Source organism: Mycobacterium sp. UNC410CL29Cvi84 (genome assembly GCF_000686745.1).
Lineage (GTDB): Bacteria > Actinomycetota > Actinomycetes > Mycobacteriales > Mycobacteriaceae > Mycobacterium > Mycobacterium mucogenicum_B.
This window is the reverse complement of the sequence record NZ_JMLM01000013.1, coordinates 55,395-169,173: the sequence shown is the minus strand read 5'-3', so window position 1 is coordinate 169,173 and position 113,779 is coordinate 55,395. Positions and strand designations below refer to the sequence as shown.

At 68.2% G+C, this 113,779-nt stretch carries 111 protein-coding genes and 1 pseudogene (2 of these 112 only partly in view); 75 read left to right on the top strand and 37 right to left on the bottom strand.

Translation table 11 applies throughout. The features are described from left to right. Positions 1-138 carry the beginning of a Na+/H+ antiporter subunit A gene (locus BR47_RS0119610; RefSeq protein ID WP_029120532.1) on the bottom strand. Its footprint begins 2,697 nt before the window's first position, so the window shows 138 of its 2,835 coding nt (coding positions 1-138); its start codon is at positions 136-138; its stop codon lies beyond the left edge, outside the window. Positions 139-330: 192 nt separating this feature from the next. Between BR47_RS0119610 and BR47_RS0119605 the strand changes: the two genes are divergently transcribed. After that, entirely contained in the window at positions 331-1,344 is a 1,014-nt protein-coding gene (locus tag BR47_RS0119605; protein ID WP_036420481.1) for a VWA domain-containing protein, read from the top strand. A gap of 40 nt (positions 1,345-1,384) precedes the next feature. Further along, positions 1,385-1,834 (top strand): SRPBCC family protein, encoded by a 450-nt coding sequence (locus BR47_RS0119600; protein ID WP_029120531.1) that lies wholly within the window; start codon positions 1,385-1,387, stop codon positions 1,832-1,834. On the opposite strand, the gene BR47_RS34145 is transcribed toward BR47_RS0119600, so the two are convergent. Continuing rightward, positions 1,835-2,440 carry an LGFP repeat-containing protein gene (locus BR47_RS34145; protein WP_020101109.1) on the bottom strand — a complete coding sequence of 202 codons (606 nt, stop codon included), beginning with the start codon at positions 2,438-2,440 and terminating at the stop codon, positions 1,835-1,837. It abuts the gene before it with no gap. Positions 2,441-2,642: 202 nt separating this feature from the next. Between BR47_RS34145 and BR47_RS0119585 the strand changes: the two genes are divergently transcribed. Genes BR47_RS0119585 through BR47_RS32715 form a run of 3 tightly spaced genes read left to right on the top strand, consistent with a single transcriptional unit; the run spans position 2,643 to position 6,055 of the window. Further along, positions 2,643-2,927: a hypothetical protein gene (locus tag BR47_RS0119585; protein ID WP_020101110.1), complete on the top strand. Its 285-nt coding sequence runs from the start codon at positions 2,643-2,645 to the stop codon at positions 2,925-2,927. A gap of 60 nt (positions 2,928-2,987) precedes the next feature. Beyond that, positions 2,988-4,541: a S53 family peptidase gene (locus BR47_RS0119580; protein ID WP_090562876.1), complete on the top strand. Its 1,554-nt coding sequence runs from the start codon at positions 2,988-2,990 to the stop codon at positions 4,539-4,541. Then, positions 4,538-6,055, top strand: coding sequence for a hypothetical protein (locus BR47_RS32715; protein ID WP_020101112.1), 1,518 nt, complete (start codon positions 4,538-4,540; stop codon positions 6,053-6,055). The genes BR47_RS0119580 and BR47_RS32715 overlap by 4 nt, the downstream gene beginning before the upstream one ends. Here the strand turns inward: BR47_RS32715 and BR47_RS0119570 are convergent. Beyond that, positions 6,018-6,644: an NAD(P)/FAD-dependent oxidoreductase gene (locus BR47_RS0119570; RefSeq protein WP_029120527.1), complete on the bottom strand. Its 627-nt coding sequence runs from the start codon at positions 6,642-6,644 to the stop codon at positions 6,018-6,020. The two genes, BR47_RS32715 and BR47_RS0119570, sit on opposite strands and share 38 nt — an antisense overlap. 94 nt (positions 6,645-6,738) lie before the next feature. Here BR47_RS0119570 and BR47_RS0119565 point away from each other — a divergent pair, with 94 nt between their 5' ends. Continuing rightward, on the top strand, positions 6,739-7,320 hold the full coding sequence (locus BR47_RS0119565; RefSeq protein WP_029120526.1) for a TetR/AcrR family transcriptional regulator: 582 nt from the start codon (positions 6,739-6,741) through the stop codon (positions 7,318-7,320). On the opposite strand, the gene BR47_RS0119560 is transcribed toward BR47_RS0119565, so the two are convergent. From BR47_RS0119560 to BR47_RS0119540, 5 genes are read right to left on the bottom strand one after another with little or no spacing between them, the layout of a single operon-like run. Further along, positions 7,317-9,527 (bottom strand): AAA family ATPase, encoded by a 2,211-nt coding sequence (locus tag BR47_RS0119560; RefSeq protein ID WP_029120525.1) that lies wholly within the window; start codon positions 9,525-9,527, stop codon positions 7,317-7,319. The genes BR47_RS0119565 and BR47_RS0119560 overlap by 4 nt on opposite strands. Continuing rightward, positions 9,524-10,414 carry a CDP-diacylglycerol--serine O-phosphatidyltransferase gene (gene pssA / locus BR47_RS0119555; protein ID WP_020101116.1) on the bottom strand — a complete coding sequence of 297 codons (891 nt, stop codon included), beginning with the start codon at positions 10,412-10,414 and terminating at the stop codon, positions 9,524-9,526. The genes BR47_RS0119560 and pssA overlap by 4 nt, the downstream gene beginning before the upstream one ends. Beyond that, entirely contained in the window at positions 10,411-11,142 is a 732-nt protein-coding gene (locus BR47_RS0119550; RefSeq protein ID WP_029120524.1) for a phosphatidylserine decarboxylase, read from the bottom strand. Before BR47_RS0119550 ends, pssA begins: the two co-directional genes overlap by 4 nt. A 31-nt stretch (positions 11,143-11,173) precedes the next feature. Further along, entirely contained in the window at positions 11,174-12,361 is a 1,188-nt protein-coding gene (gene moeA / locus BR47_RS0119545; protein WP_029120523.1) for a molybdopterin molybdotransferase MoeA, read from the bottom strand. A 4-nt stretch (positions 12,362-12,365) separates the two neighbouring features. Continuing rightward, positions 12,366-13,286 (bottom strand): SDR family NAD(P)-dependent oxidoreductase, encoded by a 921-nt coding sequence (locus BR47_RS0119540; protein WP_029120522.1) that lies wholly within the window; start codon positions 13,284-13,286, stop codon positions 12,366-12,368. Between the two features lie 67 nt (positions 13,287-13,353). On the opposite strand from BR47_RS0119540, the gene BR47_RS0119535 reads away from it, so the two are divergent. Further along, positions 13,354-14,169 carry an HAD-IIA family hydrolase gene (locus BR47_RS0119535; protein ID WP_020101120.1) on the top strand — a complete coding sequence of 272 codons (816 nt, stop codon included), beginning with the start codon at positions 13,354-13,356 and terminating at the stop codon, positions 14,167-14,169. A gap of 81 nt (positions 14,170-14,250) precedes the next feature. Here BR47_RS0119535 and BR47_RS0119530 read toward each other — a convergent pair whose 3' ends face one another. Beyond that, a complete protein-coding gene (locus tag BR47_RS0119530; RefSeq protein WP_029105144.1) occupies positions 14,251-15,969 on the bottom strand; it encodes a DEAD/DEAH box helicase in 1,719 nt (572 codons plus the stop codon). A 30-nt stretch (positions 15,970-15,999) separates the two neighbouring features. Continuing rightward, on the bottom strand, positions 16,000-16,641 hold the full coding sequence (locus tag BR47_RS30920; RefSeq protein ID WP_020101122.1) for a TetR/AcrR family transcriptional regulator: 642 nt from the start codon (positions 16,639-16,641) through the stop codon (positions 16,000-16,002). A gap of 113 nt (positions 16,642-16,754) precedes the next feature. Between BR47_RS30920 and BR47_RS0119520 the strand changes: the two genes are divergently transcribed. Further along, the gene (locus BR47_RS0119520) at positions 16,755-19,514 is read left to right on the top strand and encodes a helix-turn-helix transcriptional regulator (protein ID WP_177127407.1); all 2,760 of its coding nucleotides are present in this window, start codon (positions 16,755-16,757) and stop codon (positions 19,512-19,514) included. Positions 19,515-19,575: 61 nt separating this feature from the next. On the opposite strand, the gene BR47_RS32175 is transcribed toward BR47_RS0119520, so the two are convergent. Both BR47_RS32175 and BR47_RS0119510 read right to left on the bottom strand, forming a co-directional pair. Then, a complete protein-coding gene (locus tag BR47_RS32175) occupies positions 19,576-21,075 on the bottom strand; it encodes a hypothetical protein (protein ID WP_051634890.1) in 1,500 nt (499 codons plus the stop codon). A 290-nt stretch (positions 21,076-21,365) separates the two neighbouring features. Continuing rightward, positions 21,366-21,863: a cupin domain-containing protein gene (locus BR47_RS0119510; protein WP_029120520.1), complete on the bottom strand. Its 498-nt coding sequence runs from the start codon at positions 21,861-21,863 to the stop codon at positions 21,366-21,368. Between the two features lie 135 nt (positions 21,864-21,998). Between BR47_RS0119510 and BR47_RS0119505 the strand changes: the two genes are divergently transcribed. Both BR47_RS0119505 and BR47_RS0119500 read left to right on the top strand, forming a co-directional pair. Further along, positions 21,999-22,760 carry a polysaccharide deacetylase family protein gene (locus BR47_RS0119505; protein ID WP_029105146.1) on the top strand — a complete coding sequence of 254 codons (762 nt, stop codon included), beginning with the start codon at positions 21,999-22,001 and terminating at the stop codon, positions 22,758-22,760. Positions 22,761-22,791: 31 nt separating this feature from the next. After that, positions 22,792-23,469 (top strand): M24 family metallopeptidase, encoded by a 678-nt coding sequence (locus BR47_RS0119500; RefSeq protein WP_036420525.1) that lies wholly within the window; start codon positions 22,792-22,794, stop codon positions 23,467-23,469. Between the two features lie 74 nt (positions 23,470-23,543). Here the strand turns inward: BR47_RS0119500 and BR47_RS33210 are convergent, their stop codons facing one another. After that, positions 23,544-28,184: a PGRS repeat-containing protein gene (locus BR47_RS33210; RefSeq protein WP_155987075.1), complete on the bottom strand. Its 4,641-nt coding sequence runs from the start codon at positions 28,182-28,184 to the stop codon at positions 23,544-23,546. 813 nt (positions 28,185-28,997) lie between these two features. On the opposite strand from BR47_RS33210, the gene BR47_RS34050 reads away from it, so the two are divergent. After that, on the top strand, positions 28,998-29,327 hold the full coding sequence (locus tag BR47_RS34050; RefSeq protein ID WP_081633396.1) for a pentapeptide repeat-containing protein: 330 nt from the start codon (positions 28,998-29,000) through the stop codon (positions 29,325-29,327). 75 nt (positions 29,328-29,402) lie between these two features. Here BR47_RS34050 and BR47_RS0119480 read toward each other — a convergent pair whose 3' ends face one another. After that, positions 29,403-30,305: an SDR family NAD(P)-dependent oxidoreductase gene (locus tag BR47_RS0119480; protein WP_020101131.1), complete on the bottom strand. Its 903-nt coding sequence runs from the start codon at positions 30,303-30,305 to the stop codon at positions 29,403-29,405. A 102-nt stretch (positions 30,306-30,407) separates the two neighbouring features. On the opposite strand from BR47_RS0119480, the gene BR47_RS0119475 reads away from it, so the two are divergent. From BR47_RS0119475 to BR47_RS0119420, 11 genes are all read left to right on the top strand, one after another. Continuing rightward, positions 30,408-30,971, top strand: a complete 564-nt coding sequence (locus BR47_RS0119475) for a TetR/AcrR family transcriptional regulator (protein WP_029120519.1) — start codon at positions 30,408-30,410, stop codon at positions 30,969-30,971. Positions 30,972-30,981: 10 nt separating this feature from the next. Then, positions 30,982-31,818, top strand: coding sequence for an LLM class F420-dependent oxidoreductase (locus BR47_RS0119470; protein WP_020101133.1), 837 nt, complete (start codon positions 30,982-30,984; stop codon positions 31,816-31,818). A gap of 213 nt (positions 31,819-32,031) precedes the next feature. Continuing rightward, a complete protein-coding gene (gene groL / locus BR47_RS0119465) occupies positions 32,032-33,657 on the top strand; it encodes a chaperonin GroEL (RefSeq protein ID WP_020101134.1) in 1,626 nt (541 codons plus the stop codon). 194 nt (positions 33,658-33,851) lie between these two features. Beyond that, positions 33,852-35,102, top strand: a complete 1,251-nt coding sequence (locus tag BR47_RS0119460) for a DUF4878 domain-containing protein (protein ID WP_029120518.1) — start codon at positions 33,852-33,854, stop codon at positions 35,100-35,102. Beyond that, entirely contained in the window at positions 35,099-36,103 is a 1,005-nt protein-coding gene (locus BR47_RS0119455) for an AAA family ATPase (protein ID WP_029120517.1), read from the top strand. Before BR47_RS0119460 ends, BR47_RS0119455 begins: the two co-directional genes overlap by 4 nt. Positions 36,104-36,108: 5 nt before the next feature. Further along, entirely contained in the window at positions 36,109-37,008 is a 900-nt protein-coding gene (locus BR47_RS0119450; protein WP_020101137.1) for a DUF58 domain-containing protein, read from the top strand. Next, positions 36,998-37,471 carry a hypothetical protein gene (locus tag BR47_RS0119445; protein WP_020101138.1) on the top strand — a complete coding sequence of 158 codons (474 nt, stop codon included), beginning with the start codon at positions 36,998-37,000 and terminating at the stop codon, positions 37,469-37,471. Before BR47_RS0119450 ends, BR47_RS0119445 begins: the two co-directional genes overlap by 11 nt. Then, on the top strand, positions 37,462-38,526 hold the full coding sequence (locus tag BR47_RS0119440) for a hypothetical protein (protein ID WP_029120516.1): 1,065 nt from the start codon (positions 37,462-37,464) through the stop codon (positions 38,524-38,526). The genes BR47_RS0119445 and BR47_RS0119440 overlap by 10 nt, the downstream gene beginning before the upstream one ends. Next, positions 38,523-39,569 (top strand): vWA domain-containing protein, encoded by a 1,047-nt coding sequence (locus tag BR47_RS0119435; RefSeq protein WP_020101140.1) that lies wholly within the window; start codon positions 38,523-38,525, stop codon positions 39,567-39,569. Before BR47_RS0119440 ends, BR47_RS0119435 begins: the two co-directional genes overlap by 4 nt. Next, complete coding sequence (locus BR47_RS0119430) at positions 39,566-40,579, top strand: tetratricopeptide repeat protein (RefSeq protein WP_036427591.1); 1,014 nt, start codon at positions 39,566-39,568, stop codon at positions 40,577-40,579. Before BR47_RS0119435 ends, BR47_RS0119430 begins: the two co-directional genes overlap by 4 nt. 206 nt (positions 40,580-40,785) lie before the next feature. Beyond that, a complete protein-coding gene (locus tag BR47_RS0119420; RefSeq protein ID WP_029120514.1) occupies positions 40,786-42,198 on the top strand; it encodes a hypothetical protein in 1,413 nt (470 codons plus the stop codon). 65 nt (positions 42,199-42,263) lie between these two features. On the opposite strand, the gene BR47_RS33810 is transcribed toward BR47_RS0119420, so the two are convergent. From BR47_RS33810 to BR47_RS0119405, 4 genes are all read right to left on the bottom strand, one after another. Further along, the gene (locus tag BR47_RS33810) at positions 42,264-42,566 is read right to left on the bottom strand and encodes an endonuclease domain-containing protein (RefSeq protein WP_231506739.1); all 303 of its coding nucleotides are present in this window, start codon (positions 42,564-42,566) and stop codon (positions 42,264-42,266) included. Next, a complete protein-coding gene (locus BR47_RS33805; protein WP_231506738.1) occupies positions 42,563-43,096 on the bottom strand; it encodes a hypothetical protein in 534 nt (177 codons plus the stop codon). Before BR47_RS33805 ends, BR47_RS33810 begins: the two co-directional genes overlap by 4 nt. A gap of 62 nt (positions 43,097-43,158) precedes the next feature. Continuing rightward, positions 43,159-43,509 carry a pyridoxamine 5'-phosphate oxidase family protein gene (locus BR47_RS0119410; protein WP_029120513.1) on the bottom strand — a complete coding sequence of 117 codons (351 nt, stop codon included), beginning with the start codon at positions 43,507-43,509 and terminating at the stop codon, positions 43,159-43,161. A gap of 24 nt (positions 43,510-43,533) precedes the next feature. After that, on the bottom strand, positions 43,534-45,270 hold the full coding sequence (locus tag BR47_RS0119405; protein WP_029120512.1) for an N-acyl-D-amino-acid deacylase family protein: 1,737 nt from the start codon (positions 45,268-45,270) through the stop codon (positions 43,534-43,536). Positions 45,271-45,403: 133 nt separating this feature from the next. Between BR47_RS0119405 and BR47_RS30900 the strand changes: the two genes are divergently transcribed. From BR47_RS30900 to BR47_RS0119370, 7 genes are all read left to right on the top strand, one after another. Further along, a complete protein-coding gene (locus BR47_RS30900) occupies positions 45,404-46,009 on the top strand; it encodes a hypothetical protein (protein ID WP_029120511.1) in 606 nt (201 codons plus the stop codon). 81 nt (positions 46,010-46,090) lie between these two features. Then, positions 46,091-46,474: a VOC family protein gene (locus BR47_RS0119395; RefSeq protein WP_020101146.1), complete on the top strand. Its 384-nt coding sequence runs from the start codon at positions 46,091-46,093 to the stop codon at positions 46,472-46,474. Between the two features lie 26 nt (positions 46,475-46,500). Next, entirely contained in the window at positions 46,501-47,034 is a 534-nt protein-coding gene (locus BR47_RS0119390; RefSeq protein WP_029120510.1) for a mycothiol transferase, read from the top strand. Further along, positions 47,031-47,603 carry a phosphatase PAP2 family protein gene (locus BR47_RS0119385; protein WP_029120509.1) on the top strand — a complete coding sequence of 191 codons (573 nt, stop codon included), beginning with the start codon at positions 47,031-47,033 and terminating at the stop codon, positions 47,601-47,603. Before BR47_RS0119390 ends, BR47_RS0119385 begins: the two co-directional genes overlap by 4 nt. Positions 47,604-47,684: 81 nt before the next feature. Beyond that, entirely contained in the window at positions 47,685-49,202 is a 1,518-nt protein-coding gene (locus tag BR47_RS0119380) for an aldehyde dehydrogenase family protein (RefSeq protein WP_020101149.1), read from the top strand. Between the two features lie 61 nt (positions 49,203-49,263). Continuing rightward, entirely contained in the window at positions 49,264-50,130 is an 867-nt protein-coding gene (ppk2, locus tag BR47_RS0119375) for a polyphosphate kinase 2 (RefSeq protein ID WP_020101150.1), read from the top strand. Between the two features lie 27 nt (positions 50,131-50,157). Next, on the top strand, positions 50,158-51,042 hold the full coding sequence (locus tag BR47_RS0119370) for a hypothetical protein (RefSeq protein ID WP_029120508.1): 885 nt from the start codon (positions 50,158-50,160) through the stop codon (positions 51,040-51,042). Positions 51,043-51,093: 51 nt separating this feature from the next. Here BR47_RS0119370 and BR47_RS0119365 read toward each other — a convergent pair whose 3' ends face one another. Then, positions 51,094-53,142, bottom strand: coding sequence for a prolyl oligopeptidase family serine peptidase (locus BR47_RS0119365; protein ID WP_029120507.1), 2,049 nt, complete (start codon positions 53,140-53,142; stop codon positions 51,094-51,096). A gap of 35 nt (positions 53,143-53,177) precedes the next feature. On the opposite strand from BR47_RS0119365, the gene BR47_RS0119360 reads away from it, so the two are divergent. After that, complete coding sequence (locus BR47_RS0119360; protein ID WP_029120506.1) at positions 53,178-53,666, top strand: DUF779 domain-containing protein; 489 nt, start codon at positions 53,178-53,180, stop codon at positions 53,664-53,666. On the opposite strand, the gene BR47_RS0119355 is transcribed toward BR47_RS0119360, so the two are convergent. Together BR47_RS0119355 and BR47_RS0119350 are read right to left on the bottom strand one after the other, a co-directional pair. After that, positions 53,651-54,535 carry a cyclopropane mycolic acid synthase family methyltransferase gene (locus BR47_RS0119355; protein WP_029120505.1) on the bottom strand — a complete coding sequence of 295 codons (885 nt, stop codon included), beginning with the start codon at positions 54,533-54,535 and terminating at the stop codon, positions 53,651-53,653. The two genes, BR47_RS0119360 and BR47_RS0119355, sit on opposite strands and share 16 nt — an antisense overlap. 6 nt (positions 54,536-54,541) lie before the next feature. Beyond that, positions 54,542-55,405, bottom strand: a complete 864-nt coding sequence (locus tag BR47_RS0119350) for a cyclopropane mycolic acid synthase family methyltransferase (protein WP_029120504.1) — start codon at positions 55,403-55,405, stop codon at positions 54,542-54,544. 104 nt (positions 55,406-55,509) lie between these two features. Between BR47_RS0119350 and lpdA the strand changes: the two genes are divergently transcribed. Then, a complete protein-coding gene (gene lpdA, locus BR47_RS0119345; protein WP_029105151.1) occupies positions 55,510-56,904 on the top strand; it encodes a dihydrolipoyl dehydrogenase in 1,395 nt (464 codons plus the stop codon). 7 nt (positions 56,905-56,911) lie between these two features. Next, the gene (locus tag BR47_RS0119340; RefSeq protein WP_029105152.1) at positions 56,912-57,181 is read left to right on the top strand and encodes a membrane protein; all 270 of its coding nucleotides are present in this window, start codon (positions 56,912-56,914) and stop codon (positions 57,179-57,181) included. Between the two features lie 4 nt (positions 57,182-57,185). Here the strand turns inward: BR47_RS0119340 and BR47_RS0119335 are convergent, their stop codons facing one another. Further along, the gene (locus BR47_RS0119335; RefSeq protein ID WP_020101158.1) at positions 57,186-57,734 is read right to left on the bottom strand and encodes a carboxymuconolactone decarboxylase family protein; all 549 of its coding nucleotides are present in this window, start codon (positions 57,732-57,734) and stop codon (positions 57,186-57,188) included. A gap of 68 nt (positions 57,735-57,802) precedes the next feature. Between BR47_RS0119335 and BR47_RS0119330 the strand changes: the two genes are divergently transcribed. Continuing rightward, on the top strand, positions 57,803-59,029 hold the full coding sequence (locus tag BR47_RS0119330; RefSeq protein WP_141772270.1) for a hypothetical protein: 1,227 nt from the start codon (positions 57,803-57,805) through the stop codon (positions 59,027-59,029). Positions 59,030-59,096: 67 nt separating this feature from the next. Further along, positions 59,097-60,458 carry a phosphatase PAP2 family protein gene (locus tag BR47_RS0119325; protein WP_020101160.1) on the top strand — a complete coding sequence of 454 codons (1,362 nt, stop codon included), beginning with the start codon at positions 59,097-59,099 and terminating at the stop codon, positions 60,456-60,458. Here BR47_RS0119325 and ramB read toward each other — a convergent pair. Then, entirely contained in the window at positions 60,455-61,873 is a 1,419-nt protein-coding gene (ramB, locus tag BR47_RS0119320; RefSeq protein ID WP_020101161.1) for an acetate metabolism transcriptional regulator RamB, read from the bottom strand. The genes BR47_RS0119325 and ramB overlap by 4 nt on opposite strands. A gap of 125 nt (positions 61,874-61,998) precedes the next feature. Between ramB and BR47_RS0119315 the strand changes: the two genes are divergently transcribed. The 4 genes from BR47_RS0119315 to BR47_RS0119300 all read left to right on the top strand — a co-directional run bounded on the left by BR47_RS0119315 (position 61,999) and on the right by BR47_RS0119300 (position 66,463). Next, positions 61,999-62,853: an acyl-[acyl-carrier-protein] thioesterase gene (locus tag BR47_RS0119315; protein ID WP_020101162.1), complete on the top strand. Its 855-nt coding sequence runs from the start codon at positions 61,999-62,001 to the stop codon at positions 62,851-62,853. 265 nt (positions 62,854-63,118) lie between these two features. Further along, on the top strand, positions 63,119-64,411 hold the full coding sequence (aceA, locus tag BR47_RS0119310) for an isocitrate lyase (RefSeq protein WP_020101163.1): 1,293 nt from the start codon (positions 63,119-63,121) through the stop codon (positions 64,409-64,411). Positions 64,412-64,563: 152 nt separating this feature from the next. Next, positions 64,564-65,424, top strand: a complete 861-nt coding sequence (locus tag BR47_RS0119305; RefSeq protein ID WP_029105154.1) for a 3-hydroxybutyryl-CoA dehydrogenase — start codon at positions 64,564-64,566, stop codon at positions 65,422-65,424. Between the two features lie 163 nt (positions 65,425-65,587). After that, positions 65,588-66,463, top strand: coding sequence for a cyclopropane mycolic acid synthase family methyltransferase (locus BR47_RS0119300; protein ID WP_020101165.1), 876 nt, complete (start codon positions 65,588-65,590; stop codon positions 66,461-66,463). A gap of 52 nt (positions 66,464-66,515) precedes the next feature. Here the strand turns inward: BR47_RS0119300 and BR47_RS0119295 are convergent, their stop codons facing one another. Together BR47_RS0119295 and BR47_RS0119290 are read right to left on the bottom strand one after the other, a co-directional pair. Beyond that, on the bottom strand, positions 66,516-67,376 hold the full coding sequence (locus BR47_RS0119295; protein ID WP_029120503.1) for a polyphosphate kinase 2 family protein: 861 nt from the start codon (positions 67,374-67,376) through the stop codon (positions 66,516-66,518). 4 nt (positions 67,377-67,380) lie between these two features. Beyond that, complete coding sequence (locus BR47_RS0119290; protein ID WP_020101167.1) at positions 67,381-68,085, bottom strand: TetR/AcrR family transcriptional regulator; 705 nt, start codon at positions 68,083-68,085, stop codon at positions 67,381-67,383. A gap of 50 nt (positions 68,086-68,135) precedes the next feature. Between BR47_RS0119290 and BR47_RS0119285 the strand changes: the two genes are divergently transcribed. The 6 genes from BR47_RS0119285 (at position 68,136) to deoC (ending at position 72,229) form a co-directional block, all read left to right on the top strand. Further along, entirely contained in the window at positions 68,136-69,524 is a 1,389-nt protein-coding gene (locus BR47_RS0119285; RefSeq protein WP_081831346.1) for a DUF445 domain-containing protein, read from the top strand. A gap of 108 nt (positions 69,525-69,632) precedes the next feature. Continuing rightward, positions 69,633-70,088, top strand: a complete 456-nt coding sequence (locus BR47_RS0119280) for a helix-turn-helix transcriptional regulator (protein WP_020101169.1) — start codon at positions 69,633-69,635, stop codon at positions 70,086-70,088. Positions 70,089-70,121: 33 nt separating this feature from the next. Continuing rightward, on the top strand, positions 70,122-70,802 hold the full coding sequence (locus BR47_RS0119275) for a hypothetical protein (protein ID WP_020101170.1): 681 nt from the start codon (positions 70,122-70,124) through the stop codon (positions 70,800-70,802). Positions 70,803-70,844: 42 nt separating this feature from the next. Then, the gene (locus BR47_RS0119270) at positions 70,845-71,129 is read left to right on the top strand and encodes a DUF2516 family protein (protein ID WP_020101171.1); all 285 of its coding nucleotides are present in this window, start codon (positions 70,845-70,847) and stop codon (positions 71,127-71,129) included. Between the two features lie 3 nt (positions 71,130-71,132). Continuing rightward, entirely contained in the window at positions 71,133-71,549 is a 417-nt protein-coding gene (locus BR47_RS0119265; RefSeq protein WP_502685830.1) for a DUF2599 domain-containing protein, read from the top strand. Next, on the top strand, positions 71,549-72,229 hold the full coding sequence (gene deoC / locus BR47_RS0119260) for a deoxyribose-phosphate aldolase (protein WP_020101173.1): 681 nt from the start codon (positions 71,549-71,551) through the stop codon (positions 72,227-72,229). The genes BR47_RS0119265 and deoC overlap by 1 nt, the downstream gene beginning before the upstream one ends. A gap of 68 nt (positions 72,230-72,297) precedes the next feature. Here the strand turns inward: deoC and BR47_RS0119255 are convergent, their stop codons facing one another. Genes BR47_RS0119255 through BR47_RS0119235 form a run of 5 tightly spaced genes read right to left on the bottom strand, consistent with a single transcriptional unit; the run spans position 72,298 to position 76,671 of the window. Then, positions 72,298-73,293, bottom strand: coding sequence for an LmeA family phospholipid-binding protein (locus BR47_RS0119255; protein WP_020101174.1), 996 nt, complete (start codon positions 73,291-73,293; stop codon positions 72,298-72,300). Further along, the gene (locus BR47_RS0119250; RefSeq protein ID WP_020101175.1) at positions 73,290-74,111 is read right to left on the bottom strand and encodes a carbon-nitrogen hydrolase family protein; all 822 of its coding nucleotides are present in this window, start codon (positions 74,109-74,111) and stop codon (positions 73,290-73,292) included. The genes BR47_RS0119255 and BR47_RS0119250 overlap by 4 nt, the downstream gene beginning before the upstream one ends. A gap of 14 nt (positions 74,112-74,125) precedes the next feature. Next, positions 74,126-75,310 carry a glycoside hydrolase family 3 N-terminal domain-containing protein gene (locus BR47_RS0119245; protein ID WP_090562871.1) on the bottom strand — a complete coding sequence of 395 codons (1,185 nt, stop codon included), beginning with the start codon at positions 75,308-75,310 and terminating at the stop codon, positions 74,126-74,128. Positions 75,311-75,334: 24 nt separating this feature from the next. Continuing rightward, a complete protein-coding gene (locus tag BR47_RS0119240) occupies positions 75,335-76,144 on the bottom strand; it encodes a class I SAM-dependent methyltransferase (RefSeq protein ID WP_090562868.1) in 810 nt (269 codons plus the stop codon). A 20-nt stretch (positions 76,145-76,164) separates the two neighbouring features. Beyond that, a complete protein-coding gene (locus tag BR47_RS0119235; protein WP_020101178.1) occupies positions 76,165-76,671 on the bottom strand; it encodes a DUF2505 domain-containing protein in 507 nt (168 codons plus the stop codon). A 26-nt stretch (positions 76,672-76,697) separates the two neighbouring features. On the opposite strand from BR47_RS0119235, the gene BR47_RS0119230 reads away from it, so the two are divergent. Together BR47_RS0119230 and BR47_RS0119225 are read left to right on the top strand one after the other, a co-directional pair. Continuing rightward, on the top strand, positions 76,698-77,756 hold the full coding sequence (locus BR47_RS0119230) for a UDP-N-acetylmuramate dehydrogenase (RefSeq protein ID WP_029120498.1): 1,059 nt from the start codon (positions 76,698-76,700) through the stop codon (positions 77,754-77,756). Between the two features lie 35 nt (positions 77,757-77,791). After that, positions 77,792-79,078 (top strand): annotated as a pseudogene (locus tag BR47_RS0119225) (L,D-transpeptidase); the annotation flags it as partial. A 91-nt stretch (positions 79,079-79,169) separates the two neighbouring features. Here BR47_RS0119225 and BR47_RS0119220 read toward each other — a convergent pair. Further along, on the bottom strand, positions 79,170-79,931 hold the full coding sequence (locus BR47_RS0119220) for an SDR family oxidoreductase (protein ID WP_029120496.1): 762 nt from the start codon (positions 79,929-79,931) through the stop codon (positions 79,170-79,172). 195 nt (positions 79,932-80,126) lie between these two features. Between BR47_RS0119220 and BR47_RS0119215 the strand changes: the two genes are divergently transcribed. Next, entirely contained in the window at positions 80,127-81,425 is a 1,299-nt protein-coding gene (locus BR47_RS0119215) for an ROK family transcriptional regulator (RefSeq protein ID WP_020101182.1), read from the top strand. On the opposite strand, the gene BR47_RS0119210 is transcribed toward BR47_RS0119215, so the two are convergent. After that, positions 81,422-82,645, bottom strand: a complete 1,224-nt coding sequence (locus BR47_RS0119210) for a PucR family transcriptional regulator (RefSeq protein WP_036427590.1) — start codon at positions 82,643-82,645, stop codon at positions 81,422-81,424. The genes BR47_RS0119215 and BR47_RS0119210 overlap by 4 nt on opposite strands. A 146-nt stretch (positions 82,646-82,791) precedes the next feature. On the opposite strand from BR47_RS0119210, the gene BR47_RS0119205 reads away from it, so the two are divergent. The 7 genes from BR47_RS0119205 to regX all read left to right on the top strand — a co-directional run bounded on the left by BR47_RS0119205 (position 82,792) and on the right by regX (position 91,177). Beyond that, complete coding sequence (locus BR47_RS0119205) at positions 82,792-84,213, top strand: aldehyde dehydrogenase family protein (RefSeq protein WP_029120494.1); 1,422 nt, start codon at positions 82,792-82,794, stop codon at positions 84,211-84,213. 38 nt (positions 84,214-84,251) lie between these two features. Next, entirely contained in the window at positions 84,252-86,198 is a 1,947-nt protein-coding gene (locus BR47_RS0119200; RefSeq protein WP_029120493.1) for a GMC family oxidoreductase, read from the top strand. A 142-nt stretch (positions 86,199-86,340) separates the two neighbouring features. Continuing rightward, on the top strand, positions 86,341-87,627 hold the full coding sequence (gene mshA / locus BR47_RS0119195; RefSeq protein WP_020101186.1) for a D-inositol-3-phosphate glycosyltransferase: 1,287 nt from the start codon (positions 86,341-86,343) through the stop codon (positions 87,625-87,627). Further along, complete coding sequence (locus BR47_RS0119190; protein WP_020101187.1) at positions 87,624-88,130, top strand: type III secretion system chaperone family protein; 507 nt, start codon at positions 87,624-87,626, stop codon at positions 88,128-88,130. Before mshA ends, BR47_RS0119190 begins: the two co-directional genes overlap by 4 nt. A gap of 270 nt (positions 88,131-88,400) precedes the next feature. Next, positions 88,401-89,153: a phosphoglyceromutase gene (locus BR47_RS0119185; RefSeq protein ID WP_020101188.1), complete on the top strand. Its 753-nt coding sequence runs from the start codon at positions 88,401-88,403 to the stop codon at positions 89,151-89,153. 123 nt (positions 89,154-89,276) lie between these two features. After that, on the top strand, positions 89,277-90,494 hold the full coding sequence (locus BR47_RS0119180; RefSeq protein WP_029120492.1) for a sensor histidine kinase: 1,218 nt from the start codon (positions 89,277-89,279) through the stop codon (positions 90,492-90,494). Beyond that, positions 90,491-91,177, top strand: a complete 687-nt coding sequence (gene regX, locus BR47_RS0119175) for a two-component sensory transduction protein RegX (RefSeq protein WP_020101190.1) — start codon at positions 90,491-90,493, stop codon at positions 91,175-91,177. Before BR47_RS0119180 ends, regX begins: the two co-directional genes overlap by 4 nt. Positions 91,178-91,189: 12 nt before the next feature. Here the strand turns inward: regX and BR47_RS0119170 are convergent, their stop codons facing one another. Beyond that, entirely contained in the window at positions 91,190-92,026 is an 837-nt protein-coding gene (locus BR47_RS0119170; protein WP_051634888.1) for a DUF3109 family protein, read from the bottom strand. Between the two features lie 34 nt (positions 92,027-92,060). Between BR47_RS0119170 and BR47_RS0119165 the strand changes: the two genes are divergently transcribed. From BR47_RS0119165 to BR47_RS0119135, 8 genes are all read left to right on the top strand, one after another. Next, positions 92,061-93,047: a Ppx/GppA family phosphatase gene (locus BR47_RS0119165; protein ID WP_029105158.1), complete on the top strand. Its 987-nt coding sequence runs from the start codon at positions 92,061-92,063 to the stop codon at positions 93,045-93,047. After that, on the top strand, positions 93,044-94,186 hold the full coding sequence (locus BR47_RS0119160) for an Rv0497 family membrane protein (RefSeq protein WP_029120489.1): 1,143 nt from the start codon (positions 93,044-93,046) through the stop codon (positions 94,184-94,186). Before BR47_RS0119165 ends, BR47_RS0119160 begins: the two co-directional genes overlap by 4 nt. A gap of 11 nt (positions 94,187-94,197) precedes the next feature. Then, complete coding sequence (locus BR47_RS0119155; protein ID WP_020101194.1) at positions 94,198-95,043, top strand: sugar phosphate isomerase/epimerase family protein; 846 nt, start codon at positions 94,198-94,200, stop codon at positions 95,041-95,043. A 29-nt stretch (positions 95,044-95,072) separates the two neighbouring features. Further along, positions 95,073-95,936 carry a pyrroline-5-carboxylate reductase gene (gene proC / locus BR47_RS0119150; RefSeq protein WP_177127405.1) on the top strand — a complete coding sequence of 288 codons (864 nt, stop codon included), beginning with the start codon at positions 95,073-95,075 and terminating at the stop codon, positions 95,934-95,936. A 139-nt stretch (positions 95,937-96,075) separates the two neighbouring features. Next, positions 96,076-96,300 (top strand): cell division/environmental response transcriptional regulator, encoded by a 225-nt coding sequence (locus BR47_RS0119145; RefSeq protein ID WP_029105159.1) that lies wholly within the window; start codon positions 96,076-96,078, stop codon positions 96,298-96,300. Between the two features lie 227 nt (positions 96,301-96,527). Beyond that, positions 96,528-96,629, top strand: a complete 102-nt coding sequence (locus BR47_RS32705) for a 30S ribosomal protein bS22 (protein WP_003402602.1) — start codon at positions 96,528-96,530, stop codon at positions 96,627-96,629. A 39-nt stretch (positions 96,630-96,668) separates the two neighbouring features. Next, entirely contained in the window at positions 96,669-97,787 is a 1,119-nt protein-coding gene (locus BR47_RS0119140) for an SDR family oxidoreductase (RefSeq protein WP_020101197.1), read from the top strand. Positions 97,788-97,802: 15 nt separating this feature from the next. Further along, positions 97,803-98,879: a lysophospholipid acyltransferase family protein gene (locus tag BR47_RS0119135; RefSeq protein WP_406774324.1), complete on the top strand. Its 1,077-nt coding sequence runs from the start codon at positions 97,803-97,805 to the stop codon at positions 98,877-98,879. Between the two features lie 352 nt (positions 98,880-99,231). Here BR47_RS0119135 and BR47_RS0119130 read toward each other — a convergent pair whose 3' ends face one another. Together BR47_RS0119130 and BR47_RS0119125 are read right to left on the bottom strand one after the other, a co-directional pair. Continuing rightward, positions 99,232-99,762, bottom strand: coding sequence for an FAS1-like dehydratase domain-containing protein (locus BR47_RS0119130; protein WP_020101199.1), 531 nt, complete (start codon positions 99,760-99,762; stop codon positions 99,232-99,234). A gap of 72 nt (positions 99,763-99,834) precedes the next feature. Beyond that, positions 99,835-100,743: an HAD family hydrolase gene (locus tag BR47_RS0119125; protein WP_020101200.1), complete on the bottom strand. Its 909-nt coding sequence runs from the start codon at positions 100,741-100,743 to the stop codon at positions 99,835-99,837. A 33-nt stretch (positions 100,744-100,776) separates the two neighbouring features. On the opposite strand from BR47_RS0119125, the gene BR47_RS0119120 reads away from it, so the two are divergent. The 12 genes from BR47_RS0119120 to BR47_RS0119065 all read left to right on the top strand — a co-directional run bounded on the left by BR47_RS0119120 (position 100,777) and on the right by BR47_RS0119065 (position 110,944). Next, positions 100,777-101,046: a glutaredoxin family protein gene (locus tag BR47_RS0119120; RefSeq protein ID WP_036420486.1), complete on the top strand. Its 270-nt coding sequence runs from the start codon at positions 100,777-100,779 to the stop codon at positions 101,044-101,046. Between the two features lie 164 nt (positions 101,047-101,210). Beyond that, a complete protein-coding gene (locus BR47_RS0119115) occupies positions 101,211-102,581 on the top strand; it encodes a glutamyl-tRNA reductase (protein ID WP_020101202.1) in 1,371 nt (456 codons plus the stop codon). A 6-nt stretch (positions 102,582-102,587) separates the two neighbouring features. After that, on the top strand, positions 102,588-103,547 hold the full coding sequence (hemC, locus tag BR47_RS0119110; protein ID WP_020101203.1) for a hydroxymethylbilane synthase: 960 nt from the start codon (positions 102,588-102,590) through the stop codon (positions 103,545-103,547). 3 nt (positions 103,548-103,550) lie between these two features. Further along, on the top strand, positions 103,551-105,239 hold the full coding sequence (locus tag BR47_RS0119105) for a bifunctional uroporphyrinogen-III C-methyltransferase/uroporphyrinogen-III synthase (RefSeq protein ID WP_020101204.1): 1,689 nt from the start codon (positions 103,551-103,553) through the stop codon (positions 105,237-105,239). An 84-nt stretch (positions 105,240-105,323) separates the two neighbouring features. Further along, positions 105,324-106,304: a porphobilinogen synthase gene (gene hemB / locus BR47_RS0119100; RefSeq protein WP_073695371.1), complete on the top strand. Its 981-nt coding sequence runs from the start codon at positions 105,324-105,326 to the stop codon at positions 106,302-106,304. Next, the gene (locus BR47_RS0119095; RefSeq protein ID WP_177127403.1) at positions 106,301-106,792 is read left to right on the top strand and encodes a hypothetical protein; all 492 of its coding nucleotides are present in this window, start codon (positions 106,301-106,303) and stop codon (positions 106,790-106,792) included. Before hemB ends, BR47_RS0119095 begins: the two co-directional genes overlap by 4 nt. A gap of 119 nt (positions 106,793-106,911) precedes the next feature. Continuing rightward, positions 106,912-107,316 (top strand): hypothetical protein, encoded by a 405-nt coding sequence (locus BR47_RS0119090; protein ID WP_020101207.1) that lies wholly within the window; start codon positions 106,912-106,914, stop codon positions 107,314-107,316. Next, complete coding sequence (gene mce1N / locus BR47_RS0119085; RefSeq protein ID WP_029120487.1) at positions 107,313-107,813, top strand: transport-regulating membrane protein Mce1N; 501 nt, start codon at positions 107,313-107,315, stop codon at positions 107,811-107,813. The genes BR47_RS0119090 and mce1N overlap by 4 nt, the downstream gene beginning before the upstream one ends. Continuing rightward, positions 107,810-108,052, top strand: a complete 243-nt coding sequence (locus tag BR47_RS0119080; protein ID WP_020101209.1) for a hypothetical protein — start codon at positions 107,810-107,812, stop codon at positions 108,050-108,052. Before mce1N ends, BR47_RS0119080 begins: the two co-directional genes overlap by 4 nt. A gap of 10 nt (positions 108,053-108,062) precedes the next feature. Beyond that, positions 108,063-109,274, top strand: coding sequence for an acyl-CoA dehydrogenase family protein (locus BR47_RS0119075; RefSeq protein ID WP_020101210.1), 1,212 nt, complete (start codon positions 108,063-108,065; stop codon positions 109,272-109,274). Between the two features lie 181 nt (positions 109,275-109,455). Further along, positions 109,456-110,343: an oxygenase MpaB family protein gene (locus BR47_RS0119070; protein ID WP_029120486.1), complete on the top strand. Its 888-nt coding sequence runs from the start codon at positions 109,456-109,458 to the stop codon at positions 110,341-110,343. Continuing rightward, entirely contained in the window at positions 110,327-110,944 is a 618-nt protein-coding gene (locus BR47_RS0119065; protein ID WP_020101212.1) for a TetR/AcrR family transcriptional regulator, read from the top strand. Before BR47_RS0119070 ends, BR47_RS0119065 begins: the two co-directional genes overlap by 17 nt. 380 nt (positions 110,945-111,324) lie before the next feature. Here the strand turns inward: BR47_RS0119065 and BR47_RS0119060 are convergent, their stop codons facing one another. Further along, positions 111,325-112,434, bottom strand: coding sequence for a fatty acid desaturase family protein (locus tag BR47_RS0119060; RefSeq protein WP_029120485.1), 1,110 nt, complete (start codon positions 112,432-112,434; stop codon positions 111,325-111,327). A 24-nt stretch (positions 112,435-112,458) separates the two neighbouring features. Next, positions 112,459-113,145 (bottom strand): TetR/AcrR family transcriptional regulator, encoded by a 687-nt coding sequence (locus tag BR47_RS30895; protein ID WP_036427588.1) that lies wholly within the window; start codon positions 113,143-113,145, stop codon positions 112,459-112,461. 519 nt (positions 113,146-113,664) lie between these two features. Here BR47_RS30895 and BR47_RS30890 point away from each other — a divergent pair. Beyond that, positions 113,665-113,779, top strand: partial view of a DUF5994 family protein gene (locus tag BR47_RS30890; RefSeq protein ID WP_020101216.1) — the 5' end (the start) only. It continues 437 nt past the right edge of the window; the window shows 115 of its 552 coding nt (coding positions 1-115); its start codon is at positions 113,665-113,667; its stop codon lies off the right edge, out of view.

Here is a 113,779-nt window from a genome sequence, read left to right as displayed (position 1 = left end):
GGGCCAGTTCGACGCCAGCCAGATCAGTGAGCCCGCGGGCGCCAGTGCCAGCGGATAAAACGCCCGCCGTCCCCAGCGTCGTACCAACAGTGGAGCGAGCACGGTGGCGATCGCGTGTACGTACAGAACGGTGAGCATGGGCCTCCGGCAGGCGTCGGGGGGCGGTCCGTTGGGGGCGAGCGTAGCGACGGGAGAGGGTCCGGCCAGCTTACGGGGCGGCTGTGACTGCGGTGGTCCGACGGTTCTCGCAGGCCACAGCCCCGCCACCGGGTGCGCAATGCACCGACTCCTACACTTTTCACTTATGGTGACGAACGCGACGGGGCGCCGATGAGTCTTCCGGGAATCGGATCGGTGTCATTGTCGGGCTTCGCCCACCCCTGGTTGCTCCTGACCGCACTGCTGCCCATCGCGCTGGTGGCCGCGTATCTCGCGGCGCAGCGCAACCGCAGCGCCCGGCTCCGCAGCTATGCCGGCGACCAGCCGCGCACCGACGTCGTTCCGCTGCAGCCGACCCGCTGGCGGCACCTGCCGATGGTCTTCTCGGTGGCCGCGCTGCTGTCCCTGACCGTCGCGCTGGCCGCGCCCACCCACGAGATCAAGACCCCGCGCAACCGCGCGGTGATCATGCTGGTGATGGACGTCTCGCGGTCCATGGAGGCCGACGACGTCTCGCCGAGCCGGCTGGCCGCGGCGAAAGATGCCGCCAAGCAGTTCGCGAAGAAGCTGACGCCCGGGGTGAACCTGGGTCTGGTCACGTTCTCCGGCAACACCAACCTGCTGGTGTCGCCGACCCCCGACCACAACGCGACCATCACCGCGCTGGACCACCTCACCGTCGACGACGGCACCGCGACCGGCGACGGCATCTTCGCGGCCCTGCGCGCGATCTCGACCCTGGCGGACGTGCTCGGTGGCAGTGGCAACACCGACAAGCCGCCGAAACGCATCGTGTTGCTGTCCGACGGCGCGGAGAACCGGCCGGGCAACCCGGACAGCCCGCACGGCGCCTACACCGCGGCGCGGACCGCCAAGGAGTCGGACACCCCGATCTCGACCATCGCGTTCGGGACCAAGGGCGGCAAGATCAAGGTCGACAACCAGAGCGTCAACGTCCCGGTCAACGACACCACGATGAAGCGGGTCGCCGAGCTGTCCGGCGGGCAGATGTACACGGCCGCCAAGATCGAGGACCTGAACAAGAGCTACGACGCCATTCAGCAGCAGATCGGCTACGAGATCATCCGCGGACCCGGTGGGACCGCATGGTTGCGCCTCGGCGTGTTCGCCCTGACGTGTGCGGTGATCTCCGCGCTGGTGATCAACCGGCGGCTGCCGACGTAACCGCTCGCGCGTAGCGGGTCCGTCGGGTTGAATACGACTCGTGGACAACGAAATTCGGGTCGTCAGCGCCAGCCGTGACATCGCCGCCCCGGCGGCGCGGATCTTCGAGCTGATCGCCGACCCCGCACAGCAGCCGCGCTGGGACGGCAACGACAACCTGGCGGAGGCGGCCGCCGGCCAACGCGTCCGCGCCGTGGGGGACGTTTTCGTCATGGGCCTGACGGTCGGCGCCATCCGGGAGAACCACGTCGTCGAATTCGACGAGGGCCGGCGCATCGCGTGGAAGCCGTCGGAACCGGGACTGCCGCAGCCGGGGCACCTGTGGCGCTGGGAGCTCGAGCCCATCGACGACGGGCACACCCGCGTCACCCACACCTACGACTGGACCGCACTGACCGACGAGAAGCGGCTCAACCGCGCCCGGCAGACGTCGCCCGACTGGCTGCAGGCGTCATTGGCGCGGCTTGCCGCGCTGGCCGAGGAGCAGTGACTACTGCTTGGGCGTGATGGTGGCCTTGAAGGTGCCGTCACCCTGGTTCAGCCAAGTGATGGTGCCCTTCTGGAACTCGCTGATCCAGCCACCTTTGGGCGCGTCCGGGCCGCCCGCGGTCTGGCTCTCGTCTGTCGTGGGGAACCCCAGCTCGCCGGCGGCGCCACCTTTCTCGGTGTACTCGCGGAGGATCTCGCCCTGCACCAGGTGGGTCCCGGTCGTCGGCGAGGAGAAGATGGTGCCCTTCGCGAACGCCTGCACCGTCCCGTCACCGACCTTCTGCGGCTGGGCGGTCGGCTGGCCGAGGGCAGCTTCGCCGCCGGCTTTCTGATAGGCCTCGGCGATGGGGCCGTCGAGGGTGACTTCGCCCACGCCCGGCACGTTCGTGGTCGTCGGCGAGCCGGCGATCGCCGACGACACGGCGCTCGAGGCGGAACTGGCCGCAGAACTGGCTGCGGACGATCCCGCGCTGGCTCCGGAGCTGGCGGCCGACGTAGCGTTGGATCCGATCTCCTTGGCCTGTGAGCAGGCAATCAGGGCAGCGCTGCTGACGGCAGCGATGCCGATGGTGGCGGCGGTACGGCGTAAGAGTTGTTCGGTGTTCACGAGGACCTCGTTCCCCGTGTAACGGCTTGCGAAACGATTATTTGCCAGCGGTAACGGAATCCCAGCGTTGGGTCAGATGTCCCAGCAATGAAATGGCCCGATCGGTATGCTGTGAATAGCGAATCGGCATTACGATCGCGATGCCCGTTTCTTCGTAGCTACGGCTGTCGGGGCGAACGGAATGGACAAAAGGAGAATCGGTATGACCACCGTTCGGAACTCGACCCGCAAGAAGATGGTGGCCGGCCTCGCCGTGACCGCCGGACTCGCGATGGGCCTGCTGTCTTCCTGTGGCGAGAAGGCCAAGGAAGAGCCGACCACCACCACGAGCACCACCACCACGACGTCGGCACCCGCCTCGTCGTCGCCGGTGACGCCGAGCGAGAAGGGCGGGCCCACCAAGGGTGGCAACTCGTTCTCCCCGTCGGTCAAGGCCCCGGGACCGCAGACCGCGTTGCCGGGCAACGTCATCACAGCTCCCCACTAGAACGGGAGTTCCATCCCAGTAAGTCGCCGATGCGCCGTACGGCGCATCGGCGCAGTACTGGTGGCAGCCGGGCTGACGGCGCTGGCGTCGGCCGGCCCGCCTGCTGAACGGGGTGGCCGACTGGCACTGTCCGGTCCGCTGGCCCATCTGCTCTCGGCGTCGGTCGACCTCGGCCCGTCGGCAGCAGCCCACGTTGAACTCACCGCTGCGCTGACACGTGCCACTCGGCCCGATGGGCTGATCCAATGGGCAAGTGCTGCAGGGCTTTCGGTGCAATGGCGTCCCGGCGACGACTGGGCCACCGTCGAAGGCGACGCCCGTGCCATGGCGCGGGCGTTGCGCGTCGATGTCCGCGACTACCGCGGGCGCCGCGGGCAGACCTTCTACGCCGCGACCAGTCAGCCTGAGCTGCCGCCGTCGTTGGTGCCCGAGTTGAGCGGATTCGGCAGGCTCCTCGGCTTCGCGCCATTTCGGGAGTCGCGGCCGCTGATCATGCCGCGCGACGTCCCCGCCGGTGGTCTCACGGCCCAGGATCTGCGCCGCGCCTACAACGTCTTTCCGCTGTCCGATCAGGGATACACGGGCAAGGGCCGGACCATCGTCATCTTCGGTTTCGACGGTTTCGATCAATCCGATCTCGACATGTTTGCCGACCTGAGCCAGTTGCCGCGCTTCACCCCCATCGTGGTGGGTGACATGCCATCCGAACGCACCGGCGAAACCACGATGGATCTCCAGATGGCCCACGCCATCGCGCCCGACGCCCAAACCGTCTACGTCAATGCCCGGCCGACGGTGTCCGGCGACGGCGCCTACCGCAAGATCGGCGAGATGATGGCCGACGCCGACCGGCGCTTCCCCGGCGCCGAGTGGAGCCTGTCGATCGGCTGGGGCTGCGACAAGATGCTCACGGCTGCCGATCTGGCGCCGGTGCGCTCGGCGCTGGCGCGGGCGCACCGCAGCGGCACCACCGCCTTCGACGCCAGTGGCGACCTGGCGGGCCTGGAATGCAAAGGCGGGCAGGACTGGTCGGCACCGCCGAGCATCGACGACATCGGACTGGACTCGGTGGCGTCGGTACCCGAGATGACGGCCGTCGGCGGCACCACGCTGTCCACCGATGAACACGGCCAGTGGCTGGGTGAACTGGCCTGGTTCGACGTGCCGCTGACGCACGGCAGTGGGGGCGGGGTGTCCGCGCTGTTCGACCGGCCGGCATGGCAACGGGGTGTGCCATCGGACCGCGGTCGCAACAAGCGGCTCGTCCCCGACGTCTCGGCGGTTGCGGATTTCTTCACCGGAGCCCGCATGGTGTTCGGCGGCGAGACGGTGCTGGCCGGTGGCACGTCCATGTCCGCGCCGATCTGGGCCGGGATGGCCGCGGTGATCGACCAGTACCTGCTGGATCATGGCGGACGACTGCTCGGCGACCTGAACCCGTTGTTGTACCGCCTGGAGCGGGCCGGCCGACTCCCGGCGTTCCACGATGTCACCGTCGGGGGTAACGCGATAGCGATGGCCGGCCCCGGCTTCGACTCCGTCACCGGCCTGGGCACGCCCGATGTCGACAAGCTGGCGCGCAGCCTGCTCGTGGCGCAGGGGACGACCGGATGAGCGGCATCGGACTGGTGAGCACGCTGTTCCCACAGCTGCCGGCACGCACCCACCGGTCGTTCCAGATCGGGGTGGTCGCCTTCGTCGCCTGGCTCGCGGGCGCCGCGGCGCTGCGACTTCCGGGTTTGTTCATCTCGACTGTGGCCGTCGGGATTCCGCTGCTGTTCGCGCTGTACGTCCGACAGCTGGACTACCGGGGTCCGGCGAAGGTCCGGTTGCTCGTGAGCGCGGGCCTGGGCATGGCGTTCGGCGTGGCGTTCGCCTTCGGGTCCGGGGCTGTCGTCGCACGCGCTTACGGCGTCCCGCTCGAAAGTGGCGTTGCCGCAGTGCATCTGCGGACGTTGGAGGCCGGGCTCTCGGCGGTGGAGGCCCTGGTCGTCATCGCGCCCACCCTGCTCCTCCGGGTATTCAGTCCCGGTGACCGAAAGGCGTTGTACGGCTACGTCATCGGCGCGGCCGGCGCGCTCGGCGTGACGGCCGCGACGACCATGGTCCGGATGTTCGCCCAGCTGGATTCTGGGCTCGTGGACCATGACCAGCCGTTGGCGGATTTCCTCATCGAGGCCGTGATCCGTGGCATCGCCATGCCCGCCACCGCGGCCGCCGCTGCCGGCATGCTCGGTGCCGCACTGTGGTTCCGGCCCCGCGGCAACCGGATCTGGTGGCGGGTACTGCTGATCGCGGTCGTGCCGGTACTGGCGCACGTGTGGCTCGGCGACGAGGATTCGGCCGACATCTCGCAGTGGGCGAAGCTGGCCTGGCACGTCGCGTTCGCTGTGCTGGGGGTGCTGCTGCTCCGACTGGTCCTGCGGATGACATTGCGGCACGAAGAATCCGGCGACGACGCGGTCCACACCGAGCGAGCGCTGTCCGCGCCGCGGCTGGTCGGGATCTGGACCGCGGTCGTCGTGGTGCTGGCCCTCGGGCTGGTCGGTGTCGCCGCCGCGACGACCCAACCGGTGGCGCGGTATCAGTGCCCGCCCAATTGCGGTCACCCGCTGATGGGGAAGCCCGTGGTGATCAACCCGCGATTCACCGCTCCCGACGGCGCATTCAGCGTCTCCTATCCGGCGCCGGGTACCGCCTACTCGGTGACGATGGACGACGTCGGCGTGACGGCCCAATACACCGGTGGCACCGGCGGGATCATGCGGCTGTGGGGGGAACCGGCGCGCGGCCGTGACGCCAAGGACATCACCATGACGTTGCTGTTGGACAAGTTCCCGGACTCACGGGTGGCGTACGAGATACCCAACACGTTGGTGGGATATCACCCGGGTTACGGCGTCGCGGCCGACGACTGGCCGGACGGACAGAACGTCGTCGCGTCACGGACCCGCATCCTGGTCATGGTGGCCGTGAAGGACGACCTCGCATTGGTCGCCGCCGCGGCCGGACCGTTCAGCGAATTCGGTCCCGGATCCGGCCCGCCGACCGGGGCCAGCCTGGAGCTGGCCGCGGATATGGGCAAGTACGTCAACAGTTTTCGGTGGCGGGGCGAACCGCCGCGCTGACGGCGACCGGCTCGCGCGCCGGCCGCTGGACCAGATGATCCCTCGGGGTGAAGCGGTTGGTTCGACGGCGGAAATCGGCAGTGCCGCGCGGCCGGAAGCCGGCATAGTTCTGTTGGGCCGCGGGGGTCGGTTCGACCGCGGCGAAGCCGAAGTCGCGGGCGTAGGACACTGCCGCGGCGACGTAGTCCGCCTGCGACTCCCGCATCTGTTCGACCGAGTTGTGGCGCAGGCCGATGTCAGGGCCGTGCACCAGGTAGCAGTTCGGGAAGCCGTGGACGGATGTCCCCAGATAGGCGCCGGGCTCGCCGTCCCAGCTCTCGGCCATGGAAACGCCCTCGGTGCCGAACACTCGGTCCGCCAGAGCGTCGGTGTCGACGACGACGTGGGTTGCCGTCTGTTCGCCGCTCGCGGTCGTGATGTGCCAGCGTTGCCGGCCGGTCTGCCAGTGCAATGCCATCGCGTCGTCGATGTCGTGTTCGACCAGAACGACGTCGTCGACCGCGGCCTGATGCAGCCGAACCACCGCCGCGAGGGCCCCTGGGCCGGTGCCCACGATCGCGACGTGGTGGTGGGGTACAGGCTGGTTCATCGGTGGTCGGCTGCCTTCGGTCGATATGATGTAAACGCTGCTCACATTTATATGGGGCAATGTAAACAGTGTCAACATTTGTGAGACGGGACGCATGATGACGTCGAAAGTGACGTACCACCACGGCGATCTGCGGACCGCGCTGGTGCAGTCGGCGCTGGCGTTGCTGGAAGAGGAGGGCGCCGCGGCGTTGTCGATGCGCGCCGTCGCCCGGCACGCCGGGGTCACCGCGGCCGCCCCCTACCGGCATTACCAGGACCGTGACGCGCTGATGTCCGCCGTCGCGGCCGTCGGTTATCGCGAACTGGCTCAGGACCTCGTGGCCGTCAGCCCGTCACCGTCGACGGCCGACGAGATCGCCGACGTCGCCATCGCCTACGTCCAGTTCGCGCTGCGGCGTCCCGCCCTCTTCCGGGCGATGTTCAGCGAGCAGGGCGATGCCGGCAGCCCCGAGCGGGCCGACGCCGTCGCGGCGATCTCGGCCTACCTCCGCGCGAACGTCGCCCGCGTGTTCCCGGATGCGGATGCCGACGCGTTGAGCGACGCCGTCTGGGCGCTGGTGCACGGCCTGGCGTTCCTGTTCCTGGACGGCAAGTTCGACAGCACCGACCCCGGTGAGCTGGAACGCCGCGTCCGGGCCGCGATGCGTGCCGTCGTGGGTCTGGCAGGGTCCTAGTGGCCCTCGGCGAACTCCCGAAGTGATTGCACCTGAACGGGATCCAGTGACGGCCGCACCGTCTCACGGGCCTTGGCCACGTCGGCCGCGGTGACATCGGCGGCGTCGATGGACCGGCGCATCGCGGTCAGCGCCGCCTCGCGCAGCAGGGCGACGCAATCGGCGGCGCTGTAGCCGTCGAGCTCACCCGCCAGCTCGCCGAGGTCGACCTCGGGCGTCAGGGGGATGGATTTGCTTGCGGTACGCAGGATGTCGCGACGGGCGTCGGCGTCGGGCGGCTCGACGAACACCAGCTTCTCCAGTCGGCCCGGTCTCAGCAGCGCGGGATCGATCAGATCCGGCCGGTTGGTGGCACCCACCACCACGACGTCGCGCAGCGGGTTGATGCCGTCCAGCTCGGTGAGCAATGCGGCCACCACGCGGTCGGTGACGCCGGAATCGAAGCTCTGCCCGCGGCGCGGCGCCAGCGCGTCCATCTCGTCAAGGAACACCAGTGACGGCGCGGAATCGCGTGCGCGCTGGAACAATTCGCGCACCGCACGCTCCGACGAGCCGACCCATTTGTCCATCAACTCGGCGCCCTTGACGGCATGCACCGACAACCGGCCCGAGCTGGCCAATGCCCGCACCAGGAACGTCTTGCCGCAGCCGGGCGGCCCGTAGAGCAGCACCCCGCGCGGCGGTTCCACGCCCAACCGCTCGAAGGTGTCCGGGTGCTGCAGCGGCCACAGGACCGCTTCGGTCAGCGCCTGTTTCGTCGCCACCATGTCGCCGACGTCGTCGAGGGTCACCGACCCGACCGCGACCTCCTCGGTCGCCGACCGCGACAGCGGCCGGATCACCGACAGTGCACCGGTCAGATCATCCTGGGTCAGCGCCGGTTCGGCACCGTCGGCGCTGGCTCGGGCGGCCGCCCGCAGCGCGGCCTCACGCACCAGGGCCGCCAGATCGGCGACGACGAATCCCGGTGTGCGCTGGGCGATCTCATCGAGATTGAGCTCCTTGGCGGGAACCGACCGCAGCAGGACCTCCAGCAGCGCCTTGCGGGTGGCCGCGTCGGGCAGGGTGAGTCCCAGCTCGCGGTCGCAGAGATCGGGCGCGCGCAGGCGCGCGTCCACACCGTCGGGCACAGCCGATGTCGCGATGAATGCCACACCGCGGCTGGCGACGGCCTTGCGGAGCTCGGTCAGGATCAGCGTGGCCACGGGCTCGGCGACGGCGGGCAGCAGTGCGTCGATGTCGGTGATGAGCAGGACGCCACCGCCGTCGCGCACTGAACTCACCGCAGCCGCGACACCGGCCAGCCGGTCCTCCGCACGCAGCGCCCCGACCTCCGGCCCGTCGAGCTCGACAAGTCGACGCGATGCGCACACCGTGCGCACCATGGCGGCCTTCCCGACGCCCGCGGGCCCGGTCACCAGGACGCCCAGATTGGCAGTGGCGCCCAACGTTTCGAGCAACTTGGGCTCGTCCAGGGCCAGCTTGAGCCACTCGGTCAGGCGGGTCACCTGGGCGGTCATGCCCTTGAGATCGTCGATCGAAAAAGCTTGGGCATCAACGGTTTCGGCGGGGGAGATCACCGGCTGTGCGGCTGCGGTGGCCGCGACGACGGTCGCGTCGCTCCAGCTGACCACCGAATTCGGTTGCACACTGACCGGGCCGGCGGGGTCGACGCCCGTCACGGTGAGCAGTTCCGAGGTCCAGGTGATGCCGACCTGGGTGGCCAGCGCCGCGGTCGCCGCGGACGTCGAGGTGCCCGGCCCGAGATCGCGCGGCAGCAGCGACACCGTGTCGCCGACCGTCATCACCTTGCCCAGCAATGCCATTCGCAACGTCGCCGGCGATATCGAGCTGCTGGCCAGCCGCGAACCGCTGACGGTCACGGAGCGGGCGCCGTACACCGTCGCGGGACACACCAGCACCGGCGCGTCGGCCCGGATGCCGGCATTGGACAGCGTCACGTCGTCGAGCAGTGCCGTGCCCGGGGGCGTCCCGGCGGCGGCCACGCCGACCACCGCGCAGGTGGTGCGCGTGCCGGTCAGCGACACCGCGTCCCACTCGCGGATGCCCAGGGCGGCAATCGCTTCCGGGTGCAGCATCACCACGCCGCGACGGGCGTCGAGTGCAGAGGTGTTGAGCCGTGCGGTGAGCCGCAATTGGCCCGGTGGGGGTTCAGGTGACGCCGCGTCCCGCACGCCCTGCGTCATCGACGCGGACCCGGCCTACGCAACCGCAGTCGGGCCGTGGACCGGCGCTGTCCGCGGTCGGTGCGACGCGGCTGCGCACGACGGATGGCGCGGCGTGCCTGTCGCTGTTCCTTGGGTTTGTCATCCCAGACTTCGGGGTGCGCACGCAGCCAGGCCTTGGTCCGGATGGCGAACGGGATGTGCAGCACGTAGGCGACGATGATCACCAGGATCACGATGTAGCCGTACATCACCGACGCGGCCACCAGGATGGCCAGCAGCGCCAACAGCGGCAACGCCATGTTCGGCGGGATGGCGAAGGTGTGCACCTTGCGCATCGGCACGGTGCTGACCACCAGCAGCGAGACACCGATCAGCCAGATGCAGATGAACACCTGACCCCAGTGCGAATCCCACCACGGGCCGGGGAACTGCATCTTGGCCGCCAGTGGGCCGATGGCGCCGATCGCGCCGGCCGGGGCCGGCATACCGGTGAAGAACTCCTTCTCGAACGCCGGGCCCTCCACGTCGAGCATGGCGTTGAAGCGGGCCAGGCGCAGCACGATGCACACCGCGTACAGCAGCACCACGATCCAGGCCAGCGGCGAGGTGTTGTGCTCCAGCAGCGTCGCGTACACGATGAACGCCGGTGCCACACCGAAGTTCACGGCGTCGGCCAGCGAGTCGATCTCGGCGCCCATCTTGGACGTGGCGTTGAGCATGCGGGCCGCGCGGCCGTCGAGCGCGTCGAGGATCGCGGCACCGGCCAGCAGCGCCATGGCCTCGGTGGGCCGGTGGTCGAGCGCGTACTTGACCGCCGTCAGACCCAGGCAGATGGCCGCGACCGTCAGGGCGCTGGGGACCAGCTTCCGCAGGCTCACCTGCGGAGTCTTGATCCGGGGTTTCATGCCGGCGATCCGGTGGTCGGGAGTTCTGCCAGCACGGTCTCGCCGCCGATGGCGCGCTGCCCGATCTCGACTTCGATCACCGAGCCCTTGGGCAGGTAGGTGTCCAGGCGGGAGCCGAACCGGATCAGGCCGTACGTCTCGCCGAGCGCCAGGTGCGCACCCGGGTGCGTGTTGCACACGATGCGGCGGGCCAGCAGACCGGCGAGCTGCACCGCGACGACGTCATGGCCGTCGGCGGTGCGCAGCCAGATGCTGTTGCGCTCGTTGTCCTCGCTGGCCTCGGCCTTGTCGGCGGACAGGAACTGGCCCGGCTTGTGCTTGACGGTGATCACCTCACCGGCCACCGGCGCGCGCTGCACATGCGCGTCGAACAGGGACAGGAAGATGCTGATCCGCGGCAGCGGCTCGTCGGACAGGTTCAGCTCGGCGGGCGGGACGGCCTCGTCGATCAGCGTCACCTGGCCGTCGGCCGGCGCGACGACGACGCCGGGCCGGCTCGGTGGTGTCCGCGGCGGATGCCGGAAGAACCCGGCGCACGCGGCGGCCGCGGTGAGACCGGCCGCCCGGACCCAGCGCTTGCGGTGGCCGATGGCGGCGACACCGAGGGCACCGCCGACGAACGGCAGCCCGGCCGGGTGGATCGGGGGAACGGTGGAGCGGACCAGGTCGACGAAACGTGACAGTTCGGACTCTGGAGTGTCAGCTGGGGGACGCGCAGGTCTGGCCATGGGGACTCGATTCTACGGTTTGCGGGGGCCTCTAACTGAGATCCCAGACGGGCACGGGCGATCCAGCCGCTAATTCGATCACGTCCTCGCCGATGTCCAGCAGGCAGTTTGCCGTCGCCAGCCACCGCAGGTGGTGCGACGCCGGCGGTCCGTAGCTGCTCACCTGCTCATCGGTGCCGAGCACGCCGCGGCGGAACTGGCGTTTCCCGGCGGGGGAGGTCAGCTTCTCGGTGAGGGTCGCCGAGCGGCGCGGCCTCTCGGATGGCAGCCCCATCGCGGCGCGCAGCGGCGGCCGGATGAACACCTCGAACGACACCAGCGCCGAGACCGGGTTGCCCGGCAGCGTGATGATCGGTGTCCCGTTGACAGTGCCGGCGCCCTGCGGCATGCCGGGCTGCATGGCGACCTTCACGAACTCGACTTCTCGGGAGAGGGCGTCCTTCACCACCTCGTAGGCGCCGGCGCTGACGCCGCCGGTGGTGACGATCAGGTCGACGTCTCTGGCGTGACCGGCCAGGGTCTCCCGGAACAGCGCGACGTCATCGGAGGTCGCCGGTGCGGTCGTGACGTCGGCGCCGGCGTCACGCAGCGCGGCGGCCAGCATCACGGCGTTGGACTCGTAGATCTGGCCCGGCTGCAGCGGTGTGCCCGGTTTGACCAGCTCCGTTCCGGTGGACAGCACCAGGACCCGTTGCCGCGGAATCACTTTCAGCTCAGCCAGGCCCAGGGCGGCGGCCAGGCCCAGGGCCGCGGGCGACAGCACCTCGCCGGCGGGCAACACCGTCATCCCGGCGGTGACGTCCTCGCCGGCGCGGCGGATGCTTCGGCCTTCGGGGACCGCCGAGTAGATCGACACGACGTCGGTCGCCCCGTCGGTGGCCTCGACCTGGACCACCGCGGTGGCCCCGGCCGGCAGCATGGCGCCGGTCATGATGCGGTGCGCGGTGCCGGGCGCCAAGGTCAGCAGGTCGGTGCGGCCGGCCGGAATATCTTCGGCGACAGGCAGTTTCACCGGGTTGTCGGCGGAGGCGGTGGCCACGTCGGCGGCCAGGACGGCGTAACCGTCCATCGCCGAGTTGTCGAAACCGGGCAGCGACAGCGGCGCCACCACGTCCTCGGCAAGCGCGAGCCCGAGGGCGTCGGCGAGCGGTACGGCGACGGCCGGCCGGGTGCTGATCAACCCGGCGACGACCTGCTGATGTTCCTCGACGGTCCGCATCGCGCTAGATGGTGAAGGTGACGCCGGTGAGCTCTTCGGACACCGTCCACAACCGCCGCTGGATGCCGGCGTCGTGAGACTGGGCACTCGACTGCACCAGCACCGGGTGGCCGACCAGCTGCCGGATACCGGACGGGCCGTAATACTCGCCGCCCCGCGCGTCGGGGTCGACGGCAGCCCGCAGCGTGGCCAGCGCGCCGACCTCGGGGCTATTGGCGACCAGTCCGCTGATCTGGTTGAAGCCGGGCAGGCTCGAGCCGGGGATGTGGCGCATCAGCTCGGTGTTGGAGATGCCCGGATGGGCCGCGACCGAGATGGTTTCGGCGTTCGTGGCCACGAGCCGGCGTTGCAGCTCATAGGCGAACATCAGGTTGGCCAGCTTCGACTGACCGTAGGCGGCGACCCGGTTGTAGCGGCGTTTCTCCCACTGCAGGTCGGTGAAGTCGATCTTCCCGAGGATGCGGTGCGCGATGCTGCCGAGGGTCACCACCCGCGAGCCCGGGACGGACAGCAGGTTCTCGATGAGCAGGCCGGTGAGCGCGAAGGCGCCGAGATGGTTGGTGCCGAACTGCAATTCGAAGCCGTCGGCCGTGGTCTGCTTGGGCGGATACATCACGCCGGCGTTGTTGATCAGCAGGTCGATCCGCGGATAGGCCGCGCGCAGGTCGTCGGCCGCCGCGCGGACCGAAGCCAGGGAACCCAGGTCCAGCTTCTGCACGACGACGTCCGCGTTCGGGGTGCTCGCCCGCAGCCGCACGGCGGCGTCGTCACCCTTGGCGGTGTCGCGCACCGCCATCACCACGCGAGCGCCCTTGCCCGCCAATACCCGTGCCGTCTCGTAACCCAGCCCGGTGTTGGAGCCGGTGACGATCGCCACCCGCCCTGTCTGGTCCGGCACATCGTTGGCGGTCCATTTGGTGGTCATGGCCGAAGACACTACCGAGCGGACCGCCTGAGTTGCGCGGGAGCGGCGGGCGTTTACTGTCGGCACCATGGCAATCGGCGGGGTCCTCTTCGACATCGATGGTGTCCTGGTGACCTCGTGGCGTCCGATCGACGGTGCGGCCGAGACCTTGCGGGCGCTGGAGGAGCACCAGATCGCCCGCTCGTTCCTGACCAACACCACCACGCGGACCCGGGAGCAGATTGCCGAATTGCTTTGTGCGGCAGGCATTGACGTCGCCGCCGACGAGGTCGTCACCGCCGCGGTGCTGACGGCCGACTACGTGCGCGACCGCTATCCCGGCGCCCGATGTTTCCTGGTGAACAGCGGCCAGATCGGTGCCGACATGCCCGGTGTCGATCTGGTGTACGCCTCCGACTTCGCTGGATCGCAGCAGCCCGACACGCCCGATGTGGTGCTGCTCGGTGGCGCGGGACCCGAATACACGCATCTGACCCTCAGCTGGGTCTACGACTGGATGGCCCGTGGCGTCCCCGTGGTCGCCATGCACCGCAGCAACGCGTGGAACACCGCCGACGGCCTGCGGGTGGACACCGGGCTCTATCTGGCCGGGCTGGAACAGACCACCGGCTATCAGGGCACCGCCGTCGGCAAGCCCGCACCCGCCGGGTTCTTCACCGCGGCCGCGCGGCTCGGCGTCGAACCCGAAGAGATGTACATGGTCGGCGACGACCTCAACAACGACGTGCTCGCGGCCCAGGTCGTCGGCATGACGGGCGTGCTGGTGCGCACCGGCAAGTTCCGCCAGGACACGCTGGACCGTTGGGCCGCAGACGAATTCGCGATGCAGCCGAACTACGTGGTGGACTCCGTCGCGGATCTGCCGGAGCTGCTCGGGCTCTAGGCCGCACGACGATCAAGCGGCGAGGTACGAGCCGCGTTGTGGGGGTACCTCCCGCTTGCGGGGGCGAGTGTGGCAAGTAGATTAAGCCGTCAGCTCGCGCTGCATGTTGCGGATCGCGGCGATGCGGTCCTGCAGCTGTTCGCGGGTCGCGGCCGCCACCGGGGGGCCGGGGTGCCGGCGCCGCAGCTCGTTGTGAATCCAGCCGTGCGGCCGGCCCGTGCGGTGATGGAACGCAGCAACCAGCAGGTTCAGCTCTTTGCGCAGCTCGCGCAGCTGGCCGTGCGTGGTCATGGGGGGAGGCGGTGCGCCCGTGGCGGCGGCCTTGGCGCTGCGCTTCTGGAGCTGCTCGTCCTGGCGCTTGCTCAGCAGATCCCGCATCTGACTGGGGTCGAGCAGACCCGGGATGCCCAGGTAGTCGGCTTCCTCGTCGCTGCCGGTCTCCGTCGCGGTACCGAACGACGAGCCGTCGAAGATCACCTGATCCAGCTCGGCGTCCGAACCGAGCATCTCGAAGCCGTTCTCCAGCTCCGACTTCTCGTCTTCCTTCTTCTGCGCCTGCTCGAGCAGTTCGTCGTCGAGCCCGTCGGACACGCGGTGCGGCTTGCCGAGCACGTGGTTGCGCTCGCGCTCCAGCTCGCTGGCCAGCTCCAGCAGGTTCGGCACCGACGGCAGGAAGATGCTGGCCGTCTCACCCTTGCGGCGCAGGCGCACGAACCGGCCGATCGCCTGCGCGAAGAACAGGGGAGTCGACGCACTCGTGGCGTACACCCCGACCGCGAGCCGCGGCACGTCGACGCCCTCGGACACCATGCGGACCGCGACGAGCCAGCGGCTGGTGCCCTCGGAGAACTGCGAGATGCGCGCCGACGCCGTCGGGTCATCCGACAGGATGACCGTCGCCTCCTCACCGGTGATGGTGTGCAGCAACTTGGCGTAGGCGCGGGCCGTCGTCTGGTCGGTGGCGATGATCATGCCGCCGGCGTCCGGGATGCTCTGCCGCAACTGGCCCAGCCGCTTGTTGGCCGCGGCGATCACCGCAGGCATCCATTCACCCTCGGGGTTCAGTGCGGTGCGCCAGGCCCGGGCCGTCTGCTCGGCAGTGAGTGGTTCGCCGAGTCGAGCCGCGTGCTCCTCGCCGGCGCTGTCGCGCCAGCGGGCCTCACCGGAGTAGGCCATGAACACCACCGGGCGCACCACGCCGTCGGCGAGCGCGTCGGAGTAGCCGTAGGTGTGGTCGGCCACCGACTGCTGATGGCCGCTGCCGTCGGGCTCGTACTGCACGAACGGGATGGGGCTGTCGTCTGACCGGAACGGGGTCCCGGTCAGGCAGAGGCGCCGCGTCGCGTCGTCGTAGGCCTCGCGGATGGCCTCGCCCCAGCTCTTCGCGTCGCCGCCGTGGTGGACCTCGTCGAAGATCACCAGCGTCTTGTGGTTCTCGGTGCGCACCCGGTGCTTGGTCGGGTGGCTCGCGACCTGGGCGTAGGTGACGACGATGCCGTGGTAGTCCGAGGACGTCTGGCCCGTCGAGTTGCTGAACTTGGGGTCCAGCGCCATGCCGACGCGCGCGGCGGCTTCCGCCCACTGCGTCTTGAGGTGCTCGGTCGGGACGACGACCACAACCTGGTCGACGGTGCGCTCCGTCAGCAACTCACCGGCGATCCGCAGGGCGAAGGTCGTTTTGCCTGCGCCCGGCGTTGCGACCGCAAGAAAATCACGTGGCTTGGCGGTCAGATACCGCACCAAAGCCCGACGCTGCCAGCCCCGCAAAGCCTGGGTGCTGGGCGCTGCATAAGCCCGCACCCGAAGACTCCTCCTTGGTCGAAGGGCAGTCTAGGGCAACGGGTTTGGCGGATGCACATTTGCCCGGCGTGTCCTGGCGCTCGGCTCGTCGGTGTCGCCGGCCGACGTGGTGATCAGGCGCGTCACCGCGTCGCAGACGATCGCCTTGCGCTGGGCGTGGTCGTCGATGCCGATCACGGCGAGCAGTGTGGGGCTGAGGTTGTGCCACATCGACGCGATGGTGAGGACCAGGGTGAACAGCACCGGCGCGGGAAGTTCACCGGTGAGCTTGCCCTCGGCCTGGGCGGCGGCGATGGACGCGATCTGCTCGTGCATCGTCTCGCCGGGAAAGCCCGCGGCGGAGTCGTCGGCCCGTTCGAGTCGGTGCCAGGCGATCAGCCGGCCGACTTCGGGCTGGCCGGCGTAGACGTCGATCAGGTGCGCGGCATAGCCGGGCAGGTCGTCGGCGACCACCGGGCTGTCGGCGAAGAACCGCTGTGTCATCGAAGCCCAGACGGCGTCGAACAGCTGATCTTTGCTGCCGAAGTAGTGATAGATCTGCGCCTTGTTGGCGCCGGCGTTGGCGGCGATGCGATCAACCCGCGCCCCGGCGATGCCGTACTGGGCGAATTCGGTGGTCGCCGCGCAGAGCAGCCGCGCGCGAGTGGCGTCGGAATCCCGCGGGTGGCCCATTTCGGGGATTTTAGCTTCTTGGTCGGCGTTTGCTAACTAACTAATTAGTTGACAGTGGAGTGAGGCCTGCCTAACGTTCGGCATCGGGTGGGATGTGGATCACAGGAGGTGGTGTGGTCGCTGAGCCCTGTCAGCAGCGGTTGGCCGTGCCGCCACCGGAGCTCGTCGGTCGCGGCGAACAGCTTTCGAGGTTGATGGCCGCGATCAGCGATACCCCGCGCGGGCGCACCGTGGTGGTCTCCGGTGCAGCCGGGTCCGGCAAGACCGCGCTGCTCGACGCCGCCTGCCGCCACGCCTGCGAGGTCGGTTTCCGGGTGCTGTCGATCGCCGGGACGCCGGGTGAATCCGACACCCCGTTCGCCGGTGTGCACCAGCTGATCCACGCGCTCGGGTGTTGGGGCGGCGAGGCCGAGCAATACCACCGCATCATCGACGAGGCGCTGCGATCGCCGAGCGGAGAGCAACTCGACACCGTCCGGGTCGCCATGGCCCTGCTCGAACTTCTCGGCGCCGTCGAGCGGCAGCAATCGGTCCTGGTCTGCATCGATGACGGGCAGTGGCTCGACGCGCCGTCGCGCACCGCGATGATGTTCGCGGCCCGTCGCAGCGCAGGGCGGTCCCTGACCGTCGTGCTGGCGATCCCGGCGACGGCCGGAAAGATCCTCAGCGGTGGCGGCCGCGCCGTCGAGATCGAGCTGTCGCCGCTCGAGCGCGCCGATGCCGCCGTGCTGCTCGACCGGCAGCCGGTTGTACCGCGCGGGTTACGGCGCGAGCAGGTGCTGACCGCGGCCGCGGGTAACCCGGCGGCCGTCATCGCCTTCGCCGAGACCGCCGCGGCCGACGACGTCACGGTGGGTCCCGCCGCCGAACCCTTGGCGCTGCCCGACGCCAGCCTCGGTATTTACAGCCGCCGCCTGTCGCTGCTGCCCGGTGCGACGCGGGCCGCGCTGCTGGTACTCGCGGCGGCATCCGACCAGGATCTGCGGCAGCTGATGCCCGCGGCGCTGGCGGACCCCGAGATCCTCGCGCCGGCCGAGGTCGCCGGGATCGTCCGTGTGACGTCGAGCGGGGTGCGGTTCCTGGACCCGCTGATCCGGTCGGCGGCGTATCACCGGGCGCCGGCGACGGCCCGCTCGGCGGCGCATCTCCGACTGGCCGACGCCCTGACGGCGCTGCCGCACCGGCAGGCCTGGCATCGCGCGCACGCGGCGCTCAAACCCGACGATGCGCTGGCCGCGCAGCTGGCCGACACCTGCGACGAGGTGCTGCGCCGGGACGGCTATCTGGCCGCCGCGGTGACCATGCAGCGCGCCGCGATGCTGACCACCGATGCCGGTGAGCACGCCCGGCATCTGGTCCGGGCGGCGCCGCTGGCCCGCAACGCCGGTGACCCGCACTGGGCCGCGGCGCTCAGCCGGTGTGCGCTCGACGGCGTCGATGACGTCATCTCCCGGGTGCGCGCCCACACCGAGTTGGGGTCGGCGCGGTGCTGGCATGCCGACAATCAGCGGGTTCTGGACATGCTGCTCGAGTCGGCCGGACTGGCGATCGATATCGCCCCCGCGATCGCCTGGGAGTCGCTCCGGGTGGCCGCGACAGTGAGTTTCATCGCCGACGACGCCGCGGGGCGATGCGGCGTCACCCGTCTGCTACGGCAGTTGGAGGACGCCGCGCCACCGGGGAACGTGTCTGCGCTCGCCGACCGGCTGTGGATCCGCACCGCCACCGATCCGCACCTGGCCCATCTGCAGTTGCCGGAGATCATCGCGCTGTCCGGTCGGGTCGGCGACGCCGTCGGGCTCACCGCCGTCGGTGCGTCGGCCTGGCTCGCCGGGGAACCCGACCTCGCGGTGCGCTGCCTGCGCGGCGCACACACCGGAGCGCTGGCACCGCGCTTCGGCGGCTTGGCGTCGACCGCCCTGTGCTGGGCTTTCGTGGAGTCGGGCCGCTGGGACGAGGCCGTCGACGCGGCGGCCACCATGAGCTCGTCGGCGGTCGTCGCCGGCGTTCCCGTCGTCGCCCGCATCGCGGATCTGGTGATCGCCACGGTCGCTGCCCGACGCGGTCAGATCGCCACCAGCCGCGAGCGACTCAAGTCGGCCGCCGCGTTGGCCGACTTCCGGGACCGGCCCGCGCTGGCGGCGTGGATACACCACGTCGCGGGGTCGATCGCGCTGGCCGAGAACCAGGACACGACCGCGTACGCCGAATTGGCGGAGCTGTTCGACGAATCCGGATTGCCGTTGCACGCGTATGCGTCGTATCTGGCGCTGCCGGACTACGCCGAGGCCGCGGTGTCGACGGGCCGGATCGGCCAAGCCCGCGATCAACTGGCCCGAATCCTGAGTCATCTGCCCAGGTCCGTGTCACCGCGGTTGACCCAGCTGGTCGCGCACGCGGACGCCGTCCTCAATCCGGACACCGCCGGGGCGCGCTATTTCGAGGCCCTCGCCGATCCGGCCGGCAACCGCTGGCCGTTCGAGCGGGCGCGGCTGCGGATCAGCTACGCCGGCTGGCTGCGCCGGCACCGACGCCGCCGGGACTGCCAGCATCAGTTGGCCGCGGCCCTGACCGTCATGCAGGACCTCGGCGCGGCGCCGTGGGTCGACCTGTGTACCCGGGAACTGCGGGCGGCCGGGGTGCGTCCGCAGTCGTCATCGGTGCAGACCGGCGCATTGAGCTCGCAGGAACACAACGTGGTCTACCTCGTGAGCGAGGGGTACACCAATCCGCAGATCGCGACGATCTTGAACCTGTCGGTGCGAACGGTGTCCAACCACCTGTATCGATCGTTTCCCAAGCTCGGTGTCACGAGCCGTCATCAGATCCATGATGTGGCGCGCCCCGCGACCTGGACGAGCGATCGTCCCTGACGGCCGCAAATGAAAAGTCGGCGGCGACGGAAAATCCGCCGCCGCCGACCGGTGTTACTCGTCAGGCCGCGCTGTGCGACTTCGACTTGGTCTTCGAGCCGGTGTGAGAGCCCTTGTCACTGCCGCCCTTGGTGCTGCCACCCTTGGCGCCCGAGTCCGATCCGGAGGCCGAACCCGAGGTTGAACCCGAGCCCGAGGTCGAACCCGAGTCGGAGCCCGCCTTGCCCTGATTGCCCTTGCGACCGGGGGTGGTCGTCTTGGTGCCATCGCTGCCCGAGGACGAGGACGAGGACGAGGACGACGACGACGAGGACGAACCGGAGCCCGAGCTGTTGGAGCTGGAGCTGGAACCCGTCTTGGTGTCACCGGCCTTGGTGTCACCCGACTTGCTGTCGCCGGACTTGCCGTCACCGGCCGAGGTCGAGCCCGAGGTCGAGCCCGTCGTGCCGTCGGTGCTCGAGCCCGTCGACGTGCCGGTCTTGGTGGTGCCCTCGGTGTTCGAGCTGCCGGCCGTGCCGTCGCTCGATGTTCCGGTGGTATCGCCCGTCGGGCTGCCGGCCTTGGTGGTGCCCTCGGTTGCCGAACCGGTCGACTCGCTCGTCGACCCGGCCGTCTTGGTCTTGTCGGTGCTCGCGGTGTCGGTCGTCACGGCCTTGGTCGTCGCGGCGGTGCTCAGCGTCACCGTCGCGGCCGTGGTGGAGGGCAGGGCGGTGATGTCGGAGGCGGCCTTGGTGGTGGTCGTCGCGGCCGTCGCAGCCGGCTTGGCCGGGGTGATGTCGTTGAGGATCGACTTCACGACGGCGACGATCGCCTGCACCGTGCCGGCGATCGTGGTGCCGCCGGGGACGGTTGCCCCGCCGCCGAACAGGCCGCCGCCATAGATGTTGAAGCCGGGGATGTTGATTCCCAGCAGCGCACCGAGGTTGGGTCCGTAGCCACCGTTGAGCAGGCCGTCGATGACGGTGGCCGGCGCCTGGATGACGGCGGTCGCCAGCTTGCCGAGGTCGCCGGCCTTCACCGCGTTGATGACGTTCTGGGTGGCGGTGCCCATCGCGCCCAGGGTGCTGGCGACCGGTCCGATGAGGCCGACGCCGAGCTCGAGCAGGATGTTCGGCAGATCGTTGGCGATGTTGATGACGCTCTTCAGCGGCTGCGAAATCAGGTTGCCCAGGGCCTTCGGCAGGGGCCCGATCGGGTTGATCGCGGCGAAGATGGGCAGCACGATCGCCAGCTGGAGGTTGTTGAGCGCGCCCTCGACGTTGGCCTTGCCGAGGTCGTTGAAGGCGGCCCCGAGGTAGCCGGGCACCTCTTTGGTCAGCGCCGTGACCACGGCCTTGCCGCTCTCGCCGAGGGCGTTGACCAGACCGCCGATGGTGCCGACCTGGTTGGTCAGCACCTGGCGCAGGATCGGGAACAGGCCCAGCTCCATATAGGACTTGAGGTCGGCCTGCAGGTTTGCGGTGGCCGTCCCGAGCACCTGGCCGTACAGGTCGAACGGACTGCTGGTCAGGTTGACGGCGGCGGTCGACATCGCGTGACTGATGGACGGGAGCGACGGCATGTGCGCCAGTGGTTGGACGGGAGTGACTGCGATGGCTCCTGCCGTCAGCAGTGTGGCTCCGGAAAGGACGGACGATCGAACGGCGGCGTGCAAGATGGGTTTCCTCTCATTCGCTGCGGCCGGACGGTGGCGGCAGCGTCTACCTGACTTTTCCGTCGGTTCGATCACGGATCGAACAAATATTGACGGCAACGCACATCATGGGATGTTTGTGTTACTGGCCGGTAGAGACAAATGACTCAATGTGCACCGCTCGAGAGGAACGCCGGTCCTGGCCCGACCGCCGGGCGCTATTCCACGAAGAAGTTGTCGTGCTTGATGAACCACTCACGACGTTCGTCGTCGGTCATGTCGGCGAGTTCGCCGAACCCTTCGAAATAGGCCTCCCGGGGAGCGCCCGGGGCGAACAACATCAGAACCGACGCGGACTCGTCGGCCTCGTTGCGGAAACCGTGGATGCCGCCCGGCGGGACGTAGAGGAAGTCGTTGGGGCCGGCCTCGACCCAGTCGCTGCCGTCGTAGAGCGTCATGGTGCCGGACAGCACGAAGAAAGCCTCGGACATGGCGCGGTGGAAATGCGGGCCCGGGCCGCCGCCGTGCGGCGCGATGTCGACGCGGTACAGGCCGTAGTCGCCCGCGGTCTTCTTCTGGTTGGCCAGGTAGTGGTACTGGATCACGCCGTGCGAGTCGTAATCGGGCGGCTCGTCACCGCGTCGCAGCGTGGCACTTACTTCCGGCTGATCGGATGTGTACCGGGCCGGGGGATAAGGCGGTACTACCAACGACATGATCGACTCCTGGTGGCCATCGAGCATCGGCTCCTCGACTCTCAACCATAGGGTGGCCCGCCGTTCACGTGGTTCGCGGCGAACTCACAGGCTCCGGACACTCGGTGTTCAGAGTCCCGGCCTAGCGTCCGTCCGGTGATAACCAGACGCGCCTTCCTGGCTGCTGGGGCGGCGGCCGCCGGTTCGCTGGCATTGGCCGCACCGAGCGCCGCAGCGCAGGATCCGAGCGCCGTCGCCGGCCAGTACGCGCGCCGGGTACCGACCCAGTGGGGGATGGCGCTGCCCGGGATCGTCACCTCGGTCCCCGCGGGCGGGCGCCAGATCGCCCTGACGTTCGACGCCTGCCGCGGCGGTGTCGACGAGGCGCTGCTCGACACGTTGCAGCGCAACAACGTGCCCGCGGTGCTCTTCTTCAACTCCCGGTGGATCGACCAGCACCCGGACCGGGCCGCGCAGCTGGCCGCCAACCCGCTGTTCGAGATCGGCAACCACGGCACCCGTCATGTGCCGCTGTCGGTGACCGGTCGTGCCGCTTATGGCATCGCCGGCACACGGTCGGCCGCCGAGGTCGTCGACGAGGTGTGGGGCAACCAGCTGAAGCTCACCGCGTTGACCGGCCGGGCGCCCACCTGGTTCCGGCCGGGCACCGCCCACTACGACGACGTGGCCGTGCAGATCGTGCGCGACCTCGGGTTGCAGCCGCTCGGCTTCAGCGTCAACGGCGACTGCGGCGCCACCTTGCCGGCCGCCCGGGTGCGCGCGAATGTCGTTGGTGCGCAGCCCGGTTCTGTCGTCATCTCCCACATGAACCATCCGGGCTCGGGTACCGCAGCCGGCTACGCCGGGGCCATCGCCGATATGCGGGCGGCCGGGTGGGAGTTCGTGCGGCCCGCCTAGCATCGGTGCGGTGGAGAAGTTTGACGAGGGCATGCGGGCCGCGCGGCTTCTGGATGCTCAGGACAAAGCAGCGGAACTGTTCGTCGCCATCGAGGAACGCGGGCTGATCCGGCCCGGCGTCGGCGAGCGTCAGGTGACCGACGAGATCCGTGATCTGGCGGCCGAAATCCTCGGCGTCACGCGGCACTGGCACAAGCGGATCGTGCACGGCGGCGAGAACACGCTCGCGACCGCGCGGGAGAACCCGCCCGACCGGGTGATCGCCGACGACGACATCGTGTTCGTCGACCTCGGCCCGCTCTTCGAGGAGTGGGAAGCCGACTTCGGCCGCACCTTCGTGCTCGGTGACGATCCGCGAAAGCTGGCCTTGCGCAACGACTTACCCAAAGTGTGGGAAGCGGCGCGGGCGCACTTCGAGTCGACCCCGGATATCACCGGCGCGCAGCTGTTCGACCACGTCGTCGAGCTGAGTCGCGCCGCCGGCTGGGAATTCGGCGGTGCGATCGCCGGACACCTCGTGGGGGAGTTCCCGCACGAGAAGATTCGTGGCCACGAGATCGACTCCTATGTGGCACCCGGCTCGGACCTGCCGATGCGGCGCCTGGATTCCCAAGGGCGGCAATGCCATTGGATTCTCGAAGTGCACCTCGTCGAACCGGGCCGGCAGTTCGGCGGGTTCCAGGAAGAGTTGTTGGATCTACGGAGGTGACGGCATCCGGCCGTCCTGAATAGCCGAATGCGGTGTGGCGCCGATTGGCACCACACCGCATTCGCTGTCTGTGGCTAGATCAGGACTCCGGAGCCGCCGGCCGGGTTGCCGGTGCCTCCGGAACCGCTGGCGCCGCTGCTGCCCGTAGCGCCGTCGGTGCCGTCGTGCGTGCCGTGCCCGCCGTTGGCGCCGCCCGAACCGCCCGCGCCGCCCGCACCACCGGCGGGACCGTTGCCGCCGGCGCCGGTAATCGAACCGGTGCCGCCGTTACCGCCATTGCCACTGGTACCGCCGGTGCCGCCGGCCCCACCGTTGCCGCCGTTGCCCCACTGGGTCACGTTGTCGTTGTAGCCCTTGCCGCCGTCGCCACCAGTGCCGCCGGCACCACCGATGCCACCGTTACCGCCGACACCACCGACGTTGTCGCCAGTGGAGCCGCCATTACCGCCGGCGCCCGCGGCGCCGCCGTGGCCACCCACACCGCCGGTCGCACCGGCGTTGCCGTTGATGAACGGGGTGCCGTTCGCGCCGGTCTGGCCGTCGCCGCCGAGGCCACCATTGCCGCCGACGCCACCGTTACCGCCGGCACCGTCGATGCCGTTGGCGGAGAATCCGCCGGCGCCACCGTTACCGCCCGCGCCGCCTGCGCCGCCCGTGCCACCGAAGCCGCCGCCGCCGCTGATACCGGCCGCGTTGTTGGACCCGAAGGCCGGAAGCCCGCCGACGCCGCCGGACCCGCCGGTGCCGCCGGTGCCGCCGGTGCCGCCGGTGCCGCCTGCGCCGCCGACGCCCGAGATCGTGCCGCCGGCTCCACCGGCGCCACCGTTACCGCCGGCACCGCCGCTGGTGCCGGACAGGCCGGTGCCCCCCAACGTCGCCCCGATGGTCCCGTCGGCGCCGTTGCCACCGTTACCGCCGGCGCCACCCGCGCCGCCGTTGCCGGTCAGGCCACCCGCACCGCCGGCACCGCCGTCGCCACCGCGGCCGGCGGTACCCAGGATGGTGAGGGCATCAAAGCCGTTGCCGCCCTTGCCGCCGTCGCCGCCATTGCCGCCGAAGCCGTTGGCTGCCTGGTTGGCGCCGGCGCCGTTGAAGCCGCCGGCCCCAGCGCTGCCTGCGGCGCCGCCGGTACCGCCCGTGCCGCCGTTGCGCTGGATCGACGAAATGCCGTCCGACCCGGCACCACCGGTGCCGCCGTTTCCGGCCCAGCCACCCTTGCCGCCGTTTCCGACGGTGCCGTGGGCTGCCGCGCCGCCCTTGCCGCCAGCGCCGCCGTTACCACCCGCACCGCCGGAACCACCGGTGTTGCCGCCGAGGACACCCGAGCCGCCGCTGCCGCCGTTACCGGCGTTGCCGCCGACACCGCCGTTGCCGCCGTTACCGGCGTTCGTGCCACCGGCACCACCGATGCCGCCGGCACCGCCGTGGCCGCCATTGGGTCCGTTCTCACCAAGTGCGGCAAGACCATTGGCGCCATTACCGCCCTTGCCGCCGGCGCCGCCGTTGCCGCCGTTGCCGTCGGATCCGCCGGAACCACCGTTACCGCCGGCACCGCCGTTACCCGCGACGCCGACTGCGGTGATGGTGTTGAACCCGTTACCGCCCTTACCGCCGTTGCCGCCGTTGCCACCCGCACCACTGGCGGCCTGGTTGACGCCCGCGCCGTTGAAGCCACCGGCACCCGAGGTGCCGGCGTTGCCGCCGTCACCGCCCTTGCCGCCGTCGGGGATCAGTGACGAGCTGCCGTCGGAGCCGTCGCCGCCGTTGCTGCCGTTACCGGCCGCACCGCCCTTGCCCCCGCTACCGACGGTGCCGTGAGCGGCCGCGCCGCCCTTGCCGCCGACGCCGCCGTTACCGCCGTTGCCGCCCTTGCCGCCGCCGCCGAGGGCTCCGCCGCCGAGCACGCCCGAGCCGCCGCTGCCGCCGTCACCACCCGCGCCGCCGGTTCCGCCACTGCCGCCGTTACCGGCGTTCGTGCCACCGGCACCACCGATGCCACCGGCACCGCCGTGGCCGCCGTTGGGGCCGTTCTCGCCAAGCGCCGCAAGGCCATCGGCACCGCTACCGCCGATGCCGCCCGCGCCACCACTACCACCGTTGCCGTTGGATCCGCCGGAACCGCCGTTACCGCCGGCGCCACCGTTGCCTGCCACGCCGATCGCGGTGATGGTGTTGAACCCGTTGCCGCCCTTGCCGCCGTTGCCGCCGTTGCCACCCGCGCCATTCGCGGCCTGGCTGACTCCGGCACCGTTGAAGCCGCCGACGCCTGAGGTGCCGGCATTGCCACCGTTGCCGCCCTTGCCACCGTCGGGGATCAGCGACGAGCTGCCGTCGGAGCCATTGCCACCGTTGCCGCCGTTACCGGCTGCGCCACCGGTGCCACCGGCACCGACGGTGCCGTGGGCGGCCGCGCCGCCCTTGCCGCCGCCGCCGCCGTTACCGCCGCTGCCGCCGTTGCCGCCGCCGCCGAGGGCTCCGCCACCGAGGACACCCGAACCGCCGCTGCCGCCGTTGCCGGCGGCGCCACCGGCGCCACCCTTGCCGCCGTTGCCGGACTGGGTGCCGCCCGCACCGCCGTTGCCGCCGGCGCCGCCGTGGCCGCCGTTGGGGCCGTTCTCCCCAAGTGCGGCAAGGCCATTGGCGCCGTTACCACCGGTGCCGCCCGCGCCGCCGGAACCGCCGTTGCCTGCAGTTCCGCCGGAGCCGCCGTTGCCGCCGGCGCCGCCGTTGCCAGCGACGCCGATCGCGGTGATGGTGTCGAATCCGTTGCCGCCCTTGCCGCCGTTGCCGCCGGTGGCACTGGCGTTGCCCGTCGCGGCCTGCTTCTTGCCGCTGCCGTTGAAGCCGCCGGCACCCGCGGTACCGGCGTTGCCGCCGTCACCGCCCTTGCCGCCGTCCGGGATCAACGAGGAACTGCCGTCGGAGCCGTTGCCGCCGTTGCCGGCGTATCCGGCAGCGCCACCGGTGCCGCCGGCGCCGACCGTGCCGATGAACCCGACCTTCTTGCCACCCTTGCCGCCGACGCCGCCGTTACCGCCGTTGCCGCCGTTTCCACCGCCGCCGAGGGCTCCGCCGCCGAGGACGCCCGAGCCGCCGTTGCCGCCGTTGCCGGCCTTGCCGCCGGCGCCACCGCGTCCGCCGATGCCGAAGATGTGGCCGCCATTGCCGCCGATGCCGCCGTTGGCGCCGGTCTGGCCGTTGCCGCCGTTCTGGCCCAGCGCGGCAAGGCCATCGGCGCCGTTGGCACCGTCGCCGCCCTTGCCGCCGGCGCCGCCGTGACCGATCCCGCCGGCGTTGCCGCCGTTACCGCCGTTCGTCGGCGTGAAGATGCCGAAGCCCGAGTAGCCGGCGCCGCCCGCGCCGCCGTTGCCGAAGCCGCGGGCATTGCCGCCGTTGCCGCCGTCCACACCGGGAAGGCCGCTCGAGTAGCCCTTACCGCCGTCGCCGAACCACAGACCGCCGTTGCCGCCGTTGGGGTTGATCAGGTTGCCGTTGGCACCGTTGCCGATCAGGTACTGGCCGGCCAACAGGTTGATGCCGGTGTCGACCACGAAGCCGATGGGGCTGTTGATCCACGCCTGCACACCGAAGTGCACGTTCTGGTAAATCCAGTTGGCGACGATCACCGTCGGGTCGACGAACGTGGGCAGCGCCAGCGGGCCGACTGCGGCCAGCGGGTTGACGGCGGCGAGCGGGTTGACCGCGGCCTCCGGTGCGGGCGCTGCCAGCGGGTTGGCCGCCGCCTGCGGGTTGACCGCGCCCAGGGGGTGGGCCGCGGCCGGCGGGGCGGTCGCAGCCACGGAGTGCGCGGCGCTCGGGTGCAACCGCTTGTTGGCGACGACGCCGTACTCGACCTGGCGTCGCACCCAGGCCATCACGGCCCAGACGCCGGGCATCTGGTCGGGATGCGTCGGTGCGTCGGGGGTCAGCATGGTGCCCAGGCCGACGGCGGACAGGAGGCCGGTGATCGGGTTGAACGGCCTGCTCGTGGGGGCGGTGACGACAGCCCCGGTTCCCGGGGTTGCCGCGCCGGACGAGGTGGACGGGTCACTCGGAGCCGACGGGGTCGTGGCGCCGGCCGGGGTGGTCGTGGTGTGCGGCGCCGTCGGCTTGGTGCTCGGTTCGGTGGCTTTGGTTCCGCCGGTGACCACACCGGCAGTCGACCGCGGACCGCGTGCGGGGCGGGTACCTGGGGTGCCCGTGTTGGAGCCGCCGGTGGAGGCGCTCGGGGTGCCGTCAGAGGTGCTGGCGTGCTTGGGCGGCTTGGTGCCCGGAGTGGGCTTCACCTTGGGGCCCTTCGCCAGGTCGTTGAGTGCTTTCCTGGCTTCTTCGGCGTACTGGCGCATCCGGTCCTGCGCCTGTTGGCGCGGGGTGCGCGGCGTATCGGACGGGGTGCCGGACGACGGTGTCTCACCGGTCTCGGTCGATGGCTTCGTGGACGGCTTCGTCGGCTTGGGCTTGCTCGGGTTCTTGGTCTTGCTGTCCGTGGTCTTGGTGGCACCGGAGTTGCCTGACTTGGAGCCGCTGTCGCCGGTGGAGCTCTCGGTGTTGACGAGCCGGATGTCCGCGGTCACCGACTGCATAGTCGGAGAATCGGGCCCCAGCAGCAGCATCACACCGGCGCTGGCGAATGCCGCACTGGTCAAGCCCGCAGCCGCGAGCGGCCCGGCCGCACTCCACCAGCTGTTCGTCCCCACTGCCCTGTGCTTGCCCACGATCCTCCTCGTGCGTCGGGTGTGAGATGCAACACCCCCGTCAATAAACGTGGGGAGACTAACACCCGTAATCGCAAGCTGTGAACATCTTGAGGAAAGTGTGCGGCCGTTCATATCGCGGACCGCCGGTACCGACATTGTTCCGGAAAAGGCATTCTCACCTGGGGAAAGTCGGCTGCCGTGCATATTTTGAAAATATTCGGGTGCCCGGGTCGCGGGTCCGCGCTGCGGCGGCCGAGGGGCTGGCGGTGTAAGGGTCTCGAATATTTTTAGAACACGTTCATTTCTGTAGTGCACAACCGATTTGGCATCTTCAGGCAGGTACGGGGCCTGTGTGGCGGCGCTGGTTTGGGTGTATCCGGGGTGCTGCGGTCCCGTGTTTCAGGATTGGTGAAGGGTCCATCGGGCCGGCATGGACAAAGGCTCGGCCGCGACGCTGTCAGCAAATGAAAGATGCACGCCGGCGACATTACGCAATTACTCAATGCCGTAAATACGTTGGCGATGCGGAAATTTGCCACACCGGTTGTATTTGCGGCGATCTTGGGCTGGAGCCGGCGACGATTCCGTTGAGAATCAATTCACCCGGTAAATATCGACGACCTGCGATGTGTGTGAATACTGCTGGCAATTAATCACTTTGGCAAATTTTCGACGGTCGGACGCTGCATTGCGAGACATCTTGTGAACCTGCGACAGGTCGCGCTCTCGCATACGCGTAATCGAGTAGCGATATTTGCCGAATTGCTTCGCATTCGCCTGAATGATGTCTACTCTCTAGCTATCCATATTCGGGCTAGCGAAGGAGAAGTCATGTCGATGATCCGTTCAACCGTCCTCCTGGGAGCGGCAGTGGCCGGTGCTGGCGCAATCGCACTGCTCGGCGCCGGCGCGGCGTCCGCCGACTCCGGCATCAACCTCGGGCCCGGCAGCAACGACGGCGTGCTCAACGGCGGTGCAGGCAACACCGGCGTCCTCAACTTCGGTTTCGGAAACAAGGGCATCCTGAACCTCGGCAATGGCAACACCGGCGTCGCCAACATGGGCAACCTGAACACCGGCATCGTCAACATCGGTAACGGGAGCGGCGGCGTCGTCACCGTCGGCGACGGGCGCAACGGGCTGCTGAACATCGGCTACTGAGGCGCTTCGAAGCCGAGACAGTCCTGTGGGTTGTGCGAAACCTCCTGTCGCACAACCCACAGGACTTCTTTTTGCTCAGACCGGGAACGTGACCCCGGTCAGTTCCTCGGAGACCGTCCACAGCCGCTGCTGCAGCTCGGTGTCATGCGACTGGTCGCTCGAGCCGACGACCTTCGGGTAGCCGGTCTGCTGGAACCGTCCGTCCGGTCCGTAGTACTGGCCGCCGAAGGCGGCCGGGTCGGTCGCCGCGCGCAGGGTGGGCAGGGCGCCCATGGCGGCGCTCTGGAACAGCCGTTCCGCGACGGGCAAGATCGCGGCAGGCAGTGGTACATGCCGCGTCAATTCGGTGTTCGACCCGCCGGGGTGTGCGGCGAGGGCGACGGTCTCGGCGCCCGTCAGCCGGCGCTGCAGTTCATACGTGAAGAGCAGATTGGCGAGCTTGGACTGGCCGTAGGCCTCCACCCGGTTGTAGCGGCGCTCCCACTGCAGGTCGTCGAAGTGGATGGCGGCGCGAATCCGGTGGCCCAGGCTGCTGACCGTCACGACGCGCGAGCCGGGCACCGTGAGGAGCTGGTCGAGCAGGAGTCCGGTCAGTGCGAAGTGTCCGAGGTGGTTGGTGCCGAACTGCATCTCGAAGCCGTCGGCGGTGGTCTGCTTCGGCGTCCACATCACGCCGGCGTTGTTGATCAGCAGGTCGATAGCCGGGTATTCGGATTTCAGCTGTTCGGCGGTTTCCCGGACCGACTGCAACGAGCTGAGGTCGAGTTCCTGGAGGGCGACGTCGGCGTCGGGGGTGGCCTGCCGGATGCGGTCGACGGCTTCCTTGCCCTTGTCGAGATTTCGGACGGCGAGCACGACGTGTGCGTTCTTGGCGGCGAGCGCGGCGGCGGTCTCGAAGCCGAGACCGGTGTTCGCGCCGGTGATGACGGCGGTGCGCCCGGTCTGGTCGGGGATGTTGGCGGTAGTCCACTTGGGCATGACGGTTCCTCGGTAGCCTGGGGGTTATCCGGGGCGAGCGCCCCGGATGCTTCACATATCCGGAACGGTCGCCCCGTTTTATTTGTTCCCGGGAGCATGATGATCTGCAAACCGAAGAGGCCATTGCGGGCCGACGCGGCCCGGAACCGCGCTCGCGTGCTGGAAGTCGCCTACCAGACCTTCGCCGACGAGGGGCTTTCGGTGCCCATCGACGAGATCGCCCGGCGGGCCGGCGTCGGCGCCGGCACCGTCTACCGGCACTTCCCGACCAAGGACGATCTCTACCGCGCGGTGATCGAGGATCGGCTGGAATACGTCATGGACGCCGGCCGGGCGTGCCTGGCGTCGGACGCGCCGGGCGACGCGCTGTTCGACTTCCTGCGTGCGATGGTTCGGTGGGGCGAAACCGATCAGGGCCTGGTCGACGCGCTCGCCGGCCTCGGCATCGACGTCAACGCTCTGGTGCCCGATGTCGAAGAGGAATTCCTGGCGCTGTTGGGGGAACTGCTGGCCGTCGCCCAAGGGGCCGGCGCCGTCCGGGCGGACGTCACGGCATCGGATGTGAAGACGCTGCTCGTGGCGGCGAACGCCGCGCAGCGTTACAACACCGACGCTGCGGATCGCGTCATCGAATTGATGATGGACGGGCTGCGGCCACGTCAGTAGCGTCGGCCGTATGAAGTTCGGGATCTCGACCTTCGTCGATGACGACAGTATCGATCCGGTTTCGCTGGCCCGCGCGATCGAGGAGCGCGGGTTCGCGTCGTTGATCATCGCCGAGCACAGTCACATCCCGGCGAGCCGCGAGTCGCCGTATCCGAACGGCGGAGAACTGCCACCCTGGTACTACAACACGCTCGACCCGTTCGTGACGCTTGCGGCCGCCGCGGCCGTGACGTCGACCATCGAGCTGTTCACCGGCATCGCCCTGCTCATCCAGCGCGATCCGATCCACACGGCCAAGGAAGCCGCCAGCATCGATCTCATCTCCGGTGGCCGATTCGTCTTCGGCGTCGGTGCCGGCTGGAATCTCGAGGAGATGCGGGACCACGGCACTGATCCGAAAACCCGCGGGGCCCGGCTGGACGAGAGCATCGAAGCCATCAAGGCGCTGTGGACCACCGAACCCGCCGAATATCACGGCAAGTACGTCAACTTCGATCCGTCCTACTGCCGCCCCAAGCCGGTCCGGAAACCGCACCCGCCCATCTATGTCGGCGGCAACTCCGATGCCACCGTCAAGCGGGTGCTGCGTCACCGTGCGGGCTGGATTTCGAACCCCTTCCCCAGGGACGTGTTGGCGGAACGAACAGCGCAGTTGCGCTCGGGCGCGGACTACGACGTGCCACTCGCGATGTTCGGTGCACCTATGAAACCGGACTACTGGCGTACTGCCGAAGACCTCGGCTTCGGCCAACTCGGATTGTTCCTGCCCTCGGTCGGCAAGGACGAATCGCTGCGCCTGCTCGACGATTACGCGGCGCAGGTGGCGCAGTACCGGTCGGCGTCCTGATTTCCGGCCGCGAAGCGGTGCTTGCGCGGATGGCGAACTACCTTGCACTCGCCCTGTCAGAGTGCTAAAAAGACGTTGGCACTCTCGATAGGTGAGTGCTAGGTCGGGACAGTGAGGCCGGGGCCGCATCTGCGAGCACAGCCCAGGCCGTCCGTCGCGGGCGCTGCGCCTGACCAAAGACGTGCAATTCCCAACCGGAGGAATTACTTCGCAATGGCCAAGACAATTGCGTATGACGAAGAGGCCCGCCGTGGCCTCGAGCGGGGCCTGAACAGCCTCGCCGACGCCGTAAAGGTGACGCTGGGCCCCAAGGGTCGCAACGTCGTCCTGGAGAAGAAGTGGGGCGCCCCCACGATCACCAACGATGGTGTGTCCATCGCCAAGGAGATCGAGCTGGAGGACCCGTACGAGAAGATCGGCGCTGAGCTGGTCAAGGAAGTTGCCAAGAAGACGGACGACGTCGCTGGCGACGGCACCACCACCGCCACCGTTCTGGCTCAGGCCCTGGTTCGCGAAGGCCTGCGCAACGTCGCCGCCGGCGCCAACCCGCTCGGCCTGAAGCGCGGCATCGAGAAGGCCGTCGAGGCTGTCACCAAGGGCCTGCTGGCTTCCGCCAAGGAGGTCGAGACCAAGGAGCAGATCGCTGCCACCGCCGGTATCTCGGCCGGTGACCAGTCCATCGGTGACCTGATCGCCGAGGCCATGGACAAGGTCGGCAACGAGGGTGTCATCACCGTCGAGGAGAGCAACACCTTCGGCCTGCAGCTGGAGCTCACCGAGGGTATGCGCTTCGACAAGGGCTACATCTCGGGTTACTTCGTGACCGACGCCGAGCGTCAGGAAGCGGTCCTCGAGGACCCGTTCATCCTGCTGGTCAGCTCGAAGATCTCGACCGTCAAGGACCTGCTGCCGCTGCTGGAGAAGGTCATCCAGTCGGGCAAGCCGCTGTTGATCATCGCCGAGGACGTCGAGGGCGAAGCCCTGTCGACCCTGGTCGTCAACAAGATCCGCGGCACCTTCAAGTCCATCGCCGTCAAGGCCCCGGGCTTCGGTGACCGCCGCAAGGCGATGCTGCAGGACATGGCGATCCTCACCGGTGGCCAGGTCATCAGCGAAGAGGTCGGCCTGTCCCTCGAGACCGCCGACATCACCCTGCTGGGCAAGGCCCGCAAGGTCGTCGTGACCAAGGATGAGACCACCATCGTCGAGGGTGCCGGCGACGCCGAGGCCATCGCCGGCCGCGTGGCCCAGATCCGCAGCGAGATCGAGAACAGCGACTCCGACTACGACCGCGAGAAGCTGCAGGAGCGCCTGGCCAAGCTGGCCGGTGGCGTTGCAGTCATCAAGGCCGGCGCTGCCACCGAGGTGGAGCTCAAGGAGCGCAAGCACCGCATCGAGGACGCCGTTCGCAACGCGAAGGCCGCCGTCGAAGAGGGCATCGTCGCCGGTGGTGGCGTGGCCCTGCTGCAGTCGGCTCCGGCTCTCGACGAGCTGAAGCTCGAGGGTGACGAGGCCACCGGTGCCAACATCGTGCGTGTCGCCCTGTCGGCTCCGCTGAAGCAGATCGCCTTCAACGGTGGTCTGGAGCCGGGCGTCGTCGCCGAGAAGGTGTCGAACCTGCCCTCGGGTCACGGCCTGAACGCCGCGACCAACGTGTACGAGGACCTGCTGGCCGCCGGCGTTGCCGACCCGGTCAAGGTCACCCGCTCGGCGCTGCAGAACGCGGCGTCCATCGCGGCGCTGTTCCTCACCACCGAGGCCGTCGTCGCCGACAAGCCGGAGAAGGCCGCGGCTCCCGCCGGCGACCCGACCGGTGGCATGGGCGGTATGGACTTCTAAGTCCAGCTCTTCAACGAAAGGCCCCGGTGTGCTCTGCACACCGGGGCTTTTTCGTGCATTCAGCCGGCGTCGGTGCTGGTTATTGCCGACGGAAGCCCACCCGGAGAGGTGATACCGTCGGGTCGCCGACGCAAGTCGGCACGGGGAGAGGGGGAGGTTCAATTGGTGACGCTTCGTGAAGGTGGCTTCGTCGCGTGACGCAACCACCGCAGTCGCAGTTCGGGGGCCCCAATCCGGTTGACGGACCGACACCGCAGCACCATGGTTACCGACAGCCGCCGCCCGCGCCGCCGCAGTGGGGTGGCCCGGCTCCGGTAGGAGCACCGCAGGCCGCGCCGCCGCAGGTCCCGCCGCACGCGGGTTGGCAGGCCGCGCCGCAGCAGCAATTCCAGACCTTCCCGCAGCCCGGATACGCTCCGGCGCCGCAGCAACCGGCCAAGAACAAAAAGGCCTTGTTCATCACCGGCGGCGCCACCCTCGCGGTGCTCCTGGTGGTGGGCGTCGTCGTGGCGATCGTGTCGTTCTCCGGTGGCGGATCGGGCGGCGCCGGCGGTGGCGGCGCGAGTTCCGCGGAGGCCGCGGTCAAGGGGTACCTGGAGGCGCTGTCGAAGGGAGATGCGAACGCCGCGTTGGCATTCGGCACCGACCAGCCGGCATCCAAGGACTTCCTCACCGACGATGTCCTCAAGCAGCAGACGGCGAAGTGGCCCATCACCAACATCCGGATTCTGAGCGCCAACGAGACCGGCCCCATGGCCCAGGTGCACGTGTCCGTCAACTTCGGTGACCAGACGGCCGATCAAACCTTGATGGTGAAGAAGGACGACAGCGGCTGGAAGCTCCCCACGGCCAGCGTCAAGGTGAATCTCGGTGCCGCGGGCGGTATTCAGCTCAACAACCCGGCCACCGGTCAGCCGCTGCCGACCGCGCCGCTCACGTTGTTCGGCAAGCCGGCGCCGAGCAATGCGCCGGTCTATGTGTTTCCGGGCTGGCTCGACCTCGGCTCGGCGAGCAAGTATCTGACGGTGTCGACGGCGCGGCCGGTGTTGCTCGACGGGTTGATCGCATCGGGTGTCGGCCTCAGCGTCGGTGCGCAGATGCAGCTCAGCGATGCCGGCTCGGAGGCGGCCAAGCAGGCGGTGGCGGCCGCCATCGCCGAATGCGCCAAGTCCACCGCGCTGGCGCCGCCGGGCTGCCCGAACGCCATGCCGAATCCGACGCTGGTCGACGGCACCGTGCACTGGGAGCCGCCGGCCGATCTGAACCAGGTCAAGTACACCTTCACCGCGTTCGATCTGACGGTGCGCACCATGGGGACGTCGCAGTGGACGATCACCGCGACGAGCACCAGCGGTGCGACGGTGCAGGGGAAGAGTTTCGTCCCGCTGATGGGCCAGATCGACATGTCGAAGGATCCGTTGACCGTGAAGTGGTTCGGTCGATGAGCGCCCCGACGATGCAGCAGCAGCCGACACGGGAAGAGCTCGACCGCGCGCGTGCGGTGGTACACGCGGTGTCCGGCGCCTTCTCGGCCAAGGTGGTCGGTCAGGTCGGGCTGCAACAGAGCCTGCTGATCGGGCTGTTCACCGGCGGTCACGTGTTGCTGGAAAGTGTTCCGGGACTTGCCAAGACGACGGCGGCCCGGGCGGTCGCCGACGCGGTGCAGGCCAAATTCCGGCGCATCCAGTGCACGCCGGACCTGTTGCCGAGCGACATCATCGGAACCCAGATCTTCGACGCGTCCAAAGGCGTGTTCCACACGCAGCTGGGTCCGGTGCACGCCAACATCGTGCTGCTGGACGAGATCAATCGCTCGAGCGCGAAAACCCAGAGCGCCATGCTGGAAGCGATGGAGGAGCGCCAGACCAGTATCGCGGGCGAGGTCTACAAGATTCCCGAACCGTTCCTGGTGCTCGCCACGCAGAACCCGGTCGACCAGGAGGGCACTTATCCGCTGCCCGAGGCGCAGATGGACCGGTTCATGTTCAAGGAGATCCTGACCTACCCGAATCCGCGCGAAGAGGCGGAGATGGTCTTCCGGATCGATGCCGGCGTCTACACCAATCACCGGACGGCTCCGGTGGCTTCGCTCGATGACATCCTCTACATCCGGGACGTGGTCAGGCGCGTCTACCTCGATCCGGCGATCGTCAACTACATCACCCAGATCGTCGCGGTGACCCGCACGCCGCAGCAGTACCTTCCGGCGAATCTGGCCCGGCTCATCGAGTACGGCGCCAGCCCGCGCGCCACGATCGCCTTCTGCAAGGCCGCGCGGGCGTTGGCGTTGTTGTCAGGCCGCAACCACGTGCTACCCGACGACGTGAAAGCGCTGGCGCACCGGGTGCTGCGGCACCGCCTGATCCTCGGGTTCGAGGCGGTGGCCCAGAACGTCACTCCGGAAGTGTTGATAGACAACGTCATTCAGGCAGTGCGAACTCCCTAGCCACGATGGGCGTTCTACTGCAGGAGGTCAAGGCGCAGACCCTGGCCGGCAATCGGCTCTCGGGTCCGAACGGGGTGTCCCGTGGGCTGCTCGAAGGCGAGCACCGCTCGATGTTCCAGGGACGCAGTCTCGAGTTCGACGATCTGCGCCCGTATGTCCCGGGCGACGATGTCCGCGATATCGACTGGAAGGCGTCGGCGCGCTCGCCCGAGGTGCTGGTCAAGCGCTTCGTCTCGTACCGGCAACAGCGCATCCTGATGGTCACCGATCTGGGCCGGAACATGTTGGCGCTGGCGGCCGGTGGTGAGGTCAAACAGCGGGTGGTGCTCAATGCCGTTGGCCTGGTTGGGCTCATCGCCATCAGCAAGGGCGACGAGATGGGTCTGGTCTACGGCGATGCGACGGGCTCGGCGCACATGCCCAACCGGCGCGGCGAGGCGCACCTCGAGCACATCTTGGAACGCGTCAACCGCCATGACGTCGCCGGCAGCGGCCGCAGCGACCTCTGCACGCAACTGGAGTACGTGCTGCACCACTTCCGGCGCAGGCACATCGTTTTCGTGATTTCCGACGAACCCGATGTCAGCGCCGCGTTGGACGAGCAGTTCCGCAAGGTGTCCGCGCGTCACGACGTCTACTGGGTGACGGTGCGCGACGCCCCGTTGATCGGAGTGCCGGGACTGGGCGGCGAGGGCTACGACGTCGACAGCGGCAGAACCCTGCTGCGTGAAGAGATTCTGGGGCATCGGGTGCTGGAGGCGTACCGGCGGGCCGAGGCCCAGCGTGAGGCGGCGTTCGAGCAGTACGTCAACAGCTCCGCGATTCCGTGTGCCCGGGTCTCCGGCAGCGGTGAGTTGTTCAACGCCGTCACCCTGATGTTGAAGAAGGCCGGCCGTGGCAAATGACTTTCTGAAATGGATTGTGGCGCCGCTGCCGTACTCGGTGTTCTGGCTGGTGTTCGGCGTCCTGCTGGTCCTCGGGGTGATCGGCTGGTTCGCCGGTGTCGTGGTGTGGACGCTTCCCGTCGAACGTCTGCGCACCATCCCGGTGATCCGCGACATCAGCGCCCGCGTACTGCAGCGCAAGTTCGGTGCCGCGGTCGGGAAGGTGGCCGAGCGGCACCGGACCGGTGAGCTGAGCAGTCGCCAGGCGTACGCCGAAATGAGCCGGATACTGCGGAATTTCGTGTTCTACCGCACGGGCGTGCGCGCCCAGTACATGACGTTGGGTGAGGTGGAGCGCGGGCCCGCGGCTGCGGCCGCGCCCATCGTGAAGGCCCTGTACACCCGGCAATTCGACGTTGCCGAGAATCCCGATGTCGCTGCCGCGGCAGCACAGGTGCGGAGTGCGATCCGGTCATGGAGCTGAGATGGTGGTGGGTCGTCGTCGTGGGACTGACGGCCTTGGGCGTCATTGTGGCCGTCGCATTCCTCTGGCCCCTGCGGCAGCAGCAGCGACGGTTGCGTCCGCTGGCGTGGGTCGGTCGGTTGACTCAGTTGCCCGAATACGCGCGCGCCTATCGCCGGTACCGAATCATGTTGGCGGCCATCGCCGCAACGACGGTCGCGGTGTCGCTGTGCGCGATCATCGCCACCGCACGGCCCGTGAGCGCGCAAGCGACCGCCGCGGAGATCAACCGGGCTCACCCGGAGGACATCATGCTGTGCATGGAGGACGATCCGGCCGCCCACGACGCCTCCGTCGTCCTGTCGTATTTCCGTGACCAGGCAGCCAAGTTCGAGACGCAGCGTCTCGGACTGACGTCCCGCACCCTGCGGGTGATCCCGCTGACCCGGGACTATTCATATCTCCAGGAGCAACTGGGTCGCTATGCGAACCTGGAGCGGCTGAAGTCCGAAAAGACACCCTCGCCGGAGGACGTCGCCACGCTGCAGCGTGCGCAACACGAGTTCGGCCGGGCCGTCGACTATTCCGATTACAAGCTGACGGTCAACGACGCTCTCGCCTTGTGCATGAAGGGTTTTCCCGGCGTGGGCAAGACCTCGGATGCCCGTCGTTCGGTCATCTACCTGGGCTCCGCCGGTGGTTCCACGGCGCCCATCTACTCCGACGCCGCGCTGCGGGCGCTGGCCAGGTCCTCGGGTATTCAGCTGAACGTGCTGACCCCGACGACGCGTGATGCCGCCGGCACCCTCAGTGGCATCGCCGAGACCACCGGCGGTCGGTTCATCAGCTATGTCGCGGCAGATCCCAAGGGCGGCAACAGCGGAACACAACAGGATGCGATGGACGCGGCACTGCGCAGCCATCTGGACGACATCCGCGCCCACCCGCCCGGGCTCACCCGTTCAGACGGAACGATTCTCGTCGAGCAGGTGCGTGACCGGCCGAACACGGTGCTGGCCGTGGCGCTGGTTCTGGTGATCGTCTTCTCGATCAGCCTGGCGGGGGTGCGTCGATGACGTTCGAACCCGTGGTGGCGTGGTGGGTCTTCCTGTTGCTGGCCGGCCTCACCCTGATCCTGCGCATGTTCACCCTCTACCGGGTGCTGGTGGTCGTCGGGAAAGGCAGCCAGCGCAAGGTGGTACTGCGCTGGAGCTTGTTGACCCTGGTGATCGTCTGTCTGTTCGCGGCGGCCGCGCGGCCGGGAATCGAAGGGGACAAACATGTTTCGGACCAGTCCGTCGCGGCGGCCGCGTCCGGCCGCAACGTCAACGTGTTCTTCGTCGTCGATCGCTCGCTGAACTCCAAGGCCGAGGACTACGGGAACAACCAGTTCCGGATGGCCGGGATTCGGGCCGACATGCAGTCGATAGTCGACCAGTACCCGTCGGGGCGGTTCTCCATCACCTCGTTCGCGACGAAAGCCCGCGTCGACTGGCCGTTGTCGGACGACGTCTGGAGTCTGCGGGCACTGCTCAAGGGTTATTCGGCGTACCAGTCGGACTTCGATTCGGTGTACCAGGTTGATGTCGGCGCGGCCGACGAGCAGCTCAAGCGCCAGCTGGAACTCGCGCAGCGGCAGTACCCGGGTTCGAGCAACGTGGTCTTCTATCTCGGTGAGGGCGCAGGTGTTTCGAAGCGATCGGCGACGAAGTTCGACATCCCCGCGGGGCTGATCTCCGGCGGCGCGGTGCTCGGCTACGGCACGACCGGCGGTGGCCGGGTCGCCAGCAGAATGGCGCCGAACGGTGAGATGTCCTACTTCCCGGACGCCGGTGGCGGACAGTTCCTCTCGGTGTTGGACGAGGCGTCCTTGAAGACCGTCGCCGGCCAGCTCAAGCTGCCGTACTACCACCGTGCGCCGGGTGATTCGACGGCCACCATCATCCCCGCGCTCGATGCGAAGGCATCCGCGGAGCGGCAACAGGTTTCGCTGCCGGGCGAGCGCACCGAGTTCTATTGGATTTTCACGGCCATCGCGATGCTGTTGATGGGCTATGAACTCTTCGCGATGGCGCGTGAGTACCGGGTCTCGCGAATGACGAAGGTGCGGGGCGAATGACGCGGATATCGGCGGTGTGGCGGACGGTGGTCGCGGCGGTCGCCCGGTTCTTCTCGTTCGGCCCGCATCGGAAGGTGTTGCGGCGCAGGCTACTGGTGATCTCGGTGCTGCCGGCCCTGCTGGTGTTGGGGATCGCCGCCAAGTTGGTCACGATGGTGGTCTACGGGCAGTCCGCGCGGTCGGACTACGTCGCGTACAACTCCTACGGCATGGCCGGCGACGTGCGGAAGCTCAAGTCCTTCAACGTCATCGACTCCTACAAGGCCTATTTCGCCGAGGGCGACCGCTACCTGCTGGAAGGCAAACTGACAGACGCGGAGGCCGAGTTCAAGAAGTCGCTGGAACTGGTCGACCAGGAAGATTCGTGCCCGGTGCGCATCAACCTCGAGGTGGTGCTGGAGGCCCGGGGCGACGTGAAGAACGCGGAGAAGCACCGCGACCAGGCGAAGCCGCTGTGGCAAGAGGCGCTGACGATCGTGCAGCAGGCGCCCGCCGGCTGTTTCGACAACTCGACCGAGCCCGATGAGGAGCAGCGCAAGCACCGCAACGAAACGGCGAAGCGGTTGCAGGACAAGCTGAAAGATCCGGAGCCGAAGTCGTCGGACGGCCAGGGCGGCGGCCAGGGTGGCCAGGGCGGCGGAGGCGGTCAGGACGGCTCGGGTCAGGGCGGTGGCCCGTCCGGCCACGGTGAGCAGCCGCCGAATCAGGGCGGTCAACCGCAGAGTCCCGAGAATCAGCCGCCGAGTCCGGGCAGTCCGCCGCCGAGCCCAGGGGAGCAGGGGCAGTCGGGTGGCGCGGGCGGTCAGAGCCCGGCTCAGGGCGGTGCCGACGGACAGGCGCCTGCCGGCGGACCCACGACGCAGACGCCGGACACCGTCGGCGCAGACCGGGTGGCGACCGAATCCGGTGGCGTGGCGACGCATAAGCTACATCCGAATCAGGGAGATCCGGGTGACGTGCTCAAGAGGCTGCTGGAGGATTCCGGCGCCACCGGCATCGATCGTGAGTGATCTGCCTCGAGCCTGACCTGGCGGCGAAAAGCCGGTCGGAAAATCACCCTGCGGTCAGGCTCGTGCCCGCTGAACAGGCCACGTGGATGCTGGGAATCTGCTAAAAATTGACATTGAAGTCAATATCAGTCCTTCGTGGCGCTGCATTGTCTCGTTGCCCGCCACGTCACCGAGGGGGCGGTTTCATGAATGCTTCTGTTCGACTCATGCCGACGAAGTTGGCAGCTGCCGCCCTGGCGGCCGGCGTGGTCGCGGCCGGCGCATCGATCGGCGCGGCGGAGCGCGTCGTACCGACCATCGAGGCCAACGTCGTGCCCACGTCGCTGATCACCGACGCGCTGGCCGGGGCAGGCTGGATCGTCGACGGACTCGCGGCAAGCGTTGCCATTCCGATCGAAGCGGTGGTCTCGCTGCCGTTCGACGCGCTCACCGCCATCGCCATCTCGGTGCAGCACCCGGCCTATGCCCCGTCGGTGTTGAGCTGGCTGGTCAACCGGTATGCGAACCCGGCCGAGTCCTACCCGCACTACACGTTCCCGTGGGACTTCAAGGCCAACGCGATCGGCAACATCGCACTCGGGCTGCCGTACCCGATCGGCCCGAGCACCACCCAGCTGGGCCTGATCAACAGCATTGCCGACGGCATCGCCAACGTCATCGGCGCCGCTCTCGGCGGGCTGCCCGACCCGTCGACCGGCGTTGCCGCGTCCGACGCCTTCTGGGCCACCACGCCCGGGCGCATCGTGAGTTCGTTGAACAACGTTCCGCTGGCTCCGGTGTGGGCGGCCTGGGACGTGGTCGACTACGTCGGCTTCCTGCCGTACAACGTGGCGGCGACCATCGAGTCGGCCATCAAGTCCCCGCAGGACATCCCCGGCCTGGTGAGCAATCTGGTCTACGGACTGCTCGGTTCCGACACCGAGGGTGGACTGGCCGGCTATCTGATCCACGATCTCACCTACCCACTTACCACGCTCCCGGGACCTGTCGGCCAGTTCGCGACGGGCGTGGTCGCGAACCTCCAGCAGGGGCTCGACAATCTGCTGGCGAACCTCCCGGCGCCGATACCGCCGGCGCTGGCGAGCACCGCAGCCGCGAAAATGGCGGTGACCGGGCCGACGCCGACTGCCGCGGTTCAGGGTGTGGCGGCCGGTGACATCCCGGCGGTGACCGGGCCGAGCGCGAACACGGTGACGCTCACAGTGGCGGACACCCCGAAGCCTGCGGACACCCCGAAGGTTCCGGACACGCCGAAGACCCTGGACACCCCCAAGGCGCTGGACACCTCGAAAGCCTCAGAGACCCCGGATATCTCGAAGGCGCCGGAATCGCCGACGGCCTCGACCGACCAGGAGGCCCCCAAGGCTCAGGACACTCCGACGGCTCCCGATGCCTCGAAGGCTCCGGAGACCAAGCCGGACGCGCAGGCCAGCGTCACCGGCAAGCCGGACAAGAAGGCCGGAAAGGTCAAGTCGGGCAACAAGGTTCGGCCGGGCACCAAGTCCGCCCCGACCGGCGCGGCCACGGGCAACGTCGACAAGTCAACGGCTACCGGCGGATCCGACAAGCCTGCCGGCGGCGCCCACGAGGGTTCGACCGGCTCGGACGCAGCTGCCTGATCGCAATGGCTGACACAACGTTCGGCTGAGGCGGTTGTTGAGGCTATATACGGTTATCGACACGCTCAGGCGGACGTTGTGATCGCGCCGAGGTGTCCATTCCGCCGGATGATCTCCAGAATGTCCGATTCCACCCTGTCCCAGCGGTAAACGACATCCTCATAGGTCAGCCGAATCACCAGATATCCCATGCTCGTCGCTACTCTGTCCCGCGTCCGGTCGGCCTGATACCTGGGTAGGTGATGTTCGCGGCTGTCGGCTTCGATGATCAGTCTGTCGCCGACGAGAATGTCGACTCGTCCGACTCCAGGGATGTCCACTTGAGTGCGCAGGTGAATTCGTAGTGCCCGCAGTCGCAACCGGATCATGGTCTCCGTGCCGGACTCGCTCTCCGCGTCGCCTTTCGCTCGGCCAGGTGCCGCCGGGCGAAAGGCGACGCAGCGACAATGTCTCGCGCATCGGCCATCTGGATCATGCGCTTGTTCAGCATCGAGTCCAGGACGACGACCAGCCCTTCGGCATCCAGGCAATTCGCTGCTGATGCGACGGCAACCTCAACCGGATCGATGGCGCCGGCAACAGGTGGATCAAGGCGGTATGGGTGGCAGGACCGGCCGCCCGGGAGCGACCGGCGCGCCCGCGTCGCATACCGGATGTGCAAATCGGAATCGGGAACCCACACCCGGAAGCGGCGGAGCGCTGAGACGCAACCCAGGGCACCACCGGCCGTGGCGGCGCGCACTACGTGCGGATCGGCCGACGGGCTGGCGTACCAACCGCGCCGCAACGACAGCCACCCTTGTTTCTTGATCTGCTGATACGACCAGCCCGCCTCGCGCAGTTGCACTGCGGACGCCACCCCGCCGTTGGCAGCAAGCAGTTGTTCGATTTCCCCCATCGCTCAATAGCAGCCGAAAGCGGCATGCAGCGATAGCCCACCGGCGCCAGCCTGTGGATAACTCAGGTCTCCTTGAGCGACACGCAGTCGTGAACGCCTTCGGGGCTGCGATGCAGCACCGCGCGGGTGGGCACCACACGCAGGCCGGTGTCGGTGGCTTCGGCGGTCCCGTCGACGATCAGCGAGTAGCCGGTGGGTTCTTTCGGCGGCCACAGCACCGTCACGGCAGGGTGGGCGCCGATATTGCGCCGGGTGGTGTTTCCGACGGGCTCGATCGTCACCGCGCCGCCGTCGAACGCCGGGACGACGGCCACCGTGTGCGGACGGAAATCGTCACCGACGGTGATCAGAAAGCCCACCGGGAAGTCGGCCAGGGTGTCGCCGAGTTTTTCCAGATCCACCTTCACGCTCATGAGGTCAGGATAGGTCGGCGCCGCTCACGCCGGTGCGGGTTGCCGGCCGCGCACCAGCCGTCCCGGCCGGGCCGCCGTGGGTACCCCGTTCTCCGCGATGATCTCGCCGGACACGATCGTCGCGACGTAGCCGTCGGCCGTCTGGTCCAGGCGGCGCCCGCCGGCGGGCAGGTCATGTTCGATGGTCGGCTTGTGCAGTGTCAGCGCGTCCTGGTCGATCACGTTGAGATCGGCCTTGTAGCCCACCGCGATTCGGCCGCGGTCGTTCAGGCCCGCAACGCGCGCCGGTACCGACGTCAGCTCCTTCACGGCGTGCCCCAGGTCCAGCCGGCCGGCGGCGCGGTCGCGCACCCAGTGCGTCAGCAGATAGGTGGGAAACGATGCGTCGCAGATCATTCCGTAGTGCGCGCCACCGTCGCCGAGGCCGAGAATGACGTCGTCGCGCTGGATCAGTTCGGCGACGGTGTCGAGGGAACCGTCACGAAAGTTGGCGAGGGTCACCAGCAGCATGGCGTGACCGTCGTCGTCGAGGACGCGGTCGTAGGCCTCCTCGAGCGGACTGATGCCGCGGGCGGCGGCCCGGGCGGCGATCGAATCCGACGGTGCGGGTTCGTAATTCGGGGGAGTGCCGAGGGGGAACATGTAGTCCCATGCCTGCACCGCGAACATGAGTGGGTGGCCGTCGGCGGCTGCCGTGTCGTTCAGGATGCGTTGGCGGACTTCGGGTTTGCGCATCTCGGCGACGCGCTCGGGCAGCGGTAGGTCGGCGATCTCGCGGTACGACGGATACAGCACGAACGGATTGCCCGACAGCTCCAGGCCGATGACGAGGCCGATGGGTCGCGGGAAAATCTGCGCCGAGATCGAACCGCCATCGGTGTTGGCCTTCTCGACCATCCGTAGCGCGTCCTCGAACGTGGCCGGTCCGGCATTGCCGACGGCCAGGGTGAACGTGACGGGCAGGCCGACGTCGGCCGCGACGTCGAACACGGTTTTCAGCGCGACCTCGTAGTCGCCGGCCAGCAGGTCGGGCACGAACTGGATCAGTCCGCCGCCACCGTCCTCGACGCCGCGGGCGATGGCCTCGATCTCGACCTGTGCGGCGTCGTGGCTCGGAATGGGCTGCCCGCCAGAGGTCTTGTGCAGCGTCAGTCGCGACGACGCGAAGCCCAGCGCGCCGCACTCCACGGCCTCGGCCGCGAGCTTGCGCATCAGCGCCAGGTCCTCGGGCGTGGCCGGTTCACGGTCGACGCCGCGCCGGCCCATGACGTACACCCGCAGCGGCGAATGGGGAAGGAACGCGGCCACATCGATATCCCGTTGTCGCGCCGCCACGGCGTCCAGGAATTCGGGGAAGGTCTCCCAGGTCCAGGGCAGTCCGTCGACCATGACGACACCGGGGATGTCCTCGACGCCGGCCATCACGTCGACGAGCACGTCGTGGTCGTCGGGGCGACAGGGTGCGAAGCCGACGCCGCAGTTGCCCATGACGGCGGTCGTTACGCCGTGAGCGGAAGACGGGGTCATCCGGTCGGACCAGATGGCCTGTCCGTCGTAGTGGGTGTGCAGGTCCACGAAGCCGGGGGTGACGAGCAGGCCGGTGGCGTCGATCTCGCGGGCGCCGTTCCCGTCGATGGTGCCGACCGCCGCGATGAAACCGTCCTGAACTGCGACATCGCCCCGAAAGGGGGTGCCGCCCAACCCGTCGGCGATGAGTCCGTTGCGAATGACGATGTCGTAGGCGACGCCCGCTGCGTTCATGTGAACAACGTACGACCCAGGCCGTCATCAGATCTGTGAGTTGGCTTTGAGTTGAAGTTAGAACGGCTAGGCATTGCAAAACCGATGTATCGTGATAGGTACAAGATGCATCGAATCAACGAAAGGAATTGCGATGTTCTCAGCTGGTTTCGGCCCCGGTTTCGGTGGGGGCTTCGGCCCCGGATTCGGGGGCTTCGGTCCGGGCGCGGGTGGTCCCGGCGGCCCGGGCTTCGGTGGCGGATTCGGCGGCGGCTTCGGTCCGGCTGCCGGGCACCACTTCTTCAAGGGTCGTCTCAAGCGTGCCGCGATTGCCGCGGCCGCGCTACTACAGGAAGGCCCGGCCACCGCCGAGCAGCTCTCGCGGCGGGTTTCGGAGATCACCGACGGTGCGTTCACGCCGCCGGTCGACAAGGTGGAGTTCGTCATCTCGCTGCTCGCGGCCCGCGGCGTGGCCACGGTCGAGGACGGCGTCGCGACGCTGACCGAGTTCGGTGAGCAACTGCTCGCCTGGCGCGGTGTCAACAGCGAGACGGTGCAGGCGTTCCTCGGGCAGGCGGGGAAGTTCGGCGATGTCATCAAGCTGCGCAAGGATTTGTTCGAGCTCGCCGGCCTGGCGCGCACGATCAAGTTCACCGGCAACGATGCGCAGAAAGCTGACCTGAAGACGGCGGTCACCACACTGTCCGCCGCGGTCGCCGAGGCCAAGAAGGCGCTGTACCGGACCCTGGCCGACAACTGACGGATACCAACTATCGGAGCGGCGGATCCATCCCGGGTTCGTCGCTCCGAAGTTGTCGGTGCCCCGTGGCACGATCGGGGCATGATCGACCACTTCGGTATCAACTGCAGTGACTGGGCCAAGTCCCAGCAGTTCTACGACACCGTTCTCGGTGTCCTCGGGTTCAGCCGGCAGCTGGATTTCGGCATCGCCATCGGTTACGGCCGCGACGGCAAGCCGGACTTCTGGATCGCCGATGCCAGCGCTGGCGAGGCCTCGGGCCCGAACCGCGAGGTGCACTTCGCATTCCAGGCCGCGGACACCGATGCGGTCACCGCGTTCCACGACGCCGCGGTCAAGGTCGGTGCCGAGTCCCTGCACGCGCCCCGGCTGTGGCCCGAATACCACCCCGGCTACTTCGGAGCCTTCGTCCGCGACCCCGACGGCAACAACGTCGAGGCGGTCTTCCATGGCGCGGCCGGGTAGCGGTGAGCTCCGGTAGCGTCGGCGACATGTCTGACACCGCTGCGGCGCGGGAACTGTTGCGCGACTCGTTCACTCGGCTCATCGAGCACGTCGACGAGGTCACCGACGGCCTGACCGAAGAGGTGTCGCTCTGGCGGCCGACGCCGGAGGCCAATAGCATCGCGTGGCTGCTGTGGCACAGCGCGCGGTGTCAGGACATGCAGCTGTGCGATGTCGCGGGCATCGAGCCGGTGTGGACAAGTGAAGGCTGGGAGCAGCGATTCGCGCTCGACCTGCCGAAGAGCGACGCGCCCGGCTACGACATCGGGTACGGCCACACCGCCGAGGACGTCGGCAAGGTGCGGCCACCGGTCGAGCTGCTGGTCGGCTACTACCGCGCGGTGCACAAGGTGACGCTCGAGTACGTCGCGACCGTGACGCCCGAGGAGCTCGAGCGGATCGTCGACCGACGCTGGAATCCGCCGGTCACCGCGAGCGTGCGACTCGTCAGCATCGTCGACGACTGCGCGCAGCACCTCGGGCAGGCCGCGTACGTGCGGGGCATCGCCGCGCACAGATGACGGCTGAGAAGTTCGTCCGCTGGTGGCCGCCGGTCGGACTGGCGCTGATGGCCTTGCTGGGCTGGGTTGTCGGTAAGGCCTCGACGCCGGTCGACGACGTTTTCCAGCGCGCGGGCCGGGCCGGTCAGCCGTACTCGGGTTGGCTGCTGTTCTTCACCGATCCACGCGTGCTCATGGTGATGCTGGTGATCGCGGTGGGAATCGCGTTGTGGCACAAGCGCTGGCGCCTCGCGGCGGTCATCGCGTTGACGCCCCAGCTGGCGGTGTTCATCGAGCGCGGACTGAAAGAGCTGTTCGGCCGTCACAAGGGCGGGGCGCTGGCGTATCCGAGTGGGCACACCGTGCTGGCGGTGACGGTGCTGGGCGTGATCGTCGTGGCAGCCGGGGCGGTGCTGTGGTCACGCGTGCTGGCCGGCGTCTTCGTTCCGTTGGGCATGCTCGGGCAGGCCTTCACGTACCACTACTTCACGGACACCGTCGGTGCCTTGCTGTTCGGGTCCAGTCTGGTCTGCCTGGCGACCCGATTGGTCACCGACAGCCCCGCGGAAAGCCCTGGCGTCATCCTCTAGCGCCAGGCGCGGTACGCCTCGGTTTTGACACGCGTCAAGCCGGGTGCGACCCGCGTCACACCCGGTCGTTACGATGGCGGTATGACCGCTACGTCTGACGTCCGTTCGCCCGGCTCCGGCACCATTTACGACCCCGCCACAGGTGCCATCGCAGGAACCGTGAGCTGGACGGACCCGGCCGACGTCCCTCGCATCGCCGCCGGCCTGCGCGCCGCGCAGCGCGAATGGGAAGCCCGCGGGCCGCAGGGCCGGGCGAAGGTGCTGGCTCGTTTCGCGGTGTGGTTGAACGACCACCGCGACGAGGTCGAGGCCCTGCTGATCCGCGAGACCGGCAAGTCGATGGTCGACGCCAAGGCCGAGATCCCGCTGGCGATCCTGATCATCTCGTACGTGGTGAAGACCATGGAGAAGGCGCTGGCGCCCGACACCCGCCCCGCGCCCTTGCCCATGCTGTCGGTCAAGAAGATCACCGTGCACTACCGCCCGCGTGCGGTCGTCGGCATCATCGCGCCCTGGAACTACCCGGTGGCCAACGCGTTGATGGACGCCATCGGGGCACTCGCGGCCGGTTGTGCCGTGCTGCTCAAGCCGTCCGAGCGGACCCCGCTGACCGCCGAGCTGCTGCTGCGCGGCTGGACCGACTCCGGCGCCCCCGAGGTGCTGGCCCTGGCGCAGGGCGCCCGCGAGGTGTCCGAGGCCGTCATCGACAACTCCGACTTCATCCAGTTCACCGGCTCGACGGCCACGGGCAGCAAGGTCATGGAGCGCGCGGCGCGCCGCCTCACCCCGGTCAGTCTCGAACTCGGCGGCAAGGACCCGATGATCGTCCTCGAGGACGCCGACGTGGAGCTGGCCGCCAACGCCGCGGTCTGGGGCGCGATGTTCAACGCGGGGCAGACGTGTGTGTCCGTCGAGCGTGTCTACGTGCTGGAACCGGCCTACGACGCGTTCGTCGAAGCCGTCGTCAAGGCGGTGCAGAACCTCAAGGTGGGCGCCGGTGAGGGCTACCACCTCGGCGCGCAGATCGACGCCAGTCAGGTGGACATCACCGAGCGGCACGTCAACGAGGCCGTGGCGGCCGGCGCCCGCGCGCTGACCGGCGGCAAGCGCCCCGACGGCCCGGGCAGCTTCTACCCGCCGACGGTGCTGGTCGACGTCGACCACTCGATGGCGTGCATGACGGAGGAGACGTTCGGCCCGACCCTCCCGATCATGAAGGTCGCGACCGTCGGCGAGGCGGTCCGTCTGGCCAACGACAGCCCCTATGGCCTGAGCGCGACCGTGTTCTCGGGCGACGTGCAGCGGGCCAAGGATGTGGCTCTGCAGCTCGACTGCGGCGCGGTGAACATCAACGACGTGCTGGCCAACCTGATGTGCACCACCGCGCCGATGGGCGGCTGGAAGACGTCGGGCATCGGCGCGCGGTTCGGCGGCGCCGACGGCATCCGCAAGTTCTGCCGCCAGGAGACGGTCGTCGAGCCGCGCACGAGCAAGGGCACGGGCGGCAACTACTACCACAACTCGATGAAGGCCCTGGCCCGCATGAACAACGTCCTCACCAAGGTGTCGCTGATCCGGCCCAAGCGCACCGCCAAGTAGCACCACCAGTTGTTCACCAAGGCGTCACCGGCAGGTTCGGCCTGCCAGCTAGTTTCGGCCGGTGACCCTCGACGCTTCTGCTGCTGAGACCTACACCGTCCGCGATGATGACGACGACGACCCCGAACTGGTGCTGCTGCCCAGCGGGGAAGTCGTCGACACCTGGCGCGAGGGGTACCCGTACGACGAGCGCATGAAGCGTGACGAGTACGAAGAGCAGAAGCGTCTGCTGCAGATCGAGCTGCTGAAGCTGCAGAAGTGGAGCCAGACCAACGGGCTGCGGCACGTCATCGTCTTCGAGGGCCGTGACGCCGCCGGTAAGGGCGGCACCATCAAGCGGTTCATGGAGCACCTCAACCCGCGCGGGGCCCGCGTCGTCGCGCTGGAGAAGCCGACCGAGCGGGAACGCACCCAGTGGTACTTCCAGCGGTACGTCACGCACCTGCCGGCCGCCGGCGAGATCGTGCTGTTCGACCGCTCCTGGTACAACCGGGCCGGCGTCGAGCGCGTGATGGGCTACTGTACGCCCAAGCAGCACGCCGAATTCGTCCGTCAGGCACCGCTTTTCGAACAGATGCTGGCCAACGACGGCATCAGCCTCACCAAGCTGTGGTTCTCGGTGACGCAGGCCGAGCAGCGCACCCGCTTCACGATCCGTCAGGTCGACCCGGTGCGGCAGTGGAAACTCTCGCCGACGGATCTGGCCTCGCTGGACAAGTGGGATGCCTACACCGCGGCCAAGGAAGAGATGTTCGCGTGGACGGACACCGAGGTTGCGCCGTGGACCGTGGTGAAGAGCAACGACAAGAAGCGCGCCCGGATCAACGCCATGCGGCATGTTCTCGGTAAGTTCGATTACGACAACAAGGACCATGAGGTGGTCGGACACGCCGATCCGCTGATCGTGGGACGGGCGCTGTCCGACTGAGCAGCGCCCACCAACGTAGGAGGGCGCTTGCGATTCGTCGCGACACTGCTGTTGTGGCTGGTCACCACCGTCGCTGTGGCGGTGGCTGTGCCGGTCTGCTGGGCGCAGCACACACTTGTCGACCGGGGCGGCTATGTCGCGCTGGCCACCACGGCAGCCAAGAACCATGAGCTGCAGAAGGCCACGGCCAGCGAGCTGGGCATCCAGGTCAACAGGCTGGCCACCAGCGCGGGCTACGACCTGAGTACCAGCACCGTGTCGAGTGCCGCCGGTATCTACACGTCCAGCTCGGCGTTCCCGGGGCAGTTCGGCGCCGCGAACGGCTACGCGCACGATTGGCTGTTCACCGACACCATGGCCCACTCGGACTCATCTGGCCGCTGGACCATCGACCTGTCGCCGATGTTGTCGGACCGATCGTTCAAGGCGACGCTGTCGGCGTTCGGCATCCGTGTCCCGTCGAAGATCGAAGTACCGATCACCGACTCGGCCCAGTCGTTGCGGCCCGGCCAGTTCCGCGCGGCGACGACGTGGGGACCGTGGGCGCGCATCGGCATCTGCGTACTGACGGGCGTGTTCGCCCTGCTCACTCTGGCGGTGACCCGGTCCCGCGGGAAAACCGTTGCCGCCCTCGGTATCTCGACCATGATCGTTGGCGCCGCCGGCTGGGCCGGCATCGAGGCGGGTCGGCGCTACATCAACGACGGGCTGAACCGCACCACCGGCAACGTCCGCCAGGTGGCCGACGTCATGGTCGACACGGCGATCGCCAACGCCCACCAGTGGCTCAACATCACGCTCGCTATCGGCGGCGGACTCGTGGTGCTGGGCGTGCTCTTCACGCTGCTGGGCAACCTGGGTCGACGGGTGGTCCGCAAGCCCAAGCCGGTGGCCGCTCCGGCCGCCTCCTGACCGGGATTTGTGCACGAAAATCCGCGGCCGGCGCGGAAAATCGTGCACAAATCACGAGCCGACGGTGCGCTCCAGGAACGAGTAGACCAGCGCGGCCTTGAACGCGGCCTGCGAATTGTCCGCGGCCCCGCCGTGTCCGCCCTCGATGTTCTCGTAGTAGTGGACGCGGTGGCCGACGGCTTCGAGGGCCGCCGTCATCTTCCGCGCATGGCCCGGGTGTACCCGGTCGTCGCGCGTCGACGTGGTCATCAGCAGCGCCGGGTACTTCCGGTCGGCCGAGATGTTCTGGTACGGCGAGTACTTCGCGATGAACTCCCAGTCATCGGGGTTGTCGGGGTCGCCGTACTCGGCCACCCACGACGCGCCGGCGAGCAGCAGGTGATACCGCTTCATGTCGAGCAACGGCACGCTGCACACCAACGCGCCGAACAACTCCGGATACCGCGTGAGCATGACGCCCATGAGCAGACCGCCGTTGCTGCCGCCCTCGGCGGCGAGCTGTTCGACGGTGGTGATGCCGCGGCGCACCAGATCGGCTGCGACGGCGGCGAAGTCCTCATAGACGAGGTGACGGCCCTCGCGCATGGCCTGGGTGTGCCAGCGCGGCCCGTACTCGCCGCCGCCGCGGATGTTGGCCTCGACGTACGTACCGCCCTGGGTCAGCCATAACCGGCCGAGCACCCCGGCGTAGCCGGGCAGCAGCGACGACTCGAAGCCGCCGTACCCGCTCAGCAGCGTCTTGCGTGGCTCGGTGACACCGCGTTGTCCCACAACGAAATACGGGATGCGCGTACCGTCGGCGGATGTCGCGAAATGCTGCGACACCTCGACCTCGGAGGCGTCGAAGAATCCCGGTGCGCGCTTGATCTCGGTGACCTCACCACCGGCGTGACCCCAGAGCAGACGCGACGGGCTGTCGAATCCGCTTGAGTCCAGGAAGATTTCGTCGCCGTACTCGTCGACGTCGACGATGACCGTGGTGGCGTGCTTCGGCACGCCGGGGATGTCCTCGCGCTCCCACGTGCCGGGAGTGACGAGCTCGATGTGGCCGATGACGTCCACCAGCGTCTGCAGCAGCAGCCGGTCGCGGGTCCACGCGAAGTTCTGCATGCTGCTGTGGTCGTCGGGCTCGAAAACCACGCTCAGATCCCGGTTTCCGGCGAGGTAGTCGTCATAGCGCGTGGCCAATAGCGTTCCCGCCGCGTACGTCGTCTCACCGACGGTCCATTCGTCGCGCGGCCGGATCAGGAGCCATTCGCGGTGAATGGAGATCGCGGCGTCGGTGGGGACGTCGATGCGGACCAGCTCGTCGCCGCGGACCTCGTAGCGTTCGCGGTTGAAGAAGTCGGTGGACTGCGACACCAGCAGTCGCTCGAAACCCGGTGTGCTGTCGTAGCCGGCGCCGACGCTGACATCGGACGCCGCGCCCTCGAAGATCGTCACGGCCTCCGACACCGGCTGCCCGCGGTGCCACCGCTTGACGATCCGGGGGTACCCCGACTCGGTCATGGCGCCCGGCCCGAAATCGGTGCCCACCAACACCGTGTCGGGGGTCTCCCAGGAGACGCTCGACTTGGCTTCCGGCAGGTTGAACCCGTCCTCGACGAACTGCCTTGTCTCCATGTCGAACTCGCGCACGACGGTGGCGTCGGCTCCGCCACGCGACAACGCGATCAGCGCGAGGTTCAGGCCCGGCTCGATGACGTCGGCGCCGGCCCAGACCCAGTTCTCGTCCTCGTCGGCCGCGAGCTTGTCCAGGTCGATCAGCACGTCCCACTCGGGGGCGTCGGTGCGGTAGCTGTCCAGCGTGGTGCGCCGCCACAGCCCGCGCGGGTTCTCCGCGTCGCGCCAGTAGTTGTAGAGGAACTCGCCGCGCCGGCGGACGTACGGGATGCGGGCGTCGGTGTCCATCACCTCGAGGGCGTCGGCGCGCATCTGCTCGAAGCGCTCGCCGCCGAATTCGGCGATCGTCGGCTCGTTGTGCGCGCGCACCCAGGCGAGGGCGTCGTCACCGGTGACGTCCTCGAGCCAGAGGTAGGGATCTTCTCCTGGGGCGAGCGGAGCGACGGGATCTTCCGGGGCGACGGATTCAGAACTCACCTGGTCATTTCTACTCCCCGGCGTAGGGTGGCCGTATGCCATCTCGGGCACTGATCACCGCCGAAGCCGCCGAGCTGCTGCGCGCACTGCAGAACCAGCACGGCCCCTTGATGTTTCACCAGTCGGGCGGATGCTGCGACGGCTCGTCGCCGATGTGTTACCCCGACGGCGACTTCATCGTCGGGGACCGGGACGTGCTGCTGGCGGTGCTCGACGTCGGCCCCGACGGCGTCCCGGTGTGGATCTCCGGGCCGCAGTTCGAGGCCTGGCAGCACACCCAGCTCATCATCGATGTGGTCGCGGGCCGGGGCAGCGGGTTCAGCCTGGAGGCGCCCGAAGGCAAGCGCTTCCTGTCGCGCGGCCGGGTGTTCACCGACGCGGAGAACGCCGAGCTCAATGCGCAACCGCCCGTCACCGGCGCACAGTTCGCGCAGGGCGTCAGGCCGGTACGGGACGGGACGTTGATCGTCGAGCACGCCGAAGAGGCGTGCCCGGTGCCCGCTGCGCGTCAGGGTTTGACGTAGGTCACCAGATTGACGTCGAGCATCTCGTCGCTGAAGTAGTGCAGGCAACCGCGCAGGTATCGCATGTAGCGCTGGTACACCTCCTCTGAGGTGATGGCCAGGGCCTGCTCGCGGTGCGCCTGCAACGTGTCGGCCCAGATGCCGAGCGTCTGGATGTAATGCGGGCGCAGCGACAGGCATTCGGTCACCTCGAACCCGGCTTTCCTGCCGTGCTCGACCATCATGTCGGCGGTCGGGATCCGTCCACCCGGAAAGATCTCGGTGACCATGAATTTGATGAAGCGCGCGGTCTCGAACGTCAGCGCCTTGCCCCGGCGGTTCAGATCGTAGGGGTGGTATCCGGTGCTGCTCTGGATCACCATCCGGCCGCCTGAGGGCAGGATGTCGAAGCAGTTCTTGAAGAAGTCGTCGTAGCGGTCGAACCCGAAGTGCTCGAAGGCCTCGATGGACACGATCCGGTCCACCGGCCGGTGGAACTGTTCCCAGCCGTGCAGTTGCAGCTCCCGGGTTCGCGCGCTGTCGACGTTGTCGAGCAGGCGCTTGGTGTAGGCGAACTGATTCTTGGACAACGTCAGGCCGATGACGTTGACGTCGTACTTCTCGACGGCGCGGCGCACGGTCGCGCCCCAGCCGCAGCCGATGTCCAGCAGCGTCATGCCCGGTTGCAGGTCGAGCTTGCCGAGATTCAGGTCGATCTTCGCCATCTGCGCGTCTTCGAGGCTCAGACCCGGCGGTTCGAAATACGCGCAGCTGTAGGTGCGGCTGGGGTCCTGGAACAGGCCGAAGAAGTCGTCGGAGATGTCGTAGTGCGCCTGGATGTCGTCGAAGTGCGGCTGCAATTGCGTTGCGGAGGGCGTGGTTTCGTCCATCGTGACCTACTTCTGCAAGGTGAACTGGACGACGTCGGCCTGCTTGTTGCGAAACAGCTCCGCACAACCGGTCAGGTACTTCTGATAGCGGTCGTAGATTTCCAGGGACTGGATTCTGATGGCCTCGTCCCGATGCGCCGCCAAGTTCTGCGCCCAGATGTCGAGGGTGGTGGCGTAGTGCGGCTGCAGCGAGTGTTTCCGGGTGACGGTGTATCCGGCCGCGGTCGCGAGCTCCTCCACCACGGAGATGATCGGCAACCGGCCGCCCGGGAAGATGTCCGTCAGCAGGAACTTGACGAAGCGGGCGAATTCGAAGGTCAGCGGGATGCCGAGTTCCTTGGCGTCCCGGAAGTCGAAACCGCAGATGGTGTGCAGCAGCATCACGCCGCCTGGTGGCATTGCCGCATACGTCCGCCGGAAGAACTCCGGATAGCGGTCGGGTCCGAAATGCTCGAAGGCGCCGATCGACACGATCCGGTCGACGGGTTCGTCGAACTGTTCCCAGCCCTGCAGCCGGACCTCGCGGCTGCGTGCGGTGTTCATCCGGCCGAAGGCGCGCTGGACATGGGCCGCCTGGTTCCTCGACAGCGTCAGGCCGACCACATCGACGTCGTACCGTTCGACGGCGCGCAGCATCGTCGAGCCCCATCCGCAGCCGATGTCCAGCAACTTCATCCCCGGCAGCAGTCCGAGCTTGCTCAGCGCCAGGTCGATCTTCGCCAGCTGGGCTTCCTGCAGCGTCATGTCGTCGCGCACGAAATACGCGCAGCTGTAGGTCTGCGTCGGATCGAGGAACAGCCGGAAGAACTCGTCGGACAGGTCGTAGTGTGCCTGCACATCATCGAAGTGCGGCATCAGCGAATTGGACACGGGGCGGCGACCCTTTCTGGCGAAGGTCCCCGCCGAATACCCGGTTTCTCGCAGTTGAATCGGTCTCTCGACTCTCGACGTCGCCGCGCCTATAAGGTGTGCATGTGACTCACTATGACGTCGTCGTTCTCGGAGCCGGTCCCGGCGGATATGTCGCCGCAATTCGCGCAGCCCAGCTGGGGCTGACCACCGCCATCGTCGAACCGAAGTACTGGGGCGGCGTCTGTCTCAACGTGGGATGCATCCCGTCCAAGGCCCTGCTGCGCAACGCGGAGCTGGCCCACATCTTCAACAAGGAAGCCAAGACCTTCGGCATCAGCGGCGAGGCCAGCTTCGACTTCGGCGCGGCGTTCGACCGCAGCCGTAAGGTCGCCGAGGGCCGCGTCGCGGGCGTGCACTTCCTGATGAAGAAGAACAAGATCACCGAGCTGGACGGCTACGGCACCTTCACCGGCCCCAACTCGATGCGCGTCGCGCTCAACGCCGGCGGAACCGAGGACGTCACCTTCGACAACGCGATCATCGCCACCGGTTCGTCGGTGCGGCTGGTGCCCGGCACCTCGCTGAGTGAGAACGTCGTCACCTACGAGACCCAGATCATGACGCGGGACCTGCCGGGCTCGATCATCATCGCCGGCGCGGGCGCCATCGGCATGGAGTTCGCGTACGTGCTGAAGAACTACGGCGTCGACGTCACCATCGTCGAGTTCCTGCCGCGCGCGCTGCCCAACGAGGACGCCGAGGTCTCCAAGGAGATCGAGAAGCAGTACAAGAAGCTGGGCGTCAAGATCCTCACCGGCACCAAGGTGGAGTCGATCACCGACGGCGGCTCCGAGGTGACCGTCGTGGTCAGCAAGGACGGCGCCACGCAAGAGCTCAAGGCCGACAAGGTGTTGCAGGCCATCGGTTTCGGGCCCAACGTCGACGGCTACGGCCTGGAGACCGCCGGTGTCGCGCTCACCGAGCGCGGGGCCATCGCGATCGACGACAACATGCGCACCAACGTGCCGCACATCTACGCCATCGGTGACGTCACCGCCAAGCTGCAGCTCGCGCACGTCGCCGAGGCGCAGGGCGTCGTCGCGGCCGAGACCATCGCCGGCGCCGAGACCCTGACGCTCGGCGACTACCGGATGATGCCGCGCGCCACCTTCTGCCAGCCGCAGGTCGCCAGCTTCGGCCTCACCGAGGAGCAGGCCAAGGCCGAGGGCTACGACGTCGTCGTCGCCAAGTTCCCGTTCACCGCCAACGGCAAGGCGCACGGCCTCGCGGACCCGACGGGCTTCGTGAAGCTGATCGCCGACAAGAAGCACCTCGAGCTGCTCGGTGGTCACCTCATCGGTCCGGACGTCTCCGAGCTGCTGCCCGAGCTGACCCTGGCCCAGAAGTGGGACCTGACCGCCAACGAACTGGCCCGCAACGTGCACACCCACCCGACGCTGTCGGAGGCGCTGCAGGAATGCTTCCACGGCCTGACCGGCCACATGATCAACTTCTGAGTCGGTTTTGCGCGCGAATGTCGTTGCCGCGATAGGCGGTTTGGTCGTCGGCCACATGGTGTGGCTGCTGGCGATCTCGCTTGCGATGGACACCACCAGCATCAGCTTCTGGGTGCTGGTGATGTCCGCCGTGGTCTTCGTGGTGGCCGGCGTCGCCGTGTTTTTCGCTCGAAAGTTTCAGGAGCGCAAGGCTTTTGCGAAGTCCGCGTTCCTCTGGTGCCTGCCCGTCGCGCCGGTGTTGATGACGCTGGCGGTACTCGGGGTCACCTACCTGTAGCGCGCTAGTCCGGGAAGTCCAGCGGCACGCGCAGGGTGGCGATGGTCGCCGCCAGCCCGTCGTATTGCGCTGCCAGCAGGCAGAAGTCGATGAGCTGCTTGCGATCGAGGTACGCCGCCAGCGACTTCCACGTCTGGTCGGACACCGACCGGGTGATGACGAACTCGTCCGTCGCGGTGATCAGGACACGCTGCCGGTCGGTGAGGCCCTCGGCGTCCGGCCCCTCGAAAATGCGGGCCTGCGTCTCGGCGTCGACGCCGCGGCTGCGGGCGAGGCGACGGTGCTGCTGCAGCTCGTACTCGCTGCCGCGCAGATGAGCGACGCGCAGGATCACCAGCTCGGCGTCCCTGAGCCCCAGCTTGCTGCGGCCCAGCAGCATGCCGGAGTAGGGGAGGAACGTCAGGAACAGCAGGTGATGCTGGCCGAGGACGTTGAAGAGCGCGAACCTCGGGGCCCGGATGGTCTTGGCGCCGATCTTGGCGATAACCCAGTTGAGCGGGCCCAGTTCACGGAATCCGCCGGGTTCGATGCGGGCCGGCTCGATGCTGTTCACAATTCCCGAGTCTGGCACAGGCGGGGCGGTCGTAGGGTCGAGCCATGGGGTGGAAACGGGTGGGGGCCGTGATTTTCACGGTTGCGTTGATGGTGGTCAGTTGTAGTGACCGGGTTACCGATGTGGCGATATCGCGGGCCGCTGACCATCCGTTGCTGCGGTACTTGCCGACGTTGGCCGACGTGCCGGGAATGGTCGAGGTCGGCTACGAGGTGCCACGCAATGACGAATTTTCCGCACAGCGGCGAGTCGAGTGCTCGCTGTATCCAGAACCGGGTGACCCAGACGGGCCGCAACTCACCGCGCGCTACGGGGACAGGCTTGATCGCGACGGCCGCTTGATCCACGTTGACCTGTGGCGAACCCGCCCCGGTGAGAACGTCGTCGACGAGATGGCGAACTGGGGGACCCGCTGCGCGACCTACCGCGACTTCTACGGCACCTGGGCTGTCCAGACATTCCGCAATATCCCCGGAATGCCCACCGATGCAATCCAATTCGACACCACCCAGACCACGGGTGACAAGTATTGGAGGCCATCCAACGACGGCCCGGACGGCCGAACTGTCGTCGTGACCCGAGACGGAGTCGTGCTGCGGGTGAGGTTCATTTCCCGGGGTCCTCTGGGAGTGACGGTCCACGACGTAGCCCAATTGGTCGACGGCTTCGTCCAGCGTGCTGCCGAGCAAGCCCCTGACACAGTCCAGACGTCCAGCATCGCGTCGCGGCCCGCGGCGCAGCTGTCGGCACTGGTCATGACGCCACCGGTCAAGAGCGGCAGCCGAGTGGTGCAGTTGTCAGCGCCCCCGCGGGGCGACGTGCCTGCGGACTGCTCCGCCGACCCGCTGTCGTCGCCCCGACAGGGTGCCGATCCATTGGTCGACGCGCTAGGAGTCGCCGCAGTCTTCCGGGAGCGCGACGGGTTCGACGGCATCACGGCGGTGAACGACTGGGTCAAGCGTTGCAGCGCACAGCCGTTCGTGCCCGAGGTCTGCGCTGACAAGGCGAAGGAAGCACAGCTCGAAACCACACCGCCGGTACGGATCGAGGGCGAGGTGGTCACTGGTTACCAGGGGGTCGTGCTCGGGGAGAGCTATGTGAAGACCACGAAGTACTGCCAGCCGGATTCTGTGGTGGCCCAGATGGTCCGGGTGCGCGGAGTCTTGTTGCGGGCGGCGCCCTTGGTGGTGCAACGCGCCGAAGGCGAGGACCAACATCGAGCGCGCCAGCGTGCGATCGATGATCAGCGCAAAGACCTGGCCTACGTCATCTACCGGGTACAGCGGGCGCACTGACGTTTCGCTGAGTCGCAAATTGGTCGCAAATTGCTGGTAGCGGCGGCCGACGGCCTATCGTCTATGCGTGTTCACTGAGCATTCACCCTTTCTTAACGAGGGTGTACCACCCCGGACGAACGTCGCGATCGGCATTGCGCTGGTCGCGACGTTCATGTGCGCGCTGCAGGTTACGGCCATGCTGTGCGGATTCCGGGGCCCGCTCGAGCGCCTGATCAGCGATTACGTCGGAACTCCGGCGGGGTTCACGGTGCCCTGGGCGGCGTTGGTGGTGGCGCTGGTCGCGGTGCCACGCGAGTACCGTTTGCCGATCGCGGGCGCCGCACTGGGGCTCGATGTGGTCTTTGTCGTCGGCCGGGAGTACGTCGGTCTTCCGGCGGCGATGGGTAGCGGCGCGCTGGTCGTGCTCACCGGCCTCGGCGTGTTCGCGCTGACGCGGTGGACGGGCCCGCAGCGCGACACCGCGCTGAAGGGCGTCGCCACCGGTCTGTTGCTCGTGCTCGCCACCAAGGCCGGAGACGCCTGGCTGACGATCACGTCTCTGACCCGTCCCACCGTTCTCGACGAGTTCGCGGTGCGTGCGGACGTCGCCCTCGGGCAGCCGTCATGGGTGATGGGCCAGTTGGTCCAGCACCACTCGGTGCTCTACTTCGTACTGCACTGGGTCTATCTCGAACTTTCCGCTGCCGCGACCGTGGTGGCCATCTATCAGCTGCGCAACGTGACCACGGGTGGACGGTGGCCGCGGCACTTCGTCGTGCGCACCTTCCTGGTGCTGGGCCTGGTCGGCCCGCTGATCTACCTGATGTTCCCGTTGGTGGGGCCGACCTACGCCTTCGGCTCGGCCGGTGGCGGATTCCAGGTCGGAGACTTCTGGCCGGCCCTGCTGCCACCCGTCGACGGGACGGCGGTGCCCATCGCGTTCGACACGTCGACCCCGCGCAACTGCATGCCGTCGCTGCACACGGCGTGGGCACTGGCCGTGTTCATCCATTCGCGGTCCGGCCCGCGGTGGTTGCGCGTCGGTGGCACTTGTTGGCTCGTGGGCACTTTGGCCGCGACGTTGGGCTTCGGCTTCCACTACGGCGTCGACCTCGTCGTCGGTGCGGCGTTGTGCCTGACGGTGGAATCGGCTCTGCGGGAACCGGTTCGGCCGGCGCCCCATGCGAGGCTGCGGCTGATTGCCGGTGGCGTGGCCCTCATCGTCGGTTTGATGCTGTGCGTTCGCTACCTGTCCGGGTGGATGGCGCAGTATCCGATCATGTTCGGGCTGCTCATCATTGGGGCGCTTGCGACGCTGGTCTACGGCTTCTACGGCACGTTCTTCGCGCGCGTCGAGGCGGTGTCGACGGGCTTCGTTGACCCTGCGTCTACGCACGACGCCACTCGACCTTTTACGCCCTCGGCGCAGGATCAACCGGGGTCTTAGTTCGCCCGCTTCACCACGTACGGCGTCACGGTGCTGCGGTGTTCGTCGAGGTCCAGTTCGCGCCCCAATGCGGGGAAAGCCCGCTGCGGACAGTTGTCGCGCTCGCATACCCGGCAGCCGGAGCCGATGGGCGTCGCGGCGCCGCCGGACAGGTCCAGCCCCTCGGAGTAGACCAGCCGATTGGCATGGCGCAGTTCGCAACCCAGCCCGATGGCGAACGTCTTACCCGGCTGGCCATACCGCGCGGCGCGTCGTTCCACGGTGCGCGCCACCCACATGTAGTTGCGGCCGTCGGGCATCTGGGCGATCTGCACCAGCATTTTGCCGGGGTTCGCGAACGTCTCGTAGACGTTCCACAGGGGACAGGTGCCGCCCGACGACGAGAAGTGAAAACCGGTGGCGGACTGGCGTTTCGACATGTTTCCGGCACGGTCGACGCGGACGAACGACAGCGGCACGCCGCGCATCGACGGCCGCTGCAGCGTCGACAGCCGGTGCGCGATGGTCTCGTAACTCACCGAGTGATACGCCGACAGCCGCTCGACGTCGTAGCGGAATTCCTCGGCGACAGCATGGAACTGGCCATAGGGCAGCACCGCGGCCGCGGCGAAGTAGTTGGCCAGCCCCATCCGCGCCAGTTTCACCGACTCGTCGCTGGTGAAATTGCCTTCGGCCACCAGGCTTTCCAGTAGGTCGCCGAATTCCAGGTAGGCCAGCTCGGCGGCCAGTTTGAACACGTACTGTCCCGACGACAGGTGGCCGCCGATCTCCAGCGTCCGGGTTTCGGGGTCGTACCGGTGCAGCACGTTGTCGCCGAGTTCGAGCCGCTGCACGATGCGCACGTGATGCACGCGGCTCAGCCGCTCGGCGAGCTCGCGGGACAGCTCGGATCGGCGCATGTGCATGCGCAGGATGAATTCCTCTGCCGCGGTGTCGAGTTCGTGGAGGTAGTTCTGGCGCGTATAGAAGTAGTCGCGCACCTCTTCGTGCGGCATGGTGATGGCCCCGCTGCCACTGCCGTCGGAGAACCGGTCCTCGGTGGCGGCGGCCAACTGAGCCGTGGACAACCGGTAGCGGCGGTGCAGGTCGACCATCGCGCGGGCCATCGTGGGATGCGTGCTCACCAGGTCGGCGATCTCCGGGATGTCGACGTCGACACCCAGGTCGCGATCCATCAGTGCTTCGCGCAACTCGGCGACCAGTCGGGTGTCGTCCTGGGAGGCGAAGAACGTGGCGTCGACCCCGAACACCTCGGTGATGCGCAGCAGCACGGCGACGCTCAGCGGCCGGACGTCGTGCTCGATCTGGTTGAGATAACTGGGGGAGATGTCGAGCATCTGCGCCAGCGCGGCCTGGCTGAAGCCGCGTTCGCCCCGGAGCTGACGCACCCGGGAGCCAACGAAAGTCTTCGCCATGAAACCAGGCTAGCAATCATGTGAATACCGTCTTCGCATAATTGGCAAAAATGGGCTGTGGCAGGATCGGGCCCGCGGGTGAGTTGGGCGATCCAGCCGCGTTGGCCCGCTGGGAAGGGGGCGCCATGAGCACCGCGGAGACCATCGAAAAGGTCGTCGAAAAGACCACTGCCGCACCGGCAACCGGCCTGGCCAAGACCCTCGCGCCGGTCCCGGAGGGGCATCCCGACGTCTTCGACACCAGCTGGCCGCTGCGGATGGCCGACGTCGATCGCGACGGCCGGCTGCGGTTCGACGGTGCCTGCCGGCACATCCAGGACGTCGGCCAGGATCAGCTGCGCCAGATGGGCTACGAAGACGTCCACCCGGCCTGGGTCGTCCGGCGCACCATGGTGGACCTGATCCGTCCGTTCGAGCGCGGCGACATCCTGCGGCTGCGGCGCTGGTGTTCGGGCACGTCGAACCGGTGGTGCGAGATGCGGGTGCGCATCGACGGCCGCAAGGGCGGACTGATCGAGTCCGAGGCGTTCTGGATCAATATGAACCTCGAGACGCAGGGCCCGGCCCGCATCTCGGACGACTTCCTCGCCGGTCTGAAGCGGACCGCGACCACGGACCGGCTGCGCTGGAAGGGCTACCTCAAGGCCGGCGCTCGCGACGACGCGCTCCGGATCGTCGACTTCCCGGTCCGGGTCACCGACATCGACCTGTTCGACCACATGAACAACTCCGTCTACTGGTCGGTGGTCGAGGACTACCTCCAGACCTACCGTCCCGAGCTGCTCGAGGCGCCACTGCGCGTGACCATTGAGCACGACGCCGCGGTGGCACTCGGGGACCGGTTGGAGATCATCACGCACGAGTACCCGGCCGGTTCGACCGAAAAATTCGGTCCCGAGCTGTGTGACCGCAGTGTTACAACGCTCACATATGTGGTCGGTGACGAGGTCAAAGCGGTCGCCTGCCTGTTCGCGCTCTGAGTGCGCCGATTTAACAGTACGAGCGTACTGACCAGCACATATCGGTTACCGTCCGGTAGCTTCTGAACCGGTCAAGCACCCCAGCAACTTCGCAATCTTCGCAACTTCGCTACAAGTGTTGGCGAAAGTTGGCACTTGTAACCGCTGGACCTGCGGGTATGTGCTGTGTCATCGTCGTTAACAGCACACAAGCGAAGTCGCCGAAGCGTTAACAATCAGCTTGAATCTTGGCGCCCACGGCGACGCGGCCTCACGAAGGAGCACAATGTCCAACGTCGGAAAGCCACGTACCGCCGCTGAGATTCAGCAGGACTGGGACACCAACCCCCGCTGGAAGGGCATCACCCGCGACTACACCGCAGCCCAGGTTGAGGAGCTGCAGGGCAGCGTCGTCGAGGAGCACACCCTCGCGCGTCGTGGCTCCGAGATCCTGTGGGACGCGGTCACCAAGGGCGACGGCTCCTACATCAACGCGCTGGGCGCCCTGACCGGCAACATGGCCGTGCAGCAGGTCCGCGCCGGCCTCAAGGCCATCTACCTGTCCGGTTGGCAGGTCGCCGGTGACGCGAACCTCTCGGGCCACACCTACCCGGACCAGAGCCTGTACCCGGCCAACTCGGTGCCGGCCGTCGTCCGTCGCATCAACAACGCCCTGCTGCGCGCCGACGAGATCGCCCGCGTCGAGGGTGACAAGAGCGTCGACAACTGGCTCGTCCCGATCGTCGCCGACGGTGAGGCCGGCTTCGGTGGCGCGCTGAACGTCTACGAGCTGCAGAAGGCCATGATCGCCGCGGGTGCCGCCGGTACCCACTGGGAGGACCAGCTGGCCTCGGAGAAGAAGTGTGGCCACCTCGGTGGCAAGGTGCTGATCCCGACCCAGCAGCACATCCGCACCCTGACCTCGGCTCGCCTGGCCGCCGACGTCGCCAACACCCCCACCGTCGTCATCGCGCGTACCGACGCCGAGGCCGCCACCCTGATCACCTCGGACGTGGACGACCGCGACAAGCCGTTCGTCACCGGTGAGCGCACCTCCGAGGGCTTCTACAACATCCAGAAGGGCATCGAGCCCTGCATCGCGCGTGCCAAGGCCTACGCCCCGTACGCCGACATGATCTGGATGGAGACCGGTGTGCCGGACCTCGAGGTCGCCCGCAAGTTCGCCGAGGCCGTGAAGGCTGAGTTCCCGGACCAGCTGCTGTCCTACAACTGCAGCCCGTCGTTCAACTGGAAGCAGGCGCTGGACGACTCGACCATCGCCAAGTTCCAGAAGGAACTGGGTGCCATGGGCTTCACGTTCCAGTTCATCACCCTGGCCGGCTTCCACGCCCTCAACTACTCCATGTTCGACCTGGCCTACGGCTACGCCCGCGAGGGCATGACCGCCTACGTCGACCTGCAGGAGCGCGAGTTCGCGGCCGAGGCCCGTGGCTACACCGCCACCAAGCACCAGCGTGAGGTCGGCGCCGGCTACTTCGACAAGATCGCCACCACCGTGGACCCGAACACCTCGACCGCGGCTCTGAAGGGCTCGACCGAAGAGGGTCAGTTCCACTAAGTCGGCAACGAGTGCGAGTGCCGGGTACGCATCAGCAGTGAATTGCGTGCACAGCCCTCGCGGCCGCGACAGCTAGATACGGCAGGCCCCGCTCAGAAACTGGGCGGGGCCTGTCGCATATCTTCAGAAGTAATCACGAGGAGAGGACAGCGGTGAGCAACGCAATCGAACGAGTCGGGGTCATCGGGGCCGGGCAGATGGGCGGCGGCATCGCCGAGGTCTGTATCAAGGCAGGCGCGCAGGTCCTGGCGTTCGAGCCGACCGAGGCGCTGACCACCGCCGGCCGGGAGCGGATCACCAAGTCGCTCGACAACGCCGTCAAGAAGGGCAAGCTGTCCGAGGCCGACCGCGACGCCGCGCTGGGTCGCCTGAGCTTCACCAACGACCTCGCCGACATGGCCGACCGTCAGCTCGTCATCGAGGCCATCGTCGAAGACGTCAACGTCAAGGCGAAGGTTTTTTCTCAGCTTGACGAGATCATCACCGACCCCGACGCGGTGCTGGCGTCGAACACGTCGTCCATCCCGATCATGCGCATCGCCGCCGCGACCAAGAACCCGAGCCGGGTGCTCGGTCTGCACTTCTTCAACCCGGTGCCCGTGTTGCCCCTGGTCGAGCTCATCTCCTCGGTGACGACCGCCCCTGAAGCCGCCGCGCGCGTCGAGACTTTCGCCGGTGAGGTGCTGGGCAAGAAGGTCGTGCGGGCATCGGATCGCTCGGGCTTCGTTGTCAACTTCCTGCTGGTTCCCTACCTGCTGGCTGCCATCCGGATGGCCGAGTCGGGCTTCGCCACTGTCGAGGACATCGACACCGCGGTCGTTGCCGGGTTGTCGCATCCGATGGGCCCGCTGAAGCTTGCTGACCTGGTGGGCCTGGACACCATGAAGCTGATCGCCGACTCCATGTACGACGAGTACAAGGAGCCGCTGTACGCGGCGCCGCCGTTGCTGCTGCGCATGGTCGAGGCAGGCCAGCTCGGCAAGAAGTCCGGTAAGGGCTTCTACACCTACTGACAGACGCCGGGTTGGAGCCTGACAGTAATTTTCGTTAACCTTGCGTGCGGGTTGTTTTTCGCTGGGCCCGTTAGGGCGCGCACGTACGGGTATTTCAGCTGGCCGCAGCATGCGGTCGCGCCGCCCGACCCGGCGAACGTAAACGCAAAGGATAGATACCGATATGTCTCAAGCCGACATCGATTTGACCCCCCATTACGAGGAGTCGCAGTCGATCTACGACATCTCGAATGAGTTCTTCGCCCTGTGGCTCGGCCCCACCATGGGTTACACGTGCGGTTACTACGAGCGCGAGGACATGACTCTCGAGGAGTCGCAGAACGCCAAGTTCGACCTGGCGCTCGGCAAGCTCGATCTGAAGCCGGGCATGACCCTGCTCGACATCGGCTGTGGCTGGGGCGGCGCGCTGGAGCGGGCCATCACCCAGTTCGACGTGAACGTCATCGGCATCACCCTGAGCAAGGCGCAGTCGGAGTACGCCCGCGAGCGCCTCGCCAAGATCGACACCAACCGCAGCATCGAGATCCGGATGCAGGGTTGGGAGGAGTTCGACGAGCCCGTCGACCGCATCGTCTCGATCGGCGCTTTCGAGGCCTTCAAGCAGGAGCGCTACCCGATCTTCTTCGAGCGGGCCTACAACATCCTGCCGGAGAACGGCGGCCGGATGCTGCTGCACACGATCCTCGCGCACACCCAGCAGTTCTTCCGCGAGAACGGCATCAAGCTGACCATCAGCGACCTGAAGTTCATGAAGTTCATCGGCGACGAGATCTTCCCCGGCGGGCAGCTGCCGGCCGTCGAGGACATCGAGCAGCTCGCCGCGGGCTCGGGCTTCACGCTGGAGCGCACCCACCTGCTGCGTCCGCACTACGCGCGCACGCTGGACATGTGGGCGGCCAACCTGGAGGCGGCCAAGGACGAGGCCATCGCCCTGCAGGGCCAGGAGGTCTACGACCGCTACATGAAGTACCTCACCGGTTGCGCCGACTTCTTCCGTCGCGGCATCACCAACATCGGCCAGTTCACGCTGGTCAAGTAAGCCGGAAAAGAGGAGCCCCCCGACCAGGTCGGGGGGCTCCTCTTTTTGTGCGCTAGGCGGACTCCAGCCGTTTCTTCTCCGCCTCGACGTCGAAATCGGCTGGGGGCCAGGACAATTTGAGGCTCTCGAGGGCTTCGATCAGCAGCTCGGTGATGGCGAGCCGGGAGTACCACTTCCGGTTGCAGGGCACGACGTGCCACGGCGCGTAGTCGGTGGAGGTGCGGTCCAGCACCGCCTGGTACGCCTCCTGGTACTTGGGCCACAACAGCCGCTCGTCGATGTCGCCGGGGTTGAACTTCCAGTACTTGTCGGGCCGTTCGAGTCGCTCCGCCAGTCGCTTCTTCTGCTCGTCGAGGGAAACGAACATCGCGACCTTGATGATCGTCGTCCCGGCGTCGACGAGTTCGCGCTCGAAGGCGTTGATCTCGTCGTACCGGGCTTCCCATACCGGCGGCGGCACGAGGTTGTGCACCCGCACGATCAGCACGTCCTCGTAGTGGGACCGGTCGAAGACGCCGATGTGCCCGGCGGTGGGCAGCGCGTTGCGGATCCGCCACAGGTAGTGGTGCGACAGCTCTTCCTCGGTGGGCTTGCCGAAGCTGGAGTATCGAATTCCCTGTGGATTACCCGCTCCCACAACATGTTTGACGATGCCGCCCTTGCCGGCGGTGTCCATGCCCTGCAACACCAGCAGGATCGAGCGGGTGTCCCCGGAGCGGCTGTTCGCGTACAGCATCTCTTGCAGTTCGGCGAACCGCGCGTTGCGTTCGGCCTGCAGCTCGGGGGCGTCGGCCTTCTTGCCGCGGAATCCGGGGGTTGCGTCCGGGTCGATGTCGCTCACGCGCAGGCCGGGTTTGAACTCCAGGTGCTTGTGCGGTTCGTGGGTCCACAGCGACGGCAGATCGGAGGTCACGCGATCAGTGAATCAGATGCGGCGGGATGGCCGGTGACGGATGCGGTTGTGCGTTGAATTCCGCAAGTGATCCGCCCACCTCGACGATGCCGCGCAGCGCGCTCCAGGACAGCAGGGTCAGGTAGTCGATGAGTTGTTCGGCGGTCATCCGGCGATTGGACATCCACGAGTGGGTGGCCAGTTGAACGCCGCCGACGGTGTGGAACGCGAAGGCTTCGACGCCGCCGGTGTCCATGCCGGCATGTGCCATGCGTCGGCGCAGGACGACGGCGAGCATCCGCGCGATGATCTGTTCGGAGTCGGCGATGGCCTTGCTCTTGCTCGCCGAACTGTTGGCGAAGACGAACGGATAGATCTCGGGTTCGGCGGCGACGGTGTCGACGTACACGCGGATGATCTCGTGTGTGAGTTCGAAACCGTCGAGGTTGGACGACATCGCCGACGCCATGTTGGGGATCAGCGTGGTTTGCGCGAACCGCATCATCACCGCGGTGGTGAGATCGTTCTTGTCGACGAAGTAGCGGTAGAGCACGGTCTTCGACACGCCGATCTCGGCCGCGATCTCGTCCATGCTGACGTTGCTGCCGCGGCGCCGGACGGCCTCGAGGGTGCCGTCGACCAGTTCGTTGCGGCGATCGACCTTGTGTTGGTGCCAGCGTCGTTTACGCCCGTCGGCTTTTGCCGACGAGGGTGCGTTTTGCTGTGCCACGGTCGCAATACGTCCATTCCGCTAGGTCCGCTTAATAATACGGGGCGACCATGCCTGGCATACAGGATGATGGAAGCGTGGCACACCGACCCAGGCCGGGACCTGGACCTCATCCGAGGCACCAGGCGTCCCTCGAACCGCACGTCAGCCTCGCGGAGTCGTTTGCCGGCGCCGACCGGACTGCCGACGAAGAGCGACGCCGCAACCTCCGCCGGATGAAAGCGGTCGCGCTGAGCTTCCTGCTCGGTGCGACGGTGTTGTTTGCGGTGTGTACGTGGCTGCAGTCCCGCGGTGCCGCGTACAGCTGGACCGGGCCGTGGGTGGGCTACGTGCGGGCCGCCGCGGAGGCCGGCATGGTCGGCGCGCTCGCCGACTGGTTCGCCGTCACGGCGCTGTTCCGGCATCCGCTGGGCATCCCGATCCCGCACACCGCGATCATCCCGCGCAAGAAGGACCAGCTGGGCGAGGGCCTGGGCACCTTCGTCCGCGAGAACTTCATGTCGCAGGAGGTCGTGGAGACCAAGCTGCGCGACGCCCAGGTCGCCAGCCGACTGGGCAAGTGGCTGTCGGAACCGGAGCATGCGGCGCGGGTGGCCGCCGAGGCGTCGACGGTGCTGCGCGTCCTGGTGGAGCTGCTGCGCGACGAAGACGTCCAGCACGTCCTGGACCGGATGATCGTCAAGCGGATCGCCGAACCGCAGTGGGGTCCGCCGATCGGCCGGGTGCTGGAGAGCCTGCTGGCGGAGCGGCGGCAGGAGGCGCTGCTGCAGCTGCTGGCCGACCGGGCGTTCCAGTGGTCGCTCAACGCCGGCGAGATCATCGAACGCGTCATCGAGCGGGATTCGCCGACGTGGTCGCCGCGCTGGGTCGACCACCTGGTGGGTGACCGGATCCACCGCGAGCTCATGGACTTCACCGACAAGGTGCGCCGCAACCCCGAGCACGAGCTGCGGATGTCGGCGACGAAGTTCCTCTTCGACTTCGCCGACGATCTGCAGAACGACGAGGACACCATCGCGCGGGCGGAGCGCATCAAGGAGCAGATCCTGGCGCGCGACGAGGTGGCCCGCGCGGCGGAGACGGCATGGAGTACCGCCAAGCGCATCATCCTCGAATCGGTGGACGATCCGACGTCAGTTTTGCGCACCCGGATTGCAGATTCGGTGGTGCGGATCGGGGAGTCCCTGCGGGACGATGCGGAGCTGCGCGACAAGGTCGACAACTGGCTCGTCAGGGGCGCAAAACACCTTGTAGCGCAGTATGGGACGGAGATCACAGCGATCATCACAGAGACCATCGAGCGCTGGGACGCCGACGAGGCGAGCCGGCGGATCGAGCTCCATGTGGGCCGTGACCTGCAGTTCATCCGCATCAACGGCACCGTCGTCGGATCGTTGGCGGGCCTCGTCATATACACGATCGCCGAGCTTTTCGTCTGACAGTGCTAGCGGGCGCTTGCTAGCGCTTGCAATAGTTAGCACCCCCTCGTACCGTTGTTTTGGTACGGACCGCCAACCAAAAGCGGTCGACGAAGACAGGGGAACGACATGGCGCAGGATGCAGATATCGCCGCCGTCATGTCGAATGCAGCCCAGGACATCGGCAGCTTCATCCGCACCCAGCGGGAGGCTGCGCAGGTCTCCGTCCGCCAGCTCGCTGAGAAGGCGGGTGTCAGCAACCCCTATCTGAGCCAGATCGAGCGTGGCCTGCGCAAGCCGTCGGCCGATGTGCTGAACCAGATCGCCAAGGCGCTCAGGGTTTCGGCCGAGGTGCTCTACGTGCGGGCCGGAATTCTGGAGCCCAGCGCCGCCGGCGAGGTGCGCGACGCCATCATCGCGGACCTCTCGATCACCGAGCGGCAGAAGCAGGTGCTGCTCGACATCTACACGTCCTTCCGGCAGCAGAACGATGCCGAGTCCAAACCGCTTCCTGATCAGCCTGAATTGGAAGCCGCCAGTGAGGAGCAGACAACGACGACTGACACTCACCAAGTAGCGAACTGACCAACGCAGTACCCGAGAAAGGAAACAACGAACATGGCAGAGAACAAAGAGACCAGCCAGCCCACCATCGAAGACCTGAAGGCCCCCCTGTTCGCCGCCGTCGGCGCCGCGGACCTCGCCCTGGCCACCGTCAACGAGATCGTCGCGAGCCTGCGTGAGCGTGCCGAAGAGGCCCGCACCGATGCCAACGCGCGTGTCGAAGAGGGCCGTGCCCGCCTGACCAAGCTGCAGGAAGAACTGCCGGGCCAGGTTGAAGAGCTGCGCGAGAAGTTCAGCACCGAAGAGCTGCGCAAGGCCGCCGAGACCTACGCCGAGAACGCCCAGAACACCTACAACAAGCTGGTCGAGCGTGGCGAGGCTGCCCTGGAGCGCCTGCGCACCCAGTCGTCGATCGAGAGCGTCCGCGAGCGTGTCGAGGACGTCCGTGAGCGTGTCGAGGACGTGCGCGAGCAGGTCACCGAGCTGACCCAGGACGCCCTGGGCAACGTCGCCAGCCAGACCCGCGCGGTCGGCGAGCGCGCCGCCAAGCTGGTCGGCGTCGAGCTGCCCGAGAAGGAAGAGGCCCCGGCCAAGAAGGCTGCCCCGGCCAAGAAGGCGCCGGCCGCCAAGAAGGCCCCGGCCAAGGCTGCTGCGACCAAGGCCGCCCCGGCCAAGGCCGCTGCCAAGGCTCCGGCCAAGAAGGCCGCCCCGGCCAAGAAGGTCACCCAGAAGTAATCAGGTTCGACGTCAGGGACGTAACCCACATAGGCTGAGGGCGTGTACCTCGGAAGCCTGGTGGGTTACGTCCTTTTCGCATTGCAGATCGCGGTGCTGGCCACGACCGTTTATGCGTTCGTGCATGCCGCCATGCAGCGGCCGGACGCCTACACGGCGGTCGACAAACTGACCAAGCCGGTGTGGCTGGCGATCCTGGGGGGCGGTGCCGTCCTGGGCTGGATCATCGGCCCGCCGGTGGGCGCGGCCATCGCCGCCTGTGCCACCGGTGTCTACCTGGTCGATGTGAAGCCCAAACTCCTTGAGGTCCAAGGGAAATCTCGGTAATCGGTGCGGGCGATCCGGTGCGCGGTCCTGGCTGCCGCGGTGTTGACGCTGGCTCCGGCCCCGCTGTCCGCAGCTGATCCCACCGAAACCGTTCCGGCGCCGCCCTACGTCGACCACACCCGGTGGACGCAGTGGGACGGTGCGACGAGCCTGCGGGTGTACCCGACGTCGGCCGGTCGGCGCGCCTCCGGCCTGGGCGCCACGCAGTCGGGCGACGAGGCCTGGTCCGAGGTCCTGAACCTGGCGCCTGACGCCGACACCCCCGGGATGCGGGCCCAGTTCATGTGCCACTGGTATTTCGCCGAGGCGGGCGCGCCCGGCAAGACCAGCTGGAACCTCGAGCCGTGGCGCCCGGTGGTCGATGACAACCAGATGGTGAGAGCACGTTGCAATCCCGGTGGCACAGAGGAGCCGTTCTGATGAGTTGGACCCGCCAGCAGGTGGCCGCACTGGTCGACCACACGCTGCTCAAGCCCGAGGCGACCGCCGCCGACGTGGCGAGCCTGTGCTGGGAGGCCGCCGATCTGGGCGTGTGCGCGGTGTGTGTGTCGCCGTCGATGCTCGGCGCGGTCGAGGTGCCTGAGCGCGTGAAGATCGCCACCGTCGTGGGATTCCCGTCGGGCAAGCATGATTCGCAGATCAAGGCCCGCGAGGCGGCATTGTCGGTCGTCGGGTCCGACGGCCGGCGCGGTGCCGACGAGGTCGACATGGTGATCGACGTCGGCGCCGCCATCGCCGGCGACATCTCGGCGGTGTTCGCCGACATCGCCGCGGTGCGCGGGGCCGCCCCGACGGCAGTACTGAAGGTGATCGTCGAGTCCGCGGCGCTGCTGACCATGGCCGGCGCACCGACGCTGGCCGAGGTCTGCCGTGCGGCCGCCGACGCCGGCGCCGATTTCGTGAAGACCTCCACCGGATTCCACCCGGCAGGCGGCGCGTCCGTGCAGGCCGTGGAGATCATGGCGCAGACCGTCCCGGCGCTGGGGATCAAGGCCAGCGGCGGCATCCGCGACGCCGCCGCGGCCGTGGCCATGCTGGACGCCGGCGCCACGCGCCTCGGCCTGTCCGGCACCCGCGCCGTCCTCGACGGCCTCAACTAGGGATTTGTGCACGATTTTCCGCGGTCACCGCGGAAAATCGTGCACAAATCGCTGGGGTCAGCGGGGGATCAGAGGCCGGAGAAGCAGGAGTCCTGCTGGGCCAGCGGGATCGTCGCGTTCTTGGTGCCGAACTTCGCCGTCACACCGGTACCGGTCACCTGCAGGGCTTCCGGCTTGATGCCCATCGGGTAGTCCTTCGTCAGCTGCGACGCGAACAAATCCAGCGCCGGCTGGATCGACTCGCGGGGCAGCAGGAAGCCGAGCCCGGTCAGCTGCTCCACCTTGAGCGAGATGGTGCCGTCGGACAGCGTCGGCTTGGCCACGATCTGCGTCATCGGCGCGTCCAGCACGATGGTGCCCGACGACGGGTCGGTGGTGACGTCGGAGACCAGGCCACCGAGCACCGGGACGGTGTCGGCGATGGTCTGTTTGATGCCGTCGGCCGACCAGGTGACGGTCGCGTCGAGGGCCCCGATGGTGCCGGCCGACTTCGCCGTCTTGTCGAGCTTGACGTCGTCGATCTGGATCTGGGCCTTCATGCCCTTGGCGAACCGCAGTTGGTTGCCGGCCGTGGTCACCGTGATGTGGTCATAGTGCTTGTTGGCGACCTGCCACAGGAACGGGGTCGCGCCGAACTGCACGTCGACCTTGTCCTGGACGACGCACTGGACGGACTGCGAGACGACGCTGTTGCCGCGGCTGCGGGCGTAGAACTCGCCGCCGACGACGCCGGCCGCCGACAGCGCGAGCGCGATGACGATGATCAGGATCAGCGACATCGGGTCGCGCAGCAGCTCCATGACACCGCGGCGCTTCTTGGGTGGGTCGGTGGCGGGCACCTGCTGCGGCGCCGGGTACGACGTCGGCGGGACGTCGCCGCCATAGGCCGGCGGGGCCGGCGCGTCGGCGCCATAGGCGGGCGGCACATCGGCGGCCGGTGCCGGTTGTTCGGTGGCCGTCAGCACCTCGGTGGGCTGGGCACCCGGGGCCTCCGGGGCCTGCTGCGCAGGCTCGGCAGATGGTGCAGCGTCCTCATTGGCGGGGCGGGCCCAGGGGTCAGTCACCCTTGCGATTGTGCCTTACGCGGAATCGTGGTGCGGTTGCGCAGCACGGCGATGGTCTCGCGGGCGCGCTCGACCGCGGCCAGGTCGACGTCCGTGACCAGCAGTTCCGGTTCGAGCCCCGCCTGCACCGCGATGTCGCCCGTGGGGGAGGCCACAATGCTGCCGCCGTTGCCGGTCGGACCCTTCTTCGCGAGCTCGTCACCGGGGTACGGCTGGTCGACGGCGGCGACGAAGCAGCCGGTGTCGAGCGCGCGGGCGCGGGCCAGCAGCGTCCACTGCTCGAGCTTGCCCGGGCCCGACCCCCACGACGCGTGGACGGTCAGCAGCTTGGCTCCGCGTTCGGCGAGCTCGAGGTGCAGCTCCGGGAAACGGACGTCGTAACACGTGGTGAGGCCGACGGGAACGGTGCCGTCGGCCGTCGGCACGTCGATCACGACGGGATCGAAACCCCTTGCGACAGTGTGTGATTCGGCGAATCCGAAGGCGTCGTACAGATGAATCTTGTGGTAGTGCGCGTCGACGCCCGGGCCGGTGGCGAGCAGGGTGTTGGTGACGCGGCCGTCGGCGGTCGGACAGAACATCCCTGCCACCACGGTGACGCCCGCACGTTCGGCGATGTCCCGGACCGCGTCCGCCCACGGGCCGTCGAGCGGTTGCGCCACGGGCGCGAGCGAAACGCCGAACCGGCACATCGTCGCCTCTGGGAACAGCACCAGTTCGGCTCCGGCGTCGGCGGCGCGCGCCGTGTGGTCGGCGACCAGTGCCAGATTCGCCTCGGGGTCGGTGCCCGCGCCGATCTGGGCCAGTGCGATGCGCATGCGCCCCAGCGTAATCAGCGGGCGCAGGCCAGCGACGGATCCTTGGTCACCGCCATGTGCCGCACGGCGTCGTCGACGCGTTCGGTGGTCAGTTCACCGGCGTCGACGGCCTGCTGCAGCCGGTCGAGGACGTCGGGCACCTCTTTGGTCGTGATCCACAGCGCGGTGTCGGCACCGGCCTGCAGGGCTTTGAGCACCGCCTCCGGCACGCTGTAGCGCTGCGTGATGGCGCCCATGCTGGACAGGTCGTCGGTGAAGACGGCGCCCTGGAATGGGCGCCCGCCGTAATTGCCGCTCCGCAGCAGGTCGTACGCGGCCTTCGACAGGCTGGCCGGGTCGGTGTCGGTGAGGCCGGGCACCTGCATGTGGCCGACCATCACGGCGACGGGCGGCTGCGTCGTCAAGGACCGGTAGGGGACCAGGTCCAGCGTCTCGAGCTGGTCCAGCGGCGGCGTGACGACGCCGCCCTGGTGCGAGTCGCCGGACGCATGCCCGTGGCCGGGGAAGTGCTTGAGCACCGGCAGCAGTCCGGCGTCACGCAGGCCGGCGGCGTACGCGCCGGCGTAGGCGGTGACGCCGTCGGCGGTGTTGCCCCAGGACCGGTCGCCGATGACGGTGCCGTCGGCCGCGTTCGTGATGTCGACGACGGGCGCGAAGTCGATGGTGATGCCGAGTTCTTTCATCGCCTGGCCGCGCAGGCGGGCGATCTCCCGAACCTGCTCGGGGGTCTTGCCGGCGGCGACCAGCTCGCGCGCCGACGGCTGACTGCCGATGAGGCCTTTCAGCCGCTGCACCCGGCCGCCCTCCTCGTCGACGCTGACGGCCAGCGGCAGCGGCCGCGGTTCCTGCGCCAGCGCGGCGAGGGGCGCGCCGAGCATCGAGTAGTCGGTCCAGCTGGTGATGAAGATGCCGCCGACTTCCTGCTCCCGGACGACGGCCTGCGCGTCGGCCAGGTTCTTGACCCCGACCATCAGCAGCTGGGCCAGCTTCTGGCGCGGCGTCAGCGCGGTCACGACGGTGTCGAGCCGGCACGGGGGTGGTGCCGCCGCAACGGGGGACGACGTGGTCGAGGGTTCGGCCGGGGTGGGGGCGGGCCGCGGCTTGCTCATGACGGCCGCGACGATCAGGGCGACGACGATCACCGCCGCGGCCGAGGCCAGGACGACCGGCGATTGCAGTCGGCTGCGGGGTGACGGCATACGGCGAACCCTATGCGCTCGTCGTCACGACGTGGGCGCGACGGCCGACCACGGCACCGTCAGCACGCCGTCCCGCAGCCGGCGCCGCGGCGGCTCCAGCGGCTGGCCCTCGGCCACCAGCAGATCGAGCATCGCGCGCCACCGGACGCGCGGACCGAACACCCCGTGCCCTGCCGAGGTGGCCCAGGCGCGGTCGGCGGCCTGCAGCAGCCGGTGGATCGGCTGACCCGGAACATTGTGGTGGATAAGCACTTTCGGCAGGCGCTCCGCCAGATCGGAGGGCCGTTCGATGGCGAACGGGTCGCACGACAGGGTCAGGCTCACCGGCCCATCGGCGTCGAGCAGTACCCAGCAGCAGCGTCGTCCCAACTCGTCGCAGGTGCCGTCGACCAGCAGCCCGCCCGGGGCCAGCCGGCTCGTCATCTCCGCCCACGCGGCGGGCACGTCGGCGACGTCGTACTGGCGCAGGACGTTGAACGCGCGCACCAAAACCGGTGTGTACCCAGCCAATTCGAAGCCGCCGAGGCCGAATTCGACGATGTCGCCGGCCAGCTCACGGGCCAGCCGCACCCGTTCCGGGTGGATCTCCAGGCCGACGACCCGCACGTCGGCCCGGACCGTGCGCAGCCGCGACGCCAGTTCCACCGTGGTCACCGGAAGCGCGCCGTACCCGAGGTCGACGACCACGGGATCCGGCGCGGTGCGCAGCAGCGTTCGCACCCGCGGCGAGTGGACCAGCCAGCGGTCGCTGCGGCGCAGGCGGTTGTAACCCGTTGTGCCGCGCGTCGGCTGGCCGACAGGTGTACTCCGTGGCTGGCCCACGGGCGAATTCATGGCCCGAGTTTATGGGCGGCTCACCAGCGGGCGGCGATCCAGTCGCTCGTGAATTTCTGCTCCAGCTCGATCAGATACCGGAGCTGCTGGCCCAGCATCGACTCGAGCTTGCCGCCGACCAACGGGATGCGGACCTCGACGTTCGCCGAGAAGTCCAGTCGCGCACCGTCGCCCGTGGCGGTCAGGACACCCTTGCCGGTGATGGTCGCCGGTGCGCCGGGGACGCGGCTGCGTACCGTCCCGATGGCCCGCCCGTCGGTCAGCGGACCCCAATGCTCTTCGCGCACCAGGCTGAGGTCACCGAAGTGGAACTGCGTGACGATGCTGGGCAGGCCGGCCGCGCGCACGGTCTGAGTGGTGATGATGTCGGTGCCGCCGTGGCCGTCCTCGGCGAACGAGTCGAGCGTCGACACGTCGGCGCGACCCTCCGCCAGCCGGTCCAGCCAGTAGTCCTTGTTGCAGAAGGCGGTGTGCACCTGCGCCACGGTGCCGAGGTATTCGGCAACCATGTCGAAAGAGCGGGCCATAATCGGCCACGCTACCGTTAGCGGCCGTGGTCAGTTCGGATATCGGGGGCGCGGCGGTCGACTATGACGTGCCGCTGGCACCCCTGACCTCGTTCCGCGTCGGACCGGTGGCAGCCCGTCTGATCACCTGCGATACCACCGCCAAGGTGGTCGGGGCGCTCACCGCGCTGCGGGGTCACCCGGGCCCGCTGCTGGTCCTGGCGGGCGGGTCGAATGTGCTGGTGGCCGACGATCTGCGCGACTTGACGGTCGTCCTGCTGGCGAACACCGAGATCACCATCGACGGCAACGTGGTGCGGGCCGAGGCCGGCGCGCTGTGGGACGACGTCGTCGTGGCCTCGCTGGCCCACGGGCTCGGCGGGCTGGAGTGTCTGTCCGGCATCCCGGGCTCGGCCGGTGCGACGCCGGTGCAGAACGTCGGCGCCTACGGGGCCGAGGTCGCCGACACCATCAGCCGGGTCCGGCTGTTCGACCGCGAAACGGGGACCGACAGTTGGGTCGGTCCCGAGACACTGGATTTCGGCTACCGGCACAGCGTGCTGAAGAACTCCGACCACGCCGTCGTGCTGGAGGTGGAGTTCACCCTGAACCCCGACGGCCTCAGCGCCCCGCTGCGGTACGGCGAACTGGCTGCCCGGCTGGGCGCCGAGGCCGGCACCAGGGTCGATGCGGTCAAGGTCCGCGAGGCGGTCCTGGCGCTGCGGCGCGGCAAGGGCATGGTCTCCGACGCGTCCGACCACGACACCTGGAGCGCCGGTTCGTTCTTCACCAACCCGGTCGTCCCGCACGACGTCTTCGAACGCATCCGGGACGCCACCGACGGTCCGGTGCCCAATTACCCGGCGCCGAGCGGGGTCAAGCTGGCGGCCGGCTGGCTCGTGGAACAGGCCGGTTTTGGCAAGGGATACCCCGGTGACGGCGCTGCGGCCCGGCTCTCGACCAAGCATGCGCTGGCCCTGACCAACCGGGGCTTTGCTGGCAGCGCCGACGTATTAGCGCTGGCCAGGACCGTGCGGGACGGCGTCAAGGCCGCTTTCGGGATAGATCTCACACCGGAACCGTGCTTAATCGGCTGTTCGCTGTAGGTAAATTCGAACCTGTGAGTGTGAACCGGCGACAGATGCTGACCGCGATTGCCGTCGGCACTTCCGGCGTGCTCGCCGCGTGCTCCGACAAATCGAACGGATCTGGCTCTTCGGCCCCTGCCAAAGAGACCGCGGCGCCCGTCGTCACCTACCGGCCTGCCAATGGCGCCACCGATGTGGTGCCGACCAGCAGCATCGGGGTCGACGTCACAGACGGCTGGTTCCAGAAGCTGACACTCACCAACGGTGACGGCAAGGTCGTCGCCGCGGTGTTCAACAAGGACCGCACGTCGTTCAACGCCGCCGAGCCGCTCGGCTTCGGCGCGACGTACACGTTCACCGGCTCCGTCGTCGGCCGGGACGGCAAGGCCGTGCCGGTGTCCGCGACGTTCACGACCGTGAACCCGACCAAGCAGGTCAACGGCCAGTTCCAGCTCGCCGACGGGCAGACCGTCGGCGTGGCGGCGCCGATCATCCTGCAGTTCGACTCCTCGATCAGCGACAAGGCCTCCGTCGAGCGCAACGTCAAGGTCGTCACCGACCCGCCGGTCGAGGGCAGTTGGGCCTGGCTACCCGACGAGCGGGAGGGCGCGCGCATGCACTGGCGCCCCCGCGAGTACTACCCGCCCGGCACCAAGGTCAGCGTCTCGGCGAAGTTGTACGGCGTCCCGTTCGGCGACGACGCCTACGGCGCGCAGGACAGCACGCTGGAGATCACCATCGGCCGGCGCCAGGTGGTCAAGGCCGACGCGACCAGCCACCGCATCCAGGTGATCACCGACGGCGGCGTGCTGTTCGACTTCCCCTGTAGCTACGGAGAGGCCGACAAGCCGCGCAACGTGACGCGCAGCGGCACCCACGTCGTCACCGAGAAGTACGCCGACTTCTGGATGTCCAACCCGGCCGCCGGATACTCGAACGTCCACGAACGCTGGGCCGTGCGCATCTCCAACAACGGTGAGTTCATCCACGCCAACCCGGCCAGCTCGGGCGCGCAGGGCAACACCAACGTCACCAACGGCTGTATCAACCTGTCGACCGACAACGCCCAGCAGTACTTCCAGACCGCCATCTACGGCGACCCAGTCGAGGTGACGGGCACATCGATCCAGCTGTCGTACGCCGACGGCGACATCTGGGACTGGGCCGTCGACTGGGCCACCTGGGTGTCGATGTCCGCGCTGCCGCCGGCCAATGCCGCGCCGCCGGAGACCTCCATCCCGCAGAGTGCGCCGGCCACCCCGACCGACGCACCGACGTACTCGGGCACGCCGACGACCACCACGACGCCGCCGCCGACGGGTCCGGCCACCACGTCGTCGACGACACCGTCGACGTCGTCGTCCACCTCGACGACGACCTCGACGTCCGTGTCGACGGCGACGTCGACTTCGACCGCGCCGGCCCCGACGACTACTGCGGCCGGCGGCTGAAGCGGCTGTAGGGCGCCTGGTCGCGCGGCCGCATGACGATCTGGTCCAGATCGACGTGCGGCGGCCGTGACGCCACGAAACCAATGACCTCGGCGACGTCCTCGGCGACCAGTGGCGTGATGCCCTGATACACCGCGTCGGCGCGCTCGGCATCGCCGTCGAACCGCACGAGCGAGAATTCCGTCTCCACAGCACCGGGCGCAATCTCGGTGAGCCGCACCGGTTTTCCCAGCAATTCACCGCGCAGCGTGCGGTGCAGCGCGCCCTGGCCGTGCTTGGCGGCGATGTACCCGGCGCCGTTGTCGTACGTCTCCAGCGCGGCGATCGAGGTGACGGTGACGACGAGTCCGTCACCCGAATCGATCAGCGCGGGCAGCAGCGCGCGCGTCACCCGCAGGGTGCCCAGGACGTTGGTCTGCCACATCCAGTCCCAGTGCTCCAGATCGGCCTCCGCGACCGGTGCCAGACCTTTGGCGCCACCGGCGTTGTTGATCAGGACATGAACCGGTCCCAGGCCTCTGACCTGGGCCGCAAGCGCGTCCACCGACTCCTGGTCGGTGACGTCCGTCACAACCGCGGTACCGCCGATCTCGGCCGCGAGTGCGGTGATCCGGTCGGCGCGGCGGGCCGCGCAGACGACATGAAAGCCAAGGGCGGCAAGGGTTTTCGCGGTGGCGGCGCCGATTCCGGAACTGGCGCCGGTGACCACCGCGACGCGTACGGAGCGTTCGTCAGCTGGCATATGACCGACCTTAGTGGGCGTGCTAAGTTCCTTCCGTGATCATCAGTCAGGCATCCGGCGTCGCTGTGCGGCGTTCGTGTTGTTGTTGTCGCGCTTCGCGCTGCGCCTGACTCACGACACGGATATCTTCGTCCTAGCTGTCGGCAGGTGTGGCCTCAGAACCCACCAGCCCGACTTCTTTCCTAGGACACCCAAATGCCTGCTTCCGTCTCCACCGTCGCCACCCGTTCTGGCGCCCGCGCTGCCGTTCAGTCCAATGCCCACGCCAAGCGCACCCTGCTGGCCCGGCACCACATCGTCGCCCCGTCGCTCCGCGTCGCCGACGCCGCCGCCGGCTCGGTCTTCAGCGCGGCCCGGCTCCGCGGCCCCATCGCCCGGGACGTGATCGCGCAGGCCACCGGCCTGAGCATCGCCACGGTGAACCGCCAGGTCACGGCCCTGCTGGACGCCGGGATGCTGCGTGAGCGCGCCGACCTGGCCGTCGCCGGCGCCATTGGCCGCCCGCGCATTCCGGTCGAGGTCAACCACGAACCGTTCCTCACCCTGGGCCTGCACGTCGGCGCCCGCACCACCGCGATCGTCGCGACCGACCTGTTCGGCCGCACCCTCGACGTGGTCGAGACGCCCACGCCGCGCGGCGACCAGAACGCCGCGCTGGCATCGCTGGCCGGCAGCGCGCAGCGCTACCTGAGCCGCTGGCACCGCCGCCGCCCGCTGTGGGTCGGCGTCGCCGCCGGTGGTGTCGTGGACAGCGCCACCGGTCACGTCGACCACCCGCGCCTCGGCTGGGTCGACGCACCCGTCGGCCCGGTCCTGGCCCAGACCCTCGGTCTGCCGGTGTCGCTGGCGTCGCACGTCGATGCGATGGCCGGCGCCGAACTGCTGCTGGGTGCGCGCCGCGGCAAGATCGGCGCGGAGGCCTCGTCTGAATCCATGACCAGCCTGTATGTCTACGCCCGCGAGACCGTCGGCTACGCGCTGTCGATCGGCGGCAAGGTGCACTCGCCGGCCAGCGGCCCCGGCACCATCTCGGGCCTGCCGGCGCAGTCGGAACTGCTCGGCGGCAGCGGCCGGCTCGAGTCCACCGTGAGCGACGAGGCCGTGCTGGCCGCCGCCCGCAAGCAGCGGATCGTGCCGGCGGACGGACCGTCGTCGACCATCGCCGCGGTGCTGCGCGCCGCACGCTCCGGCAACGCCGCGGCCGTCGAACTGCTGGCCGAACGGGCCCGCGTGCTCGGTGGTGCGGTGGCGCTGCTGCGCGACCTGCTGAACCCCGATGATCTGGTCGTCGGCGGCCAGGCCTTCTCTGAGTACCCCGAGGGTCTGCCGATCGTCGAGCAGGCGTTCGCGGAGCGAACGGTGTTGGGCGTCAGGGACATTCGCGTCACCACGTTCGGCAACCGGGTGCAGGAAGCCGGCGCCGGAGTGGTGTCGCTCGGCGGGCTGTACGCCGACCCGATCGGCGCCATGCGCCGCGCCCTGCGCGCCGCCTAAGTACTGCCGAATGCGCTGACGATGTGCAGCGCCAGTTCGAGGTAGACGCGGCGGTGGTCCACGGAGTGCCCGAGTAACCCTTCGGCCTGCCGGATGCGGTAGCGGACGGTGTTCGGGTGCAGGTTCAGGATTTCGCCGACGGCCCGGGCGTCACCCGCATGTTCCAGATACAGCCGGAGCGTGTCTCGCAGGCGTGCCGCCCCGTCGTCGGCCGCCGCGAGCGCGCCCAGTTCCCGTCGCACCAATGTGGTCATGCCGTCTTCGCCCGCGATACCCGCTGCCAGACAAGCTAATTCGACGTCGTCATAGCGAACCACGCTCGCGCCGCGGCGGTGTGCCACCGCCTGGGCGGCCAGGGCCTCGGCGTGGCTGCGGCGGAATCCGTCGACACCCGGATGGCACGTGCCGACCGCGACGTGGACGAACTCGGGCAGCGCGGCGATATCGTTGCCGGACAAGGGTTTCGACGGTCCCGTCGTGGCCGACCAGCACCACACGGTGCGAGCTCCGCTGGTTATCGTCAACGGCCGGTCGGCGCCGAGGGCCGCGCTGACGGCGACGGGTGTGGCGTCGAGCAGCCGTTGCACGTCGGCGTCGGCCACGTGCTCGTCGACCCACACCGCGAATGCGGTGTGGCGCTGGCGAAGTGGGTACGACAGTGCCGTGGTGGCGTCGTCGACGTCGACGGCCTGGCCCGCGAGGATGGTCCGGACGGTTTCGGCGCGCCGGGCCCGCGCGCCGCGCTGCCACTGGTCGCGTTCCTCGGCGAACGTGACGATCAGCGCCTCGACCATGGTGTCCAGCCAGCTCGCCAGCCGTGGCCAGAGCTGCATCAGCACCGCGGCGCGCAGCTCCGGATCGCCGATGGCGGCGACCCGCGTCTCGGTGATGAACTGCCACGCGGACCGCTGGCCGATGCGGTAGACCGCGAGCAGCACCGGCAGTTCGTAGCCGCGGCGGGCGAGGGTCCGCGCCAGGTCGTAGATCTCGGGTGCCGGTCGCACGTCGACGATGTCGCGCGTCACGACGGCGAGGAAGCCCTTCCAGTTCGAGCGGGTGCTCGCATCGAGGTCGCGGCGCAGCGTCGGGTCCGTGAACATGGGCAACGCCGCGGTGATCTCGTCGTCGACCACCGTGACCAGGCGGTCGAGCGTCTCCCGGTTCTCCGACACTTCGGCGAACTGCGCCAGCCAGTCCGTCACGGCCGGATCGGTCCGCATCGATTCGCTCCTCGTTTGTCCGCGCGAACAATGTCGCGCGATTCGTTGTCCCGCCGGACCAAGAATATGGCGGTCATCACATCGCACCCTGGGAATGGCATGGGTCGCAGTGACAAATCTCTGACATCCCCGACAGGAGCTACCCGATGATCGAACACGACGCGCACTACATCGACGGCCGCTGGCAGCCGTCGATCGGCACGGAGCGATTCGGGGTCGTCAACGCTGCCACCGAGGACGTCATCGCGACCATCCCGCTGGGCGACGCCGACGACGCCGACGCGGCGGTGGCCGCGGCGCGCGCCGCGTTTCCCGAGTGGGCGGCGACGTCGGTGGCCGAGCGCGCCGGGTACCTCAAGCTCGCGGCCGAGGAACTGCAGCGCCGGCAGACCGAGATCGCCACGCTGATCAGCCAAGAGGTCGGCATGCCGTTCGCGTACAGCAACGTGATCCAGGCGGGGCTGCCGGTGCAGTCGTTCGTGTCGATCGCCGATGTGGCACTGAGCTTTCCGTTCGAGGAGCAGGTCTACAACTCGCTGGTGGTCCGCGAGCCGATCGGCGTCGTCGTCGCGATCACGCCGTGGAACTACCCGCTGCACCAGATCGCCGCCAAGGTGGCGCCGGCGCTGGCCGCGGGTTGCACCGTCGTGCTCAAGCCCAGCGAGGTGGCGCCCCTCAACGCCTACGTGCTGGCCGAGGTTTTCGACGCGATCGGCCTGCCGCCCGGCGTCTTCAACCTGGTCACCGGCACCGGTCCGGGTGTGGGGGAGACGCTCGTCGCGCACGAGCAGGTGGACATGGTGTCGCTGACGGGGTCGACGGCCGCCGGCCGCCGCGTCGGCGCGGTGGCCGCGCAGACCATCAAACGCCTCGGCCTGGAACTCGGCGGCAAGTCGGCGCTGGTGGTGCTCGACGACGCCGATCTGGTCGAGGCCGTGCGGGAGGGGCTGACCCGGTGCTTCCTGAACTCGGGACAGACGTGCATCGCGCTGACCCGCATGATCGTCCCGCGCGCGAAAGTCGCTGAGGTGGAAGCGATTGCGCGCGCCGGCACCGAGGCGCTGCGCGTCGGCGATCCCTTCGACCCGGCCACCGAACTGGGCCCGCTGGTGTCGGCGGTGCAGCGCGACCGCGTTGTCGGCTACATCGAGAAGGGCATCGCGGAAGGTGCGCGGCTGGTGGCCGGCGGCCCGACCCCGCCCGACGGCCTGGATCGCGGTTTCTACGTCCGGCCGACGGTGTTCTCGGACTGCACACCCGACATGGCCATCGTGCGCGAGGAGATCTTCGGGCCGGTGCTCGTCATCCAGGCCTACGACGACGAGGACGAAGCCATCCGTCTGGCCAACGACAGCATCTACGGGCTCAACGCCGGCGTGTACTCGGCGGACCGGGAGCGCGCGATCGCCGTGGCCCGGCAGCTGCGGTCCGGCCAGGTGCAGATCAACGACGGCGCCTTCAATATCCACGCCCCGTTCGGCGGCTACGGCCAGTCCGGCAACGGGCGCGAGTTCGGCAGGTGGGGCCTGGAGGAATTCCTCGAGACCAAGTCCCTGCAGCTGCCCTGAAACTTCCCTTTTCCCAACGACTTCCGAAAGCACCTCCCATGACCAACGCATTCACCACCAAGCAGCGCGCGACCCTCACGAGCATCGTCGACACCTACGTCGCCGCGGTGCCTCGCGACGACGACCCCACCGGATTCTTCGCCGCCAAAGGCAGCGACCTGGGCACCGACGCGGTGCTCGAGCAGTACCTGACCACCAAGCTGTCGGCCGAACAGTTCGCCGGCCTGCAGCAGCTGCTGGACACCGCCGAGCTCGTCGGCCTCAACAACCAGCCGCTCAACGTGCGCGAGGTGATCGTCGGCAACCTGTCGCGCATCTCGCCCGAGACCACCGCGGCCATGACGGCGCTGTACACGCTGTCGGTCCTGTTCTCCTACAGCCTGCCCGGCGGCGAGAACGGCAACCCGCTGTGGGCGGGCATGGGCTACCCGGGCCCCGCACAGCTGCCTCCGCAGACCCCGAAGACGCTGTCGGTCATCACCCCCGCCGCGGATACGACGCTCGACGCGGACGTCGTCATCGTCGGATCCGGGTCGGGCGGCGGCGTTGCCGCCGCGGTGCTGGCCGAAGCGGGCAAGCGCGTCATCGTGCTGGAAGCCGGCGGCTACCGCAACGAATCGGACTTCGTGCAGCTCGAGCCCGTCGCCTATCACAACCTGTTCCTGCGCGGCGGCTTCTTCCCGAGCGCCGACGGCATGGTCTCGATCGCCGCCGGGTCGACGGTCGGCGGCGGCAGCACCGTCAACTGGTCCAACTCACTGCTGACCCCGGCGACCGTGCGCAAGACCTGGGCTGAGGAGTTCGGCCTCACGGACGTCACCGGCCCGTCGTTCGACGAGCACCTGGCCGCGGTGTTCGAGCGCATCGGCTGCTGCGACAAGGTCGCCGTCCAGAATGAACCCCACCAGCGCTTGTCGGAAGGTGCTGCGGCACTGGACTATTCGTACGGCGTCGCCCAGCTCAACATCGACCCGGAACGCTTCGACCCGGCGCTCGTCGGCTACAGCGGCATGGGCGATCAGACCGGCGCCAAGCAGGGCACCATGAAGACGTTCCTGCAGGACGCCTCCGACGCCGGCGCGCAGCTGCTGCCCAACACGCGGGTCCACCGGATCGTCACGCGCGACGGGGTGGCCGCGGGCGTCGAGGCGACGTACACCGACCCGGTGACCGGCGCCGCGCATCGCGTGGTGATCAATGCCCCGCAGGTCGTCGCGGCCGCGGGCAGCCTGGAAACCCCGGCGCTGCTGCTGCGGTCGGGCATCGGCGGCCCCGCCGTCGGCACCGGCCTGCGGCTGCACCCGGCGACCCTCGTCAGCGGCATCTACGACGACCGCCAGGAGCCCTGGTCCGGCCCCGCCATGGCCGGCGTGATGAACGAGTTCGCCGAGGCCCACGACGGGCACGGTTACCTCATCGAATGCGTGCAGCACCTGCCCGGCCTGTTCACCGCCACCGTGCCGTGGCTGTCCGGGGCTCAGCACAAGGAACTCGCCCGGCAGTACCAGAACCGCGCCGACTGGGTCGTGCTGGTCAAGGACCGCGGCGACGGCAGCGTCACCATCGACGCCGACGGTGAGGCGGTGCACTGGTACCCGTTCACCGATGAACTCGACCGCCGCCACTTCCGGGAGGGCATCGAGACGTCCATCCGCATGCACGCCGCCGCGGGCGCGCAGCAGATTTACGCGGCGGGCCAGCCGTTCGCACCCTGGCAGCGCGGCGAGGACCTGGAGGCGTTCATCGAGAAGGTCAACCAGCTGCCGATCGGGCCCGGTGGCACCCCGGTGTTCAGCGCGCACCAGATGAGCAGCGCGCGGATGGGTGCCGACCCGCAGACGTCGGTCGCCAAGCCGTCGGGGGAGCTGCACGACACCCCGGGTGTCTGGATCGCCGACGCCAGCGCCATGCCCACCTGTTCCGGCGTGAACCCCATGATCACCGTCATGGCCGTCGCCCGCCGGACCGCCACCAACATGCTCTGACCCATTTCCCGCGAGCGGCCGTGTCTGCACGCCGACACACCGTGTCAGGCGTGCATTTCGCGGCCGCTCGCGGGCGTCGAGTGTCCCCAAAATGCCCAGCTCGGACCACCGGACGGAGGACGTCCGAAGCGACGGTGTAAGGATGGAGGGCGTGCGTGTCGCCGTCCTGTCGGTCCATACCTCGCCGCTGGCCCAACCGGGCACCGGCGATGCCGGCGGTATGAACGTGTACGTCCTGCAGAGTGCCCTCGAATTGGCGCGCCGCGGTGTCGAGGTGGAGATCTTCACCCGGGCCACGTCGTCGACCGACGCGCCGGTCGTCCGGGTGGCCCCCGGCGTCCTGGTGCGCAACATCGTCGCCGGCCCGTTCGAGGGCCTGGACAAGTACGACCTGCCGACGCAGCTGTGCGCCTTCACCGCGGGTGTCCTGCGCGTCGAGGCCAATCACGAGCCCGGCTACTACGACATCGTGCACTCGCACTACTGGCTGTCCGGCCAGGTGGGTTGGCTGGCCTCGGACCGGTGGGCGGTGCCCCTGGTGCACACCGCGCACACCTGGGCCGCGGTGAAGAACCTGTCGCTGGCCGAAGGCGATACGCCGGAGCCGGCGCTGCGCGCGGTCGGCGAGCAGCAGGTGGTCGACGCCGCCGACCGGTTCATCGTCAACACCGAAGACGAAGCGCAGCAACTGGTTTCGCTGCACCACGCGGACCCGGCCCGCATCGACGTGGCCTATCCGGGTGTCGACCTGACGACCTTCACGCCCGGAGACAAGGCCGAAGCCCGTGCGGCACTGGGGCTTTCGCCCGACGAGCAGGTGGTCGCCTTCGTCGGCCGCATCCAGCCGCTGAAGGCACCTGACGTGCTGTTGCGCGCGGCGGCCAAGCTGCCCGACGTGCGCGTCGTGGTCGCCGGCGGTCCGTCGGGCAGTGGCCTGGCCGTACCCGACGGCCTGGTTTCCCTCGCCGACGAGCTGGGTATCACCGACCGTGTGACATTCCTGCCGCCGCAGTCCCGTGACCAGCTGGTGAACGTGTTCCGTGCCGCGGATCTCGTTGCGGTACCGAGCTATTCGGAGTCGTTCGGCCTCGTCGCCGTCGAGGCGCAGGCCTGCGGGACGCCGGTGGTGGCCGCCGCGGTCGGCGGGCTGCCCGTCGCGGTGCGCGACGGCGTCAGCGGCGTCCTCGTGCAAGGCCACGATCCGGTCGACTGGGCCAACGCCATCGGGCGCACGCTGGAAATGGGTCCGGAATCCCTGCGCGAGGGTGCTCTGCAGCACGCCGCGACGTTCTCGTGGGCGCACACCGTGGACGCGCTGCTGGCCGGCTACACGCGCGCGATCGCCGACTACCGCGGCCGTCGTCCCCGTCGTGACGCCGCGGCCCGTCGCAGCCGCCGGTTCCTGATCCGCCGGGGCGTGCGCGCATGACGACCTCCGCCACGGTCACCCAGTTGATCGAAGAGACCCTGCGCGCACACGAACTCGACTTCTCCCACCACGACGGGGGAGTGCACGGCCGGCCCGGCATCGTCGTCGCGCTGCCCGGCGAGCGCCGGCTGACCACCAACACACTGCTCAGCGTCGGTGAGCACGGCGTGCGCCTGGAGGCGTTCGTCTGCCGCAAGCCCGACGAGAACTTCGAGGGCGTCTACAAGTACCTGCTGCGCCGCAACCGGCGGCTGTACGGCATGGCCTACACGCTGGACAACATCGGCGACATCTACCTGGTGGGCCGGATGGCGTTGCACGCGGTGACCCCCGACGAGATCGACCGGCTGATGGGCCAGGTCATCGAGGCCGTCGACTTCGACTTCAACACGTTGCTCGAGTTGGGGTTCCGCTCGTCGATCGAGAAAGAGTGGAAGTGGCGGCTGGCCCGCGGGGAGTCGCTGAAGAACCTCAAGGCATTCGAGCACCTGCGGCCGGAGTAGGGCCGCGCGGGTCCGGCGCGTCGGGGTTGGGCGTGTCGCGCTTCTGGGGACATGTTCGATCTGAACCCGTCAACTTTCCTTGACGGTCAAGGAAAGTTGACGGGTTCCAGCGAAACATCAGCGGAGACAGAGCCCGCGGCCGCCCGTCGTACTCGTTGAGGCTGCGTCGAGGGCTCGGCTCCCTCGGCTTTTCCGCCGCCGCCGCAGTGTCAGCGCGCCTCAGCATTGGCTCCCGGGTGCGGCGAGAGCCAAAGACCCGCACGTGAGAAGATGCAGGCCATGCCGACCTTGATCCTGCTGCGTCACGGCGAGAGCCAGTGGAACGAGAAGAACCTGTTCACCGGTTGGGTCGACGTCGACCTCACCGACAAGGGCCGGGCCGAGGCCGTCCGAGGCGGAAAGCTGCTGGTCGAGCAGGGCGTGCTGCCGGACGTGCTGTACACGTCGCTGCTGCGCCGGGCGATCACCACCGCGAACCTGGCGCTGGACGCCGCCGACCGGCACTGGATTCCCGTACATCGCGACTGGCGCCTCAACGAGCGGCACTACGGCGCGCTGCAGGGCCTCGACAAGGCCGAGACGCTGGCCAAGTACGGCCAGGACCAGTTCATGTCGTGGCGCCGCAGCTACGACACCCCGCCGCCCCCGATCGAGAAGGGCAGCACCTACAGCCAGGACGGCGACCCGCGGTACGCCGGCATCGACGCACCGCTGACCGAATGCCTCGCCGACGTCGTCAAGCGGTTCGTGCCGTACTTCGAGGAGACCATCGCGCCCGACCTCAAGGCCGGTAAGACCGTGCTGATCGCCGCGCACGGCAACTCGCTGCGGGCGCTGGTGAAGTACCTCGACGGCATGTCCGACGACGAGATCACCGGTCTGAACATCCCCACGGGCATCCCGCTGAAGTACGAACTGGACGAAAATCTGAAGCCGACGGTGCCCGGCGGCGAGTACCTGGACCCCGAGGCGGCTGCGGCGGGGGCCGCCGCCGTCGCCGCGCAGGGCGCCAAACAGCACTGACGCCGCGAACAGCCGGTGAACTGCGGTTAACTCCAGTGAAACACCTGGATTTGTACGTGTGACTTGTACCGATCTGGCCGCTCGCTGCTGGGATGACGTTCACCTGATGCGTACGATTTGCCCGTGAGCTTGTCGTACGTGCTGCCTCTGGTGGCCGCCACGGCGCTGCTCGCGTTGGCTCTGGGCATCGCGATCGGCATGCGGTGGGTGCCGCGGCTGAACGAGCGCCGCGAGCGCCGCACTGCCGAGCAGTCCGGGCTTACGGTGTCGGAGATGTTCGCGCACATCGTGTCCATGTCTCCGCTGGGGATGGCGGTCGTCGACACCTACCGCGACGTCGTCTACACCAACGGCCTGGCCAAGGACCTCGGCCTGGTGCGGGACCGGCTGCTCGACGACCGGGCCTGGGAGGCCGCGCAGCAGACCCTGGCCACCGGCGAGGACGTCGAGTTCGATCTCTCGCCGGCCAAACGGGCCACACCGGGCCGCTCGCGGCTGGCGGTGCGGGGCCTGGCGCGTCAGCTGACGGAAGAGGACGGCCGGTTCGCGGTGGTCTACGTCAACGACCAGTCCGAACAGGCCCGCATGGAGGCCAGCCGCCGCGACTTCGTCGCCAACGTCAGCCACGAGCTCAAGACGCCCGTCGGCGCCATGGGTCTGCTGGCCGAGGCGCTGCTGGCGTCCTCGGAGGACCAGGACATGGTCAACCGGTTCGCCGAGAAGATCGTCACCGAGTCGAACCGGCTGGCCAACATGGTCGGTGAACTGATCGAGCTGTCCCGGCTGCAGGGTGCAGAGCCGCTGCCGCACCTGGACGCCGTGGACGTGGATTCCGTTGTCGCCGAGGTTGTTTCGCGCCACAAGGTGGCCGCCGACAACGCCGACATCGCGATCACGACGGACGCGCCGCGTGGTTATCAGGTGCTGGGCAGTGAGACGCTGCTGGCGACGGCGCTCGCGAACCTGGTGTCCAACGCAATCTCGTACTCGCCCAAGGGTTCCCAGGTGTCGATCAGTCGGCGCCGGTACGGCGACAATATCGAGATCGCGGTGACCGACCGCGGCATCGGTATCGAAAAAGCTGATCAGGAACGGGTTTTCGAACGATTCTTCCGCGTCGACAAGGCGCGGTCCCGGGCCACCGGCGGCACCGGGCTTGGGTTGGCCATCGTCAAACACGTTGCGGCCAACCACAACGGAACCATCCGGCTGTGGAGTCAGCCGGGAACCGGGTCGACGTTCACCTTGTCGATTCCGGCCTATCTCGACTCGGACGACGTGGATGTCGACGAGGGAGACGACCACTCATTGCCATCACAAGGAGGGCGACCGAACCAATGACCAGTGTGCTGATCGTGGAGGACGAGGAGTCCCTGGCCGATCCCTTGGCGTTCCTGTTGCGCAAAGAGGGTTTCGAGGCCACCGTCGTGACCGATGGTCCGTCGGCGTTGGCCGAATTCGACCGGGCCGGGGCCGACATCGTGCTCCTGGACCTCATGCTGCCCGGTATGAGCGGCACCGACGTCTGTAAGCAGCTGCGTTCGCGGTCCGGCGTGCCGGTCATCATGGTGACCGCGCGCGACAGCGAGATCGACAAGGTCGTCGGCCTGGAACTCGGCGCCGACGACTACGTCACCAAGCCGTACTCGGCCCGTGAGCTCATCGCCCGTATCCGCGCCGTGCTGCGCCGCGGTGGCGAGTCCGACGACAACGTCGGCGCCGACGGCGTGCTGGAGGCCGGGCCGGTCCGCATGGACGTCGAGCGGCACATCGTGTCGGTCAACGGCGACGCCATCACGCTGCCGCTCAAGGAGTTCGACCTGCTCGAGTACTTGATGCGCAACAGCGGGCGGGTGCTGACGCGTGGCCAGTTGATCGACCGGGTCTGGGGCGCCGATTACGTCGGTGACACCAAGACCCTCGACGTCCACGTCAAGCGGCTGCGGTCCAAGATCGAGGCCGACCCGGCCAACCCGGTGCACCTCGTCACCGTTCGCGGGCTGGGTTACAAGCTCGAGGGCTAGTTCCCCTCGCGGCTATTTCTTGGCGGCCTTCGGCGCTTTCGGGGCCTCTGCCGCCGCGGTGGCCGGGTGGACGGCGATGAGCCCCAGCCCGGTCCGCCGCTTGCACAGGGCCGCCAGCTCGGCGTAGACCTTCGCGCCGAGCAGTTCGGTCAGCTCGGGCCCGTAGGACTCCCACACGGCCCGGGCGCCGACGTGCGCTGCCGGGTCGCCCGTGCAGTACCAGACCAGGTCGTGGCCGCCCTCGCCCCAGCCGCGCCGGTCGTATTCGGTGACGACGGTCCGCAGAATCTCGGTGCCGTCCGGCCGCGTCACCCAGTCCTGCGTGCGACGGATCGGCAGCTGCCAGCAGACCTCGGGCTTCATGGTCAGCGGCTCGACCCCGAGTTTGAGGGCCTTGCTGTGCAGTGCGCAGCCGATCCCGCCGGCGAAACCCGGCCGGTTCAGGAAGATGCACGCGCCCTTGTACTTGCGAGTCCGCAGGTTGGGCTTGTCGTCGTATTCGTCCATCTCGAGGTAGCCCTTGCGGCCCAGGCCCTTCTCCCGGAACTGCCAGTCCTCGTCGGTCAGCAGCTTGACCGACTCCTCGAGCTGCGCGACGTCGTCGTCATCGGCCATGAAGGCGCCGTGGCTGCAGCAGCCGTCGTCGGGCCGTCCTTCGACGGTGCCCTGGCACGCCGGCGTCCCGAAGACACATGTCCACTTCGACAGCAGCCACGTCAGATCCGCGGCGATCAGGTGCTCCGGATTGTCAGGGTCGAAGAACTCCACCCACTCGCGGGCAAAGTCCAGTCCCACCTCGTGGGAACCGGGCTTCGAAGGCTCGCCGGCACTGTTCTGCGATGCGGTCACAGCACGCAACCGTAGACCCGTTACCGTGGTTTCCGTGCGATTGGGCGTCCTCGACGTGGGCAGTAACACCGTTCATCTGTTGGTAGTCGACGCGCGCCGTGGCGGGCACCCGACACCGATGAGTTCCACCAAGGCCTCACTGCGCCTTGCCGAGGCGATCGACGACACCGGCAAATTGACCCGCAAGGGCGCCGACAGCCTGGTCGCGACCGTCGACGAGTTCGCCAAGATCGCCACCAGCTCGGGGTGCGCGGAGTTTATGGCGTTCGCCACATCTGCGGTCCGGGATGCCACCAACTCCGAGGCGGTGCTGGCGCGGGTGCGGGCCGAGACCGGCGTCCAGCTGCAGGTCCTGTCCGGGGTCGACGAATCGCGGCTCACCTTCCTGGCCGTGCGCCGCTGGTACGGCTGGAGCGCGGGCCGCATCATCAACCTCGACATCGGTGGCGGATCGCTCGAGCTCTCGGGCGGCATCGACGAAGAACCCGACGTCGCGCTGTCGATGCCGCTGGGTGCGGGCCGTTTGACGCGCGAATGGCTGCAGGAGGATCCGCCCGGGCGGCGGCGCGTGGCGGTGCTGCGCGACTGGCTCGACAACGAGATTTCCGCCTCGGCGGCCAAGGTGCTGGCGGCCGGTACGCCGGAGCTCGCGGTCGCGACGTCGAAGACCTTCCGCTCGCTGGCCCGGCTCACCGGCGCGGCGCCGTCGGGCGCGGGACCGCGCGTGAAGCGCACGTTGACCGCCGCCGGCCTCAGACAGCTCATATCTTTCATCTCTAGGATGACCACGGCCGACAGAGCCGAACTGGAGGGGGTGAGTGCCGACCGCGCGCCACAGATCGTGGCCGGTGCGTTGGTGGCCGAGGCGACCATGCGAGCGCTGTCGCTCGACTCCGTGGACATCTGCCCGTGGGCGTTGCGGGAGGGTGTGATCCTGCGGAAACTCGACAGTGAAGCCGATGGAACCGACTTGGTGGAAACGTTCGCGGGATTGGCTCCCGCCAAAGGCGAGACACGATGACAGATTCAGACGACTTCTCGGCGACGCGACCGATCTCGGTCGCCGAGCTGCTGGCCAAGAACGGCACCATCGGTGCGCCGCCGGTCGGCGGCCGCCGGCGCCGCCGGCGGGGGAACAGCGACGCGGTGACCGTCGCCGAACTGACGGGCGAAATCCCGATCATCCGGCCGGAGACGCTGCACGCAGAGCCGGCGCAGGCCCCTGAGGCCCCGGCTCCGGAGGAAGCCGCTCCCGAGCCCGTCGCCGAGCCGGAAGCGGAAGCCGCCGTCGAAGAGCCGCCTGCCACCGTCGAGGACGAGACGCCGTCCGCGGCCGACGAGATGGAGCCCGACGACACCGGGGTCCAGTACGTCGTCGACGAGGAGATGCTGCACACCGACATCGTCGAACCCGTGCCCGCGGACACCGCGGTGGTCGACGACTACGAGGACCACCTGCGCCGTCGTGACGCCGAGGCCGATCCGGTGGAGTTCGTGGCGCCGTCGCGCAAGCCCGCCTTCCGCTGGTCGTTCAAGCCGGTCCGCGGCGCCGAGGAGATGAGCCCCGACCCGGTCGACGAGGACCTGCCGGCCGACGCGGACATCGACGACGACCTGCTGTCGCTCACGGACGCGGAGCCCGTCGCCAAGCTCGACACCGGGGCCGTTCCCGTCGTCGAGGACGACGAGGACGTCCACGACACCGAGGCGCCGCAAGCCGCTCCCGAGGCGCCGCGGGAGCCGTCGCGTAATGGCCGCGCCGAGCGCTACGACGCCCTGTTCGGCGGCTTCGCGGCGGACGAGGACACCCGGCGCGAAGAGCTGGTCGCGGACCACGACGTGCCCGCTGCGGACGTCGACCACGACGAAGCCGACCACGAGGACGACGAGAAGTCCGGTTCCGGCCTGAAACGCGGCGCGTGGGTCGTCGGGCAGAGCCTGCTGGCGGTCGTCTTCGGCGCCGGCATGTTCTTCGCATTCGACCAGCTGTGGCGCTGGAACCAGATCGTGGCGCTGATGCTCTCGATGCTGGTGATCCTCGGCCTGGTCGCCGGGATTCGCGTGATCCGGAAGGATCACGACCTGGCCAGTACGCTGATCGCGATTCTGGTCGGCGGTCTCGTCACGTTCGGACCCTTGGCACTGCTCTACTCAGCCTGAACCGGAGGCCTGTGCGTCCCGCCATCAAGGTAGGTCTGTCCACCGCGTCGGTCTATCCCTTGCGGACCGAGGCTGCCTTCGAGTACGCCGCCCGCCTCGGCTACGACGGTGTCGAGCTGATGGTGTGGGCCGAGCCCGTCAGCCAGGACATCGACGCCATCGAGCGGATGTCACAGCGCTGGGGGGTTCCGGTACTCAGCGTCCACGCGCCGTGCCTGCTGATCTCGCAGCGCGTGTGGGGCTCCAACCCGATCCCCAAGCTCGAACGCAGCGTGCGGGCCGCCGAGCAGCTGGGTGCGCAGACGGTCGTCGTGCATCCGCCGTTCCGGTGGCAGCGCCGTTATGCCGAAGGTTTCTCCGACCAGGTCGCCGAGCTCGAGGCGTCGAGCGACGTCCTGGTCGCGGTGGAGAACATGTTCCCGTTCCGCACCGACCGCTTCTTCGGCACCGGCCAGCCGTCCATCGAGCGGATGCGTAAGCGCGGCGGGACCCCGGGACCGGGGATCTCGGCGTTCGCGCCGTCCTACGACCCGCTGGACGGCAATCACGCCCACTACACCCTGGACCTGTCGCATTCGGCGACGGCGGGCACCGATGCCGTCGACATGGCGCGGCGCATGGGCAAGGGGCTGGTGCACCTGCATCTGTGCGACGGCAACGGCGCGTCCACCGACGAACATCTGGTGCCCGGGCGCGGCAGCCAGCCGACGGTGCAGATCTGCCAGATGCTGGCCGCCAGTGAGTTCTCCGGACACGTCATCCTGGAGGTCACCACATCGGCGGCACGCAACAACGCCGAGCGTGAGGCGCTGCTCGTCGAGTCGCTCGAATTCGCGCGGCGGCACCTGCTGCGCTGACCCCGCGCCGTCCTGGCATGCTGTCTCCCGTGGCGAGAATTGCGATCATCGGTGGCGGAAATATCGGCGAGGCCCTGCTGGCGGGGCTGTTGCAGTCAGGGCGGCAGGTCAAGGATCTCGTAGTCGCCGAGGCCAATTCGGCTCGTGCCGCGCAGCTCGCCGAGAAGTACTCCGTCCGGGTCACCGATGTCGCGGACGCCGCCGAGAACGCGGCCTACGTGATCGTGGCCGTCAAGCCCGACGCCGTCGAGGGCGTCGTCGAGACGCTGGCCGACGCGGCCGCGGACGCCGACAGCAGCAGCGTCGAGCAGGTCGTCGTGTCAGTGGCCGCGGGCGTCCCCACGGCCTTCTACGAAGCCAAGCTGCCGGCCGGTTCGCCGGTGGTCCGGGTCATGCCGAACACGCCGATGCTGGTCGGTGCGGGCATCACCGCGCTGTCGCGGGGCCGGTACGCGAACGACGCGCAGCTGGCCGAGGTGTCGGAGATCTTCTCCGCCGTCGGCGCGGTCCTGACGGTGCCCGAGAAGCAGATGGACGCGGTCACCGCGGTGTCCGGTTCGGGCCCTGCGTACTTCTTCCTGATGGTCGAGGCGGTCGTCGATGCGGGTGTCGCAGCGGGCCTCCCACGGCCCGTAGCAACCGAGCTGGCGGCCCAGACGATGGCCGGTGCGGCCGCCATGTTGCTCGATCGGATGACGGAATCCGGCCCTGGTTCCGCGGTCGGTCCGCTGGACACCAGCGCCGCACAATTGCGGGCCTCGGTGACCTCTCCGGGGGGCACTACCGCCGCTGGTCTGCGGGAACTCGAACGCGGTGGCCTGCGGTCTGCCGTCGCGAGTGCGGTCGAAGCCGCAAAAACACGGTCTGAGCAGCTAAGAATTACATCTGAGTAGTTCTAAGATTTCAGATTGATTACCCCACACCCGTCGCAATAACCACATTGGCCACGCTATTCTCCTTCTCGTAAGCACGCGTTGGTGCCAGCGGAGGGGAAGCCGCTGGAGCTGGCCGTGCCTGATTGATTGGGTTGCGATGACGTCTATGAACGGGCCATCGGCGCGTGACGGTGGCGATCAGCCACGAACGCAGTTCCTGACTGTTGCCGAGGTTGCGAGCCTTATGCGGGTCAGCAAGATGACGGTATACCGGCTGGTGCACAACGGAGAGCTGCCCGCGGTGCGTGTCGGCCGCTCATTTCGGGTGCACGCCAAGGCCGTGCACGACCTCCTCGAGTCGTCGTACCACGACGCGGGCTAGTCTCCGCGCGCCCGGCTGAGTGCTGCGTACCTCGGGTGCGCAGCACCGTATCCGCGACTTCGGCGTGATTTGCATCGATCAGCGCTGCAGGGCACGCCGAAATCGCTGATAGGCGGGCGTATCCAGCAGGCGTTTTCGTGGCGGGAAACCCGGCCGGGTAAAGTGGCGGGGTTGGTTTCACACCGATCTTCACGGATCGACGTCTAGTAGCGGAGACTTCAAAGTCTATGGGTTCAGTCATCAAGAAGCGGCGTAAGCGCATGTCGAAGAAGAAGCACCGCAAGCTGCTTCGTCGCACCCGGGTTCAGCGCAGAAAACTCGGTAAGTAGTTCTCAGCGCTCGTTTGCGTCGCCCACTAGGCTGACCAAATGGATGCCGACGGACGCCCCGGAAGCCGGCCCACAGCGCCGGGCGGAAGCGATTCCGGCCCGGACATCCCCGAGACCCTGCACCACCCCAAGGTGGTGCTGGTCACGGGTGCGTGCCGGTTCCTGGGCGGATATCTGACAGCCAGACTCGCTCAGAACCAGCTCATCGAGCATGTGATCGCGGTCGACGCGATCACGCCGAGCAAGGACATGTTGCGGCGTATGGGCCGCGCGGAGTTCGTCCGCGCGGACATCCGCAACCCGTTCATCGCCAAGGTGATCCGGAACGGCAACGTCGACACCGTCGTCCACGCGGCGGCGGCGTCCTACGTGCCGCAGTCCGGTCGCGCTGCGCTCAAAGAGCTCAACGTCATGGGCGCGATGCAGCTGTTCGCGGCCTGTCAGAAGGCGCCTTCGGTCCGGCGGGTGATCCTCAAGTCGACATCGGAGATCTACGGGTCCAGCCCGCGTGATCCGGTGATGTTCACCGAGGACAGCAGTGCCCGTCGCCCACCGGGAGAGGGCTTCGCCCGGGACAGCATCGACATCGAGGGCTACGCACGCGGTCTCGCGCGGCGCCGGCCCGACATCGCGGTCACGATCCTGCGGCTGGCCAACATGATCGGTCCGGCCATGGACACCGCGCTGTCGCGGTACCTGGCGGGCCCGTTGGTGCCGACCGCGTTCGGGCACGACGCCCGGTTGCAATTGCTGCACGAGCAGGACGCCCTCGGGGCGCTGGAGCGCGCCACCCTGGTGGGGCGGGCCGGCACCTTCAACATCGGGGCGTCGGGCATCATCCTGATGAGCCAGGCCATTCGCCGGTCCGGCCGCATCGGGTTGCCGCTCGCCGGCCCCACGATGTGGGTGCTCGACGCCTGGCGACGAGCGACCGCGGGCGTCGAACTGGACCGCGAACAGTCCGACTACATGCGCTATGGCCGGGTCATGGACACCACACGGATGACGAGGGAACTCGGCTATACCCCAAAGTGGACGACCATGGAGGCTTTTGACGATTACGTTTCAGGCCGCGCGCTGACGCCCATTATCGACCCAGGGTGGGTAGGCTCAGTGGAGCGTCGTGCAGTGGCCGCAGCGCAGCGGTGGGGACGCTGATTTCGCAAGTTTTTGATGGTGGGAGATATTGACGTGGCGGGCGAATCGAAAGCCAAAGTCATTCCGCTCCATTCGAATTCGACACGCGCTGCTGCGCAACGTCGGGCATCGAAGCGGGATGCAACGCTGCGACATCCTTCGCTGTTGACCGACCCCGGGACCCGCGCATCGGCTGAGCAGATTGCTGCCGTGGTCCGGGAGATCGACCAGCACCGGTTTGCCGCGGCCGGCCCTGCGGCCGACGAGGGGCCCAATGAACTGGCCCAACGCATAAGTGCCGCTTCGGATTTCATCCGTAAGCGACTGACCGGCGACTACCGTGTCGACGAATTCGGTTTTGACCAGCATCTCAACAATGCGGTCTTTCTTCCTTTGCTGCGAACACTTTTCAATTCGTGGTTCCGTGTCGAGGTATCCGGCATCGAGAATTTGCCGGACGACGGCGCAGCATTGGTCGTGGCAAACCATGCGGGCGTATTGCCGTTCGACGGATTGATGACGTCGGTCGCCGTGCACGACAAGCACCCGAAGCACCGGGACCTGCGGCTGCTGGCCGCCGACCTCGTTTTCGACCTGCCGGTGGTGGGCCAGGCCGCGCGCAAGGCCGGCCACACCATGGCCTGCACCGCCGACGCCCACCGGCTGCTCGAGGCCGGCGAGCTGACCGCCGTGTTCCCCGAGGGGTACAAGGGTCTCGGCAAGCCGTTCAAGGACCGGTACAAGCTGCAGCGGTTCGGCCGCGGCGGCTTCGTCTCGGCGGCGCTGCGCTCGGGTGCGCCCATCGTGCCGTGCTCGATCGTCGGCTCCGAGGAGATCTACCCCAAGATCGGCGACGTGAAGCTGCTCGCCCGCCTGCTCGGGCTGCCGTACTTCCCGCTGACGCCGCTGTTCCCGCTCGCCGGGCCCATCGGCCTGCTGCCGCTGCCGTCGAAGTGGTACATCCAGTTCGGCGAGCCCATCTCGACGGCCGACTACGACGAGTCCGCCGCCGACGATCCGATGATCACCTTCGAGCTGACCGACCAGGTGCGCGCGACCATTCAGCAGACGCTGTACCAGCTGCTCGCCAATCGCCGCGGCACGTTCCTGTAGGCGCCAGTTGTTGAGTGTGCGCTGGCGCTGATGTTTTTCGAGTGCCGCTCGGCATGGAGGCACGGTCAACTCGCTCTGCGGTGAGGGTGCGCGCCACTCGGGGCATTTCCGCCGTGGGTTCAGGATCAACATCGCGGGCGTGGTCTGCCATGCTGACCCTGTAGTCAGGGTGCCGGTTACTCGACCTTTTCCGCCGTGTGTACAGGATCAACGGCAGCCGGGGTTCGGGTCTGCGGTGAGGGTGCGCGTTACTCGAGCTTTTCCGGCCTGGAAACAGGGTGAACTCACGCTGCGGTGACGGCAGTGGCTACTCCGGCGATCGGCGCAGTCGCCAGACAACTCGCGCGAAGGTTCAACCCTTTTGCGCGGCAACCATTTTCGCGATGGCGGCGTCGCGGGCCGCGGCGATCTGCGCGCTGACCTCGCCGGCTTCGTCGTCGTTCTGGGCCTCGCCCAGCATCGTGACGATGCTCGTCATGATCGGCTCACCGGCGTCGTCGGTGACCTCGGCGCGAATCTCGGCGATCACCGTGCCGTGTGACTCGATCACCGAGTCCAGGTACGAGTCGAACCACAGCCGGTCGCCGACCCGGATCGGGCGGTGGAAGATCAGCTTCTGGTCGCGGTGCAGCACGCGCTCCAGGTTGATCGGCACGTCGAACTGGTTGAACAGCTCGAGCTGGACCCGCCGGCCCGCGACGGCGATGAACGTCAGCGACGCGATCAGGGTGTCCGAGCCGCACTCAGCGGCCGCTTCCTCGGAGAAATGGGCCGGGTGATCGTCCTGGACCGCCTGCGCGAACTCCTTGACCTTCTCGCGGCCGACCTCGAAGTAATCCGGGTACCGGAAGTGGGTTCCGATGATGTCGTCCGCAATGCCCATGGCGCGTGAGCCTATCAGCGTTCGCGGGGCTGACCTGCGCGCTACGCCTGGGGTGTGGTGGCAGCGCGGTCCCTAGTTGCTCTTGCGCGACGCCATGGCCGCCAGCGCTCCGCCGACCGCGCCCAGGGCCAGCGCCGAGGGCACCCCGATGCGGGCGGCCTTGCGGGCGGTCCGGAAATCGCGGATCTCCCAGCCGCGTTCGCGCGCGACGTCGCGCAGCGCGGCGTCGGGGTTGATCGCGACGGCGGTGCCGACCAGCGACAGCATCGGCACGTCGTTGAAACTGTCCGAGTAGGCGGTGCAGCGGCGCAGGTTCAGGCCCTCGCGAATGGCGAGCTGACGCACGGCGTGCGCCTTGCCGACCCCGTGCAGGATGTCGCCGACCAGCCGCCCGGTGAAGACGCCGTCGACCGACTCGGCGACGGTGCCCAGCGCCCCGGTCAGCCCCAGCTTGCGGGCGATGGTCTGCGCCAGCTCCATCGGCGTCGCGGTGACGAGCCAGACCTGCTGGCCGGCGTCGAGGTGCATCTGCGCCAGCGCCCGGGTGCCCTGCCAGATCTTGTCGGCGATGATCTCGTCGTAGATCTCGTCGCCGAGGGCTTCCAGTTCCGCGGTCTGCCGGCCCTCGATGAAGGACAGCGCCTTGCGCCGGCCGGCGGCGACGTCGTCGCTGTTCTCCTTGCCGGTGACCTGAAACTTGGCCTGCGCGTAGGCGAAACGGGCCAGGTCCGAGTATTTGAAGTAGTCGCGGGCGGCCAGGCCGCGGGCGAAGTGCACCAGCGACGAGCCGTGCACCAGCGTGTTGTCGACGTCGAAGAACGCCGCCGCGGTGAGGTCGGGCGGCGGCGGGAGCACCGGGGCGGCGGGTTCGTCGGCTCCGGAATCACGCTCGGCGGCATCGAGTTCAGCGGCGTCATCAGCTCCGGAGGGCACGGGCGTGCCCGTGGGCTCGTCGGCAGTCACGGGGCTGGATTCGGACACGGTTCAACAGTAGGTCACGCCATACTGTTGCGCGTGGATCGATCAGGGAACAGCCACCGCGTGACGTTGCTCACCCGGGCCGGCTGCAGCATGTGCGAGCGCGCGGCGGCTCAGCTGGTGGAGCTGTCCGACGAGCTCGGATTCGTCCTGACGAGCACGGACGTCGATGTCCTGGCCGCGGCGGGGGACACGGCCCTGCGCGCGGAATTCGGCGATCGGCTGCCCGTGGTGCTCCTCGATGACGTTGAGCACAGCTACTGGGAGGTCGACGAGGAGCAGCTGCGGGCCGACCTGGCAGGTTGACCGGGCGAAGCAGTCCGCTCGGCACGTGTGCCCCGGGGCCGGGCGTGCGTATAGCAAATTTGGTCGGCGGGCTGGTGAGCGGCTAGCTTTGATGGCGTTCCTGCGGCCAGAAGAGGCCCGGGAAACCTTCTTGCCCAACGGAGGTGCTACGAGGTGATGAGGCCGTGAGCGTCCTGCTGTTCGGGGTTTCACACCGCAGCGCGCCGGTTTCCGTGATCGAGCAGCTCAGCACCGACGAGGCCGAACAGGCCAAGATCATCGAGTTGCTGCTGCAGTCCTCTCTGGTCACCGAGGCCATGGTGCTCTCCACCTGTAACCGGGTCGAGGTGTACGCGGTGGTCGACGCCTTCCACGGCGGGCTCTCGGTGATCGGCTCGGTGCTCTCCGAGCGGTCCGGCATGTCGCTGCAGGATCTCACCAGGTACGCCTACGTGCGGTACGCCGAGGCGGCCGTCGAGCATCTGTTCGCCGTCGCCAGTGGCCTGGACTCGGCCGTCATCGGTGAGGCGCAGGTGCTGGGCCAGGTGCGCCGCGCCTACACGTCGGCCGAGGCGCACCAGACCGTAGGCCGGACCCTGCACGAGCTGTCGCAGCGGGCGCTGTCGGTCGGCAAGCGCGTGCATTCCGAGACCGGGATCGACGCCGCCGGTGCCTCGGTGGTGTCGGTGGCGCTCGACATGGCCAAGTCCAAGCTCACCTCGCTGACCGGGCTGAACGCCGCCGTGATCGGCGCCGGCTCCATGGGCGCCCTGGCCGCCGCGCATCTGACGCGCGCCGGGATCGCCCGCGTCGAGGTCGTGAACCGCTCGCTGCCGCGGGCCGAGCGCATGGTCGAGAACTTGAAGGCCCACGGCGTCGAAGCCGCCGCGCACACCCTGGACGACATCGCCGTCGCGCTGGGTAATGCCGACGTCGTCGTCGCGTGTACCGGCGCGGTGCGTCCGGTGGTGTCGTTGGCCGACGCGCACCGCGGACTGATGAACCGCCCGGAGCACCGCCAGCTGGTGATCTGCGACCTGGGCATGCCCCGCGACGTCGACGGCGCGATTGCTGGCCTGCCGGGCGTGCACATGATCGACATGGACCGCATCCAGCGGGAACCGTCGGCCCGGGCTGCTGCCTCGGACGCCGAAGCGGCCCGTTCGATCGTCGCCGCGGAGGTCGCCAGCTACCTGGCCGGCCAGCGGATGGCCGAGGTCACCCCGACCGTCACCGCCCTGCGCCAGCGGGCCGCGGACGTCGTCGAGGCGGAGTTGTTGCGGCTCGACAACCGGGTTCCGGGACTCGACGCCGCTCACCGGGACGAGGTCGCCAAGACCGTGCGTCGGGTGGTGGACAAGTTGCTGCACGCGCCGACGGTGCGGGTCAAGCAGCTGGCCAGCGCGCCCGGCGGTGACACTTACGCCGAGGCGCTACGGGAGCTGTTCGAGCTCGACCCGCAGGCCATCGACGCGGTGTCGGCTGGCGAACTGCCTTTGATGGCACCAGATTTGGCGGCCGGCGAGCCGCATTCCCACCACGACAAGGCTGAGTAACCCGGTTTGGTATCCACCCTCGAAAACGTTGTCCGGATCGGCACCAGGGGCAGCCTTCTGGCGACCACACAGGCCGGCACCATCCGTGACGCCCTGGTAGCTCTGGGGCAGCCCGCGGAGTTGGTCATCATCAGCACCGACGGCGACCGGTCGCAGGCGCCTGTCGCCGAGATCGGCATCGGTGTGTTCACCGCCGAGTTGCGGCACGCCATGGCCGACGGTCGCATCGACGTCGCGGTGCACTCGTACAAGGATTTGCCGACGGCGCCCGACGAGCGTTTCGTCATCGCCGCGGTGCCGCCTCGCGAGGACCCGCGGGACGCGCTTGTGGCGCGCGACGGATTGGTGCTCGGGGAGTTGCCGGCCGGCTCGGTGATCGGCACGTCGAGCCCGCGACGGGCCGCACAGCTTAGAGCACTGGGTCTCGGTTTGGAAATCCGCCCCCTACGAGGCAACCTAGATACCAGGTTGAACAGGGTAAGTAGTGGTGATCTCGACGCTGTTGTCGTCGCCCGAGCGGGTCTGGCCCGTATCGGACGGCTCGATGCCGTCACCGAGAGCCTCGAGCCGGTGCAGATGTTGCCAGCGCCGGCGCAGGGCGCCCTCGCGGTCGAGTGCCGAGTGGGTGACACCGAGCTGGCGACGCTGCTGGGAAAGCTGGACGATCCCGACACGCGCGCCGCGATCACTGCCGAACGAGTCCTGTTGGCCGAACTGGAGGCGGGTTGTTCCGCGCCGGTGGGTGCGATCGCTGAAGTGGTCGAGTCCATCGACGAGGACGGCCGAGTCTTCGAAGAGCTGTCGTTGCGCGGTTGCGTGGCGGCTCTGGACGGATCCGACGTGATCCGGGCGTCCGGGATCGGGACCCCCGAACGGGCACGGGAGCTGGGGCTCTCGTTGGCCGCGGAGTTGTTCGACCTGGGTGCGCGCGACGTGTTGGATCAGCGGACTGTAGAGCGGGAGTGAGAGATGACGACCCGAGTGCGTAAGCAGCACAAGCCTGGCCGCATCACCTTTGTCGGTTCCGGCCCCGGTGACCCGGGCCTGTTGACGACGCGTGCGCGGAACGTCTTGGCGCATGCGGCGTTGGTTTTCACCGACCCTGATGTGCCCGAGGCGGTGCTGGCGCTGATCGGTACCGATCTGCCGCCGACGTCCGGGCCGCACCCGGCCGACGCCGAGCCGGCCGCCGAACCGAAGGCTGACGAGGCCGCGGCCGACAAGGCCCCGGCCGCCGCGCCCACCATGACGTTCCCGCACGGTGTCGACGTCCGTCCCGCGCTGGGCGACCCCACCGAGGTGGCCAAGCTGCTCATCGCCGAGGCGAAGACCGGCGTCGACGTGGTGCGTCTGGTCGCCGGCGACCCGCTGTCGGTCGACTCCGTCATCACCGAGGTGAACGCGCTGGCCAAGACCGCGGCGCACTTCGAGCTGGTGCCCGGCCTGCCGTCGTCGACGGCGGTGCCGACCTACGCGGGTCTGCCCGTCGGTTCGTCGCACACCGTGGCCGACGTCCGTGGTGACGTCGACTGGGCCGCGCTGGCTGCGGCTCCCGGGCCGCTGATCCTGCACGCGACGGTGTCGCACCTGCCGGACGCCGCCCGCACCCTGATCGAATACGGCCTCACCGACAGCACCCCGTGCGTCGTGACGGCCAACGGCACCACGTGCCAGCAGCGGTCCATCGAGACCACGCTGGCCGGGCTGCTGGACAAGGCCGTGCTGGAGAAGCCCGTCGGCCCTGAGCCGGTCGGTCCGCTGGCGGGCCCGCTGGTCGTGACCATCGGCAAGACCGTGGCGCACCGGGCCAAGCTGAACTGGTGGGAGAGCCGCTCGCTGTACGGCTGGACCGTGCTGGTGCCGCGCACCAAGGACCAGGCCGGCGAGATGAGCGATCGACTGGTGGGCCACGGCGCCCTGCCGATCGAGGTGCCGACCATCGCGGTCGAGCCGCCGCGCAGCCCCGCCCAGATGGAGCGTGCGGTCAAGGGTCTGGTCGACGGCCGCTTCCAGTGGGTCGTGTTCACCTCCACCAACGCGGTGCGTGCGGTGTGGGAGAAGTTCAACGAGTTCGGTCTGGACGCCCGCGCGTTCTCCGGTGTGAAGATCGCGTGTGTCGGTCAGGCCACCGCGGACAAGGTGCGCGCGTTCGGCATCAACCCCGAGCTGGTGCCCGCCGGTGAGCAGTCGTCGCTGGGCCTGCTGGACGAATTCCCGGACTACGACGACATTTTCGACCCGGTGAACCGTGTGCTGCTGCCGCGTGCCGACATCGCCACCGAGACGCTGGCCGAGGGCCTGCGCGAGCGCGGCTGGGAGATCGAGGACGTCACGGCCTACCGCACCGTCCGGGCGGCACCGCCACCGGCGCACACCCGCGAGATGATCAAGACCGGTGGTTTCGACGCCGTGTGCTTCACCTCGAGCTCCACGGTGCGCAACCTGGTCGGTATCGCCGGAAAGCCGCACGCCCGGACCATCGTCGCCTGCATCGGCCCGAAAACCGCTGAAACCGCAGCCGAATTCGGCCTGCGCGTGGACGTGCAGCCGGAGACCGCCGCCGTCGGCCCGCTGGTCGAGGCGCTGGCCGAGCACGCCGCTCGCCTGCGCGCCGAGGGTGCGTTGCCGCCTCCGCGCAAGAAGAGCCGGCGCCGCTAAACTCGATCGAAACGGCATTCCAGCAGGCGGGTACTCGCACTCTGCTTGCCGGAATGCGGTTTCGGCGAACGAGGAGGCATTCCTGTGTCCTATCCACGGCATCGGCCACGGCGACTGCGGACCACCCCGGCATTGCGCCGTCTGGTGTCCGAAACCTCGCTGGAGCCACGGCATCTGGTGCTGCCGCTGTTCGTCGCCGACGGGCTCGCCGAGCCGCGTCCGATCAGCGCGATGCCCGGTGTCGTGCAGCACACCCGGGAGTCGCTGCGCCGCGCCGCGGCCGAAGCCGTCGAGGCCGGTGTCGGTGGGCTGATGCTGTTCGGCATCCCGTGCGACGGTGACAAGGACGCCACCGGCTCCGAGGGCGTCAACCCCGACGGCATCCTGAATGTGGCACTGCGCGACCTGAATTCGGACCTGGGCGACGCGACGGTGCTGATGGCCGACACCTGCCTGGACGAATTCACCGACCACGGGCATTGCGGCGTGCTGGACGTGCACGGCCGCGTCGACAACGACGCCACCAACGAGCAGTACATCAAACTCGCCGTGGCGCAAGCGCATTCGGGCGCACATGTCGTCAGTCCCAGCGGCATGATGGACGGTCAGGTCGCGGCGATCCGCGACGGGCTGGACCACGCCGGGCACAGCGATGTCGCGATCCTGGCCTACGCCGCCAAATTCGCGTCGGCGTTCTACGGCCCGTTCCGCGAGGCGGTCGGCTCGAGCCTGCAGGGCGATCGTCGTACCTACCAACAGGATCCGGGCAACGCCCGCGAAGCGGTGCGCGAAATCGAGCTGGACCTCGCCGAAGGCGCCGACATGGTGATGGTCAAGCCGGCGATGAGCTACCTGGACGTGGTGCGCGCCGCTGCCGAGATTTCGCCGGTACCCGTTGCGGCGTACCAGATTTCGGGTGAGTACGCGATGATCAGCGCAGCCGCCGCCAACGGCTGGATCGACCTGCGGTCCTCGGTCCTGGAGTCGCTGGTCGGCATTCGGCGCGCCGGCGCCGACATCGTCCTCACGTACTGGGCGACGGACGTCGCGGGCTGGCTGCGGTGAACCCACTCAACCCGCACGACCCGCAGAACCCCTACCACCCGCAGTACCCGCCGCAACAGGGTCCGGGGCCCGACGCGCTCGCACCCGAGCCGCACGAGATGCCGCAGGACGTCGTCACCGGTTTCTGGCTGTGGACGGCCGCGCTGCCGCTGTCGGTGATCGGCTACGTCATCAACCTGCTGACGACGCCCGAGCGGGAGGTGTCGGGCTACGCGTACGCGGTGTCCGGCCTGATGCTGTTCATCATCGTGGTCCTGGTGGCCACGTTCCTGGTGCTGCTGCGACAGGGCTACCGATGGGCGCGCAGCATCCTCACCGGCGGGTCGGCGGCCACGATCCTGTACCTGACCACCAACCTGTTCGCCAACTACCACGGTGCGGCCGCGGCGCTGGGCTACGCGGTGTGCGGCATCGGCGGCGCCGTGCTGATCGGCGGCGGCGTGTACCTGCTGCACCGCCCCGATTCGAACGCCTACTTCGTCCGCTAACCACCCGCGAGCGGCCGTGTCTGTACGGCGGCGCGCGGCGCGAAGCGTGCATTTCGGGGCCGCTCGCGGGCGCCCAGGTCGACGTGAACGCACATGTGGCCCGCTAGGCTGGCCCGGATATGACTGAGCCCACGCCCTCCGCGCCCGCCCGTCCGCAGGCCGTCACAGTCGCTTTCTGGTGCTGGGTGGTGGCCGCGGTACTGCTGATGGTCGGCGGCATGTTGACCGCCACCGCGGAGGTGCCCGCCGCCTATCGTGGCCTGGTTCTGGGCTTCGGCGCCATCACCGCCCTCGCCGGCGCCGCCATGGCTTTTTCCGCCGGCCGGGCCCGCTCGGGGGACAACCGGTTTCGTCGGGCCGCGGTCGCGTTGTCCATGGCGATCGTGATCGTCGTCGGCCTTCTCGCGCTGCTGGGAGTGGCGCAGCTGCTGTCGTTGTTGGCGCTGCTGCCGTTGATCGGCGGCACGGTCTCGATCACCCGGCCGGCGGCGCAGACGTGGTTCGACGGAAAGGCCAACGCATGACGGACGCGCCGACTGACACCGACGCCGAGCAGATTCTCTTCCACGAGGTCGGTGCCAGCTGGTGGTGGTTGGCGCTCGGTCCGTTCTCCGGTGCCTCCATCGCGGCGATGCAGCTGTGGTCGGCGCACCGGGTGGACCCGCTGGTGCCGGTGGTGTTCCTCGTCCTGGTCACCGGGTTCCTGGGGTTGCAGGTCAAGGCGGCGCGGCTGCACACTTCGGTCGAGCTGACGCCCGAGTACCTGCGGCAAGGCACCGAGTCCGTGCGGGTCGCGGACATGATCGGGATGTTCCCGGAGGCCAGAGGCGCTGACGTGCCCCGCTGGCAGTCGTACCGGGCGTTCGGGGAGCTCACGGGCGTTCCGCGCGGCCGCACCGGGATCGGCGTCAAGCTGACCGGTGAGCGCAGCGGGCAGGCCTGGGCGCGGCGCCATCGCGGGTTGCGGGCCCAGCTGGAGGCGTTGGGTGTGCGCGAACTCGGCGAGGACGACGACGAATGAGCCGCGACAAGATCATCGCGGCCGGCGCACTCGTGGCGGCGGTGCTGGCCGCCGTCGGGTCGGTCGTGAGTTGGCTGGCCGCGTCGTCGATCGCCGACGTCGCGCCGGTGATCCCCGGCGAGCCGGTGAAGACGTCGGTGCTCTACGACCCGTCGTTCATCACGTTGTCATTGTTGCTGGCGACCCTGGCCGGGGTGCTCGCCGTAGTGGGGACGGCGAGGTGGCGGCGCGCCAAGTAGTGTGTCGCCCATGTCTTTTTCGCTAGAACTGTCTGCTGACGTCTGCCAGGTCCGCGACTGGGTTCACGAGTTCGCTGCCGACGTGATCCGTCCCGCCGCAGAGGAGTGGGACGAGCGCGAAGAGACGCCGTGGCCGATCCTGCAGGAGGCGGCCAAGGTCGGCCTGTACTCCATGGAGTTCTTTGCTGCTCAGACGGCCGAGGAGACCGGGCTCGGCATGCCCGTCGCTGTCGAAGAGTTGTTCTGGGGCGACGCCGGCATCTCGATGTCGATCATGGGAACCGGTCTGGCTGCCGCGTCGCTGGCGGCCAACGGCACCATGGAACAGCTGGGTGAGTGGCTGCCCCAGATGTACGGCGACATCAACGAGCCCAAGCTCGCCGCGTTCTGTTCGTCGGAACCCGGTGCGGGATCAGATGTTTCGTCGATCATCACCCGGGCGCGGTACGACGAGGCCACCGACGAATGGGTGCTCAACGGCACCAAGACCTGGGCCTCCAACGGCGGAATCGCCAACGTGCACATCGTCGTTGCCTCGGTTTACCCGGAATTGGGATCGCGTGGCCAGGCCAGCTTCATCATCCCGCCGGGCACCAAGGGCTTCAGTCAGGGACAGAAGTTCAAGAAGCACGGCATCCGGGCGTCGCACACCGCCGAGGTCGTGCTCGACGACGTCCGCCTGCCGGGTCGCCTGATCGTCGGTGGCCGGGAGAAGTTCGAGGAGCGGGTGGCCCGCACCCGTGAGGGCAAGAGCTCGGCGGGCCAGGTGGCGATGAAGACGTTCGAGCGGACGCGGCCGACCGTCGGGGCCATGGCGCTCGGGGTGTCCCGCGCGGCGTACGAGTACGCGCTCGGGTACGCGCAGGAGCGCGAGCAGTTCGGCCGCAAGATCGGCGACTTCCAGGCCGTCGCGTTCAAGCTGGCCGACATGAAGTGCCGCATCGACGCGGCGCGGCTGCTGGTGTGGCGGGCCGGCTGGATGGCGCGCAACAACCTGCCGTTCGAGAACGCCGAGGGCTCCATGGCGAAGCTCGTCGCCAGCGAGACCGCGGTCTACGTGACCGACGAGGCCATCCAGATTCTGGGCGGCAACGGCTACACCCGCGACTACCCGGTGGAGCGGTGGCACCGCGACGCCAAGATCTTCACGATCTTCGAGGGCACCAGCGAGATTCAGCGGCTGGTGATGTCCCGCGCGATCACGGGGCTGCCGCTCAAATAACGTCCGCGACCGTGCCGGCTGCGGCACGGCGCATCCGATGTACACGAACGTCCCGCTCGGCAGGTCTGAGCGGGGCGTTTTTGCACGGAGGCCACGGCGTGTCGTCTGCAGACACGCGCGCTCGCGGGAAATGGGGAAGCAGGGGTTGTTACAGAGTGCAAAATTTGTAACACTGTTCCGCATGACCGAACTTGCGGAGCAGTCCGAGCTGGTCGACGGGGCGAGCGGAGCGACGGGGAAAGACGACGCCCTGCCACTGGGGCCGGACTCGTTGGTGTGGAAGTACTTCGGCGACAACCGGATGTACCTGATCGGCCCGCGGCCGGCGGTCCTGCAGAACATGCTCGCCCAGCTGGGCCAGGGTGTGCTGGACCATTCGGTGTTCTTCGCGGACACCTCGGCGCGGATCAAGCGCTCGCTGCCGCCGATCTTCCGCACCGTCTACGGCACCGACGACGCGAACACCGGCACCCAGGTCCGCGACTTCCACCGCGAGATCAAGGGCGACATGCCCGACGGCAGCCGCTACCACGCGCTCGACCCGGAGACCTACTACTGGGCGCATGCGACGTTCGTCGAGCAGGTGCTGTATTTCGCGGACACCTTCGTCAAGCGGCTCACCGACGCCGAGAAGGAACAGATCTACCTGGAGTCCAAGACCTGGTACCGCCGCTACGGCGTCAGTGACCGGCCCATGCCGGCCACCTACGCCGAATTCGAGGAGTACTGGAACCGGATGATCAACGAGGTCGCGGTGCCGCACAAGACGGCCCGGTACGGCGTCGGCTATGTGACCAAAGGCTTTCCGGCGCCCAAGGCCGTCAACCCGGCGGTGTGGCGCGTCATCGCGGTCGTGTTCAACCCCGTCGCGGCGTTCCTGACCACCGGTGGGCTCCCGCCGCGGGCGCGGGACCTGCTGGAGCTGCCCTGGTCCGACCGGCAGGAACGCGCCTACCAGCTGTTCGCCGCCGCCTGGCGCACCAAGCCGGTGAACTGGGTGTGGGACCGGTTGCCGATGTCGGTGCGGTACAACAGCTTTGCGCAGAAGGGCTATGCGCGTGCCCGCTGACGCGACGGCCGCGATCCTCGACGCCGCGCTCGTCGAGTTCGAACAGCACGGCTTCCGCCGCGTCGCCCTCGACGACGTCGCGCGCCGGGCCGGCGTCAGCCGCACCACCATCTACCGACGGTTCGCGAACCGCGACGAGCTGGTCGCCGCGGTCGTCGAGCGCGAGAACGTCGTGCTGTTCGACGACATCGCGAGTGAACTGAAAAATGCTGGGCCACAGTCGGATCTGTATGTCGAGGCATTCACGCTCTCGATCCTGCGATTCCGGCGGCACCGGGTGCTGAACCGGATGATGCTCGACGAACCCGCACTGGTCATCGAACTCATGCAGCGGCATTACGGTGCCGCGGTCGGCCGGATGGCGGCTGCGCTGCGCGTCATCTTCCCGGAGGGCTTCGCCGACCGGATCGGTGAACAGGCCGTCAACGACCTGGCCGACACCATCCTGCGCTACGCCGCGATGGTGCTGCTGTTGCCGAGCGTCGAGGCGCTCGACAGCGCCGACGAGATCCGTGCTTTCGCCGCACGGCATTTCGTGCCGAGCCTGCCGGCCGCGTTGCAAGGTCAGGCGGGCAAGCCGGTCGCGGGGTCGATGCGGTAGATCTGCACGGGTAGAGGTCCGCGCATACGTCGCCCGTCCTGGCGACAGCGTTGACAACGCCGCGGCAGCGGGCGTGTACTGGACATCGGGGGATTGATGAGGTTGGACCATGACCGTCCACGATCTCGATGATGTGATCGGCGTTTCGGCTGCCGCACGTGCGAGGCTCTGATGTCCGCGATGGTGCTGTGCTCGGCGATAAAGCAGTTCCTGACCAACGGAGAGCCCGCGGCGAGTCGGGCTGCCGACGGCCGCCGGGTGACCGAAAGGATTCGCCGCCGCGCACGATTCGCCGACTGCTGCCGGGACAACCGACTAGCACACCAACGCCGGTGCGATCACGCCGAATGCGATCTGCATCGCACCGACCCTTTGGCGAGTTAGCGCGGCGCGACGGCGTACGCGCAATCGCGTCCGGACGCAACGCGATCCGGCAGCGCGAGTGTGACGATGGTGCGCAGGGTGCGGAGATACTGGCGCGCGAGCGGACCGGTCGTGTACGGCAGGCCGAAGCGGACGCACACGGCCTGGACCTGAACCGCGATCTGGGTGTAGCGGTTACTCGGAAGATCGGGGAACAGGTGGTGCTCGATCTGGTAGCAGAGGTTTCCGCTGAGAAACGCCAGCACAGGCCCGGCGTGGAAGTTCGCGGTGCCCAACATCTGTCGTAGATACCATTCGGATTTGGTCTCGCCGTCCAAGGCGGCAGGGGTGAATTTCTGTGTGCCGTCGGCGAAATGACCGCAACAGATCACCACATAGGCCCAGACGTTGCGGGCCAGGTTGGCGACCGCATTCGCGGTGAGGGTGCGGCGCCACCGTCGAACGCTCAGCGCGGGGAAGAACAGATAGTCCTTGCCGGCCTGCCGGGCGATCTTGCGGACCAGTGCCCGGGTGAGGGCGGATTTCTCGGCGCGCGTCGCCGCGCCCCGCTGCTCGGACTCCCAGCCCTGCAGTGCGATGCCCCATTCGAACATGATGCCCAGCAAGGCATTTCGTAGCGGCTGCAGCAGATTGCCGGCGCCCCACGGCTGGTCCGGAGTGACCCGCATGATGCCGTATCCGAGGTCGTCGTCCATACCGATCACGTTGGTGAACATGTGGTGGCGGTAGTTGTGGGCGTATCGCCATTGTGAGGACACGCCGGCCATGTCCCACTCCCAGGTGCTGGAGTGGATTTCCGGGTCGTTCATCCAATCCCATTGCCCGTGACTGATGTTGTGGCCGAGCTCCATGTTCTCGATGGTCTTGGCTGTGGCCAGTGCAACGATGCCGAGCGCACAAGCAAAGTTGCCCCGGGTGGCCGCGATGAACAGCCGGGCGGTGACCTCCAGGCAGCGCTGAAACACGATGGTGCGCTGGATATATGCCCTGTCGGCCGCGCCACGCGAATTCTCGACGTCGCGGCGGATGGCCTCCAGCGCGGTCCCGAGTGCGTCCAGGTCTGATTCGCTGAGATGGGCGTATTCGGCTACTTCGGTGATCGCCATGGGGATCACCTCCGTTCTGGTGATTTACGTGGCCTCGGCTGCAGGCACACCGAATCGGTCGCCCAGGCCGCCCAGCAGGATGTCGAGTCCCCGGTCGAGTTCGGCCCGCCCGTCGTAACTGGCCCAGGTCGGTGCGAGGTCACGCAAGTGCGGAAATTGGTCGATCGGCAGCCGGTACAGCCCGAGCCGCAGCACATGATCGGTTTCCTCGGGACGTTCGACGATCTCCTGCAGTTCGGTCAGGACGTGGCCGTACAGGAATCCGAACAACGTCCGGTACATGTGGAGTGCGTCGGCTCCGCTGAACCCGGCCCCGGTCAGGAGTGCGAGCACCTCTTCGAGGTGCCGCAGGATCCCGGGGGGTCGCATCCCGAGCGGTGTGGACAGGGGGCGGGTGACCAGCAGCGGCACCACGTTGGGATGCGCGCGCGCCAATTCGCGGAAATCGTGGCCGAGTTTGCGTAACGCACCAGCCCAGCCCGTTGCCGGGGCGTCGAGCGAAAGCTGATCGAAGATCAGCTCCACGACCCCGTCCAGCACGGCCGCTTTGTTCGGCACATGGCGGTAGAGCGCCATGGGGTCACGCCCCACCACCTCTCCGAGGCGGCGCATCGACAGCGCCTCCACGCCCTCGCGGTCGATGATTTCCAGGGCACTGGTCAGGACCGCCGCACGGGTGATCGGCCGGTTGGCGCTGTCTTCTGGGGTCACGGATGAAGCACCACCCTCCGGGTAAGTTTTTCGTTCGGATATCTTCACTGTAGCCCTATCCAGTAGGTCTACGCTGTTGACATCGGTGCCAATGGGGCGTGTACTGGACCTATAGCACCGAAATGAGGTGGCGTCATGATCGTCATCGCTGGATCGGTCGTTGTGCTCATCGCGCCGGCCGTGGAGTCCGACGCGACGCACGACCCATCGCCGGTGACGCCGGGACGCATTCACGTCCCGTCCACCAAACCCTAGGAGCCGAAATGGCTACCAGCAACGCAGTTTTCCTGGCCCTCGTGGTCGTCGTGGCGCTCGCGCTCAGCGCGGCTTTCGCGTGGACGGCGGGAACCAACCGCAACCTACGTCGTGCTGCGACGCCCCTGCCTCAGCCTGCGCCGCCTGAGGTCGGCGACCACCCGCCGACAACCACCACAACGAGGCGCCGGTCCGCGCTGGACAGCTCAACGACTCAGTGGGATCGCGCCGACACCAGAGATACACCCCGAAGGGAGCGTCGCCATGACGCCACAACTGACCCGCAAGAATGACCCGAACGGCACCGTGCCCGCGCACACACCGCGCCTGCGATTGAAGTCCAAAGCGCCGCATGGTGGATACGTCGACGGGGCGTGGT

What these genes read in the sequence shown, in the direction of transcription:
- BR47_RS0119300 (WP_020101165.1), top strand. Translation starts at nt 65,588, where the DNA reads ATGTCTCAAGCCGACATCGATTTGACCCCCCATTACGAGGAGTCGCAG.
- BR47_RS0119470 (WP_020101133.1), top strand. Translation starts at nt 30,982, where the DNA reads ATGAAGTTCGGGATCTCGACCTTCGTCGATGACGACAGTATCGATCCG.
- BR47_RS0119360 (WP_029120506.1), top strand. Translation starts at nt 53,178, where the DNA reads ATGCCATCTCGGGCACTGATCACCGCCGAAGCCGCCGAGCTGCTGCGC.
- BR47_RS0119250 (WP_020101175.1), bottom strand. Translation starts at nt 74,111, where the DNA reads ATGCGCATCGCACTGGCCCAGATCGGCGCGGGCACCGACCCCGAGGCG.
- mce1N (WP_029120487.1), top strand. Translation starts at nt 107,313, where the DNA reads ATGACGGACGCGCCGACTGACACCGACGCCGAGCAGATTCTCTTCCAC.
- BR47_RS32705 (WP_003402602.1), top strand. Translation starts at nt 96,528, where the DNA reads ATGGGTTCAGTCATCAAGAAGCGGCGTAAGCGCATGTCGAAGAAGAAG.
- BR47_RS0119240 (WP_090562868.1), bottom strand. Translation starts at nt 76,144, where the DNA reads ATGAATTCGCCCGTGGGCCAGCCACGGAGTACACCTGTCGGCCAGCCG.
- BR47_RS0119435 (WP_020101140.1), top strand. Translation starts at nt 38,523, where the DNA reads ATGACGTTCGAACCCGTGGTGGCGTGGTGGGTCTTCCTGTTGCTGGCC.
- BR47_RS0119540 (WP_029120522.1), bottom strand. Translation starts at nt 13,286, where the DNA reads ATGACCACCAAATGGACCGCCAACGATGTGCCGGACCAGACAGGGCGG.
- BR47_RS0119205 (WP_029120494.1), top strand. Translation starts at nt 82,792, where the DNA reads ATGATCGAACACGACGCGCACTACATCGACGGCCGCTGGCAGCCGTCG.
- BR47_RS0119455 (WP_029120517.1), top strand. Translation starts at nt 35,099, where the DNA reads ATGAGCGCCCCGACGATGCAGCAGCAGCCGACACGGGAAGAGCTCGAC.
- moeA (WP_029120523.1), bottom strand. Translation starts at nt 12,361, where the DNA reads ATGCGGACCGTCGAGGAACATCAGCAGGTCGTCGCCGGGTTGATCAGC.
- BR47_RS0119065 (WP_020101212.1), top strand. Translation starts at nt 110,327, where the DNA reads ATGCGCGTGCCCGCTGACGCGACGGCCGCGATCCTCGACGCCGCGCTC.
- BR47_RS0119220 (WP_029120496.1), bottom strand. Translation starts at nt 79,931, where the DNA reads ATGCCAGCTGACGAACGCTCCGTACGCGTCGCGGTGGTCACCGGCGCC.
- BR47_RS0119210 (WP_036427590.1), bottom strand. Translation starts at nt 82,645, where the DNA reads ATGCGGACCGATCCGGCCGTGACGGACTGGCTGGCGCAGTTCGCCGAA.
- deoC (WP_020101173.1), top strand. Translation starts at nt 71,549, where the DNA reads ATGAGTTGGACCCGCCAGCAGGTGGCCGCACTGGTCGACCACACGCTG.
- BR47_RS33810 (WP_231506739.1), bottom strand. Translation starts at nt 42,566, where the DNA reads ATGATCCGGTTGCGACTGCGGGCACTACGAATTCACCTGCGCACTCAA.
- BR47_RS0119395 (WP_020101146.1), top strand. Translation starts at nt 46,091, where the DNA reads ATGATCGACCACTTCGGTATCAACTGCAGTGACTGGGCCAAGTCCCAG.
- BR47_RS0119440 (WP_029120516.1), top strand. Translation starts at nt 37,462, where the DNA reads ATGGAGCTGAGATGGTGGTGGGTCGTCGTCGTGGGACTGACGGCCTTG.
- BR47_RS0119410 (WP_029120513.1), bottom strand. Translation starts at nt 43,509, where the DNA reads ATGAGCGTGAAGGTGGATCTGGAAAAACTCGGCGACACCCTGGCCGAC.
- BR47_RS0119080 (WP_020101209.1), top strand. Translation starts at nt 107,810, where the DNA reads ATGAGCCGCGACAAGATCATCGCGGCCGGCGCACTCGTGGCGGCGGTG.
- mshA (WP_020101186.1), top strand. Translation starts at nt 86,341, where the DNA reads ATGGAGGGCGTGCGTGTCGCCGTCCTGTCGGTCCATACCTCGCCGCTG.
- BR47_RS33805 (WP_231506738.1), bottom strand. Translation starts at nt 43,096, where the DNA reads ATGGGGGAAATCGAACAACTGCTTGCTGCCAACGGCGGGGTGGCGTCC.
- BR47_RS32715 (WP_020101112.1), top strand. Translation starts at nt 4,538, where the DNA reads ATGAGCGGCATCGGACTGGTGAGCACGCTGTTCCCACAGCTGCCGGCA.
- BR47_RS30920 (WP_020101122.1), bottom strand. Translation starts at nt 16,641, where the DNA reads ATGGGCCACCCGCGGGATTCCGACGCCACTCGCGCGCGGCTGCTCTGC.
- BR47_RS30900 (WP_029120511.1), top strand. Translation starts at nt 45,404, where the DNA reads ATGTTCTCAGCTGGTTTCGGCCCCGGTTTCGGTGGGGGCTTCGGCCCC.
- BR47_RS0119605 (WP_036420481.1), top strand. Translation starts at nt 331, where the DNA reads ATGAGTCTTCCGGGAATCGGATCGGTGTCATTGTCGGGCTTCGCCCAC.
- BR47_RS0119130 (WP_020101199.1), bottom strand. Translation starts at nt 99,762, where the DNA reads ATGGGCATTGCGGACGACATCATCGGAACCCACTTCCGGTACCCGGAT.
- regX (WP_020101190.1), top strand. Translation starts at nt 90,491, where the DNA reads ATGACCAGTGTGCTGATCGTGGAGGACGAGGAGTCCCTGGCCGATCCC.
- BR47_RS0119070 (WP_029120486.1), top strand. Translation starts at nt 109,456, where the DNA reads ATGACCGAACTTGCGGAGCAGTCCGAGCTGGTCGACGGGGCGAGCGGA.
- BR47_RS0119380 (WP_020101149.1), top strand. Translation starts at nt 47,685, where the DNA reads ATGACCGCTACGTCTGACGTCCGTTCGCCCGGCTCCGGCACCATTTAC.
- BR47_RS0119140 (WP_020101197.1), top strand. Translation starts at nt 96,669, where the DNA reads ATGGATGCCGACGGACGCCCCGGAAGCCGGCCCACAGCGCCGGGCGGA.
- BR47_RS0119075 (WP_020101210.1), top strand. Translation starts at nt 108,063, where the DNA reads ATGTCTTTTTCGCTAGAACTGTCTGCTGACGTCTGCCAGGTCCGCGAC.
- BR47_RS0119245 (WP_090562871.1), bottom strand. Translation starts at nt 75,310, where the DNA reads ATGCCGTCACCCCGCAGCCGACTGCAATCGCCGGTCGTCCTGGCCTCG.
- BR47_RS0119160 (WP_029120489.1), top strand. Translation starts at nt 93,044, where the DNA reads ATGACAGATTCAGACGACTTCTCGGCGACGCGACCGATCTCGGTCGCC.
- BR47_RS0119190 (WP_020101187.1), top strand. Translation starts at nt 87,624, where the DNA reads ATGACGACCTCCGCCACGGTCACCCAGTTGATCGAAGAGACCCTGCGC.
- BR47_RS0119535 (WP_020101120.1), top strand. Translation starts at nt 13,354, where the DNA reads ATGGCAATCGGCGGGGTCCTCTTCGACATCGATGGTGTCCTGGTGACC.
- BR47_RS0119385 (WP_029120509.1), top strand. Translation starts at nt 47,031, where the DNA reads ATGACGGCTGAGAAGTTCGTCCGCTGGTGGCCGCCGGTCGGACTGGCG.
- BR47_RS0119390 (WP_029120510.1), top strand. Translation starts at nt 46,501, where the DNA reads ATGTCTGACACCGCTGCGGCGCGGGAACTGTTGCGCGACTCGTTCACT.
- BR47_RS0119405 (WP_029120512.1), bottom strand. Translation starts at nt 45,270, where the DNA reads ATGAACGCAGCGGGCGTCGCCTACGACATCGTCATTCGCAACGGACTC.
- BR47_RS0119145 (WP_029105159.1), top strand. Translation starts at nt 96,076, where the DNA reads ATGACGTCTATGAACGGGCCATCGGCGCGTGACGGTGGCGATCAGCCA.
- BR47_RS34050 (WP_081633396.1), top strand. Translation starts at nt 28,998, where the DNA reads ATGTCGATGATCCGTTCAACCGTCCTCCTGGGAGCGGCAGTGGCCGGT.
- groL (WP_020101134.1), top strand. Translation starts at nt 32,032, where the DNA reads ATGGCCAAGACAATTGCGTATGACGAAGAGGCCCGCCGTGGCCTCGAG.
- BR47_RS0119090 (WP_020101207.1), top strand. Translation starts at nt 106,912, where the DNA reads ATGACTGAGCCCACGCCCTCCGCGCCCGCCCGTCCGCAGGCCGTCACA.
- BR47_RS0119585 (WP_020101110.1), top strand. Translation starts at nt 2,643, where the DNA reads ATGACCACCGTTCGGAACTCGACCCGCAAGAAGATGGTGGCCGGCCTC.
- BR47_RS0119550 (WP_029120524.1), bottom strand. Translation starts at nt 11,142, where the DNA reads ATGGCCAGACCTGCGCGTCCCCCAGCTGACACTCCAGAGTCCGAACTG.
- BR47_RS0119105 (WP_020101204.1), top strand. Translation starts at nt 103,551, where the DNA reads ATGACGACCCGAGTGCGTAAGCAGCACAAGCCTGGCCGCATCACCTTT.
- BR47_RS0119135 (WP_406774324.1), top strand. Translation starts at nt 97,803, where the DNA reads ATGGTGGGAGATATTGACGTGGCGGGCGAATCGAAAGCCAAAGTCATT.
- BR47_RS0119215 (WP_020101182.1), top strand. Translation starts at nt 80,127, where the DNA reads ATGCCTGCTTCCGTCTCCACCGTCGCCACCCGTTCTGGCGCCCGCGCT.
- aceA (WP_020101163.1), top strand. Translation starts at nt 63,119, where the DNA reads ATGTCCAACGTCGGAAAGCCACGTACCGCCGCTGAGATTCAGCAGGAC.
- BR47_RS0119285 (WP_081831346.1), top strand. Translation starts at nt 68,136, where the DNA reads ATGCCTGGCATACAGGATGATGGAAGCGTGGCACACCGACCCAGGCCG.
- BR47_RS0119510 (WP_029120520.1), bottom strand. Translation starts at nt 21,863, where the DNA reads ATGTCGTTGGTAGTACCGCCTTATCCCCCGGCCCGGTACACATCCGAT.
- BR47_RS0119565 (WP_029120526.1), top strand. Translation starts at nt 6,739, where the DNA reads ATGATGACGTCGAAAGTGACGTACCACCACGGCGATCTGCGGACCGCG.
- BR47_RS0119315 (WP_020101162.1), top strand. Translation starts at nt 61,999, where the DNA reads ATGAGCACCGCGGAGACCATCGAAAAGGTCGTCGAAAAGACCACTGCC.
- BR47_RS0119200 (WP_029120493.1), top strand. Translation starts at nt 84,252, where the DNA reads ATGACCAACGCATTCACCACCAAGCAGCGCGCGACCCTCACGAGCATC.
- BR47_RS0119570 (WP_029120527.1), bottom strand. Translation starts at nt 6,644, where the DNA reads ATGAACCAGCCTGTACCCCACCACCACGTCGCGATCGTGGGCACCGGC.
- BR47_RS0119355 (WP_029120505.1), bottom strand. Translation starts at nt 54,535, where the DNA reads ATGGACGAAACCACGCCCTCCGCAACGCAATTGCAGCCGCACTTCGAC.
- BR47_RS32175 (WP_051634890.1), bottom strand. Translation starts at nt 21,075, where the DNA reads ATGCCGTCGCTCCCGTCCATCAGTCACGCGATGTCGACCGCCGCCGTC.
- BR47_RS0119235 (WP_020101178.1), bottom strand. Translation starts at nt 76,671, where the DNA reads ATGGCCCGCTCTTTCGACATGGTTGCCGAATACCTCGGCACCGTGGCG.
- BR47_RS0119480 (WP_020101131.1), bottom strand. Translation starts at nt 30,305, where the DNA reads ATGCCCAAGTGGACTACCGCCAACATCCCCGACCAGACCGGGCGCACC.
- BR47_RS0119280 (WP_020101169.1), top strand. Translation starts at nt 69,633, where the DNA reads ATGGCGCAGGATGCAGATATCGCCGCCGTCATGTCGAATGCAGCCCAG.
- BR47_RS0119185 (WP_020101188.1), top strand. Translation starts at nt 88,401, where the DNA reads ATGCAGGCCATGCCGACCTTGATCCTGCTGCGTCACGGCGAGAGCCAG.
- BR47_RS0119560 (WP_029120525.1), bottom strand. Translation starts at nt 9,527, where the DNA reads ATGACGCAGGGCGTGCGGGACGCGGCGTCACCTGAACCCCCACCGGGC.
- BR47_RS0119420 (WP_029120514.1), top strand. Translation starts at nt 40,786, where the DNA reads ATGCCGACGAAGTTGGCAGCTGCCGCCCTGGCGGCCGGCGTGGTCGCG.
- BR47_RS0119060 (WP_029120485.1), bottom strand. Translation starts at nt 112,434, where the DNA reads ATGGCGATCACCGAAGTAGCCGAATACGCCCATCTCAGCGAATCAGAC.
- BR47_RS0119430 (WP_036427591.1), top strand. Translation starts at nt 39,566, where the DNA reads ATGACGCGGATATCGGCGGTGTGGCGGACGGTGGTCGCGGCGGTCGCC.
- pssA (WP_020101116.1), bottom strand. Translation starts at nt 10,414, where the DNA reads ATGAAACCCCGGATCAAGACTCCGCAGGTGAGCCTGCGGAAGCTGGTC.
- ramB (WP_020101161.1), bottom strand. Translation starts at nt 61,873, where the DNA reads ATGGCGAAGACTTTCGTTGGCTCCCGGGTGCGTCAGCTCCGGGGCGAA.
- BR47_RS0119450 (WP_020101137.1), top strand. Translation starts at nt 36,109, where the DNA reads ATGGGCGTTCTACTGCAGGAGGTCAAGGCGCAGACCCTGGCCGGCAAT.
- BR47_RS0119500 (WP_036420525.1), top strand. Translation starts at nt 22,792, where the DNA reads ATGCGGGCCGCGCGGCTTCTGGATGCTCAGGACAAAGCAGCGGAACTG.
- BR47_RS0119275 (WP_020101170.1), top strand. Translation starts at nt 70,122, where the DNA reads ATGGCAGAGAACAAAGAGACCAGCCAGCCCACCATCGAAGACCTGAAG.